114 protein-coding genes, 1 pseudogene and 1 riboswitch (1 of these 116 running past the window's edge) are annotated in these 111,809 nt (G+C 70.6%); of the genes and pseudogenes, 61 read left to right on the top strand and 54 right to left on the bottom strand.

What is annotated here, in order from left to right; translation table 11 throughout:
- Window positions 1-637 carry the 3' portion of a VWA domain-containing protein gene (locus C4V41_RS50595; protein ID WP_103963235.1) on the top strand. Its footprint begins 419 nt before the window's first position, so the window shows 637 of its 1,056 coding nt (coding positions 420-1,056); its start codon lies beyond the left edge, outside the window; its stop codon occupies window positions 635-637.
- On the opposite strand, the gene C4V41_RS50590 is transcribed toward C4V41_RS50595, so the two are convergent.
- Window positions 579-1,682 carry a saccharopine dehydrogenase family protein gene (locus tag C4V41_RS50590; protein WP_327537516.1) on the bottom strand — a complete coding sequence of 368 codons (1,104 nt, stop codon included), beginning with the start codon at window positions 1,680-1,682 and terminating at the stop codon, window positions 579-581. The genes C4V41_RS50595 and C4V41_RS50590 overlap by 59 nt on opposite strands.
- Before the next feature lie 71 nt (window positions 1,683-1,753).
- On the opposite strand from C4V41_RS50590, the gene C4V41_RS50585 reads away from it, so the two are divergent.
- Window positions 1,754-2,701 carry a helix-turn-helix domain-containing protein gene (locus C4V41_RS50585; protein WP_103963234.1) on the top strand — a complete coding sequence of 316 codons (948 nt, stop codon included), beginning with the start codon at window positions 1,754-1,756 and terminating at the stop codon, window positions 2,699-2,701.
- On the opposite strand, the gene C4V41_RS50580 is transcribed toward C4V41_RS50585, so the two are convergent.
- Genes C4V41_RS50580 through C4V41_RS50565 form a run of 4 tightly spaced genes read right to left on the bottom strand, consistent with a single transcriptional unit; the run spans window position 2,677 to window position 6,263 of the window.
- Window positions 2,677-3,618: a nucleoside hydrolase gene (locus C4V41_RS50580; RefSeq protein WP_103963233.1), complete on the bottom strand. Its 942-nt coding sequence runs from the start codon at window positions 3,616-3,618 to the stop codon at window positions 2,677-2,679. The two genes, C4V41_RS50585 and C4V41_RS50580, sit on opposite strands and share 25 nt — an antisense overlap.
- Window position 3,619: 1 nt before the next feature.
- Window positions 3,620-4,294, bottom strand: a complete 675-nt coding sequence (locus tag C4V41_RS50575) for a maleylpyruvate isomerase family mycothiol-dependent enzyme (protein ID WP_103963232.1) — start codon at window positions 4,292-4,294, stop codon at window positions 3,620-3,622.
- Window positions 4,294-5,118 carry a fumarylacetoacetate hydrolase family protein gene (locus tag C4V41_RS50570; protein ID WP_103963231.1) on the bottom strand — a complete coding sequence of 275 codons (825 nt, stop codon included), beginning with the start codon at window positions 5,116-5,118 and terminating at the stop codon, window positions 4,294-4,296. The genes C4V41_RS50575 and C4V41_RS50570 overlap by 1 nt, the downstream gene beginning before the upstream one ends.
- Window positions 5,115-6,263 carry a cupin domain-containing protein gene (locus tag C4V41_RS50565; RefSeq protein ID WP_103963230.1) on the bottom strand — a complete coding sequence of 383 codons (1,149 nt, stop codon included), beginning with the start codon at window positions 6,261-6,263 and terminating at the stop codon, window positions 5,115-5,117. The genes C4V41_RS50570 and C4V41_RS50565 overlap by 4 nt, the downstream gene beginning before the upstream one ends.
- A gap of 128 nt (window positions 6,264-6,391) precedes the next feature.
- On the opposite strand from C4V41_RS50565, the gene C4V41_RS50560 reads away from it, so the two are divergent.
- Genes C4V41_RS50560 through C4V41_RS50520 form a run of 9 tightly spaced genes read left to right on the top strand, consistent with a single transcriptional unit; the run spans window position 6,392 to window position 18,638 of the window.
- Complete coding sequence (locus tag C4V41_RS50560; protein ID WP_103963229.1) at window positions 6,392-6,991, top strand: TetR/AcrR family transcriptional regulator; 600 nt, start codon at window positions 6,392-6,394, stop codon at window positions 6,989-6,991.
- Window positions 6,992-6,997: 6 nt separating this feature from the next.
- Window positions 6,998-9,391: a beta-glucosidase family protein gene (locus C4V41_RS50555; protein ID WP_103963228.1), complete on the top strand. Its 2,394-nt coding sequence runs from the start codon at window positions 6,998-7,000 to the stop codon at window positions 9,389-9,391.
- 8 nt (window positions 9,392-9,399) lie between these two features.
- On the top strand, window positions 9,400-10,938 hold the full coding sequence (locus tag C4V41_RS50550) for an ABC transporter substrate-binding protein (RefSeq protein ID WP_103963227.1): 1,539 nt from the start codon (window positions 9,400-9,402) through the stop codon (window positions 10,936-10,938).
- Window positions 10,935-11,879 carry an ABC transporter permease gene (locus C4V41_RS50545; RefSeq protein ID WP_103963226.1) on the top strand — a complete coding sequence of 315 codons (945 nt, stop codon included), beginning with the start codon at window positions 10,935-10,937 and terminating at the stop codon, window positions 11,877-11,879. The genes C4V41_RS50550 and C4V41_RS50545 overlap by 4 nt, the downstream gene beginning before the upstream one ends.
- Window positions 11,876-12,727, top strand: coding sequence for an ABC transporter permease (locus tag C4V41_RS50540; protein ID WP_103963225.1), 852 nt, complete (start codon window positions 11,876-11,878; stop codon window positions 12,725-12,727). Before C4V41_RS50545 ends, C4V41_RS50540 begins: the two co-directional genes overlap by 4 nt.
- Window positions 12,724-14,742, top strand: a complete 2,019-nt coding sequence (locus C4V41_RS50535) for a dipeptide ABC transporter ATP-binding protein (protein WP_103963224.1) — start codon at window positions 12,724-12,726, stop codon at window positions 14,740-14,742. Before C4V41_RS50540 ends, C4V41_RS50535 begins: the two co-directional genes overlap by 4 nt.
- Window position 14,743: 1 nt before the next feature.
- The gene (locus C4V41_RS50530; protein ID WP_103963223.1) at window positions 14,744-16,312 is read left to right on the top strand and encodes a sulfatase family protein; all 1,569 of its coding nucleotides are present in this window, start codon (window positions 14,744-14,746) and stop codon (window positions 16,310-16,312) included.
- Entirely contained in the window at window positions 16,309-17,763 is a 1,455-nt protein-coding gene (locus C4V41_RS50525) for a sulfatase-like hydrolase/transferase (RefSeq protein WP_103963222.1), read from the top strand. The genes C4V41_RS50530 and C4V41_RS50525 overlap by 4 nt, the downstream gene beginning before the upstream one ends.
- Window positions 17,760-18,638 (top strand): formylglycine-generating enzyme family protein, encoded by an 879-nt coding sequence (locus C4V41_RS50520; protein WP_103963221.1) that lies wholly within the window; start codon window positions 17,760-17,762, stop codon window positions 18,636-18,638. The genes C4V41_RS50525 and C4V41_RS50520 overlap by 4 nt, the downstream gene beginning before the upstream one ends.
- Window positions 18,639-18,701: 63 nt before the next feature.
- Here the strand turns inward: C4V41_RS50520 and C4V41_RS50515 are convergent, their stop codons facing one another.
- A complete protein-coding gene (locus C4V41_RS50515; RefSeq protein WP_103963220.1) occupies window positions 18,702-19,682 on the bottom strand; it encodes an LLM class flavin-dependent oxidoreductase in 981 nt (326 codons plus the stop codon).
- Between the two features lie 76 nt (window positions 19,683-19,758).
- Window positions 19,759-20,421 (bottom strand): TetR/AcrR family transcriptional regulator, encoded by a 663-nt coding sequence (locus C4V41_RS50510; RefSeq protein ID WP_103963219.1) that lies wholly within the window; start codon window positions 20,419-20,421, stop codon window positions 19,759-19,761.
- Window positions 20,422-20,505: 84 nt separating this feature from the next.
- On the opposite strand from C4V41_RS50510, the gene C4V41_RS50505 reads away from it, so the two are divergent.
- Together C4V41_RS50505 and C4V41_RS63560 are read left to right on the top strand one after the other, a co-directional pair.
- Window positions 20,506-21,210 carry an NAD(P)-dependent oxidoreductase gene (locus C4V41_RS50505; RefSeq protein ID WP_200824800.1) on the top strand — a complete coding sequence of 235 codons (705 nt, stop codon included), beginning with the start codon at window positions 20,506-20,508 and terminating at the stop codon, window positions 21,208-21,210.
- The gene (locus tag C4V41_RS63560) at window positions 21,207-21,503 is read left to right on the top strand and encodes a hypothetical protein (protein WP_200824799.1); all 297 of its coding nucleotides are present in this window, start codon (window positions 21,207-21,209) and stop codon (window positions 21,501-21,503) included. Before C4V41_RS50505 ends, C4V41_RS63560 begins: the two co-directional genes overlap by 4 nt.
- Here the strand turns inward: C4V41_RS63560 and C4V41_RS50495 are convergent.
- Window positions 21,389-23,587, bottom strand: coding sequence for an ABC transporter permease (locus C4V41_RS50495; RefSeq protein WP_103963217.1), 2,199 nt, complete (start codon window positions 23,585-23,587; stop codon window positions 21,389-21,391). The two genes, C4V41_RS63560 and C4V41_RS50495, sit on opposite strands and share 115 nt — an antisense overlap.
- Window positions 23,587-24,318 (bottom strand): ABC transporter ATP-binding protein, encoded by a 732-nt coding sequence (locus C4V41_RS50490; protein WP_103963216.1) that lies wholly within the window; start codon window positions 24,316-24,318, stop codon window positions 23,587-23,589. Before C4V41_RS50490 ends, C4V41_RS50495 begins: the two co-directional genes overlap by 1 nt.
- Before the next feature lie 91 nt (window positions 24,319-24,409).
- On the opposite strand from C4V41_RS50490, the gene C4V41_RS50485 reads away from it, so the two are divergent.
- Window positions 24,410-25,018, top strand: coding sequence for a response regulator transcription factor (locus tag C4V41_RS50485; RefSeq protein ID WP_200824798.1), 609 nt, complete (start codon window positions 24,410-24,412; stop codon window positions 25,016-25,018).
- Here the strand turns inward: C4V41_RS50485 and C4V41_RS50480 are convergent.
- Window positions 25,015-26,979: a sensor histidine kinase gene (locus C4V41_RS50480; protein ID WP_200824797.1), complete on the bottom strand. Its 1,965-nt coding sequence runs from the start codon at window positions 26,977-26,979 to the stop codon at window positions 25,015-25,017. The genes C4V41_RS50485 and C4V41_RS50480 overlap by 4 nt on opposite strands.
- A 44-nt stretch (window positions 26,980-27,023) precedes the next feature.
- On the opposite strand from C4V41_RS50480, the gene C4V41_RS50475 reads away from it, so the two are divergent.
- Window positions 27,024-27,728, top strand: a complete 705-nt coding sequence (locus C4V41_RS50475; protein ID WP_103963214.1) for a hypothetical protein — start codon at window positions 27,024-27,026, stop codon at window positions 27,726-27,728.
- Between the two features lie 22 nt (window positions 27,729-27,750).
- Window positions 27,751-28,749 carry a saccharopine dehydrogenase family protein gene (locus C4V41_RS50470; RefSeq protein WP_103963213.1) on the top strand — a complete coding sequence of 333 codons (999 nt, stop codon included), beginning with the start codon at window positions 27,751-27,753 and terminating at the stop codon, window positions 28,747-28,749.
- On the opposite strand, the gene C4V41_RS50465 is transcribed toward C4V41_RS50470, so the two are convergent.
- The gene (locus C4V41_RS50465; RefSeq protein ID WP_160150673.1) at window positions 28,731-32,396 is read right to left on the bottom strand and encodes an nSTAND1 domain-containing NTPase; all 3,666 of its coding nucleotides are present in this window, start codon (window positions 32,394-32,396) and stop codon (window positions 28,731-28,733) included. The genes C4V41_RS50470 and C4V41_RS50465 overlap by 19 nt on opposite strands.
- Before the next feature lie 203 nt (window positions 32,397-32,599).
- On the opposite strand from C4V41_RS50465, the gene C4V41_RS50460 reads away from it, so the two are divergent.
- From C4V41_RS50460 to C4V41_RS50450, 3 genes are all read left to right on the top strand, one after another.
- Window positions 32,600-33,070 carry an RICIN domain-containing protein gene (locus tag C4V41_RS50460; RefSeq protein ID WP_103963211.1) on the top strand — a complete coding sequence of 157 codons (471 nt, stop codon included), beginning with the start codon at window positions 32,600-32,602 and terminating at the stop codon, window positions 33,068-33,070.
- 282 nt (window positions 33,071-33,352) lie between these two features.
- Window positions 33,353-34,036 (top strand): response regulator, encoded by a 684-nt coding sequence (locus C4V41_RS50455; RefSeq protein WP_407670165.1) that lies wholly within the window; start codon window positions 33,353-33,355, stop codon window positions 34,034-34,036.
- Between the two features lie 43 nt (window positions 34,037-34,079).
- Window positions 34,080-34,793 carry a hypothetical protein gene (locus C4V41_RS50450; protein WP_146104103.1) on the top strand — a complete coding sequence of 238 codons (714 nt, stop codon included), beginning with the start codon at window positions 34,080-34,082 and terminating at the stop codon, window positions 34,791-34,793.
- 1 nt (window position 34,794) lies between these two features.
- On the opposite strand, the gene C4V41_RS50445 is transcribed toward C4V41_RS50450, so the two are convergent.
- Window positions 34,795-35,343 (bottom strand): helix-turn-helix domain-containing protein, encoded by a 549-nt coding sequence (locus C4V41_RS50445; protein WP_235030892.1) that lies wholly within the window; start codon window positions 35,341-35,343, stop codon window positions 34,795-34,797.
- Window positions 35,344-35,358: 15 nt separating this feature from the next.
- Between C4V41_RS50445 and sigJ the strand changes: the two genes are divergently transcribed.
- The 3 genes from sigJ (at window position 35,359) to C4V41_RS50425 (ending at window position 37,370) form a co-directional block, all read left to right on the top strand.
- Window positions 35,359-36,234 (top strand): RNA polymerase sigma factor SigJ, encoded by an 876-nt coding sequence (gene sigJ, locus C4V41_RS50435; protein WP_235030891.1) that lies wholly within the window; start codon window positions 35,359-35,361, stop codon window positions 36,232-36,234.
- Window positions 36,231-37,058 (top strand): NAD(P)H-binding protein, encoded by an 828-nt coding sequence (locus C4V41_RS50430; protein WP_103963206.1) that lies wholly within the window; start codon window positions 36,231-36,233, stop codon window positions 37,056-37,058. The genes sigJ and C4V41_RS50430 overlap by 4 nt, the downstream gene beginning before the upstream one ends.
- Window positions 37,059-37,160: 102 nt before the next feature.
- Entirely contained in the window at window positions 37,161-37,370 is a 210-nt protein-coding gene (locus tag C4V41_RS50425; RefSeq protein ID WP_146104102.1) for a hypothetical protein, read from the top strand.
- Between the two features lie 232 nt (window positions 37,371-37,602).
- Here the strand turns inward: C4V41_RS50425 and C4V41_RS50420 are convergent, their stop codons facing one another.
- On the bottom strand, window positions 37,603-39,999 hold the full coding sequence (locus tag C4V41_RS50420) for an ATP-binding protein (protein ID WP_103963272.1): 2,397 nt from the start codon (window positions 39,997-39,999) through the stop codon (window positions 37,603-37,605).
- Between the two features lie 26 nt (window positions 40,000-40,025).
- Complete coding sequence (locus tag C4V41_RS61270; protein ID WP_146104101.1) at window positions 40,026-40,415, bottom strand: hypothetical protein; 390 nt, start codon at window positions 40,413-40,415, stop codon at window positions 40,026-40,028.
- 316 nt (window positions 40,416-40,731) lie between these two features.
- Here C4V41_RS61270 and cutA point away from each other — a divergent pair, with 316 nt between their 5' ends.
- Window positions 40,732-41,100 (top strand): divalent-cation tolerance protein CutA, encoded by a 369-nt coding sequence (gene cutA, locus C4V41_RS50415; RefSeq protein ID WP_200824795.1) that lies wholly within the window; start codon window positions 40,732-40,734, stop codon window positions 41,098-41,100.
- Here cutA and C4V41_RS61265 read toward each other — a convergent pair.
- Complete coding sequence (locus C4V41_RS61265; RefSeq protein WP_146104100.1) at window positions 41,066-42,493, bottom strand: helix-turn-helix domain-containing protein; 1,428 nt, start codon at window positions 42,491-42,493, stop codon at window positions 41,066-41,068. The two genes, cutA and C4V41_RS61265, sit on opposite strands and share 35 nt — an antisense overlap.
- 268 nt (window positions 42,494-42,761) lie before the next feature.
- Between C4V41_RS61265 and C4V41_RS50410 the strand changes: the two genes are divergently transcribed.
- The 8 genes from C4V41_RS50410 (at window position 42,762) to C4V41_RS50380 (ending at window position 47,077) form a co-directional block, all read left to right on the top strand.
- Window positions 42,762-43,040, top strand: coding sequence for a hypothetical protein (locus tag C4V41_RS50410; RefSeq protein ID WP_103963204.1), 279 nt, complete (start codon window positions 42,762-42,764; stop codon window positions 43,038-43,040).
- Between the two features lie 3 nt (window positions 43,041-43,043).
- Entirely contained in the window at window positions 43,044-43,292 is a 249-nt protein-coding gene (locus C4V41_RS61260) for a hypothetical protein (RefSeq protein WP_146104099.1), read from the top strand.
- Complete coding sequence (locus C4V41_RS50405; RefSeq protein ID WP_103963203.1) at window positions 43,289-43,582, top strand: hypothetical protein; 294 nt, start codon at window positions 43,289-43,291, stop codon at window positions 43,580-43,582. The genes C4V41_RS61260 and C4V41_RS50405 overlap by 4 nt, the downstream gene beginning before the upstream one ends.
- 357 nt (window positions 43,583-43,939) lie before the next feature.
- On the top strand, window positions 43,940-44,299 hold the full coding sequence (locus tag C4V41_RS50400; protein WP_103963202.1) for a hypothetical protein: 360 nt from the start codon (window positions 43,940-43,942) through the stop codon (window positions 44,297-44,299).
- Between the two features lie 3 nt (window positions 44,300-44,302).
- Window positions 44,303-44,488 (top strand): hypothetical protein, encoded by a 186-nt coding sequence (locus C4V41_RS50395; RefSeq protein WP_103963201.1) that lies wholly within the window; start codon window positions 44,303-44,305, stop codon window positions 44,486-44,488.
- A 183-nt stretch (window positions 44,489-44,671) separates the two neighbouring features.
- Window positions 44,672-44,860: a hypothetical protein gene (locus tag C4V41_RS50390; protein WP_103963200.1), complete on the top strand. Its 189-nt coding sequence runs from the start codon at window positions 44,672-44,674 to the stop codon at window positions 44,858-44,860.
- Window positions 44,861-44,891: 31 nt separating this feature from the next.
- Window positions 44,892-45,242: a hypothetical protein gene (locus C4V41_RS50385; RefSeq protein WP_103963199.1), complete on the top strand. Its 351-nt coding sequence runs from the start codon at window positions 44,892-44,894 to the stop codon at window positions 45,240-45,242.
- Window positions 45,239-47,077 carry a winged helix-turn-helix domain-containing protein gene (locus C4V41_RS50380; RefSeq protein ID WP_103963198.1) on the top strand — a complete coding sequence of 613 codons (1,839 nt, stop codon included), beginning with the start codon at window positions 45,239-45,241 and terminating at the stop codon, window positions 47,075-47,077. Before C4V41_RS50385 ends, C4V41_RS50380 begins: the two co-directional genes overlap by 4 nt.
- A gap of 797 nt (window positions 47,078-47,874) precedes the next feature.
- Here C4V41_RS50380 and C4V41_RS50375 read toward each other — a convergent pair.
- On the bottom strand, window positions 47,875-49,374 hold the full coding sequence (locus C4V41_RS50375; RefSeq protein ID WP_103963197.1) for a recombinase family protein: 1,500 nt from the start codon (window positions 49,372-49,374) through the stop codon (window positions 47,875-47,877).
- Window positions 49,375-49,439: 65 nt separating this feature from the next.
- On the opposite strand from C4V41_RS50375, the pseudogene C4V41_RS50370 reads away from it, so the two are divergent.
- The 4 genes and pseudogenes from C4V41_RS50370 to C4V41_RS50355 all read left to right on the top strand — a co-directional run.
- Window positions 49,440-49,622 (top strand): annotated as a pseudogene (locus C4V41_RS50370) (ribonuclease domain-containing protein); the annotation flags it as partial.
- 8 nt (window positions 49,623-49,630) lie between these two features.
- A complete protein-coding gene (locus C4V41_RS50365) occupies window positions 49,631-50,002 on the top strand; it encodes a barstar family protein (RefSeq protein WP_103963196.1) in 372 nt (123 codons plus the stop codon).
- A gap of 96 nt (window positions 50,003-50,098) precedes the next feature.
- Window positions 50,099-51,352 (top strand): esterase-like activity of phytase family protein, encoded by a 1,254-nt coding sequence (locus C4V41_RS50360; protein WP_103963195.1) that lies wholly within the window; start codon window positions 50,099-50,101, stop codon window positions 51,350-51,352.
- Window positions 51,353-51,732: 380 nt separating this feature from the next.
- On the top strand, window positions 51,733-51,972 hold the full coding sequence (locus tag C4V41_RS50355) for a three-helix bundle dimerization domain-containing protein (RefSeq protein WP_200824794.1): 240 nt from the start codon (window positions 51,733-51,735) through the stop codon (window positions 51,970-51,972).
- A 6-nt stretch (window positions 51,973-51,978) separates the two neighbouring features.
- Here C4V41_RS50355 and C4V41_RS50350 read toward each other — a convergent pair whose 3' ends face one another.
- The 5 genes from C4V41_RS50350 to C4V41_RS50330 form a co-directional block, all read right to left on the bottom strand.
- Window positions 51,979-52,392, bottom strand: a complete 414-nt coding sequence (locus tag C4V41_RS50350) for an alkaline phosphatase family protein (RefSeq protein WP_146104098.1) — start codon at window positions 52,390-52,392, stop codon at window positions 51,979-51,981.
- A complete protein-coding gene (locus C4V41_RS50345; RefSeq protein WP_103963193.1) occupies window positions 52,367-52,696 on the bottom strand; it encodes a hypothetical protein in 330 nt (109 codons plus the stop codon). The genes C4V41_RS50350 and C4V41_RS50345 overlap by 26 nt, the downstream gene beginning before the upstream one ends.
- A gap of 14 nt (window positions 52,697-52,710) precedes the next feature.
- On the bottom strand, window positions 52,711-54,093 hold the full coding sequence (locus tag C4V41_RS50340; protein WP_103963192.1) for an alkaline phosphatase PhoX: 1,383 nt from the start codon (window positions 54,091-54,093) through the stop codon (window positions 52,711-52,713).
- A gap of 27 nt (window positions 54,094-54,120) precedes the next feature.
- A complete protein-coding gene (locus tag C4V41_RS50335; RefSeq protein ID WP_103963191.1) occupies window positions 54,121-55,362 on the bottom strand; it encodes a low temperature requirement protein A in 1,242 nt (413 codons plus the stop codon).
- Between the two features lie 78 nt (window positions 55,363-55,440).
- Window positions 55,441-55,974 (bottom strand): hypothetical protein, encoded by a 534-nt coding sequence (locus tag C4V41_RS50330; RefSeq protein ID WP_103963190.1) that lies wholly within the window; start codon window positions 55,972-55,974, stop codon window positions 55,441-55,443.
- A gap of 230 nt (window positions 55,975-56,204) precedes the next feature.
- Here C4V41_RS50330 and C4V41_RS50325 point away from each other — a divergent pair, with 230 nt between their 5' ends.
- A complete protein-coding gene (locus C4V41_RS50325) occupies window positions 56,205-56,570 on the top strand; it encodes a hypothetical protein (protein ID WP_103963189.1) in 366 nt (121 codons plus the stop codon).
- 144 nt (window positions 56,571-56,714) lie between these two features.
- Here the strand turns inward: C4V41_RS50325 and C4V41_RS50320 are convergent, their stop codons facing one another.
- Window positions 56,715-56,978, bottom strand: coding sequence for a hypothetical protein (locus C4V41_RS50320; RefSeq protein WP_103963188.1), 264 nt, complete (start codon window positions 56,976-56,978; stop codon window positions 56,715-56,717).
- A 576-nt stretch (window positions 56,979-57,554) separates the two neighbouring features.
- Between C4V41_RS50320 and C4V41_RS50315 the strand changes: the two genes are divergently transcribed.
- Both C4V41_RS50315 and C4V41_RS50310 read left to right on the top strand, forming a co-directional pair.
- On the top strand, window positions 57,555-58,613 hold the full coding sequence (locus C4V41_RS50315; RefSeq protein ID WP_103963187.1) for an FUSC family protein: 1,059 nt from the start codon (window positions 57,555-57,557) through the stop codon (window positions 58,611-58,613).
- 165 nt (window positions 58,614-58,778) lie between these two features.
- Complete coding sequence (locus C4V41_RS50310) at window positions 58,779-59,252, top strand: NUDIX hydrolase (RefSeq protein ID WP_103963186.1); 474 nt, start codon at window positions 58,779-58,781, stop codon at window positions 59,250-59,252.
- Between the two features lie 78 nt (window positions 59,253-59,330).
- On the opposite strand, the gene C4V41_RS50305 is transcribed toward C4V41_RS50310, so the two are convergent.
- The 4 genes from C4V41_RS50305 to C4V41_RS50290 form a co-directional block, all read right to left on the bottom strand.
- The gene (locus tag C4V41_RS50305; protein ID WP_103963185.1) at window positions 59,331-59,960 is read right to left on the bottom strand and encodes a hypothetical protein; all 630 of its coding nucleotides are present in this window, start codon (window positions 59,958-59,960) and stop codon (window positions 59,331-59,333) included.
- A gap of 78 nt (window positions 59,961-60,038) precedes the next feature.
- Window positions 60,039-60,233 (bottom strand): hypothetical protein, encoded by a 195-nt coding sequence (locus C4V41_RS50300; RefSeq protein WP_103963184.1) that lies wholly within the window; start codon window positions 60,231-60,233, stop codon window positions 60,039-60,041.
- A 263-nt stretch (window positions 60,234-60,496) separates the two neighbouring features.
- Complete coding sequence (locus C4V41_RS50295) at window positions 60,497-61,030, bottom strand: RICIN domain-containing protein (RefSeq protein ID WP_103963183.1); 534 nt, start codon at window positions 61,028-61,030, stop codon at window positions 60,497-60,499.
- A 121-nt stretch (window positions 61,031-61,151) separates the two neighbouring features.
- A complete protein-coding gene (locus tag C4V41_RS50290; protein ID WP_103963182.1) occupies window positions 61,152-61,844 on the bottom strand; it encodes a glycoside hydrolase family 12 protein in 693 nt (230 codons plus the stop codon).
- A gap of 140 nt (window positions 61,845-61,984) precedes the next feature.
- Between C4V41_RS50290 and C4V41_RS50285 the strand changes: the two genes are divergently transcribed.
- From C4V41_RS50285 to C4V41_RS50270, 5 genes are all read left to right on the top strand, one after another.
- Window positions 61,985-62,416 (top strand): DUF3592 domain-containing protein, encoded by a 432-nt coding sequence (locus C4V41_RS50285; RefSeq protein ID WP_103963181.1) that lies wholly within the window; start codon window positions 61,985-61,987, stop codon window positions 62,414-62,416.
- Between the two features lie 50 nt (window positions 62,417-62,466).
- Window positions 62,467-62,646 (top strand): hypothetical protein, encoded by a 180-nt coding sequence (locus tag C4V41_RS50280; protein ID WP_103963180.1) that lies wholly within the window; start codon window positions 62,467-62,469, stop codon window positions 62,644-62,646.
- A 47-nt stretch (window positions 62,647-62,693) separates the two neighbouring features.
- Entirely contained in the window at window positions 62,694-62,843 is a 150-nt protein-coding gene (locus tag C4V41_RS63555) for a hypothetical protein (protein ID WP_200824793.1), read from the top strand.
- A gap of 88 nt (window positions 62,844-62,931) precedes the next feature.
- Window positions 62,932-64,755, top strand: a complete 1,824-nt coding sequence (locus C4V41_RS50275) for an RNA ligase family protein (protein ID WP_103963179.1) — start codon at window positions 62,932-62,934, stop codon at window positions 64,753-64,755.
- Window positions 64,755-67,493, top strand: coding sequence for a poly(A) polymerase (locus tag C4V41_RS50270; protein WP_103963178.1), 2,739 nt, complete (start codon window positions 64,755-64,757; stop codon window positions 67,491-67,493). The genes C4V41_RS50275 and C4V41_RS50270 overlap by 1 nt, the downstream gene beginning before the upstream one ends.
- On the opposite strand, the gene C4V41_RS50265 is transcribed toward C4V41_RS50270, so the two are convergent.
- From C4V41_RS50265 to C4V41_RS50230, 8 genes are all read right to left on the bottom strand, one after another.
- Complete coding sequence (locus C4V41_RS50265) at window positions 67,485-68,753, bottom strand: amidohydrolase (protein ID WP_103963177.1); 1,269 nt, start codon at window positions 68,751-68,753, stop codon at window positions 67,485-67,487. The genes C4V41_RS50270 and C4V41_RS50265 overlap by 9 nt on opposite strands.
- Window positions 68,750-70,732 (bottom strand): hydantoinase B/oxoprolinase family protein, encoded by a 1,983-nt coding sequence (locus C4V41_RS50260; protein ID WP_103963176.1) that lies wholly within the window; start codon window positions 70,730-70,732, stop codon window positions 68,750-68,752. Before C4V41_RS50260 ends, C4V41_RS50265 begins: the two co-directional genes overlap by 4 nt.
- 2 nt (window positions 70,733-70,734) lie before the next feature.
- Window positions 70,735-72,804, bottom strand: coding sequence for a hydantoinase/oxoprolinase family protein (locus tag C4V41_RS50255; RefSeq protein WP_103963175.1), 2,070 nt, complete (start codon window positions 72,802-72,804; stop codon window positions 70,735-70,737).
- Window positions 72,801-73,601, bottom strand: coding sequence for an ABC transporter permease (locus C4V41_RS50250; protein WP_103963174.1), 801 nt, complete (start codon window positions 73,599-73,601; stop codon window positions 72,801-72,803). The genes C4V41_RS50255 and C4V41_RS50250 overlap by 4 nt, the downstream gene beginning before the upstream one ends.
- Window positions 73,594-74,478, bottom strand: coding sequence for an ABC transporter permease (locus C4V41_RS50245; protein ID WP_103963173.1), 885 nt, complete (start codon window positions 74,476-74,478; stop codon window positions 73,594-73,596). Before C4V41_RS50245 ends, C4V41_RS50250 begins: the two co-directional genes overlap by 8 nt.
- Entirely contained in the window at window positions 74,475-75,590 is a 1,116-nt protein-coding gene (locus tag C4V41_RS50240; RefSeq protein ID WP_235030890.1) for an ABC transporter ATP-binding protein, read from the bottom strand. The genes C4V41_RS50245 and C4V41_RS50240 overlap by 4 nt, the downstream gene beginning before the upstream one ends.
- Window positions 75,569-76,669, bottom strand: a complete 1,101-nt coding sequence (locus C4V41_RS50235; RefSeq protein WP_103963171.1) for an ABC transporter substrate-binding protein — start codon at window positions 76,667-76,669, stop codon at window positions 75,569-75,571. Before C4V41_RS50235 ends, C4V41_RS50240 begins: the two co-directional genes overlap by 22 nt.
- Window positions 76,670-76,725: 56 nt before the next feature.
- Window positions 76,726-76,842, bottom strand: a riboswitch (SAM riboswitch).
- A gap of 64 nt (window positions 76,843-76,906) precedes the next feature.
- A complete protein-coding gene (locus C4V41_RS50230) occupies window positions 76,907-77,527 on the bottom strand; it encodes a substrate-binding domain-containing protein (RefSeq protein WP_160150671.1) in 621 nt (206 codons plus the stop codon).
- A 58-nt stretch (window positions 77,528-77,585) separates the two neighbouring features.
- Here C4V41_RS50230 and C4V41_RS62445 point away from each other — a divergent pair, with 58 nt between their 5' ends.
- Window positions 77,586-77,747 carry a hypothetical protein gene (locus C4V41_RS62445; protein WP_200824792.1) on the top strand — a complete coding sequence of 54 codons (162 nt, stop codon included), beginning with the start codon at window positions 77,586-77,588 and terminating at the stop codon, window positions 77,745-77,747.
- Window positions 77,748-78,024: 277 nt separating this feature from the next.
- On the opposite strand, the gene C4V41_RS50220 is transcribed toward C4V41_RS62445, so the two are convergent.
- Window positions 78,025-79,200 (bottom strand): geranylgeranyl reductase family protein, encoded by a 1,176-nt coding sequence (locus C4V41_RS50220; protein WP_200824791.1) that lies wholly within the window; start codon window positions 79,198-79,200, stop codon window positions 78,025-78,027.
- Window positions 79,201-79,328: 128 nt separating this feature from the next.
- On the opposite strand from C4V41_RS50220, the gene C4V41_RS50215 reads away from it, so the two are divergent.
- Window positions 79,329-80,144 (top strand): integrase, encoded by an 816-nt coding sequence (locus tag C4V41_RS50215; RefSeq protein ID WP_200824790.1) that lies wholly within the window; start codon window positions 79,329-79,331, stop codon window positions 80,142-80,144.
- Window positions 80,145-80,358: 214 nt separating this feature from the next.
- Entirely contained in the window at window positions 80,359-81,270 is a 912-nt protein-coding gene (locus tag C4V41_RS50210; RefSeq protein WP_103963169.1) for an aminoglycoside phosphotransferase family protein, read from the top strand.
- Here C4V41_RS50210 and C4V41_RS50205 read toward each other — a convergent pair.
- The 3 genes from C4V41_RS50205 to C4V41_RS50195 form a co-directional block, all read right to left on the bottom strand.
- Window positions 81,259-82,242, bottom strand: coding sequence for a LacI family DNA-binding transcriptional regulator (locus C4V41_RS50205; protein WP_103963267.1), 984 nt, complete (start codon window positions 82,240-82,242; stop codon window positions 81,259-81,261). The two genes, C4V41_RS50210 and C4V41_RS50205, sit on opposite strands and share 12 nt — an antisense overlap.
- 87 nt (window positions 82,243-82,329) lie before the next feature.
- Window positions 82,330-83,847 (bottom strand): alpha-N-arabinofuranosidase, encoded by a 1,518-nt coding sequence (locus C4V41_RS65650; RefSeq protein ID WP_103963168.1) that lies wholly within the window; start codon window positions 83,845-83,847, stop codon window positions 82,330-82,332.
- A 188-nt stretch (window positions 83,848-84,035) separates the two neighbouring features.
- The gene (locus C4V41_RS50195) at window positions 84,036-84,713 is read right to left on the bottom strand and encodes a GntR family transcriptional regulator (protein WP_103963167.1); all 678 of its coding nucleotides are present in this window, start codon (window positions 84,711-84,713) and stop codon (window positions 84,036-84,038) included.
- 99 nt (window positions 84,714-84,812) lie between these two features.
- Between C4V41_RS50195 and C4V41_RS50190 the strand changes: the two genes are divergently transcribed.
- From C4V41_RS50190 to C4V41_RS50150, 9 genes are read left to right on the top strand one after another with little or no spacing between them, the layout of a single operon-like run.
- Entirely contained in the window at window positions 84,813-85,616 is an 804-nt protein-coding gene (locus C4V41_RS50190) for an FAD binding domain-containing protein (protein WP_160150670.1), read from the top strand.
- 10 nt (window positions 85,617-85,626) lie between these two features.
- On the top strand, window positions 85,627-86,106 hold the full coding sequence (locus C4V41_RS50185; protein WP_103963165.1) for a (2Fe-2S)-binding protein: 480 nt from the start codon (window positions 85,627-85,629) through the stop codon (window positions 86,104-86,106).
- Window positions 86,103-87,491, top strand: a complete 1,389-nt coding sequence (locus C4V41_RS65645) for a xanthine dehydrogenase family protein molybdopterin-binding subunit (protein ID WP_103963164.1) — start codon at window positions 86,103-86,105, stop codon at window positions 87,489-87,491. Before C4V41_RS50185 ends, C4V41_RS65645 begins: the two co-directional genes overlap by 4 nt.
- 2 nt (window positions 87,492-87,493) lie before the next feature.
- Window positions 87,494-88,507 (top strand): xanthine dehydrogenase family protein molybdopterin-binding subunit, encoded by a 1,014-nt coding sequence (locus C4V41_RS65640; protein WP_103963163.1) that lies wholly within the window; start codon window positions 87,494-87,496, stop codon window positions 88,505-88,507.
- On the top strand, window positions 88,501-88,803 hold the full coding sequence (locus C4V41_RS50170; protein WP_103963162.1) for an EthD family reductase: 303 nt from the start codon (window positions 88,501-88,503) through the stop codon (window positions 88,801-88,803). Before C4V41_RS65640 ends, C4V41_RS50170 begins: the two co-directional genes overlap by 7 nt.
- Entirely contained in the window at window positions 88,800-89,660 is an 861-nt protein-coding gene (locus C4V41_RS50165) for an AAA family ATPase (RefSeq protein WP_103963161.1), read from the top strand. Before C4V41_RS50170 ends, C4V41_RS50165 begins: the two co-directional genes overlap by 4 nt.
- Window positions 89,653-90,834, top strand: a complete 1,182-nt coding sequence (locus C4V41_RS50160; protein ID WP_103963160.1) for a vWA domain-containing protein — start codon at window positions 89,653-89,655, stop codon at window positions 90,832-90,834. The genes C4V41_RS50165 and C4V41_RS50160 overlap by 8 nt, the downstream gene beginning before the upstream one ends.
- Window positions 90,831-91,730 (top strand): amidohydrolase family protein, encoded by a 900-nt coding sequence (locus C4V41_RS50155; protein WP_103963159.1) that lies wholly within the window; start codon window positions 90,831-90,833, stop codon window positions 91,728-91,730. Before C4V41_RS50160 ends, C4V41_RS50155 begins: the two co-directional genes overlap by 4 nt.
- Window positions 91,731-91,753: 23 nt before the next feature.
- Window positions 91,754-91,987 (top strand): hypothetical protein, encoded by a 234-nt coding sequence (locus C4V41_RS50150; protein ID WP_146104096.1) that lies wholly within the window; start codon window positions 91,754-91,756, stop codon window positions 91,985-91,987.
- 27 nt (window positions 91,988-92,014) lie between these two features.
- Here the strand turns inward: C4V41_RS50150 and C4V41_RS50145 are convergent, their stop codons facing one another.
- The 5 genes from C4V41_RS50145 to C4V41_RS50125 form a co-directional block, all read right to left on the bottom strand.
- Entirely contained in the window at window positions 92,015-92,776 is a 762-nt protein-coding gene (locus C4V41_RS50145; RefSeq protein ID WP_103963157.1) for a hypothetical protein, read from the bottom strand.
- 189 nt (window positions 92,777-92,965) lie between these two features.
- Window positions 92,966-93,811 (bottom strand): carbohydrate ABC transporter permease, encoded by an 846-nt coding sequence (locus C4V41_RS50140; protein WP_103963156.1) that lies wholly within the window; start codon window positions 93,809-93,811, stop codon window positions 92,966-92,968.
- Complete coding sequence (locus tag C4V41_RS50135) at window positions 93,808-94,842, bottom strand: carbohydrate ABC transporter permease (RefSeq protein WP_103963155.1); 1,035 nt, start codon at window positions 94,840-94,842, stop codon at window positions 93,808-93,810. Before C4V41_RS50135 ends, C4V41_RS50140 begins: the two co-directional genes overlap by 4 nt.
- A complete protein-coding gene (locus C4V41_RS50130; protein ID WP_235030889.1) occupies window positions 94,839-96,089 on the bottom strand; it encodes a sugar ABC transporter substrate-binding protein in 1,251 nt (416 codons plus the stop codon). The genes C4V41_RS50135 and C4V41_RS50130 overlap by 4 nt, the downstream gene beginning before the upstream one ends.
- A gap of 32 nt (window positions 96,090-96,121) precedes the next feature.
- On the bottom strand, window positions 96,122-97,126 hold the full coding sequence (locus C4V41_RS50125) for a LacI family DNA-binding transcriptional regulator (RefSeq protein ID WP_200824789.1): 1,005 nt from the start codon (window positions 97,124-97,126) through the stop codon (window positions 96,122-96,124).
- Window positions 97,127-97,259: 133 nt separating this feature from the next.
- Between C4V41_RS50125 and C4V41_RS50120 the strand changes: the two genes are divergently transcribed.
- Window positions 97,260-99,308 carry an amylo-alpha-1,6-glucosidase gene (locus C4V41_RS50120; protein ID WP_235030888.1) on the top strand — a complete coding sequence of 683 codons (2,049 nt, stop codon included), beginning with the start codon at window positions 97,260-97,262 and terminating at the stop codon, window positions 99,306-99,308.
- Between the two features lie 4 nt (window positions 99,309-99,312).
- Here C4V41_RS50120 and C4V41_RS50115 read toward each other — a convergent pair whose 3' ends face one another.
- Window positions 99,313-99,807 (bottom strand): carboxymuconolactone decarboxylase family protein, encoded by a 495-nt coding sequence (locus C4V41_RS50115; protein WP_200824788.1) that lies wholly within the window; start codon window positions 99,805-99,807, stop codon window positions 99,313-99,315.
- A 233-nt stretch (window positions 99,808-100,040) separates the two neighbouring features.
- Between C4V41_RS50115 and C4V41_RS50110 the strand changes: the two genes are divergently transcribed.
- Window positions 100,041-100,400: a hypothetical protein gene (locus tag C4V41_RS50110; protein WP_103963153.1), complete on the top strand. Its 360-nt coding sequence runs from the start codon at window positions 100,041-100,043 to the stop codon at window positions 100,398-100,400.
- On the opposite strand, the gene C4V41_RS50105 is transcribed toward C4V41_RS50110, so the two are convergent.
- The gene (locus C4V41_RS50105; protein ID WP_103963152.1) at window positions 100,364-100,966 is read right to left on the bottom strand and encodes a class I SAM-dependent methyltransferase; all 603 of its coding nucleotides are present in this window, start codon (window positions 100,964-100,966) and stop codon (window positions 100,364-100,366) included. The genes C4V41_RS50110 and C4V41_RS50105 overlap by 37 nt on opposite strands.
- 40 nt (window positions 100,967-101,006) lie before the next feature.
- Entirely contained in the window at window positions 101,007-101,738 is a 732-nt protein-coding gene (locus C4V41_RS50100; RefSeq protein ID WP_103963151.1) for a GbsR/MarR family transcriptional regulator, read from the bottom strand.
- 179 nt (window positions 101,739-101,917) lie between these two features.
- Here C4V41_RS50100 and C4V41_RS50095 point away from each other — a divergent pair, with 179 nt between their 5' ends.
- Window positions 101,918-103,033: a serine hydrolase domain-containing protein gene (locus C4V41_RS50095; protein ID WP_103963150.1), complete on the top strand. Its 1,116-nt coding sequence runs from the start codon at window positions 101,918-101,920 to the stop codon at window positions 103,031-103,033.
- Here the strand turns inward: C4V41_RS50095 and C4V41_RS50090 are convergent.
- Window positions 103,030-103,509: a MarR family winged helix-turn-helix transcriptional regulator gene (locus C4V41_RS50090; RefSeq protein WP_200824787.1), complete on the bottom strand. Its 480-nt coding sequence runs from the start codon at window positions 103,507-103,509 to the stop codon at window positions 103,030-103,032. The genes C4V41_RS50095 and C4V41_RS50090 overlap by 4 nt on opposite strands.
- A gap of 88 nt (window positions 103,510-103,597) precedes the next feature.
- Between C4V41_RS50090 and C4V41_RS50085 the strand changes: the two genes are divergently transcribed.
- Entirely contained in the window at window positions 103,598-104,020 is a 423-nt protein-coding gene (locus C4V41_RS50085) for a Rid family hydrolase (protein ID WP_103963149.1), read from the top strand.
- A 657-nt stretch (window positions 104,021-104,677) separates the two neighbouring features.
- On the top strand, window positions 104,678-105,658 hold the full coding sequence (locus C4V41_RS50075) for a trypsin-like serine peptidase (protein ID WP_146104095.1): 981 nt from the start codon (window positions 104,678-104,680) through the stop codon (window positions 105,656-105,658).
- 4 nt (window positions 105,659-105,662) lie between these two features.
- Here C4V41_RS50075 and C4V41_RS61255 read toward each other — a convergent pair whose 3' ends face one another.
- Window positions 105,663-105,848, bottom strand: a complete 186-nt coding sequence (locus C4V41_RS61255; RefSeq protein WP_146104094.1) for a hypothetical protein — start codon at window positions 105,846-105,848, stop codon at window positions 105,663-105,665.
- Window positions 105,849-105,890: 42 nt separating this feature from the next.
- Window positions 105,891-106,082 (bottom strand): ArsR/SmtB family transcription factor, encoded by a 192-nt coding sequence (locus C4V41_RS50070; RefSeq protein ID WP_235030887.1) that lies wholly within the window; start codon window positions 106,080-106,082, stop codon window positions 105,891-105,893.
- Between the two features lie 83 nt (window positions 106,083-106,165).
- On the opposite strand from C4V41_RS50070, the gene C4V41_RS50065 reads away from it, so the two are divergent.
- Complete coding sequence (locus C4V41_RS50065; protein ID WP_200824786.1) at window positions 106,166-106,963, top strand: MFS transporter; 798 nt, start codon at window positions 106,166-106,168, stop codon at window positions 106,961-106,963.
- On the opposite strand, the gene C4V41_RS50060 is transcribed toward C4V41_RS50065, so the two are convergent.
- Genes C4V41_RS50060 through C4V41_RS50040 form a run of 5 tightly spaced genes read right to left on the bottom strand, consistent with a single transcriptional unit; the run spans window position 106,909 to window position 111,635 of the window.
- Window positions 106,909-107,526, bottom strand: a complete 618-nt coding sequence (locus C4V41_RS50060; RefSeq protein ID WP_103963146.1) for a peptide deformylase — start codon at window positions 107,524-107,526, stop codon at window positions 106,909-106,911. The genes C4V41_RS50065 and C4V41_RS50060 overlap by 55 nt on opposite strands.
- A gap of 60 nt (window positions 107,527-107,586) precedes the next feature.
- Window positions 107,587-108,813, bottom strand: coding sequence for a cytochrome P450 (locus C4V41_RS50055; protein ID WP_235030886.1), 1,227 nt, complete (start codon window positions 108,811-108,813; stop codon window positions 107,587-107,589).
- 16 nt (window positions 108,814-108,829) lie between these two features.
- Window positions 108,830-110,014, bottom strand: a complete 1,185-nt coding sequence (locus C4V41_RS50050; RefSeq protein WP_103963145.1) for an NAD(P)/FAD-dependent oxidoreductase — start codon at window positions 110,012-110,014, stop codon at window positions 108,830-108,832.
- A complete protein-coding gene (locus C4V41_RS50045) occupies window positions 110,011-110,211 on the bottom strand; it encodes a ferredoxin (RefSeq protein ID WP_103963144.1) in 201 nt (66 codons plus the stop codon). Before C4V41_RS50045 ends, C4V41_RS50050 begins: the two co-directional genes overlap by 4 nt.
- Window positions 110,208-111,635: an MFS transporter gene (locus C4V41_RS50040; protein ID WP_268808870.1), complete on the bottom strand. Its 1,428-nt coding sequence runs from the start codon at window positions 111,633-111,635 to the stop codon at window positions 110,208-110,210. Before C4V41_RS50040 ends, C4V41_RS50045 begins: the two co-directional genes overlap by 4 nt.
- Between the last annotated feature and the right edge of the window lie 174 nt (window positions 111,636-111,809).

The raw sequence follows: 111,809 nt of genomic DNA, 5'->3' as shown, positions 1-111,809 counted from the left end.
CGTGCCTCCCACCGACGACACCGACGCGCTGATCAAGGCGCTGGACGGCCTCACCGTGTCGCGCGGCACCGCGATCGGGCAGGCCATGCTCGCCTCGATCGACGCGATCGCGGAGGTCGACCCGTCGGTCGCCCCGACCGGGGCGACCCCCGGCGCGGGCGGCGAAGGGTACGCCGGTGCCGCGATCGTCGTGCTCACCGACGGCGCCAACACCCAGGGCGTCGATCCGCAGACCGCCGCTCAGGAGGCCGCGCTGCGCCGCGTCCGGGTGTTCCCCATCGGCTTCGGCACCACGAACCCGTCCCCGATGGTGTGCGACAACACCCAGTTCGACGGCGGTGGCTGGGGCGGCGGCTTCGGTGGCCGTGGCCGCGGCGGATTCGACCGTGGCCGCAACGTCCGTACGATCGACGAGCCCACGCTCAAGCAGATCGCCCAGACCACCGGCGGCTCCTACCACCGCGCCGAGAACGCCGGCCAGCTCCAGAGCGCCCTCGCCGCCCTGCCCGGCAGCTTCACCGTGATCCGCCAGCGGGTCGACACGGCCGCCGCCTTCGCCGCCGGCGGCGCCGTCCTCATCACCGCGGGCCTGTCCCTGTCCCTCTGGTGGAACCGCCCTCGTATCCCGGCCCGCTGAGGTGCCGCAGCGACAGGTGCTTCGACAGCGCGTCCAGGAAGTCCGGCGCGTCGAAGATCGCGCCCGCCGAGGCGACCCCGACGGTCCTGGTACGGCCGGTGAGGATGCGGTCGACGGCCTCCACCGCGAGCGGCGCGCTGATGGCGTAGATGTCCTGACCGGTGGCGGCCACGCGGCGTTCCGTGCCGCCGGAGCGGACGAGGACGTCGATGACGAAGGTCTGCGCGGAGCGGCCCCGCTCGTCGACGGCCTCCGGCGCCGGGGCGTCAGGAGCGGCCAGGTCCGCGGCCGCCTTGGCGGCCATGTAGGTACGCACCTCCGGGACGTCCAGGTGACTGGGCACGGTGACGACGTCGGCCATGGTGAACTCCCCGATGACGCTCTGGTCGCCGAGCGGCGCCGGGAACGACCACTCCAGGGTCGGCAGGGCGTCGTCGTGGTACTCCAGCCGTCCGCCGGTGAAACGGACCCTCCGGCCGCCCCGCCGCCGGCCCGAGATCACGCCCGAGGCGAGCGTCCCGGCGGTGGGGTGCCAACTGCTCAGGCCGTACGCGATGTGCGCCTCGTCCGCCGCCGTCCAGTCGCTCATCGCGGTGGTGACCAGCAGGTCGCCGAGGCCGCCGTAGAAGGCCATCGCCGGCACCACCACGGTCCCCGCGGCGCGGGCACGGTCCGCGAAGTGCGTGAACGTGTCGACGTTCGCCTCGATCTCGGCCGCCACGTCGACGTACGGGATGCCGGCCCGCAGCGTCGCCTCGATCAGCGGGGCGGCGGTCGTGGCGAACGGCCCCGCGCAGTTGATCACCGCCGCCGCGCCTTTCAGCGCCCGGTCGAGCGAGGCGGGGTCGCCGACCGACGCCTGCCGCACCTCTGACCCTTCGGCCATGGCCAGCAGCTTGTCCAGGTCACGGCCGAGAAGCAGCGGTACGTACCCGCGCTCACGCAACTCCGCCACCACGAACCGCCCGGTGTGCCCATAAGCGCCGAACACCGCCACATTCCGGCCCGATCCCATGCCGGCTCCCGCGTACTCGAAGTGATCCACGACGTAAATCCTGTCCGGTCGGCTCACCGCTGCCCAGCGTCCGGAACGACACGACCCGTACAATTCCCGACATGAGCCCCTTCCCGCGCTCCGTCGCGGTCGCCGCCACCGACGGGATGCTGCACTTCGAGCTGGCCCTGGCCTACGAAGTCTTCGGCTCGGCCCCGGACGCCGTGCCGGGCCCCTGGTACGACGTCAGCGTGTGCGGCGCCCACGCCGTCCGGGCCGGCCGCTTCATGGTGGAGCCCGATTGCGGGCTCGACCGGCTCGCACACGCCGGCACCGTGATCGTCCCCGCCCTGGCCGACGTCGACGCAGACCCACCGGCCGACCTGGTCGAGGCGGTCCGCGCGGCCCACGAGGCGGGCGCCCGGGTGGTCTCCCTGTGCACGGGCGTGTTCGTCCTCGCCGCCGCGGGCCTGCTGGACGGGCTGCGCGCCACCACCCACTGGGCCCACACCGGCCAGCTGGCCGCCCGCTACCCTCGGGTCGAGGTCGACCCGGACGTGCTCTACGTCGACAACGGCAGCGTGCTGACCTCCGCCGGCAAGGCCGCCGCGATGGACCTGTGCCTGCACCTGGTCCGCCGCGACCACGGCTCGGCGATCGCCAACGTGGTCGCCCGCCGCCTGGTCGTGCCGCCCCACCGCGCCGGCGGCCAGGCCCAGTTCGTCACCACCCCGGTCCCCGCCCAGGACGGTCACCCCCTGGCCGAACTGCTCCCCTGGGTGATGCGCCGCCTGGACCAGCCGCTCACCGTGGAGGACCTGGCCCGCCAGGCGAACATGAGCTCCCGCCACCTGGCCCGCCACTTCCACTCCATCACCGGCACCACGCCGCTGCGGTGGCTGCTGACCCAGCGGATCCGCCGCGCCCAGGAGCTGCTGGAGAGCACGGACGACAGCATCGACACCATCGCGTCGGCGGCGGGCATGGGCACGGCCACGACCCTGCGCCGCCACTTCCACCGCACCATCGGCGTCCCGCCGGACACCTACCGCCGCACGTTCCGGGCCTGAAGGGTGAGCTTCGCGTAGAAGTCCTGGAGCATGAGGCGCACGTCAAGGTCGGTGTAGACCCGGATGGGGCGGCCCTCGGGACGGTCCTCGTAGCCGCCGTCCTCCGTGATCCGGGGCGCGGGGCGCAGCACGTGCCGGCTCGACGACGTGTCCGGGTGGAAGTTGGACCGCAAAGTCGACAGCAGCACCAGCGGGCTGTCGCCCAGCAGGTATGTCTCCCCGAGGTTGAGCCCTGCCGGGGCCAGCCGCGCGCCCACCTCGCACAGGCTGTCGTACAGGTACGCGCCGATCTTCCCGGCCGGCCGGACGTACGCCGCCAGCTCCGCCATGCCCGCCATCGTCTGCCGGTAGGCGTTTCGCGGCACCTGCCACAGCGGGATGGGGGAGGCGAAGACGACCTGGGCGGCGATGAGGTCGATGTTGAGGTTGTACTCGACACCGGGCGTGTCCGGGGGCGGCGCGGCCAGGCCGGGATATTCGGGGCCGCCGATCCAGATCGCGGTCAGCCGATCGGCGATGCGCGGCTCCATCAGATACGCGCTGGCCAGCTCGGTCAGACCCCCGCCCAACGTGACGTACAGGGGCAGGCCGGTGTCGGTGCGCATCGCCTCGGCGACGATGGCCTCGGCGCCGGCGGACGGTCGCGGCGTCTGGGGGTCGGCCAGGCTCACGTTGGACCCGGCGTACGCCGGCACCTCGCGGCCCATGAGGGACAGCACTTCGGTGACCCGTTCGTACGACAGGTCGGCCGTCGGCCGCTCCGGACCGGTGACCAGGTGGGAGCCGATGACGGCGCGCAGGTCGGCCGACGGCGACAGCAGTTGGTGCACGAGCTGGACGAGCCCGTCCGGGTCGCCGCAGTAGTCGTTGTCGGTGATGACCCGGCAGCGCGGACCGGCGGGCGGCTGGAAACCCATGTCACAACCACCGGGGAAGGTCGGGCGCCTCGATGTGGGCGGTCCGGCCGGACAGGTAGGCCGCCAGGTCGGCGAGCGACCCCGTGACGCCGGTCGGCTGCCCGGATCCGGCCACCGGCCAGGTGCGCTCGGGAGAGATCAGCGTGAGCGCCGGGCCGTCGCCGGCCTCGGAGCGTTTCGCCGCGATGTCCTCGATCAGCGCCACCAGGAAATCGGCCGGCAGGTCCGCGAAGGTCACGCCCGCGTCCAGGTCGACGGCGTGGATCAGGACCTCGCGGGAGCGCATCCACGGCACCTCGGAGGCCGGGACGGCCCGGCCCTGCGCGGTGCGCACCGTCCGCGACCACTGCTCGCCGGTGAGGCCGGCCAGCCCGTCGGCCAGCCGCGCCGCCGAGGAGCCCACCCACTCCTTGAGGGCTTCGGGCGGCCGGGTCGCACCCTCCTCGATGTCCGCGTTCCGCTGCTCCTGCGAGGTGTACATCGGCGTGGGCTCGCCGGTCCGGGCCCAGTGGACCAGGTTGAGCAGGGCTTCGGCGTTGGCGGCGACGTGGGTCGCGAGGTGCCTGCCGGTCCACCCCTCCAAGGCGGTGGGGGCGGTGAGGTCGCCGCAGCGGTCGAGGGTCGTAAGGAAGAGTTCGGTGCCCGTCCGCATCCAGGCCAGGGAAATGGCGGTCATCACGCGTCGGCCACGATCCGGTTGGCGCAGCGGCCGAGCCCGTCCACCGCCGTCACGAGGTGCTGCCCGGCCCGCAGGTAGCGCGGCGGCTTTCTGGCATGTCCGACGCCGCCCGGGGTGCCGGTCGCGATCACGTCGCCGGGTCTGAGGGTGATCATCGTTGAAATGTACTCGACCAGGTCGACCGGGTCGAAGAGGAGGTCGCCGGTGTTGTCCCGCTGTACGGTCTCGCCGTCGAGCTCGGTGCTGATGTCGACCTTCGGGCGCACCCCGCCGGGCAGTTCGTCCGGAGTGACCAGGTAGGGCCCGAGTGGCGTGGTGGCCTCCCAGTTCTTGCCCTGCAGCCACTCCTTCGTACGGAACTGCCAGTCCCGGCAGGTCACGTCGTTGAGCACCGCGAAGCCCGCGATGGCGCCCTCGGCCTCGGCCGTCGTGGCCCGGCGCACCGGCCGGCCGATGACGACGGCCAGCTCGCACTCCCAGTCGAACGCGGCGGTTTCGGGCGGCAGCATGATGTCGTCCTCGGCCCCGACCAGCGTGTCGGCATATTTGCTGAACAAAGTCGGATATTCCGGCAGGTCGCGCCCCATCTCCAGGATGTGGTTCCGGTAGTTGAGGCCGACACAGATGATCTTCCCGGGGCGCGGCACCACGGGCGCGTAGCGGGCGCCGGCCGGCGAGTACTCCCGTCCGGCGGGCTCCGCCCGGTCCTCGCCGGCCAGCAGCTCACCGACGTCGGCGGCGCCGAGATCCACAAGGCGGTCGTCCTCGACCCGGACGGCTCGGGTGGCGCCGCCGGCGGTACGGATGGTGGCCAGTTTCACTGATGAGGTCCTTCCCCGGAGGAGCGGTGCAGACTGAGGGCTTCGAAGATGGGGGCGTCGCTGAACCGGAAGAGGTCCAGGGCGCCGGAGTCGGAGTCGGAGGGCGCGGCCTCGGACCGTACGGAAAGAGGCTCCCAGGAGGGGACGACGAAGAGGTCGCCGCGCGAAACGGTCCACGACCGGCCGCCGACCGTGACGGTGCCGGTGCCGTCGAAGACCTGGTAGACCGACGAGCCCACAGCGCGGGACGGGGCCGTCTCCACGCCGGTCGCGATCCGGTGCATCTCGGCCCTGATCGTGGGCAGCACGTCGCCGCCGGTGGTCGGGTTGGTGTAGCGCACCGCCGCGTGCCCGCGCTCGACGGTCCCGGGATGGCCGCCGGCCTCCAGCTCCAGTTGGTCGCGGAGCGCCGCGTCGGTGTCCTTCCAGCGGTAGGCCAGCAGCGGCGTGCCCGGCTGCGGCCCGGGAGCGGAGACGGGCCTGAGGCCGGGGTGCCCCCAGAGGCGTTCGGACCGGGAGCGGTCCGGCGTCGTGCGTTCGGCGTCGCTGATCGTGTCGCGGCCGAACTCGAAGAACTGCGACTCGGTCGCGTACTGGAACGGGATGTCCAGCCCATCGATCCAGGCCATGGGCCGATCCGCCGCGTTGTGGTGCGCGTGCCAGGCCCACCCGGCCTGGGGCAGGAAGTCGCCGCGGCCCATCGGCACCGGGTCGCGGCCGACCACGGTCCAGACGCCGTCGCCCTCGACGACGAAGCGGAACGCGTGCTGCGTGTGCCGGTGCTCGGGCGCGTCCTCGCCGGGCATCAGGTACTGGATCGCGGCCCAGAGGGTCGGCGTCGCGTACGGCTTGCCGCCGAGCGCGGGGTTGGCGAGGGCGATCGCGCGCCGTTCACCGCCCCGGCCGACCGGCACGACCCGGCCCGCCTGGTCAGCGAGACGGAGCAGGTTCGCCCACCGCCACACGTGCGGCACGGCCCGCGACCTCGGGTGCGGCGGCATGAGGTCGCCGATCTCGGTCCAGAGCGGGACGAGCAGTTCGGTCTCGAAGCCTCTGTAGAGCTCGGCCAGCTCCGCGCTCGGGGCCGGCTGATCGGGCGCGTCCACCACACGCAGCCGCACCGGCGAATCGGTCAGTTCTCCCATCGTGCCTCCATCTCGGGCTGAACGGCAGGACCCGCGCTTTGTGACCGTCTGGTTTCGCGAATCTTGCTGGAAGGTATCGACAACTTACCGAGTGCTCGGTAGCTTACGGCAATCCAAGGAGGTCGCCAATGCCCCAGCCGCCACCCGCACGCCGCCGCCTCAAGCCCGGCGCCCGCCGCCGCCAGATCCTCGATGTCGCCACCCGCGAGATCGCCGCATCCGGCTTCCGCGGCGCCTCGCTGGCCGAGATCGCGGAGAACGTGGGCGTCTCCCAGCCGGGCCTGCTGCACCACTTCCCGAGCAAGGCCGCCCTGCTCCTCGCGGTGCTGGAGCAGAAGAGCGCGGAGGACACCGCGATCGTCGACGAGGTGTTCGCGGACGCCGAGGGCACCGTCGGACAGGCGATCACGGCCCTCGTCGAGGTGAACCAGCGCGATCCGGAGCGCATACGGCTCTACACGGTCACGGCGGCCGAGAGCATCGACGCCGGCCATCCGGCGCACGACTTCTACCTGCGCCGCTATCAAGGCACCCGGGCGCGGCTGGCGGAACGCCTCGCCAAGGACCGGGAACGCGGCCGCCTGCCCGAGACCCTCGACGTCGCCGAGGTGGCGACCGAGATCCTCGCGCTCCTCGACGGCCTGCAGTTCCAGTGGCTGCTCGACCCCGGCGTCGACATGACCGGGCCCGTCAGGGCGTACTTCGCCCGACTCTACGGAAGGACCTGACAGATCGTGCACGACAGCAGCCGCTTCGCCGCGCTCGTCCAACGCCTGAGCCTTGCCCAGAAGGTGGGCCTGCTCGCCGGCGCGACGTTCTGGACCACGCCGGCCTGCGCCCCGATCGGCCTGCGGTCGATGGCGCTCGCCGACGGTCCCGCCGGCGTCCGCGGCCTGCGCTGGGACGCCGCGGACCCGTCGGTGTGCTTCCCGTCGCCCACGGCGCTCGGCGCCTCCTGGGACGTCGAGGCGGCCCGCGACTACGGCCGCGCCCTCGGCGCCGAGGCGCGCCGCAAGGGCATCGACGTCGTCCTGGCGCCGACCCTCAACGTGATCCGCACCCCGTTCGGCGGGCGCGCCTTCGAGTGCTACTCCGAGGACCCGGTGCTGATCGGCGCGATCGGCGCGGCCGTGGTCGCCGGGCTCCAGGAGTTCGGCGTCGCCGCCACGATCAAGCACTACGTGGCGAACGACTCCGAGACCGAGCGCTACACCGTGGACGTGGGCGTGGACGAGCGCACCCTGCGCGAGGTCTACTTCGCCCCCTTCGAGACCGTCGTCCGCGAGGCCGGCCCCTGGGCGGTGATGGCCGCGTACAACGCCGTCGACGGCACCACGATGACGGAGCACCCGCTGCTGGACGCGCCGCTGCGTACCGAATGGGGCTTCGACGGACTGGTCATGAGCGACTGGCGCGCCACCCGATCGACCGTCGCGTCCGCCCGCGCCGGGCTCGACCTGGCCATGCCCGGGCCGGTGAGCCCATGGGGCCAGGCGCTGGTCGACGCCGTCGAGCGGGGCGAGGTGGACGAGGCGGCCATCGACCGCAAGGCCGTCAACCTTCTCGGCCTGGCGGAGCGCGTGGGCGCCCTGTCCGATGTCACCTTTGAAAGAGCCGCCCCCGAAGCCGCGCGTGTCGCCGCCGACGCCGCCGTCGGCGGGACCGTCCTGCTCACCAACGACGGCACCCTGCCGCTGGCGGAGGGCGCGGTGCGCCGCGTCCTGGTCGTCGGCGAGGCGGCCGCCACGCCCCGGTTCCAGGGCGGTGGCAGCGCGGAGGTCATCCCGGCGGCGGTCGTCTCACCGCTGGACGCGCTCCGGGCGGCGCTCCCGGACGACTGCGAGGTCGTCCACGTCCCGGGCACCCGTTCGGACCTCGACCTCGAACCCCTGCCGCTCGACCTGGCCGGCGCCATCGACCTCACCTGGCTCGACCCGGCCGGTTCCGTCGTGCACCGCGAACGGCGCGCGTCGGCGAAGCTGGTCTACCTGGGCCCGGACGTGCCCGCAGGGGCGGTCTCGTGCCGCATCGAATGGAAGTTCACCGCCGACGAGCCGGGGGAGTGGCAGCTCGGCTTCATCGGCTGCGGCTACTTCGAGCTGCGGATCGACGGCACCCAGGTGCTGGCCGGGCACGCGTCCGCCGCGCACGAGGGACCGGGCGCCGAACTGTTCAACGGCCCCAGCCGCGCCGTCACACGCGACGTCGAGCGCGGCGAGACGCTGAGCATGCGCCTGGACCACACGTTCGGCAAGCTCGGCGTGTCACTGACTCTCGGCGCCCGCCGCCCGCGAGCGTCCGTCGAGGACGAACGGGCCCGGCTGCGGGCCGAGGCGGCGGCCTGTGACGTGGCGATCGTCTTCGTGTCCACCAACCGGGCCAGCGAGTCGGAAGGCGTCGACCGGGACACCCTGGCGCTGCCCGGCGACCAGGACGAGGTGATGTCCCTGGTGGCCGGGCACGCGCCGGCCACCGTGGCCGTCGTCTGCTCCGGCGCGCCGGTGGCGCTGCCCTGGCGGGAGCAGGTCTCGGCGATCCTCGCCGCCTGGTTCGGCGGCCAGGAGGTCGGCCCGGCCCTGGCGGACGTCATCACCGGCAGGAAGGAGCCCAGGGGCCGGCTGCCCATGTCGTGGCCCGCGGACGACTCCGTCCCGGTCCATCAGGTCGCCCCGTCCGGCGGCCGCCTCGACTACGCCGAAGGTCTGCACATCGGCTACCGGGCCTGGCTGAAGGAGGGCCGCGAACCGGCCTGGCCCTTCGGCCACGGCCTCGGCTACACCACCTGGGAGCTGAGCGACGCCGCCGTCACCACCGGCGACGCGGGCACCACCGTCACCGTCACGGCGCGCAACACGGGCGACCGCCCCGGCCGCACCGTCGTCCAGGTCTATCTCGCCCGTCCCGACTCCGTACACGACCGGCCCGTACGGTGGCTGGCCGGCTTCGCCGCGATCGACCAGGGCCCCGGCACGTCCGCCACCCACCACATCCGGCTGCCGGCCCGCGCGTTCCAGCACTGGTCGGCGGAAACCCGAAGCTGGCACCTGGAGCCCGGCCGGTTCGAGGTCCAGGTCGGCGTCTCGGCCACCGACATCCACCAAGAAACACTCGTCATCCAGCGCGACTAGGATCTCCCATGAGAAACAAGACCGGAGCCGTCGTCCTCGCCCTCACCCTGCTCGGCTCCACCGCCTGCCAGTCGGCCGTCGAACAGGCCGACCGCGCCGCCGCCAAGTCGGCCTCGTGCACGCCTGGCGGCACCCTCACCGGCGCCCTCGCCAGCCCCTCCGACACCAGCGCGGCCCTGACCGGCCGCCCGGGGAACGTCTTCTGGGTCCGCAACATCGTCGAACCGCTCTGGTACCTTACCAACGACTCGCCCGACCCCAAGCCGCTGCTGGCCAAGAGCTGGACGTTCGAGGACGACGACAAGACCCTCGTGCTGACCCTCAACCAGGGGGTCAAGTTCCACACCGGGCGGGCGTTCACCGCCGACGACGTGGTCTACACCTTCAGCGAGGTCACCAAGGCGGGCAGCCCGTCCAACTTCGGGCCGATCGTGTCCACCTGGAAGATCACGGCCACGGCGCCGGACACGGTCACCATCACCTCGCCGACGGCGCTGACCCAGTCGGCGCAGACCATCCTCGACGGCACCCCGATCGTCGACCGCGACACCTACGCCGACATGGCCTCCGGCAAGAAGCTCGTCGGCACCGGGCCGTTCACCCTGGACGTCTACCGCCCCGGCGCGTCCATGACGCTGAAGAAGAACCCGGACTACTGGCAGCCCGGCCTGCCCAAGCTCGACCGCGTCGAGATCCCGGTCATCGCCGACTCCACCGCCCAGATCGCCGCGCTGCAGTCCGGCCGCGTGCATCTCGCCTCCGGTCTCACCGTGCAGGACGCGATGACCACGGCCGACGGCAAGAAGTTCACGCTGGAGAAGAGCGGCGGCATCTTCTACCTGTTCGGCATGGACACCTCCAAGGCGCCGCTGGACAAGAAGGAGGTGCGCCAGGCCATCGCGTACGCCATCGACCGCGAGCGGATCAACCAGCAGGTCTTCGGCGGCCTCGGCAAGACCGGCGAGCTGATGTGGCCGGAGTCCGCCCCCGGTTACCCGAAGGAGCTGGCGAACCACTACGCCTACGACCCGGCCAAGGCCAAGGAGCTGATCGCGAGCGCCGGCGCCGAGGGCGCGACGGTGGACCTCACCTATCTGCAGCACCCCATCCTCGCCGCGATGTACAGCGTCATCGCCAACAACCTCCAGGCGGCGGGCCTCAAGGTCACGGGTGAGGCGCTGGCCATCGGCGACTACCAGAAGCGGGTGGCGACCGCCGGCTTCACCATGGCCTACCTCAACAACGCGGCCAACGTCGGGCAGTCGGCGCAGGTCCTGCTCTCGGTGCTGCCGCAGATCCGGCTGAAGAACAACTCGCTGTCGTACGACGACCCCGAGTTCGCCAAGCTGTCCAAGGCCGTCACCACGGCGACGAAGGACACCGGCCCTGATGCGCTGAAGAAGCTCACCGAATACATGGTCGACCAGGCGAACGTCCAGCTGGTCGTGGCCGCCCCCGTCACCACGGTCCAGGCCGCGAACGTCAGCGGCGTGATCCGTACCGCGATGGGATCCATGTTCCAGAGCGCCTGCCTCACGGCGAAATGATCCGCTTCCTCATCCGGCGCCTGCCGGTCATCGCGCTCGTGCTCGCCGCGTCGAGCCTGATCGCCTTCCTCCTGCCACGGCTGATGCCGGGCGACCCGGCCGCGGCCGTGGCGGGGCCGGAGGCGACTCCGGAGCAGATCGCCCAGATCCGCCACGAACTGGGCCTGGACCAGCCGATCGCCGAGCAGTACGTCCAGTGGATCAAAGGGCTGTTCACCGGCGACCTCGGCCAGTCCCTGCAGTTCCGCAGGCCGGTCGCCGAACTGGTCGGGACGCGGCTGGAGAGCACGGTCGAGCTGGCCCTCGCGGCCCTGATCTTCATGGTGATCATCGGGGTGGGCATCGGGCTCGTCGCGGGCACCGTCCGCGCGGCCTGGCTCCGCACCGCCATCGACAGCGTCAACACGCTGCTGCTGGCGGCGCCCGGGTTCCTGGTCGGCCTGCTGATGGTGCTGCTGTTCGGCATCGTGTTCCGGGTCCTGCCGACCAGCGGTGAGATACCGCTGTCGGAGAACGCCGAGCTCGGCGTGCAGTATTTGATCCTGCCCGCGCTCGCGCTGTCGCTCGCCTCGGCCTCCGGTATCGCCCGGCTCGTCCAGACGTCGATGCGGGCGGTACGGCAGCAGGACTTCGTCGACCTGGCCGTGGCCAAGGGCGTGCCGTCCGGCCGGATCGCCACCCACCACGTCCTGCGCAACAGCCTCGGCCCCGCCCTGGTCGCCATCGGCATCCGGTTCGGTGACCTGCTCGCCGGCGCGGTGGTGATCGAGGCGATCTTCGCCCGCAACGGTCTGGGCCAGCTCGCCGTGTCGTCGGCGCAGACCGCCGACTACCCGGTCGTCCAGGTGCTGATCGTCGGCGCCGTCCTGATCGCCGTCGCCGCGCAGTTGCTCACCGAGATCGGCCTGGCGCGCCTCGACCCACGAGTGAGGCTGGAATGACCACCGTCCCCGTCACCCATCGACGCAACCAGACGCTCGTCAGGTACGCCCGCGCCTTCCGCGGCCCGCGCGGCCTCATCGGCGCGGGAATCCTCATCGCCCTCGTCCTGGTCGCCCTGGCCGCGCCGCTGATCGGCCCCGGCGGCTACGACCAGCAGTCGTCGGCGACCCTGGCCGGGGCCGGCGCGGGGCACCTGTTCGGCACCGACGAACTGGGGCGCGACATCCTGGTCCGCACGGTCTACGGACTGCGCACCGACCTGAGCCTCATTCTCACGGCGGTGCCCGTCAGCCTCGTCATCGGCACGCTGATGGGCCTGTCCGGGGCGGTGTCGAAGGTGCTCGGCGCCTTCACGCAGCGGCTGCTCGACATCATCCTCGGCTTCCCCGGCCTGGTCCTCGGCGTGATCATCGTCATGATCATCGGCCAGGGATGGTGGGCGCTGTTCTTCGCGCTCGTCTTCGCCGGGCTGCCCGGCTTCGGCCGGATGGCCAGGGCGGGGCTGCTCGCGGAGCAGGACCGCGACTACGTTCTGGCCGCGCGCATCCTCCGCGTCCCGGCCGGCCGCCGCGTCCGCCGCCACATCCTGCCGAACATCGTCGACCCGCTGCTGGTCCAGACGGCGATCTTCATGGTGGTCGCCATCTTCATCGAGGCCGGGCTGAGCATCGTCGGCCTCGGCATCGAACCGCCCGCGCCGTCGCTCGGCGCGATGCTCAACGTCGGCGCCCGCTACGCCACCACGCACCCCAACTACGTGCTCGGACCCGGACTGGTGCTGCTGCTCCTGGCGCTGTCCTTCACCCTCCTGTCCGACGCTCTGAACGAGGCGGCGATCAAGAGATGACCTCCACAGCCCCAGCATCCGCCGGTCCGGCCGTCGGCAACGCGCCGCTGCTGCGCGTCACCGGGCTGCGCACCGAGTTCCGTACCCCGGAGGGCGTCGTCCGCGCCGTCGACGACGTCTCGTTCGAGATCGCGCCCGGCGAGATCGTCGGCATCGTCGGCGAGTCCGGATCGGGCAAGTCGGTCACCGCCCGCTCGATCCTCGGCATGGTCCACGAGCCGGGGCACGTCGTCGCCGGTGAGATCGGCTACCGGGGACGCGACCTGCGCGAGCTGTCCCCGAAGGCGCTGCGCGAGATCCGCGGCAAGGAGATCGGCCTGGTCTTCCAGGACCCCCAGTCGGCGCTCAACCCCGTCATGACGGTACGCGACCAGATCAGCGAGGCCCTGACCGTGCACGGCATGGGCCGCGCCGCCGCCCGGGAACGCGCGCTCGAACTGCTGGAGCAGGTGGGCATTCCCGACGCGCGACGCCGGGCGGACGACTATCCGCACCAGTTCTCCGGCGGGATGCGGCAGCGCGTGGTCATCGCCATCGCGCTGGCGAACAATCCGTCGCTGCTCATCGCCGACGAGCCGACCACGGCGCTGGACGTGACGATCCAGGCGCAGATCCTGCGGCTCCTCGGGCGGCTGCGCAGCGAGCTGGGCGTCGCCGTCCTCATGATCACCCATGACATGGGCGTCGTGGCGGAGACCTGCGACCGGATCGTCGTGATGTACGGCGGCCGGGTGCTCGAACGCGGATCCGTGGCCGAGGTGTTCCCGGCGCCGCGGTCGCCGTACACGCATGATCTGCTGGCCGCCATGCCCCGGATCGACGAGAGCGCCGGGACCCGGCGGCTGCCGTCGATCCCCGGCACGCCGCCGGACCCGGCCCAGCCGCCGCCCGGCTGCCCCTTCCAGCCCCGCTGCCGCCTGGCCACCGACGTCTGCGGCGAGTCGATGCCCGATCTCACCACGGTCGGCGCCGACCACTTCGCCGCCTGTCACGTCACCGCCGGTGGCGAGCCGATTCCGGCCCTCGTCGCGGAGGCGGCGCACGACCGGCGGCGCGCCGACCCGGGCACGCGGCCGATCCTGGAGATCGCCGACCTGCGGATCGACGTCGCGGGCGGCCGGAAGAGCCTGTGGCGGCGCCCCGAGCCGGTCTACGCCGTCGATGGGGTGTCGCTGCACGTCCGCGCCGGGGAGACCCTCGGCCTGGTGGGGGAGTCCGGTTGCGGCAAGTCGACCCTCGCGCGCGCGATCGTCGGCATCAACGAACCCGCGTCCGGGACCATCACCCTGCGCGACCGTGACGCCGTACAGTACGTCTTCCAGGACCCCAGCGCCTCCCTCAACCCGCGCCGCACCATCAGGGAGTCGATCGACGAGGCACTCGAAGCCGTCGGGACGCCCGCCGCCCAGCGCTACGACGAGTCGGTGCGGCTGCTGGAACGGGTCGGCCTCAACGCCCGGCACCTCGAACGGCTGCCGTACGCCTTCTCCGGCGGGCAGCGCCAGCGGGTGGGGATCGCCAGGGCCCTCGCCGCCCGCCCCGAGCTGCTCGTCCTCGACGAACCCGTCTCCGCGCTGGACGTCTCGATCCAGGCGCAGATCATCAACCTGCTGGAGTCGCTGCGCGACGAGCTCGACCTCGGCTACCTGTTCATCGCCCACGACCTGTCCGTGGTGCGGCACCTCAGTGACCGGGTCGCCGTCATGTACCTGGGTGGCATCGTCGAGACCGGCGACGTCGCCACGGTGTACGGCAGTCCGGGGCACCCGTACACGGCGGCCCTGCTGGCCTCGTCGCCCATCCCGGACCCGGCGGCCAAGCAGCGGGAACGGATCGTGCTCCGAGGGGATCTGCCCAGCCCCAAGGACCCGCCGGCCGGCTGCCGGTTCCGTACCCGATGCCCCATCGGCCCCCTCGTCCACAGTGACCGGACCGTCTGCGCCGAGCAGCGGCCGGCGCTGAGCCCCACCCCGAACGGAGCCCACGTGGCCTGCCACTTTCCCGGTGAGCTGTGACATGCGGATCATCTACGTCGACGTCGACACCCTCCGGGCCGACCACACCGCCCCGTACGGCTACCACCGCGACACCACCCCGAACCTGGCGGCGCTGGCCGAGCGGTCGGTGGTGTTCGAGCGCTATTACTGTTCCGACTCGCCCTGCCTGCCCTCGCGCACGGCGCTGACCAGCGGCCAGTTCGGCATCACCAACGGCGTCATCGGGCACTTCGGTGAGGCCGCCCGCTACCGGCTCGACAGCGGCCACGGGCCCCATCCCGAGCGGCCGCTGCTGGGCCAGCGGCTGCAGCAGGGCGGCTACTACACCGCCGCCGTGTCGATGTTCGCCGAACGCCACCGGGCCTACCACTTCCTGGGCAACTTCCGGGAGTCGATCCGCGCCACCGACCAGCTCAACGACGAGCAGGCGGACGAGGTCAACGCCGCGGCCCTCGACTGGATCCGCCGCCACGCCGACCAGGACGACTGGTACCTGCACCTGACGTACTGGGATCCGCACACCCCCTACCTGGCCCCGGCCGAGTACGCGGACCGCGCCGCCGCGCTGGGCCCGCCACCGGCCTGGCCCGACCAGGAGACGATCGAGGCCCACGCCGAGATCTACGGCCCGCGCAGCGCCCTGGACCTGCACTATTTCGTCGGCCCGCGCGACTCCGGCACCCCGGACACCATGCCCGACGCCATCCGCGACCGCGCCGACTTCGAGAAGCTCGTCAACGGCTTTGACGGCTCCATCCTGTACTGGGACGAGCACTTCGGCGAGCTGCTGCGCACGCTGGAGGAGCTGGGCATCCACGAGGACACCGCGATCATCGTCAGCGCCGACCACGGCGAGGCGTTCGGCGAGAACGGCCAGTACGCCGAGCACGGCCTGGCCAGTGAGCCCATCCAGCGGGTGCCGCTCGTGGTCCACTGGCCGGGCCTGACCGACCGGCTGCCGCCTTCGGCCAGGCGTAACAACAGCCTGCTCTACAACATCGACCTCGCCCCGACGCTCTGCGACCTTCTGGACATTCCGGTGCCGGAGGGCTGGCAGGGCACGTCGTTCGCCGACGCGGTACGCGGTGCGGAGATCGGCTCCCGCGACTACCTGGTGCTCGGCCATGGCGCGCACTCGTACCAGCGGGCCGTGCGCACCCGCGACCACCTCTACATCCGCACCTTCCACCCCGGGGCCTTCCGCGCCGAGTGGGAGCAGTGTTTCGACGTCACCAGCGACCCTCACCTGACCCGCGACCTGCTGCCCGAGTCGCCCGAGCTCGGCACGCGGATGCGCGCGCTGCTGGCCGAGTGGACGTGGACCCACACCGGCGGGCCCGGCGCCCTGCCCGACCCGATGATGACCACGCTCCACGTCGGGCCCACCTACTACAACGACCCGGCCCGCTACGCCGAGCACCTGCGCGCCACTGGGCGCGGGCACCTGGCCGACGACCTCGAAAAGCGGCTGGCGTCCGTGCCGGGCGCGGTGCGGGTGTCCTGGCACGCTCCCGACGAACCGTGGCCGCCGGGCCGGCACGCGGCCCTGGCCCGCCGGTTCAAGGTCAAGAACCAGGAGGCATCGTGAAAGCGCGGCCCAACGTCGTCGTCTTCGTCCCCGACCAGTTGCGGGCCGACGCGGTCGGCGCCTTCGGCAACGACGTCGTGTCCACGCCGGTCATCGACGCCCTCGCCGCCCGCGGCGCGCGGTTCTCCAACGCGTACGCGCAGCACCCCGTCTGCTCGCCCAGCCGGGCGTCGTTCCTGACCGGCTGGTATCCGCACGTGCGCGGGCACCGATCCCTGACCTACCTCCTCGAATCCGGCGAACCCAACTTCCTCAAGACCTTCAAGGACAACGGGTACGAGGTCGTCTGGGCAGGCGAACGCGGCGACACCTTCGCGCCGGGCGCGACGGAAGAGAGTGTGGACGCGTACGGTTTCTCGGTTCCGCCCACGGGGATGCGGTGGGCCAAGGATCTCACCTACCGCGACGAGGTGGCGGCGCGGCTGTTCCTCGCGGGCAAGGAGGACGACGCGGAGAGCGTCGACTTCGACGAGGCCGCGATCCGGACCGCCGAACGGTGGCTGGCGACCCGGCCGCCGGAGCCGTGGGTGCTGTTCGTGCCGCTGCTCGCGCCGCACGTGCCGTTCCGGTCGCGGGAGCCGTGGCACTCGATGTACGACCCCGCCGCCATGCCGGACCCGGCGCCCGTGCCCGGCCCGCAGGACGGCCCCGAGCCGCGCTTCCACCAGGCGATCCGCGCGGCGTACGGGATCGAGGACGTCCCGCCCGAGACCTGGCGGGAGGTGACCGCGGCCTACTACGCGATGATCAGCCGCATGGACGCCCACCTGGGCCGCGTGCTCGCCGCGGTCGCCGCCGCCGGAGCGGCCGACGACACCATCACCGCCTTCTTCGCCGACCATGGCGAATACCTCGGCGACTACGGCCTGGTGGAGAAGTGGCCGACGTCGATGACCTCGAACATCCTGCGCAACCCGCTCGTCCTCGCCGGTCCTGGCATTCCCGAGGGCGTGGTGGTGGACGACATGGTGGAGCTGATCGACGTGTTCCCCACGCTGCTCGACCTGGCCGGGGTGCCCGACGACACCCATCGCCACTACGGCCGCAGCCTGGTGCCGCGGTTGCGGGGGGACACCGGCGAGCATCGATCGCTGGCCTTCAGCGAGGGCGGGTTCACCGTCGAGGAGGAGCCGCAGTTCGAGAACGCGCCCTTCCCGTACGACGCCAAGACCGACCTCCAGCACGCGGAGCCGTCGCTGGTGGGCAAGGCCGTCGCGGTGCGCGACCGGCGGTGGTCCTACGTCCACCGGCTCTACGCCCCACCGGAGCTCTACGACCGCGAGGCCGATCCGGGTGAGCTGGTGAACCTGGCCGGGCGGCCCGAGGTCGCGGACGTCGAAGGGCGGCTGCGGGACGCGGTGCTGCGGTGGCTGCTGGAGACGGCCGACGTCCTGCCGCTGGAGCCCCACCCTCGGCGGCCCGTGGTGACGGCCCCGGTGCCGCGATCATGACCTGCTGCGGCCCGCCGCGTCGCGAGGGACCGCCGGCACCCCGGCCCCCTTCCCATGGTCGCGGCCGGCCCGTATCCGACCTGGTCCCGCTCGACGGCGGGCCGTTCCTCATGGGCACCACCGATCCCGACCGCAACCGCTCCGACGGGGAGAGCCCGGTCCGCGAGATGACCCTCGCCCCGTTCTGGATCGGCCGCCGGACCGTCACCAACGCCGAGTTCGCCGCGTTCGTCGACGACACCGGGTACGTCACCGGCGCCGAACGCCACGGCTGGTCGTTCGTCTTCGGCGGCCTGCTGCCCGGCGAGGTACGCCGCCACGCGCCACGGCCCCGTTCCGCGCCCTGGTGGTGCCGCGTCGACGGCGCCACCTGGCGGTGCCCGGAAGGCGGCGACAGCTCCATCGCCGAGCGGATGGACCACCCCGTCATCCAGGTCGACCACGTCGACGCCCTGGCCTACTGCCGGTGGGCCGGGCTGCGGCTGCCCACGGAGGCCGAGTGGGAGTACGCCGCCCGCGGCGGCCTGGTGCAGGCCCGCTACCCGTGGGGCGACGAGCTGACTCCGGGCGGCGTGCACCGGTGCAACATCTGGCAGGGCAGGTTCCCGGTCACCAACACCGCCGACGACGGATATATCGGGACAGCGCCCGCGGAGAGCTTCGAGCCCAACGGGTACGGGCTGTACAACATGTCCGGCAACGTCTGGGAGTGGTGCGCCGACCGGTGGCAGGCTGGAGTCACCCGGGTCATGCGCGGGGGCTCGTACCTGTGTCATGAGTCCTACTGCAACCGCTACCGGGTGGCGGCCCGCACCAGCAACGATCCGGACAGCAGCGCGGGCAACCTCGGCTTCCGCTGCGCCAGGGACGCTTGATTCACCTGCGTGCCACACCCGGTGCCCAGTTCGGCGGTTTGTCGCAGCCGCGGCAACGACCCGCTACGCGGCGAGCTGGGGGATGACCTTCTCGCCGAACAGCCGGATCGCGGCCAGCACCTCGTCAAGGGCCAGCCCGCCGATGTCGATCAGCACCAGGTGCGCGTCGAGCCCCAGCAGCTTCTGCTGGGCGTTGAGCCGGTCGGCGACCTCACTGGGCTCGCCGCAGATCGCCGCCCCCTCCATCAACCGGTCGACGTCGATCGCGTCGCCGTCACCACGCCACGGGCTGGCGAAGGCCGCGTACGCCTCCAGGTGCGGCCGCCACCGTTCGCGCGCGTCGTGCTCGGCGACGTAGACGTGACACGGCAGAGCGACCCGGCCGGGATGGTCGCGCCGGTAGCCGGCCACGACGTCCACATAGATGCGGGGGTCGCGCAGGGTGCTGGGCAGCATGAGCGGCATGCCCAGCTCGGCGGCGAAGCCCGCGGACGCCGCCGAGCCGCTGCCGACCCACAGCGTCGGGTGCGGGTATTGGATCGGGCGCGGCGTGGTGGTCACGTTCGCCAGCGGGCTGCGGAACGTACCGCGCCAGGTGACGTTCTCCTCCTGCAGCAGCTTCAGCAGCAGCCGCAGGTATTCGTGGAAGCGCGGCCGCAGGTCCGAGGGCGCGATGCCGAAGGCGACGTCGGTCTCCCTGGACGTGCCGCGGGCCACGATCAACTCGGCTCGTCCGTGGGACAGCACGTCGAGGGTCGCCAGTTCTTCCGCGACGCGTACGGGGTCGTGGTGGGCCAGCAGGGTGACGCCGGTGGACAGGCGCAGCGTGGTCGTGCGGGCCGCGATCGCGGCGAGCAGGAGCGCGGGTGCGGAGACGATGTAGCGGGTGAAGTGGTGCTCGCCGATGGCGACGCCGGCGAATCCGGCCTCTTCGGCCACGACGGCCTGGTCGACCATGGCGCGGATGCGATCTGGCTCGGAGGGCGCGTTTCCGGTGCGTGGATCCGGCAGGTGATCCCCCAGGATCAGCAGGTAGACATCCACGTCAAAACTCTACCCGCGGGGTGGTGGGTGGCGGCTCGCGAGCCGTTGGGCGCTCATCGGCGTGGGCATCGGGCTGTCACCAGGTTTCGCGCTGTCGTCGCAGCCCGTCGAGGATCAGGTCGAGGCCGACGTCGAACTCCTCCGTGTACGCGTACCCGGGCTTCATGGCACGGTCGAGGATCATCTCGGCGAGGTGCGGAAACTCCTCGCGGGGCAACTGCTCCAGGATCGAGCCCGCCACGTCCTCAAGGCCAGAGGCGGAGGTGAAGGGCACGCTGAGCTGCTGCAGCGTGAAGCCGTAGATGTAGCCGTCCAGCACCGAGAGCGCGTGGGCCGCGCCGGCGATCGAGAAGCCGCCCGAGCGCAGGCAGCCGATGACCGCGTTGTGGTGGCGCAGGGTCGCGGGGCCGGGGTTCGTCCGTGAGTCCATCAGGCTGATCGCCCACGGGTGGCGGATCAGCGCGTCGCGCATCGAGACCGCCCGCGCCCGCATCGCGGCCCGCCAGTCCATGTCGTCCGGCGGGAGTTCGATCTCGGCGAAGACCAGGTCGAGCATGCCGTCGAGGATCAGGTCCTTGTTGCGGAAATGGTGGTACAGCGACATGGCCTCGATGCCGAGCCGGTCGCCGAGCTTGCGCATGCTCGGCACGCCGGTGCCGCTCTCGTCCGCCAGTGTGACCGCCGTGCGAAGCACCAGCTCCTTGCTGAGCCAGTTGCGGCGGGGTGCGGGCGTGGCCACGAATGGTCCTCCTCGTTGTGGACGGCTTGACAACCTTACACCGCAAGGTTCTACCCTTACAGCGTAATGGGAGGAGAGAAATTCATGGAACCAAAGCAGCGGATGTGCGTCGTCGGCGCGTCCGGGAAACTCGGGCGCTACCTGGTGGGGCACGCGTTGGACCGCGGGTACGAGGTCGTCGGCGTCTGCCGCGAGCAGAGCGTGCCCAAGCTCGCCGACTTCGAGGGACGGATCACGGTGCTCCCCGGAGCGACCGACGACCGTGACGTGATCGCCCGGGCGGTGAGCGGATGCGACGCCGTTCTCACGGTGCTCGTGCCGTGGGGGAGGAACCACTACGCCACCGGTACGGCCCAGGCCGTGCTCGACCACGCCCATCCGGGCGCCCGCCTGGTGTTCTCCTGCGGCTGGCACATCACCCGCGACGGGAAAGACGTGTACTCGCGGAAGTTCAGGCTGTACGCGGCCGTGTTCGGGCGGCTGGCCAAGCTGACCCGGGTCGTGGACGTGGACGACCAGGTGGAGGCGTGCCGGCGGATCTTCGCCAGTGACACCCGCTGGACGGTCGTACGGGGCAGCGACCTGGAGGAGGGCGACAGCCAGGGCCTGCCGGTGTGGAGCCGGCACGTGGGCGACCCGATCCTCGCGAGCAACCTGACCCGTCGCGTGGACTACGCCCGTTTCATGGTCGAGGCGGTGGCGAACGACGCCCTCGTCCACGAGGCCCCGGCCGTCGTCGGCCGGCTGACCCCATCGGCCCTCGCCCACGCCGGAAGGATTGCCCAATGACCGAACCGAAGAGGCTCGCGCGGATCGCGGGCCTTCTCTACCTGGTCGTCGCCACCTTCACCATCTTCGCCGGGCTGGTGAGCTCGAACCTCGTCGAGCCAGGTGTCGGCCGGCTCGGGCGGGTGCTGGGCGGCCGGGTGGTGCTGGACGCGGAGAGCAGGCTCCCGGCCCGCCTCGGTCATTCGAGAGCGGGACGGGTCCTCAGGACGAATCCCGCCGGGACGGCCGTGGCCATCAGTGCCAGGGCCGCGACGGCGGCGATCACCGTGACGTACGTGATCGGCGGCACGTGAGGCAGCACCGACCCCGTCATGCCCACGCTGAAGGCCGCCAGCGTGACGAACGCGATCACCGTCCCGAGCGCCACGGCGATGGCCAGCGCCGTCAGCGTCTCGGTACGCAGCATCCGCCCCGCCTGCCGCCGCGTCGTCCCCACCATCCGCAGCAGGGCGAGCTCACGTGCCCGGGCCAAGGTGGACATGGCCAGGGTGTTGACCACGGAGATCGCGCAGAAGGCGATGATCAGCCCCATGGCGACGTACGAGACCGCCGACCCGCCCGACGTCGTGGCGAGGACGCTCCCGCCCGCCACCAGGACGGTGCCGCGAGCGTCGTCCACATGATCGGCGACCAGCCCGCGCGAGAGGGTCAGGTCGCCGAAACCGAGGCCCCGCGAGTAGATCGCGGCGACCCGCACCTCGGCCGGAGTGCCGTCGCCGAGCACCACGGAAAGCCGGTCATCCACCCCCGCGCCCAGCCGGTCGGCGGCGGTGCGGCTGATCGCGGCCGACCCGTCACCGAACCCGTCCAGCGAACCGGCCACCACGCCCAGGTCCATCGTCTGCTCCAGGCCGTCAGGGGCGACGGCCTGGGCGGTGTACTTCTCGAGGTCGATCCTGACCGATGTGCGCAGGACCTCTGTCACGGCCCGCACACCGGCGCTCACCTCGCTCCGGGCGGCGTGTTCCATGGTGGTCTGCGCGAACAGGATCGTGCACGTCATGGCCGTCACCAAGGTCAGCGGGGTGAGCACGGAGGCGAGCCGTCCGGTCCCGGCGCGCAGGTTCTCGCGCGCCAGGTAGCCGGTCATGCCGGGCGCCCGCAGCGGCAGCGCCGTCACGGCCCGGGCGATCGCCGGTCCGAGCAGCGCGACCGCGATCGTCCACACCAGCGCGGTCAGCATGGTGACCGGGCCGGCCGCCGCCTCCGTGGACAGGTTCGACAGCACGACCGTCAGCGTCACACCGCCGGCGAGGGCGACCAGGCCCGCGACCAGCCGCGCGGCCGGGAGCGCGGCGGCGGGCAGCGCCGTCTCGCCCAGGGCCTCCACCGGCCGGATCCGCGTGGCGCGGTGGCCGGAGACGCGGGCCGCCACCCACGCGGCCGCCAGCGTGGTCAGCACCGCGACGACGGCGGGGAACGGGCTGACGACCAGCGGCAGGTTCGGCGGCATCGCGCCCAGATCGACGAACCGGGCCCGCAGCCAGAACCCCAGCACGATCCCGGCCCCGGAGCCGAGCACCCCCGCGGCCACGCCGACGAGCAGGGCTTCGCCGCCGATGAGCCTCCTGGCCTGCTCCGGCAGGGCGCCGACGGCCCGCAGCAGGGCGATCTCGCGCCGGCGCTGCCGCATGGACAGCGCGAACGTGCCCACCACGACCAGGATCGCCACCAGCAGCGCGGTGCCGCCGAGCGCGCCGCCCATGCTGATGAGCCGCACCCGGAAGTCCTCGGAGAACTCGATCGCGCCGCGCTCGTCGCCGGTATAGGTCACGGCACCTTTGACCTCGACGTTCAGTCCTGGCCAGACGCCGATCGCGGTCACCAGGCCGTCGCGTCCCGCCAGGCGGCGGGCCTCGCCGGTGGCGAAGAAGATCGTGTCCTGGCCGGGCAGCGCCTGCGCGGTCACCCCCACCACGCGGTAGCCGGGGACCGCCTGGCCCGAATGGCGGGCGTCCACGACGACCTCGTCCGCGGCCTTGGGAGCGCGGCCCCGGGCGAGCGTGAACGGGGTGAGCGCGGCGGACTCCCACCCGTGAGCGGTGAACCCGGCGTGGGGGAACGTCACCTCGGGGACCACCTTCGTGACCCCGGGCACGCGCCGGAGCTCGCCTGTCAGCGCGGCGGGGATCCACCGGCGTTCGGACAGCGGCTTGGCCTTCTCCTTGCCGCTCTCCTTGGTCTGCCTGACGTACGGGTCGCCGGCCACGATCACGGGTGCGCCGGCGTACCGTTCGGGCGCCACCACGCCGCGCAGCCCCGTCTCCAGCAGCATCCCGCACGCGGTCACCAGCGCGGCCGCGCACAGCAGGGCCACGAACGCGCCGGCGAACCCGGCCTTGCGGTGCCTGAGCGTCCTCAACGCGAGCGAGATCATCACTTCCACGCCCCCAGCCGGGTCATGCGCTCGGCCACCTTCCCGGCGGTCGGTGCCGGCATCGCGTCCACGATCCGGCCGTCGGCCAGGAAGAGCACGCTGTCGGCGTACGAGGCCGCCACCGGGTCGTGGGTGACCATCACCACGGTCTGGCCGAGCGCGGAGACCGCCTCCCGCAGCAGGGTCAGCACGTCGCGGGCGGTCATCGTGTCCAGCGCGCCGGTCGGCTCGTCGCCGAACACCACCTCCGGCCTGGTCACCAGCGCCCTGGCGATCGCCACCCGCTGCTGCTGGCCACCGGACAACTCGGCGGGACGATGCCCGGTACGCCCGCCCAGCCCCACCCGGTGCACCACCTCGTCCAGCCACGACCGGTCGATCCCGGCGCCGGCCAGCCGGAGCGGCAGCGTGATGTTCTCGGTCACGGTCAGCGCGGAGATCAGGTTGAAGGACTGGAACACGAAACCGATCCGGCGCCGCCGGAGCTCGGTCAGCGCGTTCTCGTCCAGGCCGGTCAGGTCGGTGCCGCCCAGCCGTACGGCTCCCGAGCTGGGCACGTCGAGCCCGGCCGCGCACTGCAGGAACGTGCTCTTGCCCGACCCCGAGGGGCCCATGACGGCGGTGAAGGTGCCCCGGGGGACGCCCACGGACACCTCGCGCAGGGCCGCCACCGCGCCCTGGCCCTTGCCGTACACCTTGCTCACCGCGTCCAGCCGCACTGCTTCTGTCATGGGCTCAAGCCTGCTGATCTGCGCTTTCCGCGGCCAGGGAGCCGATCACGACCTCGTCATGACCTCATCATGATCCGGACATAATGGTCGGGTGATCCGTATGCTCCTGGCCGAGGACCAGCACGTCATCAGGGAGGCGCTGGTGACCCTGCTCAGTCTCGAACCCGACATCGAAGTCGTCGAGGCGGTCGGGTCGGGGGACGCGGCGGTGGCCGCGGCCCTGGTGCACCGGCCCGACGTGGCCGTCCTCGACATCGACATGCCCGGCGCGATCGACGGCCTCGACGCGGCGGGCGAGCTGCGCGCCAAACTGCCGGCCTGCCGCACGCTCATGCTCACCAGCCACGGCAAGCCGGGCCACCTGCGCCGCGCGCTCACCGCGCAGGTGGACGGTTTCATCCTGAAGACCGTCTCGCCGGAGGAGCTCGCCGCCGCGATCAGGAAGGTGGCCCAGGGCGGACGCGTCCTCGACCCCGCCCTGGCCGCCACCGCGTGGACCCTGGCCGACAACCCGCTCACCTCGCGCGAGGCCGATGTGCTGCGGCTGGTCGCCTCGGGGTCGGAGCCGCCGGAGATCGCCGGGCAGCTCTTCCTCACGGCGGGGACCGTGCGCAACTACATCACCGCGATCGTGGCCAAGCTCAACGCGCGCAACCGTACGGACGCCGTCCGCATCGCCTCCGAGGCGGGCTGGATCTAGACCGGGACCCAGGCCCGGGTCGGCGCGGTGGCGGTCAGCTCGAACCAGCCGTCCTCGGCGGCGACGGCCAGGTGCCCGTCGAGCCGCGCCAGGCGGGTGGTGAGGTTGCCGATCCCGGACGAGCCGGGGCGGGGCGCGGTCGAGCGGACGCCGTCGTTGCGTACGCTCAACCGTACGACGCCGTCCTTCACCGAGGTCGTGATCGCGCACCGGCGGGCGGAGCTGTGCCGCAGCACGTTGGTGATCGCCTCCCTGAGCACGATGCCGAGCGTGGTGTCCACCTCCTGGGCCAGGGCGGTGTGGGCCAGGTCGAGTTCGACGTCGATGCCCGCGGCCGACAGCAGCGACCGGCCCGACTCCGCCTCCTCGGTCAGCGACAACTCGCGTCGTTCGCCCGACACCGCCCGCAGGTCCGCCATCGCCCGCTCGGTCATCGCCAGCACGTCGTCGAGCTCCTTGCGCCCCCGCTCGGGGTCGAGGCGGCGGGCCAGCTCGCACTTCAGGAGGATCGCCGCCAGGGTGTGCCCGAGCAGGTCGTGCAGGTCGCGGGCGGCCCGCAGCCGCTCCTCGACGACGGCCGCGCGGGCCAGGCCGTCCCTGGACTCGCGCAGTTCCCTGGTCAGCCGGGCCAGCTTGAGCAGCCCGTACACGAACAGGCCGGTCACCAGCGTGCTGATCGCATAGTTCACGACCAGCGGGGCGGGCATGCCGAGCAGCACACCCGAGACCGCGACGACCGCCACGATCACCGCCACCAGCGGCACCGCCACCACCCAGGAGAACGCCAGCAGCACCGGCCCGGCCAGGAAGCCCGCCACGCCCAGCCAGGACTGCCCGAACAGCGGGATCGGCGCGAACGTCAGCACCGCCATGATCGACAACGCCACCGGGTGCCGGCCCTCGACCGACCGGAGCTGCATGATCACGATGACCGCCAGCAGCGCCGCCGGCCACAGCGAGCCGGCCGCCAGCAGCGACTTCGCCGACGACCCGACCAGCACGACCGCCAGCAGCGCCGTGGCCAGTGTGCTGTCACGGGAGGGCTCGGCGGGCGGGCGCACGGCGGGCAGCGTCGCCTCGACGATCACCGAGGCGTCCTCGGTGAGCCCGATGGTGAGCGTTCCGCCGGCCGCCTCGACCTGGGCCCGCAGGTCGCCGACGCTCTCGTCGCCGGCCGTGCGCGCGCCGTCGTGGCGGACGCGCAGCCGTACCGTGGCGCCTTCCGTGAGCGTCTCGACGAGGCAGGTGGTGGCCGTGCGGCGGCGGACGATCTCCGTCACGGCCTCCCTGAGCACCGCCGCCAGCAGCGCGCCCGCCGGGCCGAGCGGCTCGGCGTGGCCGGTACGCACGTCCGCGGCGACGCCCGCGGCGGTCAGCATCGCCTTGGCGGTGGTGATCTCGGGGGCCAGCGACATGGCCCGATAACTCGCCGCCGCCGCCCGCGCCTCGGCCAGCGAGGTGCGCGCCGTCTCCACATCAGGCGATCCGGTACGCGCTCCGTCGGCGATCGCGGCCAGCGCCCGGCCCAGCCCGGTGCTCAGCTCGGCGGCGATGCGCAGCCGCTCCTCGGCCGCCGCCGTCATCGCCAGCGACAACCGGGCCGCGTTCACCTCGTCGATCCGGTCGATCATCTTCGTGAGGCCGTACACGACCAGGGAGATCAGCACCATGCTGATCGCCGGGTCGGCGCGGCCCAGCAGGGCGGCGCTCACCGCGACCGGCAGGGCCAGCGGCCAGAACGGGGTCAGCAGCAGCGACCCGCCCACGAACCCCAGAATGCCCACCGAGGACCCGAACAGCAGCACCGACCCGTACGCCAGAACCGCCTGAAGGGGGACCAGCCACCACGAACGCCGCCAGGCGAACAGGACCTGCACCCCGAACACGGCCAACGCCAGAGGCGACCCTGCCACCACGTAGACGCTCGCGAAGCCCGCGAACACGAGGGCGATCAGTTTCACCCGTGCAGCTTAAGAGGTCTCCCTCGGCGACCTAGCATGAGGCGATGTCCTTCAAAACCGAACAGATCGCCAGGCTGGCCGAGTCCGGATGGGCCCAGTGTGCGTCGGTGGCCGAAGCGGTGGCACGCGCACGGCTCCCGGCGGTGACCCCTGACTACGTGGCGACCGCCTTCCCGGACGAGCAGTGGGACGCGGCCGAACGCGCGGTGCACGCCCTCCGCGACCACTTCGCCTCGGCGCGTTTCGCGGACGAGACCACGTACGGAATCCTGCTGGTGCCCGACCCGGGCAGGCTGGACACCCGCCGCCCGATGGCTCCGGCCGTGCGGGCGGACCAGCTCGGCGCGCCCGCCGGCGACGTGTTCGACGAGCGGCTTCCCGAGGGCGTGCTCGGCATCCGGCCCGGCCCGCCGTGGACGATGGCCGCCACGGTCACCGGTGCCTACGGGCCGTCGCTGGGCAGCTACGACCAGGTCGTGGCCGGGGAGGCGTTCACCGTGGCCGGCACCGACACCAGGGCGCTGATGATCCGGCAACTGTGGGGCGCGCGTGTCCTGCAAGGCGGCCGCGACCTGCCCGACTGCGAGGCGAACGAGCGATGGACGTTCACCCTGTTCCCCGGCGAAGAGCTCACCGACGGCCGGGCCGAGTCCGGCACGGTGCTCAAGGGCAGGGTACGGTTCCGGCTCGGCAAGCCCGACCGCGGTATCGGCTCCGCCCGCGTGGCCCCCGCGATCGCCCTTGGCTGAACGGATGTTAACCTGAACACTCATGTTCGAGTTAAACGCGGTGCTCATTCTCGGCGGATACGGCGCGGTCGGCCGGGAGGCGGCGATGGCCTTGACCGGATACCCGGGCACCAAGGTGATCGTGGCCGGTCGTGACCCCGCCAGGGCGCGCCCCATTGCCGGCACCACCACCATGCGCGTGGACGCCGCCGACCCCGATGACCTGGCCCAGGCGCTGGACGGCGTCACCACCGTCCTCATGTGCGCCGAGATCGACAACGCCCGGGTGGCCCGCGCCTGCCTGGAACGCGGTGTCAACTACGTCGACGTCTCCGCCTCCCACGACCTGCTGGCCGACATCGAGAACCTCGACGACCTGGCCCGGGACCACGGCGCGACCGCGGCCCTCAGCGTCGGTCTCGTCCCGGGGATCACCAACCTGCTGGCCCGCGTCTGCGCCGAACGCTCACCGGGCACCGAGGTGCGCGTCGGCGTGCTGCTCGGCTCGGGGGAGCGGCACGGCCCGGCGGCGGTCGCCTGGACCCTGGACGGGCTGGGGGCGCTGGAGGGGTCGTGGACGATGGGCTTTCCCGCGCCGTACGGCACGCGTACCGTGCACCGGTTCCCGTTCTCCGACCAGTACACGCTGCCCCGCACGCTCGGCGTGCCCGTCGCGCGCACCGGCCTGTGCCTGGACTCCCGCCTCACCACCGGCCTGCTCGCCGCGGCCGGCCGGCCCGCCGTCGCCCGGCTGCTGAGCCGTCCCAGAGTCCGTGACCTGCTGCTGAGGGCGCTGGGAAAGATCCACCTCGGCAGTGAGGGCTTCGCGGTGACGGTCTCCTCGGGTACGGCCCGCGCGTCCTTCAGCGGCCGGCTGCAGAGCCGCGCCACCGGGCACACCGCCGCGCTGCTCATCCGCGACCTGCCCGCGCTACCGCCGGGCGTCCGGCACATCGAGCAACTGGTGGACCCGGTGACCTTCCTGACCGAACTCGCGACCGGCGGGTACGTCCTCGACCTCCATCAGGGACAGGGGTTCTGATAGGCCAGTTCCGGGATGTGCTCCCGCCACTCCGCGGCGGACAGGCCGCCGTCGCGGCGGCAGATCGCGGCGGTGGCGGTGCCCGGATCGACGGTGATCTCGCGCAGGGTCCCGTCGGCGGAGGAGATGAGCAGGGCCGTCCGGTTGAAGGCCACGGTCGGCTCCGACTGGGTGTTGAAGTTGATCGGGGCGGCGATGCGCTGATATTTCCGCCAGTCCCACAGCTGAATGCCCGACTGGCCATCGCCGGCGACGGTGGCCAGCAGCCCGCCCCGCGGGTAAAGGGTGAGAGCGGTGATCGGCGCCATGTTCGCGCTCTGTGGCGGGGCCAGCGGCTTGCGCAACTCCCGATCCCAGAACGTCAGACGCCCGTCGATGCCGCCGATGGCGGCCAGGTTCTCGACGAAGAGAATCTGTCCCTCGGCGCGGGCGTCGGAGGTGTGCCGGCTCATCTTTCCGGTGACCGGATCGACCAGGATGCGCTCCTGTACGGATATGTCCACGAACAACCGGCGCCCGTCCGGCTCGAAGATCAGTTCACCTGACCCCGTCACGGAGGTACGGATCCAGCTCCGCGCTCTCACGTCCCAGAACTCGACGTCGTCAAGCGCCTCTCCGTTGTCCGGTTCCGGATTGAACGGGGCGATGGCAACCGTTCTGCCATCAGGGGAGAAGACCAGGGACGTGACCCCTTTGGCTCGCCCGCTTCGGATGCGGAACGCGCCGATCCTGCGGCCGTTCGTGGCGTCCCACAAGGTCACCATGGGGGACAAGGGGTGGACGAGCGCGAGCGTGCGCCCGTCGGGGCTGAACACGGGGCCGTACGTCGTCTCCTCAGGGTCCTCCTCAGGAAGATTCTCGACAGGTAGCGGTCCGCTCACGGGTTTCCGGGCGGCGACATCCCAAAGGCGCACCTCCGACCTGCCGTTGCGGCGATCCGTCGTCACCAGGAAGCGGCCGTCGGGGCTGAGCAGTCGCTCGTCGCCTCCCGGAGCGAGCACCTCGGGGTGGGTGTAGGGGGAGATGTCCAGGACGTTCACCGTGCCGAACCGGCCGAGCACCCGCAGCAGCCGGGCGTCCGGCGAGATGCGCGTGTCGGCCCCCACGACGTTGGGCGGCAGCGGGGAGCTCATCAGCATGGTGCCGTCGTCCACCCGCCACAGGGTCACCCGCCCCTCGGCCTGCGTCCCGACCAGGAACCGGCCGTCGGCGCTGAACTCCACCCGTTCGGAATCCGGGAACAGCGGGCGGAGCACCTCTTTGCCCGAGGAGACGTCGAACAGCCGGATGCCGCCGGTGGTGGCGACGGCCAGGCGCCTGCCGTCCGGGCTGAACGCGCCATCCGCGGCGGTCGCCGGCAGCCAGGGAGCCCGGAGCGGCTTGCTGCGCTCGAAGTCCCAGAGCTCCACCCGTCGCCCCGGGCTCGTCCTGTTGCGGGACGTCAGCGGGTCGATCATCCATTCTTCGGCCGGCGCCTTGCTGACCAGGGCCAGCCGGCCGTCCGGGCTGATGGCGCTGACCGGCTCGTCGCGCACGCGTTTCCCGTCCGCGACGCTCCACACCTCGTGCGTGTCGGCGCGGATCCCGATGAGAAAGCGCCCGTCAGGGCTGAACTCCATGGAGTCGAGCCGGGGCAAGGACACGCCGGCATCCGACAGGCGTCCGCCGCCGATGGTCCGCAACCGGGTGTTGCTCCCGTCGTCCACCGCCACCGTGCGGCCGTCAGGGCTCCACACCACGGTCCAGATCTCCGGCCCGCTCCATGGCGCGTTCGCGATCTCCCTGTTCGTGGTCAGGTCGAACACGCGCAGGGCGCCCGGCGTACCGGAGGTGTAGACGGCCAGTTTGGTGCCGTCCAGGCTGAGCCCCTGCACCAGGTCGGTCGCGTCGTACGGGGCGGTGAAGACGTCCACCAGGGGCAGCGCCATCGAGTCGATCAGCTCGCTCTTCGCCTCGGGGACCGGGGCGATCCGCCAGGCCGCGGCGCTCAGCCGGCGGGCCAGCTTCGGGTCGCTCATCCGCAGCGCGGCCGCGCGCCGGGCGACCAGCCGGGCGGTCGCCTCCGCCAGCCGGTCGTCGGCCAGATCCGCCTGCCGGAAGGCCACCCCCGCCGCGACCATGGAGGCCACCAGCAAGACCACCACCACGGCCGAGACCGCGACCCGCCGGTGGGAGGTGCGCCGGGCCAGCGCCGCGCTCGCGTCGAGGAAGTCCCGCTCCAGCGGCGTCAGCTCGTCGTCGCGATCACCCGCCTCCAGGAACAACTTGTCGGCGACGGCCAGCCGGCCGCCCCGATACAGCAGCCCCGCATCACGGCCATGCTCCTCCCACGCCCGGGCCGCCTCGGTCAACTGCCGATGCGTGCGCAGCCGGTCGCGCCCTTCGTCCACCCAGCCCCGCAACCGCGGCCACGACTCGATCAACGCCTCGTGCGCCAGCTCCACGCTGTCCTGGTGCAGCGTGAGCAGCCGGGCCCCGGCAAGCTGCTCGATGACCAGCGCGGTGTCGGCCTCCCCATACGGGTCCAGCTCCGCGCGCGCGGCCGGACGACGGGTGTCCTGCGCCTGCTCACCCGGCTGGATCAACCGCAGCAAAATCCGCCGGGCGATCCTCGCCTGCGCCGGCGACAGCCCGGCGTGCAGCTCCTCGGCGGTGTGACTGATCGCCCCGTGCACCCGGCCCACGCTCTCGTAGGCGTCCAAGGTCAGCATCTTGCCGGTACGGCGCCGCCACACCTCCCGCAACGCGTGCGACATCAGCGGCAGCGCCCCCGGCTCGTCGGCGACGTCGGCGACGATCTCGGCCGTCAGCGCCCGCTCCACCGTCAGCCCCTCGGCCATCGCCGGCCGCACGATCGCCTCCCGCAACTCCTCCGCCCGCATCGGCCCGACCAGCAGATTGGCCGCACGCAACGCCGCCGTGAGCTCACGATGCTCGGCACAGCGCCCGTAGAAGTCGGCGCGCACCGCGATCACCACTCGCGTCCGGCTCCCCGGCCGCCGCGCGCCCAGCAGCACATCGATGAACCGCGCCCGCTCGCCCGGATCCCGGCAGAGCGTGAACACCTCCTCGAACTGATCCACCACGACCAGCCGGTCTCCATCACCCTCGGATATCCGATCGGCGTGCCGCATCGGATGCTCGCCCGGAGTCACCACCAGGCTCCGCTCCGCCGCGGGCACCAGCCCGGCACGCAACAACGACGATTTACCGCTGCCCGACGGACCGAAAACCGCGGCGAAACGATGCCGTAAAAGCAACTCCCGCAATTCCTCGACCAGCCGCTCCCGCCCGAAGAAACGACCCGAATCGCGCGCACCGTACGGCGTCAAACCCAGATAAGGCCCGGCCGCACCTTCCTCGTCCGCCCGCTCGCGGGCCCATTCATCGGCGGCCTGCCGCCATCGGCGTTCCCACTCGGAAACGTCACCATCGCACGCCTCGACAAAGGCCAGAACGACCGGCAGGGAAGCCAGCCGCTCACCCGCCGCCGCCTGCGACAGCGTGGTCACCGAGTAACCCGCCCGCTCGGCCATCGCCCGATAGGTCAGGCCACCCGCCGTCCGGCGCAGCTCCCGCAACTCCGAGGCGAAACGCTGCACCGGCCCCGCCGCCGGGTCCACCGGGCTTTCGCGACGACCCGCCACCGCTACCGGGCTCCGATCGCCAAGGGAAAGGAGCCGTACACCGAGAAGAGCATTGTTTGCCTGCCTGATCAGGGGTGCCGAACAATCATGCCGCCACGATCCTGGTACCACGGGCTCCGGCGGGCAAGCGGGCACCGGCTTGCTCGCGGACCTGGGTCGTTGGCATTATCCCCGCTTGATCGATCCCCTGAGGAAGGACCTCCATGCGTACGAGCGCCAGAGCCGCCGCCCTGATCTTGACCGTCCTGACCGCGCTGCCCGCCACCTCCGCGCAGGCCGCCACCGCGGCCGGCCGGGCCTATGTCAATGGTGCGACCGGCATGTGCCTGGCCGTGGGCAAGGGAGAGGCGAAGGCGGGTAAGCCGGTGATCCAGTGGCCGTGCATCGGGAGCAAATCGCAGCGCTGGATTTACCGGGCCGGCCGGCTCGTGAACGCCAAGACCGGGATGTGCCTGGCCATGGGGCGCGGTGAGAAGAGCCCGGGCAAGCACGCGATCCAGTGGCCGTGCACAGACGGCGGAAAGGCGCAGGAGTGGGACTACAACGGTCAGCGGCTGTACAACAAGGCCACGAAGATGTGCCTCGCCATCGGGCGCGGCGAGAAGCGCAAGGGCAAGAAGGCCGTTCAGTGGCACTGCGCGAAATCCGCTGAGCAGACCTGGACCCGGCGTTGACCGTTCAGCAATAGGACCGGGTAACGCTGGCGACATGGTCTGTGACGGAAGAGGGTCAGTAATGGAGAAGCGCCGGCGCCCGGGCCGCATTTAGCGTGATCGCCATGAATTCACCGTCTGACGACCGGCCGAACCACCCCACTCGGCCGGTCGTCAGACCATCTACGAAGGAGGTCTCATGAAACGGCGACAATGGGGTGCGGCTGATCCACCGCCGGCCGTCCATTGCCTTGCCATTCTCCAGGCCGGACCCTCGCGGGTGACGCCTGACACCCACCAGCCGTGGGGACGCCCATGGTGAGCGTGCTGGTGGTCGACGATCAGGTGCTGATCCGGGCGGGTCTCGCCGCGCTCATCCGCGCCGCGCCCGGCCTCGACGTCGTTGGGGAGGCCGCCACCGGCCAGGAGGCCGTGGAACTGGCGGCGGCCCTCCGGCCCGATGTCGTGCTGATGGACATCCGGATGCCCGGAATGAACGGCCTCGCCGCGACCGAACGCATCCTGGCGGCGGGCGGGGAGCGGGCGCCCAAGATCCTGATCCTCACCGTCTTCGACATCGACGAGTACGTCTACACCGCGCTGCGCCTGGGCGCCGGCGGCTTCCTGCTGAAGGACACCCCGCCCGAGCGGCTGATCGCCGCGATCCACACCGTGGCCGCCGGTGACGTGCTGCTCGTGCCCAACGCCGTCAAGAGGCTCGTCGAGGCGTTCGCCGACGCCCCGAAGGTCGCCCCGCCGGAGGTTCCCGACCTGGCACTGCTCACCAAGCGCGAGACCGAGGTGCTCCAGGCCGTCGGGCGGGCGATGTCGAACAGGGAGATCGCGGACCGGCTGCTGGTGAGCGAGGCCACGGTCAAGACGCACCTCAACCGGCTCATGGCCAAGCTCAACCTGTCCAGCCGGGCGCAGGCCGTGGTGCTCGCGTACGAGTGCGGGCTGGTCAAACCCCGCCGCGCGGGCGCCTAGCGGAAAGAGAACCGATCGCGCGGTGGCCTGCGATAGGCGATATGTGACCATATTTCGTGGCGGTGGCGTGACCCGGGCGCTGGTGGCGTTCGAGGCCGGGCGGCTGCTGCGCAGCCCGATCCTGTGGGGCGCGACGGCGCTCGCGCTGGTCGTGGCGCTGGTCCAGAGCATGGCCTGGCTGCCCGACCTGACGATGATGACGATCGACGCCGTTACGGCCTCGGCCATCATCGCGGCGGCCACGCTGATGTCGGCGAGCCTGGCCGCCGGCCGCGACGGCCGGCACGGCATGCCCGAGACGCTGGGCGCGCTGCCGGCGCCGGCGGAGGCGCGTACCCGGGCCGTGGTGCTGACCGCCCCGCCCGTCGGCGCGGCGCTCGCGGCCCTGATGATCTCCGCGTACCTGCTGTTCCCGTGGCGCCCCGGTCCGCTCGCCGGGCGGTTCGACGTCGGCGAGGCGCTCACGGGCGTGGCGCTGGCGGCGCCGGCGGCGGCCCTCGGGGCCGTGCTCGCCCGCCTCCCGCCCGGCTCACCTGGCCTCCTGTCCGGCGCCGCCGTGGAGGCCGTGGTGTTCGTGCTGGCCGGCTTGGCCGGGGCGGCGCCCGCCGTACGCGGAACCCAGGGCAAACCGGCCGCGCTGGCGGGCGCCGCGGCGCTGCTCGTCCTCTACGCGGGGGTGCCCCACTGGGGCGGGTGGCTCGTGGCGGTGCCGTTCGCGCTGCTGGTCCTGGCCCTCGCCCACCGGGACGTACGCTGAGTCAGGCGAACAGCCGCGCGACCAGCTCACCCCTGCTGGACACCCCCGTCTTCCCGAACACGGCCTTCAGGTAACCGCGCACGGTATGCGGGGAGATGACCAACTCCGTGGCGATCTCGGCGGTCGGCAGCCCCTGGGCGATGAGGCGGGCGACGTCAAGCTCCCGTGGCGTCAGCCCGTAGGCTTGGGCGGCGATGACCGCCAGGTCGGCGGGGGCCGTGGGCTCGATGACGACCGCCACCGGGCCCGGCCGCCCTCCCGGACCGCTGAGACATGAGGCGTGGCAGGTCAGCCACCGGCCGTCGACGGTGCGGATGCGTACCCGGGCACGACCGCGATCCCGGCCGCCGGCGCGAAGGCAGCCCCGGGACAGGGCGTCGGACGGGCCGGATCCGCGACGGCTCATCGCCGCCGAACGACCGGTGCTGGCCGCGCACCGCGTCTCCATGTGGGGCCACAGCGTGCTCAACGCGCTGGACGACGGCTCGGTTGAGGCATGGGAGACGCCGGTCACACTTTGCCGTACGGCGTCACACTCGGACGTCCGCAACCGCTCTCCATTGGTGTGACAGCGAACGACGAGCAGCGCACCGAGACCTTCCTCGACCATCGCGAGCTTCTGTTCTCCATCGTGTACGACATGCTGGGCAGCGTCGCCGACACCGAGGACGTGCTGCAGGAGACCTGGCTGGCCTGGACCTCCAGGACAGGTGAAGCGGTCAGCCACCCGCGCGCGTACCTGGTCCGGATCGCGGTCAACCGGGCGCTGAGCCGGCGGGCCGCGATCAGCCGTCGCCGTGAGGAGTACATCGGCCCCTGGCTGCCCGAGCCGCTGGTCGAGCCGGAGGGTGACCCGTCCGAGCGGGGCGAGTCGGTGTCCATGGCGCTCATGGTGGTGCTGGAGACGCTGACCCCGCTGGAGCGGGTGGTGTTCGTGCTGCACGAGGTCTTCGGGTACGCCCACACCGAGATCGCGGGCATCCTCGACCGCAGCCCCTCGGCCGTACGTCAGCTCGCCCATCGCGCCCGCGAGCACGTGCAGGCCCGCCGACCCCGCTACCGGGTGGACCCGCGGGTGCGGCGGCAGGCGACGGAGCGGTTCGTGGCCGCGATGTTCGGCGGTGACCTGGAGGAACTGCTGCGGCTGCTGGCCCCCGACGTCACGCTGTGGGCCGACGGCGGCGGTAAGGCGCCCGCCGCCGGTCCCCGCCCGCTCCACGGCGCGGATCGGGTCGCCCGGCTGCTGATCGCGCGGGCCGTCGCGGTCCTGGACGTCCGTTACCGGCAGGTCAACGGCGAACCCTCGGCGGTGCTGTTCATGGGCGACTCGCCGTTCGCGGTGATCGTGCTCGACCTCACCCCGGACGGCGAGCGGGTCCGCGCCGTCTACGCCATCACCAACCCCGACAAACTCTCTCAAGTAGATAGGACGATGTCATGATCCTGGTAACCGGAGCGACCGGCCTGGTCGCGCGCCCCCTGGTCGAGCTGCTGGTCGAGGCGGGTGCCAAGGTGCGTGCCGTCACCCGTACACCTGAGAAGGCGGTGTTCCCCGACGGCGTGGAGGTCGTGGACCGGCCGGACGCCCTCGACGGCGTCACCTCGATCTTCCTGCACCCCCGCGCGGTCGCCGACGGCGCCCCCGAGCTGCTGGAACAGGCCAGGCGGCAGGGAGCCACGCGGGTGGTCGCCCTGTCGGCGATCAACATCGACGACGACCTGTCCGAGCAGCCGTCCCGCTTCAGGGGCGACCGGAACAAGGAGGCCGAGCAGGCCGCCGTCGCCAGCGGGCTGGAGTGGGTGAGCCTGCGGGCGGCGTCGTTCGCGATCAACACGCTGACCTCGTGGGGCGGCCAGATCAGGGCGGGCGACGTCGTACGCGGGGCGTACGCGGGCTTCGAGGAGGCGCTGCTCGACGAGCGGGACCTGAGTGAGGTCGCCGCCCGCGCGCTGCTCACCGACGAGGTGGTCGGGCAGCGGCTGGAGCTCACGGGACCTCAGGCGCTCACCCACACCGAGTCGGTGGAGATCATCGGTACGGCGATCGGCAGGCCGCTGCGCTATCAGGAGATGCCGGCCGAGATGGTCGCGCGCGGCATGATCGAGCGCGGGCTCCCGCAGGCGTTCGTCACGGCGCTCATGGCCAGGTACGCCCGCGGCGGCCGGGCACGGGTGACGGGCGAGGTGGAGCGGGTCCTGGGCCGCCCCGCGCGCACGTTCGCCCAGTGGGCCGCCGACCACGCCGCCCTAGTGAACGGGCGTTGACGGTCGGGAAGAGTTCACCGCACTTTTGACGATCTAGGTCTTTTGTCGGTCGGGAGGAGGAGCGACCATGGCGATGTCCGCCGCGCCACACAAGGAGGCCCCGTGCACCCACTTTCCAGGCTCGCCGTGCTCCTCGTCGCCATCACGTCCCTCATCGGCCTGGCCGGCGTCGCCCCCGCCGGCGCCACCGTCTACAACTCCTGCACGATCTCGCGGTGCGCCGACGCGCGCTCCGCCAGGTCGATCTGGGCGTCCAAGGGCTACCCCACCACCAGGACCTGGTACTCCTGGCCGGACGGCCACTTCCTCTAAGCCCACTCTAGCCCCGCCATCGTCCCCGGCAAACCCGGGGAATCTAAGAGTTTGGATGGGCGTGATCGCAATGCGGCAGATTAAGGAACCCTTCATACGTTCTCAGTCGCCTCACGTACAGGGCACAACCCGCACAACTCGTGGATTGCATACCAGCCCAACCAGCAGGAAACATCGGGCGATGTCGGGCCGAGGGTCACGGAGGACACAGGCCCGCGTTTCCTGGGCGCGGTCAGGCCGTAACAGCACCGAGGCTTTCATAGAAGGGGGAAAGAATAGGAGGAACTACACCGGACTCAAGTGCGCGCTCTGCGACCGGAAGCCAAGAATATCCAAAGATATCCGCAATGTCTATTGCTCGTTGCAACAATATTTGTGCCGCTTCTATGGATTGTGCTTGCGCAGTTACAATACTAAGACCGAAAAGCCCTTGAGCAAAAGAGGCTCGATTCCCCGACTGTTCCCAGAGAGAACATGCCTCACTAAGCCGGCTTGCGGCCTCTTCGTAATTCTCCGCATAGAATTCTAGCCATCCCCAATGATCCAACATGGGAGCCAGGCATGCAGAATCAGATAGCTGCCGAAAATGCTTGCTAGCAGCACGGTAATCCTCGATGGCCTCGGAAAAATATCCGAGCTTAGCATTAGCGTCTGCTCTCTGAGACAATGCGCCACCCAAACAGTGCTCGTCCCGAACCATCCGGAACAAGCGTATTGCCTGCGTGAGATAAGCCAACCCTTCGTTGTATGACTCGTTTTTATGGCTCAAAGAGGCAAGGCCAACAAGAGCGCGCCCCTGGCAGTGTTTGTCACGCTGCGCAACAAAGCACAGTCTTGCCTTGCTATAGGTCTCCTTCGAAGCATCAAAGCGCCCCAAATAGAGCTCTACCTTGGCGAGAGCAAGGCGCGCATTGCCTTCTTCATGAACAGCGCTCGCGGATCTCGCAAGTTCTACTGAACGCCTCAAAATTCCTAGAGCTGCTTCTTTTTTTCCACCATGGCTTAGAACCCATCCAAGCTTCTCCAACACCTTTGACTCAAAGCGAGGGCTACCGACATCTCGCGCAAGAGTGAGAGCCTCGTCAAGCCACGACACCGGCCTGTCCGATTCGATCGGAAACTTAGTGCTAACATGCACAAGATTGGTAAGGGCGTCGATGAGATGCTTCTTATCGTCTGATTGCCTTGCCGCCAACAACGCATACGCAGACAGCTGTCGCCATGCTGTCGCATGAAGGCGACGTTCAAAGAACTTGTTCATATAGGAAGCAATGTCTACGACTGACTTATATAGACCATGGCGGTAAGCATCTCCCGCGAGGGAGACAATCACAGGATGCTCAACTTCCAGCCAATCGATAGCATCCTGCAACGTTTCGAAGAAGTTACATACGCACGAACGGACGTTCCCTTCGTAGATATGCCCATCGGCGTGCGACACCACCAAGATGTACCAGCGAACAAGCTTGCTAAGGTACTCCTTTACACTATCCTCGCCCTCGTCCGCTTCTAGACACTCCCGAGCGTAAGCTCGCAAAAGATCGTGCATACGATATCGATCAGGCGATGATGAGGGTTCCACTAGGTTGGCCTCTACGAGCCTGTCTAGCGCCGCGAGCGGATCTATCGCATCGCCCCAAAGAGCCGAAGCCGAGGTGATCGAGAACCCCTCCGAAGCACAAACACCAAGCCTTCTAAATATCAGCTTATCAACTGCATCTAGAGAGTTATAGGAGAGCGAAAAACTTGCCCGAATCTCCAAATCGCCAGCTTGGAGCATTTGCAGGCGATTACGTTCATCTGATAGCAGCTTAACATAATATGAAAATGTCCAATTACTTCTACTGCGAAGCTTATTTGCGGCAATCCTCAGTGCCAGTGGAAGTCCGCCACACAAATCAGCGAGTTGGTTACATTCGGAAAGTTCAGCCTCCACCCGTTCATTTCCAACGATTCTCTTAAAAAGAGCAGTACCTTCCAAGGCGGTGAGGTTTGATAGGTGTACTGGCCGTACACCGACAAGGCCCGCGAGGTTTTTCCTGCTGGTGATGATGATTGCACTCTCACCCATGCCGGGAAGAAGCGGTCTTACCTGTGATTCGCTGGCTGCATTATCGAGCACGATAAGACAGCGCCTCGTTGCGAGTGCTGTGCGATACTGTGCAACCTTATCTTCGAAGCCATTCGCGATTTCGTCGCCAGAGAAACCGAAAGCTCGCAGAAGACTTTCCAAAGCTCGCGACGGTGAAAGTTCGTCAGCTTCCAAATCTTCAAGATTAATGAATATCTGACCGTCAGGAAAGTGTGACATTAGGTCGTGGGATAGCTTAATAGCCAGAGCCGTCTTTCCCACACCAGGTTTTCCTGATACCGCAATGGATCTGGTTGATCTTTCTGTCCCTTGCAAAACCTTACGCAGATCTCGCAAGTGTTCATCTCGCCCCAGGAAATCTGGATCATCAGGGGGGAGCTGTGCAGGAAGAACAGCAGCCTGAAGATGCGCGCTGCTTTTATCATGGTGCTCGGCGAAATTTGCACCCCCATAGACGCTCTCGATGTTCACCAAGTTGCGTAGGCTTGATATTTTCTGAGCCTTTTTCCGGCTTGCTTTTTTTCTGGAGTTGCCCATTGCCAGCGCGATCCCGTTGGAGAATTCTAGAAATTCATGTCCCCATGCACCGTCTCAACATTGACTACTTTTCCAATTTGCGCGCCTTTATAGTCATTGTATACTCGGGAGATAACTTGAGAACCACGAGGATCTCGCCCTTCGCATTCGACAAAATCCTTTACCATATCTGCAAAGTCGGTATCGCTCTGCATAGCTCGCGCTACTTGAATGGCCAGCTGATCCACCGATGCCTCATCCTCAGGCTGCGCCTGAACGCGTTCCAGGGCGGCTTGTGCCGACGACTCTCCCGTGAAGCGATCACGGATGGTGACGACCATCCGTTCAACGCTCGCCCAGGTACTCGCCCCTGCTTCGCTAAGAAAGCCTTGGGCGATCAACGCCGCTGCGGCACTAGCAAGTAGCGCGATGTCCATCTTGCACCATCCCGTCTTCGTGTAGATGCAATCCTTGAATCGGTATCCCCATCGGTATGGTTACACATGTAGTGCCCGTGTTCCGCAGATGCGTAGCGAGACAGCACAGATCATGGCTTCGAGCTGCGAAAACGTCGTCGGCATGCTGATGCGGCGTGTCGCTAGGCGTAAGTTGTTCTGCCTGGGCCGGCTCGCCACTGAGTGGGCGCCTCCCAACCATCCAGCCAGGCCATCCCCACGTGGGGTTGTCTACCAGCCGAGAACGCTTCAGTCTGCCCCCGTCCAGTGCGCCGATACCTCTACTGTAGGGGCTGAAGTGATCACCGCCTTGCGACTCAAGGGGAACTGGGTTGTGAAGGGTTACATGCAGGTCCTGACCACAGTGCCGAGCGCCGATGAGGGCGTTGCGCTGGCACGTAGCATCGCCTCGGAGCGCCTGGCCGCCGGCGTACAGATCATCGGGCCGATCCGGTCCCTGTACTGGTGGCAAGGCTCCCTGCGCGACGGGGAAGAATGGCAGTTGGTGATCAAGACCAGGCAGCCCCTGCTCGCCGCGCTTGAGAGCCACATCAAGGCCAACCATAGCTATGAGACGCCGGAAATCGTCGCAATCGAAATCGTTGCGGGAAGTGCCGAATATCTGGATTGGATCAGCGAGGAGACGCGGAGAATTGACGCTTCGTAACAGCCAACTCTTCTAGGAAGACTCTGACGGCTGGTTGAGTCTGCCAACGCCTGAGCGCTTCTCCGAGAACGAGAAAGCGCGGCAGCCAGATTCCAGATTCTGTCTCGCGAATGACAGCGAGACCTTCCCTGGCTGCTCTGACTGCCTCTGTTACGGAGCCATGCACAATATGTGCCGTGGCAATGTCGCCGAGTATGATTCCTGCCCGCTTTCTCTCTACATCGGGCAGTCGTGCAATGACCGCGCGCGCTACCGCTTCCGCTTCATCTAGTCGGCCGATTTGGGCATAGGTAGAGATGTGGAAGGAATCAAAGCGATCCTGGTCTAGGAATCTCGTCCATACGCGGTCCTCTTCTGGATCGGCGATATTGAAGGCTTCACGCGCCTCATCCCATGATCGCAGGGCTGCTTCTGTTTCTCCAAGTGCCGCGCTCTCTTCGGCATGCCTTGCAGCCAGCCATGATGTAGTTCCGGGCGACGTATCTTGAGGCAAGTGCTGTAGTGCGCTCGCCAACAGAGCACGCGCCCGCCCGTGGTTTCCCTTGCCGCTTGGAATATAGCTTCTATACCCAAATGCGCACGCGATGATCGCCGCATCGCCGGCTTCCTTTGAAGCCTTTTCGGCGGTGTCGTACAAGTTCCGTGCCGCAGATATGTTGCCCAGGTCTGTTGCGATCCAACCGGCGAGCACGCTGCTTTCACCAGCAACTACGATCAAGCGCTTGCGAAGCTCGTCCTTAGGGTCGGTGGCTGTACCATTGAGGATTGTGCCGACCTCGTTCAGATGGGCCGCCAGGCCCTTGAAAATCGTGTGTGCGGGCAGCATCTCTTCGAGGCGGTGAAAACCGGCGGCTCTCGCCTCCATCTCGCGCACCACTGCTTCATCAATAGCGCTTGGCTTTGACAGAGCAAAGGCGACTTTCTCCCATGCCTCACTTTGAGCTAGCGCAGACTGGGTACCGAGTTGTGCAACCATGGCCAGCAATTCGCGGCGCTTCAACGGCTCGCCCCTTTTCCCGATGGCTTCAGCGAAGAGTTGCAGGTCAAAAGTGTCTGTAGGGATTTGGACTCCGTCACTGACGACCTGCGCACCCCCCTTGCCACCTGAGGACGACAAGCCCAAATGACGCCGTAAAGTGCCAGGCATGCCCAAACCGCCAGCAAACTCCTCAAATGTATGCTTTGCGGTCGGGACGCGCTTTCCGCTCTTGTACTCGCTGATGCGCCCTTGCGATCTGCCGGTGAGGTTCGCGATCTGACCTTGGGTGACGCCGTACTTGTTCAGGATGCGGATCACACCGCCGAGATCACGACGCTTGCACGCATCCTCCATGTCTTGACGTGCGAAAACGGTGTCGAGCACCGATCGGAGGTGCTCTTGATCCATCGTCATGGCGGCGTTCCGTTCCCCTGGTAGCGCGCCTTTGCGGGACTAGTGGAGCCCATCTAGTCCATCACACCGTGAGATATCACGGTGAGATTCTTCGGAACGGGTTTGCTTGGAAGCCTCACATCAGTTCGCGGCGCAGGTCAGAGCCGATCCGAGGAAGAGGTCGAAGATCCGCTTTTGCCTGGCTTTCGCCGTCCTTTTTTCGGTGATTCGGCGCGTTGCGGAAGGCCGGTGAATGATTCGGGAACAGGAGACATCTCGTCTCGCCTCCATGGCCGCCGTTGCCGTGGCTGAGCAGCTACAACGGGAGCTTGCATTGCATGGCATCACGGCCGACGTGAACAACGGCTATGGATTGGCGGTGGTGTCGGTCTGGCATGGCCTGGTCGTGTGGACCAACGATGATCGTTTCTGGTGGTGGGCGGGCTGGAACGACCAGCGCGACCGGCCCGTCTACGCCTGGCAGCCCACGACCGACCCTAAGCGGGCGGCACGACGCATCGCCGCCCGGTATGGGGATCTTCTCGCATCCGCGCCAAAGCGGCGATAGCGCATGAAGCCCGAAGAGATACACAGCTACTACGACATCCCGGAGAACGCGCGGGCAATGTGCTCACTGCTCATGCGCGCGCATCCGGGCTGGACCGTGTGGCGGCAGTCAGCGAACGGCATGTGCCACATCCCCCTATGGTGCGCCCGCCGCGTCTCGTGGCCAGATCACAAGCCGCCCTTCGTGAGCGGCAATGCTGGCCTGCTCAACACAGCGATGACCATGATGGACACAGGATCGGTGATCGCATGACCGACTACGCGTTGGGTGAAGTGCAGACGCGTGATGCCCCCGTGACGCGGCATGCTGTCGTTGACGCCAAGCCGAGCACATGGACCCACGCGATCTGCTCGGCCGAGCCGCGCGTCTGGGTACACGAGATTGCCGGAGATCTCATCCCCTTCCCCGGTGCGATGGGCGAGGAGTTCGCCTGCCGCGAATGCATAGATCTCGTGGTTAAGGCGATGTCGGCGGAGCCGCCGCCGCCCGTAACGCATCCCATACCGGAGTGGCTGAGGGATTTCCTTCGCCGCTGGCGCTGACACGGAGGTCAGCCGGGGGGTTCCCGCGCTGACCCCTCCTCCCTGAACGCGCGACGGTGCGGTTGACCGGCCCACACCCTGGCCGCCGCGTCCCGCACCGCCGCGTCAACGCCCCCGGCAGAGTCTTCTGCGCTCGCGAGAGTGCCAGTTCCCAAGGGCTCTGTCGGGGGTCACGCTTGTGCGCCATGCGGCGACATGTGCCGTGAGCTGGGGCTTATCTCACCGCAGGATCCGTTTCATCTCATCGCCGGATGTTTTTGATCTCACCGCACGATCACACCGCGCGATGGGTTGAGCCCTTCCCCGAAACCTACCTTCGCAGCGTAGGTCACCGGAAACGGAAGGGATGTGATCTAGATGAGCCCAGCTCAGCACCACCACCGCCGCGAACTGATCGCCGGTTTGCGCGCTCTGGCCGCGTTCCTCGACAGCAACCCGCAGTTGCCCGTCCCCCGATACGGGCCGGTGCGTGTGTCGGTCCACCCGCTCTACGACACCGACGCCAGCACCGAGGCCGAGGCGATCGCCGAAGTCGAGCGGATCGCCGCCTTGCTGGGCACCACGCCCACAGTCCAGCACGGCCACCACGTCACCGGTGTGGAGTTCGGCAGCGTCCGTTACCAGGCCGTCACGATCACGCAGGCCGCGATGGAACGCCGCGCCGCGCTGGAGTCCTACTGTGACGCGATCACCCTCGACGAGATCGAGGGGGCGTGAGCGGTGGACATCGCCCTGTTCGTCGTGTTCCTGGCCCTGGCCTTGTCGGTCGCCACGCTCGTGCTGTTCGTGGTGCTGGTCGCTGTGATCCGTGCCGAGGACCGCCGCCACGCCCCGACCGGAACCCTCAGCCGCCGGCTGCTGGGCACCTACGCCCGCCGGCCGACCGCCTACACCGGGAGGAGGTGAAGCCCGATGCGATCACTTCCGCTCCAGCCTGGCCGGTGCCTGTGCGGTGCGGCCACGCCCGGAACGCTGCGGTGCCGCAAGTGCCGCGCTCGCTGGCGCTGGTGTCGCCGCAAGTCCCGCCACGACGGCATCTGACCCGCGCGTCGCCGGTCTCCGAGATCTCGAAGAGGAGGTGAAGTCCCCGTGTCTGTGACTGTCCCGCTGGTGCTCGTGGTCGGCGTGCTGGTGTTCATCGCCTGGCGCTACCTGGGGTTGAAGCTCTGGCACGCGCTCATTGCGCTGCTGTTCGGCTTCCTGCTGGCCGCTACCGCCCTCGCCCCCGACATCCGCGCCGCGATCGGTGCCGCCCTGAACTGGATCACCGGTAAGTGACCCGCCCGCCAACCGAAGAAGGTGATGCTTAATGACCCAACGCCACCCCTACCCGCACACTGATCTACAGGGAGCTGCCACCCGCAACACCACCGCCGCCGAACTGCTGACGGCATTCGCCAAGTCCGCCCCCGCCCTCGACGACCTATGGCGCCGCATCTTCGACGCCCTGGCCGACACCCCGGCCCTGATCACCGACATCGATCGTCTGCGCGCTGAACTGTCCACCTCCCGCTACCAGCGCGCGAACCTGATCGCCGCCATCCGCGCCACCCTGGCCGCCCACGACGAGGGCGAGCACGACCCGCTGTTCTACGTGCGTGACGAGCTGCACGCCCAGCACAGCGCCACCGCCCGACGCACGGCGGGCGGTGGCCGATGAACCGTCATCGCGCCTCCCGCTACCAGATGCGGCGCAACGCCCGCCGCATGCGACGGTACGGCGTCGAACCCATGGCGCTGATCACCGAGGACCTCGAATTCGCGCCCCTGGTCATCGCCAGCATCGCTCGCGCCGTCTGGCGCTACCGCTCTGAACTCGCCCCCCTCACCATCGCCGCCGCCGTCCTGGTGACGGGCGTGATCCTGCGACGCTGGTTCCCCGAATGGTGGCCCACCGTCATCATCGCCGTCGTCCTGGTGGCAGGCGCGGTGGCCATCTGGGGCCGGTGGGTCAACCTGCCCCGCCCGATCGAACGCGGCTACGCCGCCGTCACCACGGCGTTCGCCGGAACGTGGCTCACCCTGGCCGCCTACCAGGGGCCGTTCACCGCGCCCCTACCCGCCGTGCTCGGCATCGGCACACTCGTACTGGCGGTGCCCTGGTGGGCGCACCGTCGCAGGCGTGCCCGCGTGCGCGTAGAACGCACGCTGGCCGCCTGGCCCGACATCGCCCAAGCGGTCGGCCTGGCCGGATCCCGCGTGCAGTCCGCCATCGTGGATCTGTGGGGCTACCGATTCAGGCTCGGGCTGGGGCTAGGCCAGACCGTTGAGGACGCCCTCACGGCGGTCCCACGCCTGGAATCGGCACTGGGCACCACACGCGGCGGCGTGCGTGTCCAGCCGGTGGCCAGCAAGAAGGCCAACCGCGCCGACGTGCGCGTAATCGAAACCGACCCGCACGCCGATGCCATCGCCTGGCCAGGCCCGTCTATCACGTCGATCACGCAACCGGTCAAGCTGGGGCTGTTCGAGGACGGCATGCCCGTCCGCGTGCCCTTCCTGCGGCGGCATGGGCTGTTCGCGGGCATCTCCGGAGCGGGCAAGTCCGGCGGCGTGAACGTCCTGCTCGGGGACCTGACCGCCTGCCAGGACGTGATCCTGTGGGCGATCGACCTCAAACGCGGCATGGAACTGCTGCCCTGGTCATCGTGCATCGACCGCCTGGCCACCACGCCACAGGAGGCAGAGGCGCTGCTGGCCGACGCCGTGGTCATCCTAGACGGACGGGCCGATGACCTCACCAGACGCGGCGAACGCGTCTGGGAGCCGTCACCCGAGCGACCCGCCCTGATCATCATCATCGACGAGTACGCCGAACTGGCCAGCGAGGCACCCCGCGCGATCGACTACGCCGACTCGATCGCCCGACGGGGCCGCGCCCCAGCGGTCAACCTGATCGCCGCCACGCAACGCCCCTCGAAAGAGGCGATGGGCAAGAGCGCGGTCCGCTCCCAGATGGACGTCCGGCTGTGCTTCCGCGTCCGCGAACCCCGTGATGGGGACCTCATCCTCGGACAGGGCATGGTCAAGGCCGGATGGCACCCACACAAGCTGGACGCCCCCGGCAAGTTCCTGATCAGCTCCCCGGAACACGACATCCCCCGCCGTGCCCGCAGCTACCTCCTTGGCGACGAGAGGGTAGCGGCGACCGCCGAACGGCACGCCGAAGGTCGCCCGTCCCTCGACGCGGTGTCCCTGGCCGCTCTGGACGCCGCAGCATCGACGGCTGAGAGGCACGCAGACGCCCCGACAGAGGAGGAGCGGACATCGCCACGGCACGCCCGCCAAACCGCGCCCAAACGCGGCGACAGCGTGTTGTGGGCGGTCCTACGCGACGCCCCCGAAAACGGGATAACCGTAGACGAGCTGAAAACCGCAACGGGAATGAGCCGCCCCACCATTTACCGGCGACTGTCACAGCTCGAAAACGACGGGAGAGTACGTCAGGTCAGCCGGGGACGGTGGCGGGCACGCCTCGACCCCGACCCCGCGTAGTCACCGACTCTCGGTAGTCGTCTCATCGTCTCAATGTCTCAGTCTCCCGCACGTCTGCGCGTACAGAGGCGACACACGCGCACTGAGACGAGACGGTGAGACGAACACGGAACGTAACTGGAGAGAGGAGGTGGTGCGTCCAACGACACCAGAAGATCGGGAACGCTTGGCCGGAAAGAGGTGATGCCCGACGAGTAAATCAAAAGCATCGAATCGAGAAAATGGAAAGAAGGTGAGAATACCCCCGGCCAGTCACGCGGAGACGCCCGCGCGCAATCAATGCGACGGACATCTACGCCCTTGGGTCCACGCGGAGACTGGCGCGGCAGGATGGCAGATCGCTAGCTCATCCCGCCGACTCGCCCATGCCGTAGCCACCATTTACGGCGGAACCGTCTACTCTCGCACAAAAGACGAATTGCAGATCCGCATTCCGCAAGCGGCCCTGACAGTCGTGGTCGTGGAGGCAGACAACGAAACGCTGTGGTGCCGTCTCGACACCCAGCGTTCCGATTCTTATCTCTTCACCCTGACATATGCGCCATGGCAGGTCGCTACGGTACTGAGATGCCCCACGGCCACATTGCCAAGGCAGGGGCGTCTATCAATGCGCGACGTACGAGTGATCACACGCATGGGGCGTACAGTGCGCTACCTGATTCCCGTATTCACCGCCATCTGAGGCCGTCCAAAGAAAGGAGAAGTTGCTTTCGGCGCGTCAGAGAAGGTGAGAAGACGAAACCGCCCGGACCTACCCCACGTAGGTTCCGGGCGGTTTCTTCGCGTGTGTAGCCTCCTTAGCCGGTCAGCTCGATCCCATCCGTGCTGATCTCCATGCCGGTAATTGCTGCGCGTGGGTCGTGTCCGGTGGGGTGCAACACCACACGGACCTCAAACTCTGCGAGCATTTCCCGCCGCTTAACGGAATCTCCCGCATCCCATTCATGGGCAATCGTCCTGCCGGTGGGCACCATTCTCATTCCCGGCTTGCGTTCCGGCAACGCCTTCAGGGCCGCGATTTCCTCCCCGAGTCGCCGGTATTCGATGCGGTACCATTCCGCGTCCTCTGGACCGTCGTACAGTCCGGCCTGGCGGTCCTCACGCAACCGTGTGCGTGTGGCCGTCAACTCCGCGACCTGAGTGGCATGCCCGGTGCCAGGATCGTAGACTTTTCGCATGACTTCTCCGGCGCCGTAGCGGGAAAGGAACCATTCGCCTACGAGGGCATCCAATGCTGTGAGCGTCATCATGGGGGCTGGCTTGCAATGCGCCGACGCGGGAATCCCGCGTACCCGTGCGATGCATCCGTATCGACCTGTGACGTGTAGCCGTGCACCGCAGTTACCGCAAAACACGATGCCCGACAGCAATTGCGTGCTTTTCGGCGCGCGACTTCCATTGCGCTTCGGTGCAGTTTTCTTGACGAGAGCATCATGGGTCGCGCGATCCCACAGCGGCTCGGCAATTCGCATTGGCCGTCCGTCAGAACCAATGACCGGCCTTTTGTGGTGGATCAAATATCCGAGCGCAGCTTCACTGCACAAGATGTGCTTGACGGCTTTCGCAGTCCACGGCCCGCCCTTCATCGGACGGCCATACAGTTGGCGAAGCCGATCGAACGGGCAGGGAATTCCTTCACGTGTCAGGCGTGCCGCCTCTGTCGCACAGGTAATCTTTCCCGTCTCATCCGCCAGAATTCGCTGTGCCACTTCCTGGATAATCTCTGCGGCTACTGGATCGATCGCTACGTGGTCGATCTTTGCCTTATGGGCGAGACGGACATACATGTATCCATACGACGGGCGTTGTTTGGGTTCCCCTGCTGCGCGTGCGCGTACTGCCTCGTCACGGTTGCGTTTCTGGATCGCACGCAGTTCCATTTGCGATCCCCACGCCTTTATCAGCCATTCGTTTTCCTGGTTCGCGTCGCTGAAATCCCACACTCCCACGTGATCGGCCGTCACTATAACGCGACCTTGGCCGGTCAATAGAGCCTGCGTGTTCAACGTGTCCCGGACGTTGCGCCCGACGCGATCGACGGTGGCCGCCGCGATACCGTCATATGGCCCCATTTCTCCCCGCAGCCAGGGCCCGAACCCCCGTCGCGTCAGCGGGTCCGTGGCACCGGAAACCTCCCAGTCATCCGCCCAAGCCACGATGTGCCCTCCGGCGTCCGCTGTGGCCCGTAGGATCTGGTCTCCCTGACGCTGTGGGCTGTTGGTTGCGTCGCTCTTCCTGCTCAGCCGCCGCACCCCCACCAAGCAGCGCCCGCACCCGTCGTAGTCCGTCGTGAGCATGTCTTCCATGGTGCCCCGCTTCCCCTGTGTGTGGATAGCGGAAGCAGCCGGACGGCAGGTACAACTTCGCCGGTGGCCGCTTCTACAACCGCGAAGGCCAGCTCCCCAGCGGCGCCACCTACCATGAGTACGACGTGTACTCGCGGGCGCAGGGTGCCGCGCGTGACGCGTACCGGATCGTCGTCAACCGCAGCACCGGTGTGGTGTGGTTCTCGCCCAACCACTACACCGACTTCTACCGGCTCTAGGAACGCCCATGACCTCCGCCGCACGTCCACTGCCGCACTGGCTGACGGTGTCCACCGGTCCGGCGCCCGCGATGGTGGACGGTGGCGCCTGCCGGACCCGCGCGGCCTTCTTCGAGGAGGTCGCGCGGGCTCTGCGCCTCCCCGGCTATTTCGGCCGCAACTGGGACGCCCTCACCGACTGCCTGCGCGACACCGAGGCCGTCGCCCTGATCGTCGAGCACGCGGAGGAGTTGCTCGGCGATGAGCCCGCCGCGCAACTGGGCACCCTGCTGGACGTCTTCGCGGAGGCAGGGCTGACCGTGACGCTGCACACCGACCCCGGCCACGAGCCGCTGCTCCGGCACCGGATCTCGGCCGCGCTGTCCGGTGAACGAGCGTAAACAATCGGGCAGGGTTCATCGGTGCTTTGATACGTGGTCATTTGTGGTCAATAGCGTTGGGGCGCCCGTATTGCGCCGCCACGAAAGGCCCCTGCCATGTTCCGTCCCGTCCTCGGGATTCTGGCACTCGCCGCGACGATCGCCGTACCGCACGCCGCCGTCGCCGAGCCCGCGCGGCGGCCCGTGGTGGTCGAGGACGTGCGCGTTCCGCCCGTCCCGCTGGGTGACCTGCAGCGCTCCATCGCCGACGATCGCGGGGTCAAGCTGGGCGGTGTCGGCAGCGGCCTGTTCCCGGCGGGGCGGCGCGGCGACTACTGGATGGTCACCGACCGGGGGCCCAACGGGCAGGTCACGGTGGACGGGGACAAGCGCCGCACGTTCCCGATCCCGGAGTACGCCCCGGCGATCGTCCAGGTGGCCACCCGGTTCGGCGTCGAGATCAAGAAGTACATCCCGCTGGTCGGCGCCTCCGGCAAGCCGGTCACCGGGCTGAGCAACCAGCGCGGCCACGACGAGGCGCCCTACACCTGGGACGGGCGCACCGCGCTGCCGTACAACCCGAGCGGGGTGGACACCGAGGACATCGTGCGCACCTCGGGCGGCGACTTCTGGCTGGTCGACGAGTACGGCCCGTCGCTGCTGCACGTCTCGGAGCGCGGACGGGTGCTGGCGCGGTACGTCCCCAAGGGGCTGCGGCTCACCGGCGCCGACTACCCGGTCAAGGAGTCGTTGCCGGCCATTCTGGCCGACCGGCGGCAGAACCGCGGCTTCGAGGGGCTGGCGATCGACGGCCACACCCTCTACCTGGCGATGCAGAGCCCCCTGACCAAGCCCTCCCGGATAGGTCGCATCCTCACCTTCGACCTCCGCGCGGAGAAGGCGACCGGCGAGTACGCCTACCGGTTCGAGGACGTCACGACCTTCGACCCCAAGGTGAACGGCGACCAGAGCGAGATGAAGATCTCCGGCCTGGCCCACGCGGGCGGCCGTCGGCTGCTGGTCGACGAGCGTACCGACAACGTCGCCCGGATCTACCAGATCGACCTGGCGAAGGCCACCAACCTGCTGGGCGGCCCGTACGACGACCCGGCCACCACGCCGTCGCTGGAGGAGCTGACCGACCCGCCCGCCGTCCGGCTGCCGGGCAAGTCGCTCGTCGCCGACCTGTCCCAGATCGTCCCCACGCTGCCGGGCAAGGTCGAGGGCATCGCCCTGCTCGACCGGCGCACGCTCGTCGTGGCCAACGACAACGACTTCGGGCTCGGCGAGTTCGGTCAGGACGGCCGGCTGGTGGACAGCGGCGTGCCCAGCCGGATCGTCACCATCCGCCTCGCCCGTCCGCTGCGCTGAGTCCGGGGTCCGCGGCGGCGCTCTCGTGGCGTTCGCCGGCCAGGAGCAGGCCGAGCGTGAAGGCGTCGGCGGTCGTCAGGCCGGGGCGGGCCATTCCGGCTGCGCCAGATCCTGCCCGCGCCGCCGCGTCTCCGGCTCGTCCACCGTGACGGGACCGTCCGGGCCGGTGAAGCCTTCGATCACGATCTGGGCGGCGTCATCGACCTCGTATATGTGCGGTCCACGTGGCCGGTCATCACTACTCCTCTCATCCGAAACCAGCCCCTGTCCAAGCGAACGCCCTAAATCATCCGATGTGGTACATAACGGGACCCCGGGCCGGGCATAGCTTCCTGGGGGCGATGGAACGTGCCAGGCATGTGCGGCCGAAAGGAAGGGCCATGGCAGGTGAGGCGTCGGAGGTCTTCGAAAAGCAGGCGCGCGCTCAGATAAGAGCCGAGCTCACGAGCGCCTACGGCGCCGACTGCACCCCGGAACAGGTCCTCGAGGCGATCGATCGCGCCTGGAGCAGGTTCGACCAGGTGCCGGTCAGGGAGTTCGTCCCCTTGCTGGCCGCCAGGTTCGCCAGGGAGGAGCTCCGCCGCCTGATGGCCGGGCCGCCGGCACCCGATTCCGCCTGAAGGCCGTCACCGGTGGGTTCCCGTCAGGTCCCGCCCCTGGGCCTGCGCGGGGGGACGGGTTCCGAGCAGCGCGGCGATGGTCGGGGCGACGTCGATCAGGCGGGGACGGTGCGGGCGGAGGCCGGGGCGGATCCCGGCGCCGGACAGCAGCAGGGGGACCTTGATCTCGCGCAGGCTGCCGTGCGCTCCGCCCCACCGTCCGGACGGCGGCTCGCCGAGAGCGAAGCCCCAGGGCGGCCTCGCCTCGGCCACCAGGTCGCCGAGTTTGCCGCCGGCGTGCAGAGACGTCAGCGTGCGATCGTCGAGCACCCGGTCGATCTGGGGAAGCCGGCGAAGCGCCGCCCTTATCCTGGCCCGGGCGTGCGGATCGGACGCGGCGCCGCGCAGCGTGATGTCACCGGTCCGGACCGCGTTGGGCACGATGACGACCTCGGTGCCCGGGGCCGCCACCGGGCTGTACGTACAAGTGCTCAGGGTCGCCGTAGCGCACGCCGTGGTCCTGGATCATGTACCACTGAACGGAGGCGACGGTACGGCCCTCCGCGATCGCGAGGGCGCCCTGGGCGGCCAGCAGGTCCAGGTGGGGCGTCGCCACGCGCCCCAGGTAGGCCGGGTCGAAGCCGTCCCAGTCCACCACGATGACATGCTCGGCGCGGCGGGGCCGGGCCGCCCATACGCCGGCCGCCGCCAGGCCGCTCAGCATCGCACGCCGGGAGATCGCCACTGGGGCCGCCTCCGCTAGAGCGAGCCGTTACGCCACGGGCCGGTGATGGCGAACGTGATGCCCGGGCTCTGGATGTTGGCGAAGAGCCACCGGCCGCGCTCGGGTTCGAACGTCGAGCCGGCCCATTCCCTGGTCGAGTAGTCGCCTGGCTGGATCGACGGCTTGCCCGGCACGCCGTCGGGGATGACGACGTTGTTGGCGGCGAACGGGAAGATCTGGCCGCGGGTGGTCAGGCCGTGCAGATACTGTACGCCGCTGCCGTCCTCGCACAGGACGATCCCGCCGCGCGGGCTGACACCGATGTTGTCCGGGTTGCTCAGCACGTCCTCGCCCGGCGAGGCGAACAGGATGCGCAGGCTGCCCCGGCGCGGGTCGTACTCCATCACCTGGCCGAGCCGGCTCGGCCCGCCGCTGGTCGACACGATGTAGACGCGCCCGTTGCCGTACCAGGCGCCTTCGAGGCGGGAGAACGTCGCCGCGCCCTTGGCGACGCCCTGCGCGGTGGGGCTCGGGGCGGCGGGGTCCGGGTCGGGGTCGTCGATGGTCACCCAGGAGGTGTCCCGGTAGGTCGTGCCGGCGGGGTCGGGAGAGGTGTCGTACGTCGCGTCGCCGATCTTGAGCATCTCCAGGACGCCGCCCTTGCGCAGCTCGCCCCGGCGGCGCGGCCGGAACCGGAACAGGCCGGCGGCGCCGGCGTCCTCGGTCTCGTACACGTATCCGGTCGCCGGGTCGACGGCGACGGCCTCGTGCTCGAAGCGGCCCATCGCCCTCAGCGGGCGGGGGTCGCCCTTTCCGCCGGCCGGGACCTCGAAGACGTAGCCGTGCCGCGTGCCGCTGACAGGGTTGACATCCAGCGTTTCTTCGCAGGTCAGCCAGGTGCCCCAGGGCGTGGGACCGCCGGCGCAGTTGCGCACGGTGCCGGACAGGCTGGCGTGGCTCGCCACGAACGCCCCGTCGTCCAGGTCGAACGTGAGCGTCGAGGTGCCTCCGCCGGCGTCCGGGTCGTACGACGGGTCGGTGAATCTGCCTGGATAGCCGGATATTTCGTGGTTGCGTACCAGGCGGACCCGGCCGCCCCTGACGCGGAAGGCGGCCATGCCGTCGTGCAGGGCCGGGGTGGCCACGTCGTCGCTCATCGGGTCGCCGGTCCAGCCGTGGCTGACGTACTCGAATCCGCGGGGGAGTAAGAGCAGGGGCAGGCCGGTCGTGTGGTCGCGTACCGGTGCGAGCGGGCCGTAGTCGGGGCTGAACGGCCGCCGGGCCTGCCGGTCATCGGCGTCGGCGCGCGCCGAGCGCGCCGCGAGCGCGTCGAGGGGCGCGAGCGCCGTGGCACCAGCCAGCGCGGCCGTCCCCGCCAGCACGGCACGCCGGGTCTTGGTGGGCTGGATGTCGTCCATGAGTCCTCCATCCGCTCGTGTCGGACGTCAGTCCGTGAGCATCGCCTTGGCGAGGTGCCGATGGCCGACCGTCTCGAAGCCGACCACCGTCACCGCAGGTCCCAGCATGAGCACGACCAGGCACCACGACATGCTCAGGCCCAGCTCGGCGCAGACCACGGCGAGGACGACCACGCCGGCGGTGCCCGCCAGGAGGAGCAGGTGGAACGGGTCGCGGTGCCGCATGTAGATCAGGTAGAGGGCGTACAGCGCGAGGATGTAGAACGACACCGGCACGGCGACGGTCAGCACCGTGGCGGTGGCGCCCAGGACGGCCTCGCCTTCGAGCGAGTACGCCGCGACGTGGAGCCCGGCGCCCATGGCGGCGATGGCGCCGAACAGCAGGACGTGGCAGACGCTCCACGCGTACGCCCGCTCCCGATGCCGCTCCAGCACCTCACCCCACGGTATGGCGAAGTACGTCCACCAGATGCCGAACGTGAGACCGATCCCGGCCACGGCGAGCAGCGCCGCCTCGACGGTCCAGCCGTGCTCCATGTGCACGAGCGCGTTGAGGGCCGCGACGGTGCCGATGACCCCCTCGCCCAGCGTGATCAGCGTGAGCAGGCCGTGCCGCTCCGCGATGTGGCGGGCGTGCCATGGCGTGGGGCTGCGGCGCTCCGCCAGCACGGGGCCGGCCACTTCGACGGCCAGCAGGGCGAGGCCGCCCAGCAGGAACGCCGGAACCGGCGGCGTCAGCAGGGCGAGCACCACCCAGCCGACCTGCGCGAGGCCGATCGTCCACAGGTATTTGCGCGCGGCAGGGGCGCGCTCCGGGTCGTGCCGGGCGACCTGTGACCACAGGAAGGCCATGGACACCCGCATCACGACATATCCGAGCACCATCACGCCGAGGTTCAGGCCCGTTCCCCGGTCGATGGAGGCGAACATCTCCTCCAGGCCGAGCGTCAGCACGATCACGCCGATCATCTGCACCATCGTGGCGACGCGGAACATCCAGTCGTCGTTGTCGTACGCCGAGGCGAACCAGGAGTAGTTCATCCAGGCCCAGGCGACGGTGAAGACCGCGAAGCCGAAGCCGCCGATCGCGGTGCCGAGATGGCCCTCCGCCAGGTAGTGCGCGAGCTCGTTCGCGGCGGTTCCGAACGCGACCACGAAGGTCAGGTCGTACAGCAGCTCCAGCGGGGTCGCGCCGCGGTGCGCCTCCTTCGGGTTCCGGCCCGAGAACGGCCGGTGCCGATGGTCCCTGCGGTGGCCGGCGTCAGCCATGGCGCTCCATGGTCGGTGGAGAGGTGGACGCTTCTGGGCCATGTTCGCACGGCATTTTCGAGCGGAGGAGGCCCAGGCTCACAGCCCGGGTATCGCGATCGCCGCACCGATCGCCGCGCTCAGCAACAGGGTCGCGCCCATGATCGGTCCAGCCGGCCTGCTGCTCGGTGTGGTGGCGGCACGCAGGCGTGGTACGACCACGGCGAGCGCGGCCAGCTGGACGACACCGACGACCGCCACACCGAGATCGTTCAGTAGCAGCGCCAGGGGCAGGAAGTGCACCGCCACGACGAGCGCGACCCACCACGCCATCCACCGGGACGCCCCACGCCTGGCCAGCACGAGGCACCCGGCTCCCGCGGCGACGACCTCGGCCGCGACCAGGACGCCGAACCAGGCGTACTTGCCCGCCAGCGCGCTCGGCTGGTCCCAGTTCGTGGCGGTCAGCACCCCGAACGCGACCGCGAACCCGAGGCCCAGGACCGACCCCACCCCCAGCCAGATCCGCCATTTCCGGGGCGGATCCTCCTGGGCCCAGCCGAACCACACGAAGGCCATCAAGCCAAACCAGGCCGTCGTGAAGAACTGGTCGCGTAAGAATCCGGTCAGCATCGGAGCTCATTCCGGTAGATCGACAGGGGAGCAGAATGTTTATATCCCATGGCGGCGGACCGCCCGTTCGCGCGCCCGGCCGAGGGTAGGGGCCGCAGGGCCGAATCCGATCACCACGGCGTGGAGGTCACCGTAATGCGGGCCGTCGTTGTGCAACCGGGCCGCCGGAGCGCTCAGGGATGCCCGGTCGTGCTCCTGTTTAGGGTGAACGGGCGGGGTAGCCGACAGCCATGACTGTCACCAGGTTCCAAGACCTGCCTTTGGCCGACCGTGACCACTCGTGGGACGGGGACGCGGCCGACAAGCGCGTACGCGACTGGGCCGATGCCGAGGACGAGCCGGACGCCGCGTACCGTGACGCCCATATCGGGTACGACGGCGATAAAGCCGGAAATTTCGGCAGTTACAAGCTTTTGATCGCCGACGTCATCGGCGGCAAGCTCAAGGCCGTGCCGCGCGCCGTCATGGCCGCGGGCAACGTCATGCAGGGCGCCCGCGGCGGCGTCGACCTCCCCGCCGACGAGATCGACCGGGTCAAGGCGCACCTGGGCCGCTACTACGAGAAGATGGGCGACAGCCCGCCGTGGGACCGCTGAGGTGGCTCCCGTGACGAGCCGGTTCGCCCAGTCGGGGGCCCCGCGTGGGCGCCGGCCGGCGAGGTGACGAGGGATTCGCCGTGCCGGCCGACCCCGAAGGCAACCCGCCCTACCGGCGCCGTCCCCAGGGAGCGTGGCGAGCCGTCACGCGTCGGCGGTCGACGGGCGGCGGTGCTCGCCCACGAACCGGCCGTTGTGCCGGATCCGGGCCTCGTCGTACGGGCACAGGTGACGGGTCACGTACGTCTGCGCGATGTCGTCGGCGTCTCCACGGTCGACGCCCCAGCCGATCGTGTGCCAGCGTTCCTGGCCGTCCTCGGCCGTGGGGTCCAGGACGACGATCTCGAACAGCTCAGCGGCGGCAGGAGGCGTACACCGGGCGCGGCCGGCAGTCCCTAATTCGTTCACGTGGAGCTCCCTCTCTGGTCTCGCGACGTTGAGCCGGAGTCTCCATACCCGCCGGGCGGGCGAGTCAGTCGTGCCGCCGAGCCGGGAGGGCACTTCCCCTGGGGGCCGGCCTTGAGACGGGCGCGGAACCGTCGGCCGCCCACGATGTCGACGGCGAAAGTCGTCGTGCTGGTGCTCACGGTCGCGTGACAGGCGTGGTGCCAGCCGAGGGAGATCTTGTCGCCGGGGCGCAGCTTGTGTCCCCGCACCCAGTACATCGAGTAGTCGGCCGTGTAGAGCGCGGTTTCGCCACCACGGGGACCATTGACGTGGTGGACGACGCCGTCCCGCAATCAACCCCTGGATGGAACCGGACGATCCATCCGTGGTGGCCGTGACTCATCCCATTGCCGTACACGCACATCTCACGCCGCCATGTGGGGAGTATGTCCACCTATGGGCGATAGGTGGAGACAGTTAACCGCGTCGGCAGGGCGACAGGCCGACTATGTCCGTGCGCAGGTCGCAGGGCTGGCAAAGTCCGGTTCGCACCAGCGGCTACAGGTTCGGCAGATCGCCAAGGCCACGCTGGCGGCGGTGCTGGCCTGGCTGGTGGCCAGCCGGCTGCTGCCGTCGCAGGCGACCTGGATCGCGCCGGCCACCGCGGTGATCATGGTGCACGCCACCGTCTACCAGACGCTGACCAACGGGCTGCGCCGCGTCGCGGCCGTGGCCGCCGGGGTCATGCTGGCCGGCGCCGTCGGCTACATGATGGGCCTGGGCGTCCTGAGCCTGACGCTCATCGTGCCGCCCGCGCTGCTGGCCGCGCGCTGGCATCGGATGGGACGCCACGGCAGTGACGTCGCCACCACCGCCGTCCTCATGCTGTCCTTCGGCGCCGCCTCGGAGGAGGGCTATCTGCTGGGCTACGTCGTCGCCACCGCCATCGGCGCGCTGAGCGGGATGGGCGTGAACCTGCTGCTGTGGCCGCCGCTGTACCGCGACCGTCCCGTCCTGGCGGTACGCCGCCTCGGCCGCGAGAGCGCCGCCCTGCTCGGCGCCATGGCCGAGGGGCTGCGCGACGGCTGGAACCTGTCCGAGCTGCCGGAATGGGAGCGCCAGGCCGTACGCCTGGACGAGCAGTTGACCGCGGCCACCACCGCGGTGGCCGACCGGACCGAGAGCCGCCGCTACAACCTGCGCCTGCGCCTGCATCCCCGTGCCGTCACCACCGACCCGGGCCCGGTGCTGCACCTGCTGACGTCGGCGGCGGCGCACGTGCACGCCATCGTGCACGCCCTGTCCTACCTCGACCACCCCGCCGCCCCCGGCTCCGGCCCCGGATCCCCGGCCGGGCAGCCGCCCGACGTCAGCGACGACTACGCCCGCGACTACGCCGACCTGCTCGACCTGCTGGCCGAGGCCCTGACCAGCCGGGTACGCCGCGGCGACCCCGCCCAGACGCACGAACTGATCGGCCGCGCCCAGGCCCAGGCCGTCCGCATCCATGAGCGCATGACGAGCGAGATCCGCCACGGCCAGGTCGAGCATCCCGGCGGCTGGGCGCTCAGCGGCAGCCTCCTCACCGACGCCGACCGCATCCTGGCCCTCCTCTCCGACAGCCAGGACACCCTGCCCGGCCGCCCCGTCCGGTGACGCGTCCCGGCCATCGGAGCGGTTCCATGCCGCCCTCCAGGACGGTGATGTAGCCGAACCCGGCCTGCGCAGCCTGCCGGCGATCTGCTGGGCCGTGCCGACCGGGGCGGGGGCCGGCGCCTCATCCGGATAAGTCAGGACACGACCATGGGATAGCGTGCGGCGATGAGCTTCCGACTGGCGGCGTACGCGGTCTGCATCGAGGACGGACGCGTGCTACTCGCCCACCACGCCGGACCGAAGGGCGACCGGAACTGGACCCTTCCGGGCGGAAAGGTGGAACACGGGGAGGACCCGTTCGACGCGGTCATCCGGGAGGTCGCCGAGGAGACCGGCTGCGACGGCGTGGTCGACCGGCTCCTGGGTGTGGATTCGAGAGTGATCCCCGCCGCCGAACGCCACGTGCCCGGCCTGCCCGAGCACCAGAACGTCGGCATCTTCTACCGGGTCCGGATCACCGGCGGCCGGCTCCGTCCCGAACCGAACGGCGCCACCACCGAGTCGGTCTGGACCCCGATCCCGGACGTCGCGCGCCTCCGCCGATCGTCATTGGTCGACGTCGGCCTCGCTCTGGCCCAGACGCTCCCGGCGACCGGCCATGTCGATCCCGTCCCGGTCGGCGGCCTGATCCAGCACTGAGCCCACTGGGCCGGGACGGCGAAGCGGTAGCGCGCGCTGAAACCGGTGTTTTCGGGACGGCTACCGCTCAAGCGCGGGTCAGCCGAGCTTGTCGGTCACCGTCGCGGGAGGCGGGGCCTTGATCGAGACCTTGGTGCCCCAGCCGGTGAAGCGGCTGTCGACGGTCACCGCGTCGAGCTCTCCGTCGCGTGAGATCGTGTACGACGTCCGCACCCTGCTCACCAGGCCCGCCGAGGACAGGGTGAGGGTGTAGTCGATCTTGATGCCGTCGTTCTCCTTGCCCGTTCTCGCGGCACCCACCCAGGCCGAGACCGTCTTGAGCTCCTTCAGCGTGATCGAGCCGGTGACGGTGTTGCCCTGCGTCTTCCCGTTCTCGATCAACGCGGCCAGGGTCTTGGGCTCGGCCGGGTTGAGGAACTGGGCCCAGGCGTCGGGGATGGCGCCGCCGGCGCTCTTGAACCAGGTCTTACCCTTGGGGAGCACCTTCTCCAGGATGCCGCCCGAGTAATAACCGGTCTTGCCGATGGAGATGACGTGTTCCTTGTCGTCCTCGCCATAGTTCATCGTGATGTCGAAGGCGGCGATGCCCTTCTTGTCGAACTGGAAGGTGCCCTTGGCGTCCCGGGCGCCCCGCTCGTCGGTGCCGTCCGACCAGGTGACGGTGTCGGTGAACCGTACGCCGTGACCGGGCACCAGCTTGGCCTTCAACGCGCTGACCGGATCCTTCGGCGCGGCCTGCGCGGGTACGGTGGCCAGCCTTGGCGGGCGATCGTTATCTGGACGTGTTCACGAGTGGCGCGGGTCGTAGTTCTGGAACTCGGACAGGTGAATGTCGCTGTGCGGCAGCAGGGGCACCCCGCTCTCGGCGTCCAGCACCACCCGGCGGCCCAGGGGCTCGCGCAGCGTGGCACCGAGCTGGTCGATCTTTCCCATCGCGGTGCAGAACTCCACGTCGTCGTCACGCCGGACGTCGACGTCCACGACGACCGCCTCCGGCGTCTCGTGTACGCGCGCCCCGTGCGTCGTGTCGCAGGTCCCATGCGGATAGGTCAGCCGGACCTCGGGTCGTACCGCAGGCCACCGCGGCGAGCACGAGGAGCGCTACGGCTGGAAATGTCCGCATATTTCGGTAGACGAGCCGACGGACCGCGCGGTTCGGGCGGCGAGGCCAGGCGCCCTCGCCCCGACAGGCCAGGCGCCCTCGTACCAAGAGGAGCGCCTGGCCGTGGGCAGGGCGCGGTGGATCAGGCGGTGCGCTTGGCCCAGAAGTGCCCGCCGATCGGACCGAACAACGACAGCGGCGCCTGAGCTGACTGGCTCTGGCCCAGGTGCCGGAGTGTGGCGACGTTCTTGGTCGGCAGGGTGCCGCCAGGACCCGACACCGCGGTGGGGTGGAACCACTTCTGGCTGTCACTGTTGTTGCAGACCGCCACGGTCACCTCCGTGGTGTTCTTGGCGGTCAGGCACAGCGGCGTGCTCCCGTTCTCCAGACTGGCCCGCAGGGTGTAGATGAAGGCGGCCTGCCCGCCACCCGAGGAGAAGGTCGCCGTCTGCGCCCACTGGCCGAACCTGCTGTTGGTGTCGGGCCGCAGGACGACGAAGGAGCCGTTGAGGTTCGCGGCCGCGGTCATGACCAGCTTGGAGGCGTTGCCACGGTACTCGAGCTCCTTGAACACCTCGGCGTGCGCCGGAGACGCGATCGCGGCGCCGATTCCCGCCGCGCACAGGGCGGCGGCGGTGATGGCGGCGGTACGTCTCAGTCTTTGTGATGCGAACATGTATCCCCCTGAAGGAAGTGACCCACGGGTTGTGGGCCTCGGGTAGTACACATGCCGCAAGGCCGGTTGGTCGGCGCACAATTACGCACTGTGCCGGTAATCCCGGGCACAAAGGCATCGCCTAGCTGGACGACACCGAGAAGCTGTTGGTGACGAAGTCCATGCCGCCGCTGGAGGAGGTGATCTCGTAGCCGAACTGCACGTCGCCGAGCGTCACGTCGCCCATCCAGTTGTTGCTGCGCAACCAGTTGAGCACCGCCTTGACGTCCACCGTGCCGGAGTTGGCGTTGCCGGTCCTGACGAACGAGAAGACCTGGTTCGCGCCGTTGCTGCCGCGGTAGACGTCCCAGCTGTGGCCGCCGACCGTGGCGCCGGTCTGGCGGGTGCCGAGCGGGCCCACGGCGCCGCGCTTGTTCATCCAGAGCATGATCTCGTACGCGTGGCCGGTGTCCCAGATGTCGTACGCCGTCGCGTACGAACCACCACTCGGCACCGTGACGTTGAACCTGCTGGTGACGCTGCCGAGCGCGCTGATGCGCTTGCCCACGTACCTGGTGGCGTTGGGATAGGACTTCACGCCGCCGGTGTTGGGGTGGTTGGCCCACACGCCCCAGTTGCTGTAGGAGTTCGCCCAGATCGTCTGCGGGCCGGCCCCGCCGCCCCAGATGTTGTTGTAGAGCGTGTAGCCACCGTTGGTCCAGGTGCCCCACTGGGCGCTGGAGGACCAGGCGGCGGCGAGCGCCGGTGAGGGGAAGAGGCCGATGATGATCGCCAGCACGCAGGCGGGCACGGCTGAACGCGCGATCGTGCGCATGGTTGATCCTCTCTGTTATTAGTTTGGTCGCCGTCCAAACTAACTGAGCCGACAAGCGACACTTTGCGCCCGTTGACTCGGCCCGTCAACTCATGGTGAAACTTTCGTGGCATTGACCGGACGAAACGGGCCAATGAATCATGGGTGCCCTGAACTCCATCGAATTGATCGTCGTGCTGGTCGGGCTGCTGGGACTCGCACTGGTCATGGCCGGGATCCGGCGAACGGTCAGGGAACGGCGGTTCCTGCGGCACGCGGTGCGGGCGCCCGCCAAGGTGATCGGCAGGCGTCCTCGTACGGAGGCGGGCGGCGTACAGCGCTGGCTGACGTCACTGCGCTTCACCACCGCCGACGGCAGCGAGATCACCGCCGACTCGCGGATCACGTACCCGCGCCCATCGCACGAGCTCGGCGCGCAGGTGCGGGTGATCTACGACCCGGCGAACCCGCGAGAGGTCAGGATCGACGACGGCGTGCGCGGCCGGCTGCGCGCCCTGGCCGGGCCGCTGCTGATCGGCATGGGCGCCTTGTACGCCCTCGGCGCCGTCGTCGTGTTCCTCACGATCCATTGATGGGTCTCACGTGACCTGCCCGTGGTGACCGGCTCAATACGCTACCGACCGTGACTGACGACAGGAACCGACGCAGGCGGCAGATCAGCATCGACGGGGCGGGCATCGAGAGGAGAAAATCGGCGATCCAGGCGATCGTCGACCAGGCGCCGGCTCGCACATCTCAGCAGGCCGAAACGTTGCGGCCCATGTCCGCCGGCCCCCAGGACGTGAAAACGCCCCCGGCGTAGCGACTACACATTGCTTCCTCGCGGGCCCACGGGGTAGGGGGAGGCGTATGGCCACACTCATTGATCGGGTGCGCGCGTATCTGCGCAGCCCCAAAGGCAGGCAGAACATCGAGAAGGCCAAGCGGATGGCCCGTGATCCGCGCAACCGGGCGAAGGCCCGGAGCTGGCTGGATCGGTGGCGGTCGCGCCGCCACTGACGTCCCCTGGCTCCCTTTTTATTCGATGGAGCCGTCCTTTTCCCGCTTGTAAGGTGACTCGAACCGAGGGGGTACCAGGGGAGGGATCATGCGCGTGCACTATCCGCGTACCCCTCACCTGCCCTGGTCACCCGGCGTGACCTCGGACGATATTCGCGCGGGCGACCTGTCCGGGCTGCGCGGGCGCGAGGTCGTCGTCACGGAGAAGCTCGACGGCGAGAACACCACCCTGTACGCGGACGGCCTGCACGCCCGCTCGCTGGACTCCGCGCACCACCCCTCCCGCGCGTGGGTCAAGGCGCTGCAGGGGCGGATCGGCGGGCGGATCCCGGCGGGGTGGCGGGTGTGCGGCGAGAACATGTACGCCCGGCACTCCCTCACCTACCAGGGGCTGGAGAGCTGGTTCTACGGGTTCTCGGTCTGGGCCGGCGAGCGCTGCCTGGGCTGGGACGGCACCGTCTCCTTCCTGCGCGACCTGGGCGTTCCGGTGCCGGCGGTGCTGTGGCGCGGGGTCTTCGACGAGCGGGCGCTGCGGGGGTTACGGCTGGACGCCGGACGGCAAGAGGGCTATGTCGTACGCGCCGTCGAGGGGTTCGGGCGGGAGGAGTTCGCGGGGCGGGTGGCCAAGTGGGTGCGCCGGGATCATGTACGCACCGACACGCACTGGATGCACGCCACCGTGGTGCCGAACGAACTCGGGCCTGGTGCCGCCCTGTGGGCGGTGCGCTCGGGCGCCGACCCCGACGCGAGCGCCCTGCTGACCGCGGTAGGCCTCACCGAAGCCGAAACAGCGGGTGCCGAAACAACGGGCGCCGGGGCTGAAACGGCGGACGCCGGGGCTGGGACGGCGGGCGTCGGCGCTGAAGCGGCGGGCGTCGGTGTGGAGGCTGTGGCCGAGGTGGCGGCCCGGCTGGACGCGATCGGCCGCTGCGGGGACGCCCGGCTGGCGGGCGTGCTGGCCGTGGTGTTGCGGTCCGTGCCGCGCGCCCGGTCGGCGGCGCGGCTGGCGGGGCCGCTGGGCATGCGGGCCGCGCGGCGGGTCGCGGACCTGGCCGGGCTGCACCGTGCGCTGCACCGGCCGTACCCGGACGACGAGCGGCGCACCGGGCTGAGACGCCTGGCGCCGGCCGCCGACCTGGGGGTGCTGCACGCCGTGGCGGCGGCCGTGCTGGCCGGGCGCGCGGACGAGGAGGCAGGTCACGAACGTGAGCAGGTCGAATGGTCGGCCCTGCACGCCGAGGACGCCGGCCTGCTCGGACCCGAGCCGCTGGAGCCGCTGCGGTCCGGCCTGCGCGAGGCCCTGGCCGGCCTCGACGCGGAGGCGGCCGACCGGTGCTGGGCGGAGGCGCGCGACGCCTGGGCCAGGGGAAAGGTGACCACGGTCGAGGAGGCCGTGGCGGCGACCTGGCGGTGGCGGTCGAAGCCGTTCCCCTGGCTGATCCAGCTCGTGGGGCCGTCGGGCAGCGGGAAGAGCACGTTCGCGGCCGGGCTGCCGGAGATCGACGTGCACCTGTCGCTGGACGACCTGCGCGCCGGCAGAGGCTCCCGTACGGACCAGCGGGCCAACCGCGCGGTGCTCGGCGACGGACTGGACCGGCTCGACGCCGCCCTGGCGGCCGGTGGCACCGTGGTGTGGGACGCCACCTCGCTCAACCAGCACCAGCGCTCCGTGGTCCACGCCGTGGCGCGCCGCCGCGACGCGCTGACGACGTACGCGGTCGTCCTGGTGACGGATGACGAACTGCACCGGCGCAACGCCCGCCGCGCCCACCCGGTGCCCTCGCACGTGCTGACCGCGCAACTGCACCGGTTCGTCCCGCCCTATCCCGGTCAGGCCCATCGCATCTGGTACGTCGGCGCGCACGGAACCGTCGACGACGTGGACGGCACGCTGGACGGGCGGGAGGCGTGATGCGTACCAGTGAGGAGATCTACCACCGGATCCGCTGGGACCCGAGGTTCGACCCGTCCAGATTCGTGCTGGGCGTCGGCCAGCGCAACGCCGACCCCAAGCGCGTCGCGTTGCCCGTCTTCACGCCGGGAGGCGAGATCCCCTGGCACCGGGTGCTGTTCGTCGAGGCGGACGGCGAGCTGGTCTGGGATCGCGCCACGGGCCTGGACCGGGTCGACACCTCCGAGGCCGGCCGAGCCCGGGACCCGCGACGCCTGCGTGCGCCGTTCTTCACCGCCGGCACCCCGCACGCCTGGGACCCGGCAGGCGGCTGGCGGCCCGCGACGGGGCGCGAGCACCCGGTTCACACGGCCGTGCGCGTGCTGACCTGGAACACGTTGTGGGATCGCTACGACGGTGACCTCATCGACACCGCCCGCCGCCGTCCCCTCCTCCTCGCGGCGCTCGAAGAGGCCGACGCGGACGTGATCGCCCTGCAGGAGGTCGAGCCCGCGCTGGTGTCGATGCTGCTGGCCGCCCCCTGGGTACGCGCCGGCTACACCCTTGGCACCGACCCGGGTGACCAGGACATCGACGACAGCGGGCTTCTGCTGCTCAGCCGCCTGCCCGTACGGGAGGCGGCCCGGCACGAGCTCGGCCCGCACAAGGGGGTGGCCGCCATCGTCGTGGACACCGCCACCGGCCCGCTCGTGGTCGCCGCCACCCACCTGACCAGCGACCATTCCACCGACGGCGCGGCCAGGCGGCGAGCCGAGCTGGCCCGGATCGCCGAAGGGCTGGCCGGCGTGGACGGTGACGTGGTCCTGGCAGGCGACTTCAACGACGGCACGGACCTGCCCGCGGCCGCGCTCGGTCTCCGTGACGCCTGGACGGAGGCGTACGGACCCGACCAGACCCCCACCTTCGACCCGGGCGCCAACCCGCTGGCGGCGCTCGCCTCCCTGTCCGGCCGGGCCGCACGGCTGGACCGGATCCTGCTCCGGGGCCGGCCCCGGGTGGTCTCGGCGGCTCTGCGCGGTGACACACCCGGCCCCGAGGGGCTGTACATCTCCGACCACTACGGGGTGGAGGCCGTCCTCGACGTCTCTGAGGACAGGGCCGGGACGCTCGACATGCCGCCGACGGCGCGTACGGCGGTGGCCTGGATCCCGCCGCAGGAGCTGTGGCCGGCGATCCAGGACGTCCGGCGTGCGCACGATCCGCAGATCGACCGGTGGCCGCCGCACGTCAACCTGCTCTTCGGCTTCGTACCGGAGTCGGAGTTCGAGGCGGCGGCGCCGTTGCTGGCCGCGGCGGCCGCCGAGATCGAGCCCTTCGCCGCCAGGCTGGAGGGGGTGCGGACGTTCCGGCATCGCGCCCACGTGACCGCCTGGCTCGACCCCGCCGCCGGCGACCCCGCTCCCTGGGCCCGTCTGCGGCACGCGCTCGAACGCCGCTTTCCCCGCTGCCAGGGACGTCCCGAGGGCTTCACCCCGCACCTGACGCTCGGCCGCACCGAAGACGCGATCCGCCTGCCCGGGATGACGGCGCAGGTCGGGGAGCTGGTGCTGCTGTCGCGTCGCGCGGACGAGCCCATGCGCCCCCGAGCGCGGATCGCCCTGGGCACGGGCGAAATTCACTGGCTCCCCGAGCCGGCGGCCAGCGAGAAAGAGCGACCCGATCGGGCGGCTCTGGCCGAGCGGGTGCTGCGGCAGGTGGAGGAGGCGCTGCGGCCGGGCATCGTGTACGCCGCCGGCTCCCGGCGCATGGGCTGCGAGCTCCCGGACGCGGACCTGGACCTCGTGGCCGCGCTGCCAGGCGCACCCGACATGGGTGAGGTCGAAGCCCGGGTGCGCGCGGCGCTGCCCGGCGCGGCCCGGCCGCGCCAGGTGATCGGCGCCCGCGTCCCCGGCCTGCGGTTCCGCGTGGCCGAGCTGGACGTGGACCTGACCGTGGTGCCCACCGGATCCCTCTCGGACGTGGTGGCGCGCCGTGCCGAGCTGGGCCAGGCAGCGGCCGTCGCCATGAGCGCCGTCAGTGACGCCGACGCGATCCGCGCCGCCGTCGGCCAGCACCATGCCCGTTTCGCCCGCCTGGCCCGGCAGGTCAAGGGCTGGGCGCGGGCCCGGGGCCTGGACTCCGCCCCGTTCGGCGGGCTGCCCGGCCTGGCCTGGACGGTGATGGCCGCGCACACCGTACGCGAGAACGGCGACCTCCCCGGCGACGACCTGCTGGGGGCCTTCTTCAGCACGTGGGCCGCCTGGAACTGGCGAGACCCGATCGCCCTCACCCCGGCCCCACCGGAACCGGACCCGGTCACGGTGATGACGCCCAGCGCCCCCGTGCGCAACTGCGCCCGCCACGTCACCCCCGGCGGCCTTGACCTGCTCACCCAGGAGCTCTACCAGGCATGGGAGCTCCTGGAGAGCGGCCGGTCCGCGGAACTGCCCGCCCCGCCGCCCCTCCACCGCCGCCACGCGGCCTGGGCGGTGGTGACCATACGCTCCGACGAGCTCGACGCCGCGATCGGCCGGGTCAGAGGACGGATGCTGGAGCTGACGACCGCCCTGGGAGGGGACGTGCACGCCTGGCCGCGCCCGTTCGAGAGCGGCCCCCGCCAGGTCCGCTACGCGATCGGCCTGGGCCGCACACCCCCGGCGGCCGCGCGGTTCGGTGAGATCACCGGCCGCTGGGCCAGGGACCTGCCCGGCGTCACGGCCGAGCAGGTCGAGTGCGGCGCCGTGCCGACGTTAACCTGAGGTCGCGAGCCAGGCCAGCGCCGCCGTGACCAGGGTTTCGACGCCGGTGCGCAGCGTCGGCGCGATCACCGGCGCGAACGCGGGGGAGTGGTTGCCCGGCACGTCCTCCGTCAGGCGCCCCTCCCGCTCGGCCCGCTCGTACGTCTCCGGATCGGCGCAGCCCAAGCCCCAGAAAACGGAAGGCGCCCCCGCCGCGTCACCGATGACGCCGAAGTCCTCGCTGCCCATGAACGGCGCCATGTCCCCCACCCGCCCGGCGCCGAGCCGGGAGGTGAGCGCCTGCCGCACGCGGGCGGTGGCGTCCGGATCGTTGACGGTGAGCGGAAAGGCGTTCAGGGGGCGCAGCTCCGGCGGACGCGGCGCGCCCGACGCCTCGGCCTCGGCCCGCACCACGCGTTCGACCCCGTCCAGCAGCCTGCGCCGGACCTCCGGCGAGAACGAGCGCAGGTTGACGGTGATGCTCGCCTCGTCGGCGATGACGTTCTCCTTGTGGCCGGCGTGGATCTGGGCCACGGTCAGCACGGCGCGCTCGAACGGCGACACCTCGCGCGACACGACCGTCTGCAGCCGCATGACGGTGGCCGCGGCCATGACCACCGGGTCCACGGTGCGCTCGGGCTGGGAGCCGTGACCGCCCCGCCCGTACAGGCGGATTTCGAGGCTGTCGGCGGCGGCCAGGACCTCGCCGGGGCTGATGAGCACCGTCCCCGCCGGCCACGGGAAGATGTGCTGGCCGAGCACGACGTCGGGGCGGCCGATCAGGTCGAGGAGCCCGTCGTCCACCATGGCGCGCGCCCCGCCCGCGACCTCCTCCGCCGGCTGGAACAGCGCCACCAGCGTCCCCCGCCAGCGGTCGCGCCCGTCGGCCAGCGCCCGGGCCGCGCCCGCCAGGCAGGTCACGTGCATGTCGTGGCCGCAGGCGTGCATGACCGGGATCTGCCGGCCCTCGGCGTCCGGCGCGGTGGCGGTGCTCGCGTACGGGAGCCCGGTCGCCTCCGCCACCGGCAGCGCGTCCATGTCGGCGCGCAGCACCACGGCCGGCCCGTCGCCGTTGCGCAGCACGCCCACGACACCCGTGCCCCCGACGCCCGTGCGCACCTCGAACCCGGCCGCGCGCAGCCGGTCGGCGGCGACGCCCGCCGTGCGCTCCTCCTGGAACGACAGCTCGGGATGCCGGTGCAGGTCGCGGTAGAGGCCGGCGAGCTCGTCGCACGTGGCGTCGTTGAGCCCGGCCAGGACGGCGTCGGTCGCAGGGGTCATGCGGATGTCCGTTCCAGTTCGGTGATCTCTTCGGCGAGTGTACGGCGCGCGCTCTCGACCTGTTCGGCCGTGGGCGCCGTCCGGGGGAATCCGGCGGGCAGGCCGGCCAGCACCGTGGCGTAGAGGGCCGCGCGGCGCGGGGTCCTGGCCGGCAGCGGCAGCCGGAACAGGGCCGCCACCAGGCGATCCACGCCATCGGTGTCGAAGACCGACTCCCACGCCTGCCGCTCGGGCCCGGCCGCGGCGACCGGCCGCGGCTCGGCGCGGGCCACCCGGGTGGCCTCCTCATCCAGGGCCGTGCCTGTCAACACGACGCCGTACGTGCTCCGCGCCGCCTCCGGGGTCACCACGCCGCGCTCCACGTCGGCGAGCACCGCCTCGACGTCCCTGGTGAAGGGGTCGCCGTAGCCGCCCGCGCCCGAGGTCAGCAGGGTGACGACGTCGCCGGGCTCCAGCGGCAGCACGTCGATCTTGTCGTGCCGGACCTCGCGCGGGGTGCCCGCGTTGACGATCAGCTCCGTGGGCGCGCCGGGGCCCCCGCCGCGTACGCCCCAGGGCCGGAAGCACATCCGTTCCAGCCCCCTGGCCAGCAGCTTCGAGCCTTCACCGCGGACGACGAAGGTGAGTTCGAGCCCGCAGCCGCCCCGCCAGCGGCCCGCGCCGCCGGAGTCGGGACGCAGGGCGTACCGGAGGATCTCGACCGCGATCTCCGTCTCCACGGTCTCGACCGGGTTGTTCGACAGGTTCGAGATGCCGCTGTCGCGGCCGTCCACGCCGTCCGCGCCCTCGCGCGCGCCCGTACCGCCCACCATCGGCTCCAGGACCTGGACGTTCTGCCGTGCGCCGTGCCGTTCGGCCACCACGACCGGCACCACCAGGCCGCTGGAGGCGGCCGGCAGCACGTGCGGCGCGGCCAGCCCGAGCGCGCCGCCGACCGCGTCGTTGACCCGGTTGGCCGAGGCGTGCCGCACGCCCACCGCCGCCGGCGACACGGGGTTGACCAGAGAACCCTCCGGCGTCGTGACGCTGATCGGCGCGATGAGCCCGGCGTTCAGCGCGATGCCCGGGTCGAGCGTGCAGATGAGCGCGAGCACCCGCGTGGTGATCCACGCGTGCGGGCGCCCCAGCGTCGCGATGTTGAACGCGGCCGCCACCTGCGGATCCGTGCCCGTGAAGTCGAGGTGCAGGTCGCCGCCCGAGAGAGTGGCGGTGACCGACAGCCGCACGGGGATGCGCGACACCGCGTCGTCGTCGAGGTAGTCCACGAACCGGTGGGTCCCGTCGCCCAGGCTCGCCAGCGCGGCCCTGGCCCGGCCGGCCGTGTAGGCGACCAGGTCGTCCTGGGCGGCCAGCACCGTGTCCGCGCCGTGCTGGGCGATGACGCCGGACAACCGCTCACGGCCGGTACGCAGCGCAGCGCGCATCGCGCGGATGTCGCCCTGGTTCGCCTCGGGCGTCCGGCTGTTGGCCGAGATCAGCGCCTCCACGTCCCGGACCGGCGCGCCCGCGCGGACCAGCTTCACCGGCGGGATCTGCAGGCCCTCCTGGAAGATCTCGTCGTTGACCGGCGACAGGCTGCTCGGCACCCGGCCACCGATGTCGGAGCAGTGGATGAACGCCCAGCCGTACCCGATCAGCTCGCCCTCGTGGAAGTACGGCTCGATGAGCTGGATGTCGGTCAGGTGCGTGGCCAGGCCACCCGACCGGTACGGGTCGTTCGTGATGATCACGTCACCCGGTTCCAGCGGGCCCGCGGCCTCGACGGCGGTCAGCACGTTCAGGCCGACGAAACCGGAGACGCCCATGCCGTTCGGGTAGGCGACGAAACCGCCGTCGAGCCCGGCGAAGGCGCAGCAGAAGTCCGCGGTCTCCTTGACGTACAGGGACCGGCTCGTGCGCTGCAGGGTGAGGCACATCTCCTCGGTCATGGCCGTCAGCCGGTTACCGACGATCTCCAGGGTGACGGGGTCGAGCCGCACGTTCAGGCCTTTCTGCGACGGAGGTGGAGGTTGCCCGCGCGATCGACGTCGCCGGACCAGCCGGGCGGCACGACCACGGTGGTGTCGTCCTGCTCGACGATCGCCGGGCCGGCGAAAGCGTCGCCGACGCCCAGCTCAGCGCGGTGGTGCACGGCGGCGTCGTGCCAGGCGCCGGCCAGCAGGACGCGGCGGCGCCCGGCGGGGCGGGGCTCGCCGGTGCCCGGGGGCACGGTGGCGGACGGCAGGTCGGCGACCGGGCTGACGACGTCGAGGCGGGCGGTGCCCAGTTCGATGGGGGCGTGCTGGTCGCGGAAACCGTAGAGCCGCTCGTGCTCGGCGTGAAACGCCTCCGCCACGGCCGCCCGGTCACCGAACGGGTTCTCACCACCGCCGGGAAGGGGCACGCGGAGTTCGTAGGCCTGGCCGGCGTAGCGCATGTCGGCCGCCGCCGAGAGCCGCAGCCGTGTCTGCGGGCCGGTGGCGTGCTGGTCGGCGAGCCACTCGCGGGCCTGGTCCGACAGCTCGGCGAGCACGTCGGCCAGGCGCGCGGCCCCGGCCGCGTCGAGGGTGCGGCGCAGGCTGCGGGCGAAGTCGCGGCGCAGGTCGGCGCCCGCCGCGCCCAGCGCGCAGAACGTCGCCGCCGTCGGCGGCACCACGATGTGCGCCACTCCGACCTCCTCGGCCAGTATGGCGGCGTGGGTCGGGCCCGCGCCGCCGAACGGGACGAGCGTGAACCGCCTGGGGTCGAGGCCGCGCTGCGCCATGATCTTCTGCAGCTCGGTCGCCATACCGGCGGTCGCCACCCGCAACGCCCCCGCCGCGACCTCCTCGGCACCCCCGCCCGGCCCGTTGCTGAGGGTGATCTCGGACAGGGCCTTGCCGGAGGCGCCGGGGTCCAGGCGCATGCGGCCGCCCAGGAACGTCGCCGGGTCGATCAGCCCCGTCACCAGGTAACAGTCGGTGATGGTCGGCCGGTCGCCGCCCCGTCCGTACGCCACGGGCCCCGGATCCGCGCCCGCGCTGGCGGGGCCGACCTTGAGCACGCCGTGTCCGTCCGCCCAGACGACGGAGCCGCCGCCCGCGCCGATCGCGTTCACGGCGACGACGGGCAGGATCAGGGGCAGTCCGCCCACCGTCGTGTGGGTGGCCAGCTCGGGCGTGCCGCCGACCGTCACGGCGATGTCGCTGCTGGTCCCGCCCATGTCGAAGGTGACGATGCCGGTGAGGTCCGCCTCGCGGGCCAGCCGCGAGGCCGCCGCCACACCGGCCGCGGGGCCCGACAGGACCGTTTCGATCGGCCGTTCCGCCGCCGAGCGCAGGCTCATCGAGCCGCCGTTGGACGCGCTGATGAAGATCGGCGCCGACACGCCCAGCGCCCGTACGCGCTGCTCCAGCCGCCTGAAGTAGTCGTCCATGAGGGGCTGGATGTAGGCGTTCAGGCAGGCCACGAGCGCCCGCTCGTACTCGCGGACCTCCGGCCAGACGGTCGCCGAGGCCGTCACCGGCAGGCCCGGCAGCCGCTCCCGCAGGCTCGCCGCGATGCCCTCCTCGAAGGCCGGGCGGGTGTAGCCGTGCAGGACCACGACGGCCGCCGCGTCCGCGCCGATCGCCGCCAGCCGTGCCGCCACCCGGTCGAGGGCGTCGGCGTCCGGCTCGGTGACGGGGTCGCCGCCGGGGCCGAGGCGGGCCGGGATCTCGACGATGCGGTTGCGGGGGACGAGGGGCTCCTCCTTGCCCGCGTACAGGTCGAACGAGGACGGCATGCGGCTGCGGCCGATCTCCAGCAGGTCGCGGTAGCCCTCGGTCACGACCAGCGCGATGCGCGCGCCGCGCCGCTGGATGATGGCGTTCAGCCCGATCGTGGTGCCGTGGGTGACGCCCGCGACCTCCTCAGGCCGCAGCCGGGCCTGTCCGAGGATGGCCGCCAGCCCGTCGGCGACCGCCAGGGAGGGGTCGGCGGGCGTGCTCGGCTCCTTGTGGTGGACGACCAGACCGCGCTCGGGCACGACGGCGACGAGGTCGGTGAACGTACCGCCGACGTCGATGCCGATCCTGGCGGTCGACGAATTCACAATGCCTCCGAGATTCGGGCGAAACGGTCGGCCACCACCATCACGACCACGCTCGCGGCCATGAGCAGGGTGGACACCGCGGCCATGGACGGGTCGAGCTGGTACTGCACGGCCGAGAAGATGCGCAGCGGCACCGTCGTCGTGTTGGCGCCCGCGACCAGCGCCGTCACGGCCACCTCGCCCAGAGACGTGACCCCGGCCAGGATCGCGCCCGCGAGGATGCCGGGCCGCAGCAGCGGCAGCGTGACGGTGAAGAACACCCGGGCCGAGCTCGCGCCCAGGCTCGTGGCGGCCCGTTCGAGCACCGGGTCGAGCTGGGCGGCGCTCACCATGACGGCGCGTACCACGAAGGGCAGCGCCACCAGCGAATGCGCCAGCCACAGGCCCGGCAGCGAGTTGATCAGGCCGATGCCGTGGAAGTAGTACAGCAGCCCGAGCGCGACGATGATCTCCGGCACCATCAGCGGCGACAGCGCCAGCCCCGTCAGCAGCCTGCGGCCGGGAAAGGAGCCCTGGGTCAGCCCGTACGCGGCCAGCGTCCCGATCACCACGGTCGTCGGCACGACCAGCAGCACCAGCAGCCCGCTCAGCCGGAACGAGACCTGCCAGTCGGGCGAGCCGAGCACCTCGGCGTACCAGCGCGACGACACCCCCGACGGCGGGAACGCCATCGACCCCGACGGGTTGAACGAGCTGACGACCAGCACCACGAGCGGCGCGATCAGGAACAGGAACACGATCGTCGCCAGGACCACGCCGGTCAGGCGCACGGCTCTGTCGTAACCCCGCTCAGCCATGCAGCCGCCTCTCCCAGATCCGGAACACGCCCGCCAGCAGCGTCGTGGACACGACGGTCAGGGCCAGCAGCGCGAAGCTCAGCGCCGCCGCCACCGGGTAGTCGAACACCGTCGACACCTGCTCGTAGACGCGGATGCCGGTGAGCGGCTGGGTCACCCCGCCGACCAGCAGCGGCGTGATGTAGATGCCCATGGCCAGCGCGAACACGATCAGCGCGCCGGTGACCACGCCGGGCAGGCTCAGCGGGACCGTGACCCGCAGGAACGTCCTGACCGGGCCCGCGCCGAGCGTCTGCGACGCGCGGTGCAGGTTGCGGTCCATGCCGCCGAGCGCCGTGGTCAGCGGGATGATCGCGAACGGCAGCAGCACGTGCGTGACGGCGACCACGACCGCCGGGTAGCTGGTGAGCAACTGGGCCGGCTGGTCGCGCAGGCCCGTCGCGACGAGCGCCTTGTTGACCACGCCGTTGCCCGACAGCAGCACCACCCAGCCGTAGGTGCGGACGACCACGCTGGTCAGCAGGGGTGAGATCACGATGACGAACAGCAGGGTCCGCGCCACCCCGGGCCGCCGCCGGGCCAGCGCGTAGGCGGCCGGGTACGCCAGCAGCACGCACAGCACGGCCACCAGGAGCGCGGTGGCTCCTGTCTGGATGAGGGAGCCGTAGAAGTACGGATCGGTGAAGACCCGTCCGTACTGGGACAGGGTCCAGCCGGACACGGCGGCGTTGAAGGAGTCGGCGGGACTGAAGCTCAGGCGGAGCAGGCGGGCGAGGGGGACCAGGAACAGGGCCGCCAGGAAGACGACCAGCGGCAGCACATAGACCCAGCCCCGCCGCCGCGCCCGGGACCCGGCTTCTTGGGATGCGGACGTCATGGGGTCTCCGCCGGCCGTTCCAGGACGATCATGTCGGCGCGGTCCCAGTTCGCCACGACCGGCGTGCCCGCGCCGGGCGGGTCCGCCGCTCCGGCGCCGGTGTCGGCGATCTGCGCGCTGAGCGTGCGCCCGTCGGCCAGGCGCACCTCCACGTGCCAGGCGTCACCGGCGAAGGCCCGGTAGCCGACGGTCCCCGGCACACTCGCGGCGGCCTCGGACACGGTCGTGCCGGGCTCGGCCAGGCGGATCCGCTCAGGCCGGATCGCGACCACCGCCCGCTCACCCTCACCAAAGTCAAGCGCGCCGTCGACGGTCAGGCCGCCGAGGTCGAGGCCGCCGGACTCCGTCACCGTCCCCTCCAGGACGTTGGCCGCGCCGATGAACTGGGCCACGAACCGGGTCGCCGGCCGCCGGTACACCTCGTCCGGCGTCCCGATCTGCTCGATCCGCCCGCCGTTCATCACCGCCACCCGATCGGACAGCGCCAGCGCCTCCTCCTGGTCGTGGGTGACGAACACCATCGTGGTCCCGATCCGCGCCTGGATGGCCCGCAGCTCGACCCGCATCTCCCTCCGCAACTTGGCGTCCAGGTTCGACAGCGGTTCGTCGAGGAGCAGCACGGCGGGCCGGATGGCCAGGGCGCGGGCCAGCGCCACCCGCTGCTGCTGCCCGCCGGACAACTGCTTGGGCCGCCGGTCGGCGTACCCCTCCAGCCCGACCAGGCGCAGCGCCTCGCGTACCCGCTCCTCCCGCTCGGCCTTGCCGAGCCGCCGCACGCGCAGCCCGTACGCCACGTTGGCGGCCACCGTCATGTGCGGGAAGAGCGCGTAGCTCTGGAACACCATCCCCAGCCCCCGCCGGTACGGCGGCCGGCCGGTGACGTCGGCCCCGTCGATCACGATGCGTCCCGCCGTCGGCCGGACGAAGCCCGCGATCGAGTTGAGCAGCGTGGTCTTGCCGCAGCCGCTGGGCCCGAGGATGGACAGGAACTCGCCCTTGCGGATCGACAGCCGGTCGAGGTCGAGCACCCGCGCGCCCTCGTACCCGGCGGTCAGGTCCTCGATCTCGACGTGCCCGGCGGTCGTCTGGATCAGCCGAAGATCTGGTTCCACCGCTGCTGCCATTCGTTGAGCTTGGGGGTGGCGACCGTGTAGTCGACCCAGATGAACTTCTCGAAGACCTCGGGCCCGTGCTGTACGCGCTGCTCGAAGGGCTCGCTGTAGTCGATCGAGTCGTTGCCGGCGGCGTACCAGGTGCCTTCGGCGAACGGCTTCTGGTTCCGCGCCGCCGTGAGCTGGTCGAGGAACTTGGTGGCCAGGTCGCCGTTCTTGCTGCCGGCGGCGACGAAGTACGAGGTCAGCGCGCCCACCGGCCCCGACTTCGGGTACGTGAACCCGATGGGGGAGCCCGCCTGGGCCATGGCGAAGGCGCGGCCGTCCCAGAAGGGCATGATCCAGGCGTCGCCGTTCTCCATGACGGTGGCGGCGTTGCCCGCGTTGGCCGGGAAGGACGACACGCAGTCCTTGAGCGTCTCCAGCTTGGCGAACGCCTTGTCCACGGCGGCCGGGTCCGACAGCTTGCCGCCCTCGCTGGTGACCAGGGCGGAGAAGAACTCCAGCCCGGGGTTGTAGGTCAGCGGGGGCAGGGCGACGTGCCCGCAGTAGCGCTTGTCGAAGATGTCCGACCAGTCCTGGGGAGCGGTCTTGATCTTGTCGGTGCGGTAGAGGAGGCCGGTGGAGCCGGTGGTCAGCGGCACGCCGTACTGCTTGCCCTGGTAGGCCGACTTCCCGCTGAGCACGGGGTCGAGCTGCTTCCAGTTGGTCAGCTTGGCCGTGTCGAGGGGCTGGAGCAGGCCCGCCGACGCCGCGGGCAGCGAGGCGTCGGGGGTGAAGGCGATGACGTCGAACGGCGGGTTCTGGCCGCCGGCCGCGCGCAGCTTGGTCAGCCATTCGGCGTTGGCGCCGTACACGAGGTTGACCTTGGCGCCGGTCTCGCGCTCGAACGGCTCCACGAACGACTTCTTGAACAGCTCGCCCCAGGCGCCCGCGAAGGCGGTCACCGTGATCTGCCGCTGCCCGCCGGAGTCCGTGCCGGCGGTGGACGAGCCGCCCGTGTCCACGCCGCCGCACGCCGAGAGCGCCAGCGTCAGCACCGTGCCCGCTCCCGCCAGGACCGTGAGTCCGCGCTTCATATTTCCTTCCCATCGGAACGGCCGGCCAAGGGAACGGAGGCAGGGCACGGCTGATGGGACCGCGCTTGCCGCCGGAAGCTCAGCTCGACGACCATGTCATCACCCGGGGCACCCCGCCGCGGTAGGGAGGGTTGCCGTCCAGCAAGCCGGGGCTTAGCACTGGACTCGTGACATAACCAACTATAACAGTAGGACTTATCGGTATTTACTTGGGGTGCTTCATCACGATAGTCCGATTTATGTGGCTTTGCCCACTGGGCCGATCGAGCCGCGCCGGATCAGGGTCGCGGGAAGGGGCACGAGGGGTGGCGGGTTCGTGGCACCGCCGATCAGCGCGGCGAGCCGGGCCCCGGCCGCGTACCCGATGTCGTACGTCGGCTGCGCCACCACGGTGATCGCCGGCGTGACCAGCCGCGCCCACGGCTGGTCGTCGTACATCAGGACCGACACCTCATCCGGTATCCGCAGGCCCTCCTCCTGCAATGCCCCCACGACGACCTGGCCGATCAGGCTGTCGGACGCGATCAGGGCCGTCGCCGGGTCCGCGCCGCGCACGAGATCGACCACGGCCCGCCGGATCGCCGCCTCGTCGTGCCGGCAGGGCCGCAGTAAGTCGGTGTCCCAGGTCAGGCCGCGCTCGGTGAACCCGCCGACCAGGCCGGCGACACGGGCCGCCACGGGGGACGGCAGCGGGTGGGGCCCGTCCGTGCGCACGTCGCTGCCCTCGGCGGTGGTGATGTAGCCGATCCGGCGATGCCCCAGGGCCAGCAGCTGGTCGGCGGCCTCGCGCGCCGCGGGCTCGATCTCGACCCGTGCCGCGTCCACGAGTACGAGGTGGCGCACGGCTACGACAGCCACCTGATCGACCCGGACCGGGTGGCCGAATGCACCCCCGGTCCCCGGCGACGGCGATCCGGTGCTCGGCCGGGTCGACGAGGTCGGCGGGCTCTGGGCCGCCTTCACCCACAGCGGCGCCACGCTCGCGCTGATCGCGGGGGAGCTGCTGGCGTACGAGATCGGCACCGGCCGGGCGCACCCCATGCCGGCCCCGTTCAACGTGCGCCGGTTCACTGAGTGAGCACCGCGTCGATGTGACTGGTGTCGGGCGTCAGCGTGACGCCCAAAGCCTTATCCCCGAGGTCGGCGGGGTCTGCGGGGTCGGCCCCGCTCGTCCTCCTCCCACCGCCGGCCCGGTCCCGACCCCGCCACGGCGTCGCGTTTGTCGAGCGGCGGCCGCCACACGCTCTCCGCGTCGGTCATACCGCCCGGCGCGCGGCACGCGGTCCCACGATGGCCACCGGAACCTGTTGACGGAGGTCGCTCCATGCATGTCACCTCTCTCCGGCCGGTTTCGCTCAGACCAGGCGGCCGAGTGCCCGCAGGGCCAGCCGGGCCATGGGGTGGTAGAGGAGTGCGGGGATGGTGGTGTGGCCGTTGACGTACTGGTCGAACATTCGCCATACCGGCGGCAACCGGGTCAGGCTGCCGTGGATGAGGCCGGGGCGTCTGGCGAAGATGTTCATGATCTGCCGGGACGCCTGCATCTCGGCGCCGAGCGTCGCGGTCACCGTACGGGCGTAGTCGGCCCCGGCCTGCCCGGCCGCCGCGTCACCGGCCGCACCCGCGATCCGCACGGCCGCCTCACCGGCCCAGACGCCGGAGCGCAGCGCGAACGAGATGCCCTCGCGCGACCACGGATCGCACAGCCCCGCCGCGTCACCGGCCACGACGACGCGCCCGCGCGCGAGCGGCGAACCCGGGTGGCGGCACCGCGTCAGATGGCCGGTGTCGTGCAGCGGCTCCGCGTCGGCGAGCTCGTAGCGGGCCAGGAAGTCCCGCATGTAGGCCCTGGTGGCCTCGCCCCGCCCCCGGGCGGCCACCACGCCGGCGGTGCAGATGTCCCCTTTCGGGAACACCCAGCCGAACGACCCCGGCAACGGACCCCACTCGATCAGCATGCGCCCGTGCCACCGCGCCGCCGCGCGGTCGCTGACCGGCACCTCCACCTCCAGCGCCAGATCGGTCTGTACGCAGCGCACCCCGATGTGCCGGGCGACCCTGCTGGCGCTGCCGTCCGCGCCGACCAGGACCCGGGCCCGGATCGTCTCCCCGCCGGAGGTCCGTACGCTGACCGGCCCGTCGTCGTCCACCCCGGCCAGCGCCGTGCCGTCGCGCACCTCGGCGCCCGCCCCGGCCGCGACGTCCGTCAGGGCGGCGTCCAGTTCGTCGCGGAACACCATCTGGATCGGCTGCTCGCCGGACGAGGTGAGGGTGCGCTCTTTGCGGCCCTCCCAGTTGAAGATGAAGGAGTGGGCGACGTCGCGCACGCGTACCGGCAGGCCGGCGGGCAGCGCCGCCTGGGCGCCGCCGATCAGGCCCCCTCCACAGGTCTTGTACCTCGGGATGATGGAACGTTCCAGAATCAGCACCCGGCACCCGGCCTCCGCCGCCACCCGGGCCGCGGAGGCGCCCGCGGGGCCGGCGCCGACGACCACGACATCCCATATCGGCTCTTGGTGGATGGCGCCCACCTCCTCCGGTAAAACGGTAGACGTCGAGCGAGACCCTGCGGAATCACCCCGAAAGCGCAACCGCCATTACCAGAGAGTGACGATATAATTACAGAGAGTAGTCATTTGGGGCTGCTACAGTCGGCGTCTTGATCATCGGGAGGGCGGCGGGCATGCGGGTGACCATGGCGAGCGTCGCGAAGCGGGCCGGGCGCGCGAACGAAGACTTCACCGGCGCCGTACCGACGGCGGCGGTGCTGATCGACGGCGCCGGCATCCCCGGCACCGAAACGATCTGCCGCCACGGTGTGGCCTGGTACGCCGCCCGCCTGGGCGGCAGCCTCCTGTCGCTCGTGCACGACGGCAGCCTTCCCGAGGTGCTCGGCGAGGCCATCGGCCAGGTGACGGACGAGCACCGCGACACCTGCGACGTCGCCGATCCCATCAGCCCGTCGGCGATGGTGGCCATCCTGCGCCTGTCCGGCGGCCTCGCCGAGTATCTGGTGCTCGGCGACGCGTACGTCGTCCTCGACCGGCCGGCCGACACCCCACTCGTCGTCACCGACCCCCGCGAGGTGATCATCAGCCGCTCGTACCAGCCCGCCCTCGAAGCCGCCACCCAGGGCGGCGACGAATACCATCGGATCCTCCGCGACTTGCGCGCCAACCGGAACCGGCCGGGCGGCTTCTGGCTGGCCAAGGACGACCCGCGCGCGGCGGACGAGGCGATCACCGGAAGCCTCCCGACCTCCGAGCTCAACGGCGCCGCCCTGCTCAGCAACGGAGCCAGCCGCATCGTGGACCCCTTCCGGCTCGCCGGCTGGCCGGAGGTCCTGGCCGCGCTGGCGTCGAGCGGACCGGCCGAGATCCTCCGCCGCGTCCGCCAGGCGGAGGCACGCGACGCGGTGGCGCCCGACGACGCGACGATCACCCACTGCACCGACCTCGGCGGCTCTGACCTCTAAAATCACTGTCCGCGGACCGCACCCCGGACGTCACACCGGGTCGCCGCCCCATCCCTCGCGATCGTCACCGTCCTCGCCGAGAGCGGTGACCTGCTCACCGTCCGGGACGCGGCCCCCGGCGAGGCGGCTCGCGTTCTGGCCGTAGAGCGGACATGGGCGGACGCCGGCGATAACCCGGTTGCGCGGCGCGATCGCCGCAGGTGATGATCGCGGGATGGTTTCGTCACCTCCCGATGGCCGCGCCGGCATCGACGCCGCCCTGGTCGAACGCCTCATCGCCGCCCAGTTCCCGCAGTGGAGCGGGCTGCCCGTGACGCCGGTGGAGATCGACGGCTGGGACAACCGGACCTACCGCCTGGGCGACGACATGACGGTCCGGCTGCCCACCGCCGCCGGCTACGTCCCCGCCGTTGACAAGGAACACCGCTGGCTGCCCCGGCTGGCGCCGTCGCTGCCGGTCGCCGTTCCGGTGATCCTGGGTGCGGGCGTTCCCGGTGAGGGCTATCCCTTCCCCTGGTCGGTACGCGGCTGGATCGAGGGCGAGATGGCGGCCCGCGCGCGCATCGACGACACGGAGCAGTTCGCGATCTCGGTCGCGGAGTTCCTGCTCGCCCTGCAGCGCTGCGACGCCACCGGCGGCCCGCCTGGCGGCGAACACTCCTTCTACCGGGGAGCGTCGCCGGCCCACTACGACGACGAGACCCGGCGCTGCCTGGCCGAGCTCCAGGGACGGGTCGACACCGAGCGGGCCGCGGCCGTCTGGGACGCCGCCCTGGCCGCCGAGTGGCGCGGGGAGCCCGTCTGGTTCCACGGCGACATCGCCCCCGGCAACCTGCTCGTCGCGGACGGCAAGCTGGTGGCCGTCATCGACTTCGGCACCTCGGGCGTCGGCGATCCGGCCTGCGACCTGGTGATCGCCTGGACGACGTTCTCGGGCGGCGGCCGGGAGGCGTTCCGGCGCACGATCGGCCAGGACGACGGCACCTGGGCGAGGGCCAGGGGATGGGCGTTGTGGAAGGCCCTGCTGGTGCTGTCCGGATGCGTCGACACCGATCAGGAACTGGCCGACGCCAACCGGCGGGTGATCGAGGAGGTTCTGTCCGACCTGCCCGCCTCAGCGGGTTGATTCGCGGATTTCCAGCTTGAAGGGCGCGACGTACTGGCCGGCCGGGCGCAGAGGAGTGTGAATCCGGTCGGCCACCAGCTCGACGGCCTTCGCGGCCATCCACCCGTGGTCCGGCGCCACCGTGGACAGCGAGGGCACCATGAACTTCGCCCCCGGGATGTCGTCGAAACCGATGAGCCGGACGTCGTCCGGAACCCGGAGGCCGCGGTCGGCGAGGCCGCGGAGCACCCCCTGGGCAACGGTGTCGGTCACCGCGACCACCCCGTCGACCGGCCGGTCGCGGTCGGCGATCCGCTGCGCCGCGTCCCAGCCCGCCTCCATGCTCATGTCGGCGAGGGCGAAGTGCAGCGCCGGGTCGTGGCCGAGCCCTCGTTCGGCCAGCGCGGCGAGATAGCCCTCGTGGCGGCGCGTCACCATGTTGACGCCTTCGAGCCCGCCGGTGACGATCGCGATCCGGCTGCACCCCTGGTCCACGAGGTGCGCGGTCGCCGCTTTCGTGCCCTCCTCGTTGGGCATGGCGACGTGGTCGAAGCGGCCGCCGAAGTCCTGCTCGCCGAGCATCACGATGGGGTAGTCGGCGTCGGTCAGGTCGTCGCGGCGGTTGAGCTCGACCGCGCTGAGGATCAGGCCGTCGAACTGCAGCGTACGCGAATGGGCGATCGCGTCGGCCTCCCCGGTCGCGGCCGCGCCGGTCTCTTCGATCGCGACGTGAAAACCGCGCTGCCCGGCCTCGTCGATCACGTGGGAGGCGAGATGGCCGAAGTAGGGGCTGTCGATGTCGGGTACGGCGAGCCCGATCACGCCGGTCCGCCCGGATCGGAGGGTCCGGGCGGAGACGTTGACGCGGTAGCCCGACTGCCGGATGGCCTCCATGACGCGGCGCCGGACCGGCTCGCTGACGCCGGCCCGGTTGTTGACGACGTTGGAGACCGTCATCTTCGACACGCCGGCGAGCCGGGCGACGTCGCTCATGGTCACCACGTTCTGGTCCTCAGCTCGGATCCACGTATCCGGGCGAGCTTATCGCGGTTCCTCCGGCGTCAACGGTGCCGCGCTCGGTCATGCGAGACGCCCTGCCACGGTGACGAACGAGTGGGCGGGCAGGTGAACGCGCAGGCCGCCGGCGGTGGCGGTGACCTGGTCATGGGTCCGGGGTGCGACGGCGGCCGGGGTGGCGGGGGTGTTGTGGTCCTGGAGGGCGCCGGCGGTGAGGATGCGGGCGTGGACGTCGGTCACGGCGCCGCCGCGCAGGTCCAGCTCGATGTCGGCCGGTTCGTCGATGTCGAGGTTGGACAGCGAGACCAGCACCTCGCCGTTCTTGCGGCTGGCCGACAGCGACACGGTCTTGAGGGTGTCGCGGGCGGGGACGCCGGTGGGCAGGTCGACGCGCAGGGAGGCGGCGTCCTGGTGGCCCTTGTTCATCTCGAACACGTGGTAGGTGGGGGTGAGGACCAGGGCACCGGTGTCGGGGTCGGTGAGGATCATAGCCTGCAGTACGTTGACGGTCTGGGCGATGTTGGCCATCACCAGGCGGTCGGCGTGGCGGTGGAAGATGTCGAAGTGCAGGCTCGCGACCAGGGCGTCGCGGAGGGTGTTCTGCTGGTAGAGGAAGCCGGGGTTGGTGCCCGGCTCGACGTTCCACCAGGTGCCCCACTCGTCCAGCACCAGGCCGACGGTCTTGCCGGGGTCGTAGCAGTCCATCACGTTGGCGTGGCCGGTGATCAGCTCGTCCACGCGCGCGGCCTGGGCCAGGGTGGCGTAGTAGTCGTCGGGGCCGAAGCGGGTGGCGTCGCCCTTGTTCTGCCAGGTGCCGGGGATGGTGTAGTAGTGGAACGACAGGGCCTGCATGAACGCGGCGGGCCGGTTGGCGCACCCGAGTTCGCCGAGCATCTTCATGAGGGTCTCGGTCCAGGCGTAGTCGGCGGAGTTGGCGCCGGCGGCGATCCGGTAGAGCTTGTTGTCGCCGTGGTTCCGGCTGTAGGTGCCGAACCGGCGGGCCTCGGCGGCATACTGCTCGGCGGTCATGTTCCCGCCGCAGCCCCACGCCTCGTTGCCCAGCCCCCAGAACCGCACCTGCCACGGCTGGTCGCGGCCGTTGGCCTTGCGCAGCCGCACCATCGGCGAGTCGCCCTCGCGGGTGAGGTATTCGACCCAGTCGCTCATCTCCTTGACGGTGCCCGAGCCGACGTTGCCGCTGATGTACGGCTCCGCGCCGAGCAGCTCGCACAGGGCCAGGAACTCGTGTGTGCCGAAGTGGTTGTTCTCCTCGACATTGCCCCAATGGGTGTTGACCATCGACGGCCGCTCCACCTTGGGGCCGATGCCGTCCATCCAGTGGTACTCATCGGCGAAGCAGCCCCCCGGCCAGCGCAGATTCGGGATGTTCAGCGCCCGCAGCGCCTCGACCACGTCCAGCCGGATGCCGCCCTCGTTCGGCACCTCGCTGTCCTCACCCACGTAGAACCCGCCGTAGACGCACCGGCCCAGATGTTCGGCGAAGTGCCCGTACAGATGCCGGTTGATCACCGCACCCTCGACGTCGACATTGATGATGGCGGGGACGACGATGTTGCTCATCAATGAATACCTTTGATCGTTGTATGTATCGATAAAGTGAGGGTACTTTATCGATACATACAACCCTGTCAAGAGCCGAGCTCAGGCAGGCCGCCGTCGGTGACGCGGCGGCCGGGCGATGCCGTCAGAGGGCGTCGCCAAGATCTGCTCACCGTGCGGGCCCCATGCTGTCACGAGCCTCGGACGCGTCAGCCCGCGGCGGAGTCGCGGGTGCGGCCGTGGGCGTCGTGCGGGAGGTCGGCGTAGTGCCACTGGTGGTCGCGGGCGTGCCGGCACGCGGCCTCCAGGTCCCCGCCTTCCAGAGCGGCCAGCAGGTCGGCGTGGTCGCGGACGATGTCGTGCAGGTCGACCTCGGTGGCGACCATCGTGACCGACGTCCGCGCCTCGATCTGCAGGCCCTCCCAGGTGAGCTTGAGCAGGTCGTTGTGCGCGGCCTCGACGACGCGCCGGTGGAAGGACACGCTGGCGCGCGCCGACGCCTCCCCGTCACCGCTCTCGGCGGCGGCCCGCATCGCCTCGACGTCCGCCCGCATGGCCTCCACCGGTACGGTCCCGGCCAGTAGCGCGAGCCGGGTGGCCGTCTCCTCCAGCGCCGCCCGTACGACGTAGCTCTCGCGCAGGGTCTCCTGGACGAACGGCCGCACGAAGGTGCCGCGGCGCGGCTGGGTCTCCACCAGCCGCATGGCCTCCAGCTCGCGGAGCGCCTCGCGTACGGGTGCCTGGCTCGTGCCGTAGGTCGCCGCGAGCCGCGTCTCCACCAGCCGCTCGCCCGGCCCGAAGTGGCCGGAGACGATGCTGGCGACCAGCGAGTCGCGGATCTGCCGCGCGAGCGTGAGGCGCGGCAGTTTGGCGGGCTCTTCGGTCATGAGGCGGATTCTACCGATTATCGATTGTCCTGCCGGGTCTCTTGACGCCTGTTTGTCGATAATCAATTATCGATAATGATCCGCCAAGGAGGCCCGCACATGGTCATCTCCACCGTGCACGTGCCCGAGTCAACCGATGCCGCGATCGCCTGCCTGGCAGGCGGCGGCTGGATCATGGGCGGCGGCACGGTCGTGATGCCGCTGGTCAACAGCGGTACCGCGCCCGTGACCGAGCTGGTCAGCCTGCGCCGGGCAGGGCTGGACACCATCGAAATACGTGACGGCGTGGCCAGGATCGGCGCGGCGGCCACGCTCACCGCCGTCGGCGAGCATCCGCGGCTCGCGTTCCTGCGTCCGGCGCTGCGGACGATCGCCTCCCCGACCATCCGCAACCAGGCCACCGTGGGCGGCAACCTGTTCGTCGCCCAGCCGTACGGCGACCTGGCCGTCTGCCTGCTCGCCCTCGACGCGACCTGCGAGGTCGCCGGGCCGGACGGCCGCCGCGACGCACCGGTGGCCGGCGTGCTGGCGGCCGGGGTCGCCGCGGGCGAGGTCGTCGTGGCGGTACGGGTCGCGCTGCCCGAGCCGGGAACCTGGCACTACCACAAGGCCATGCGCCGCCGCCTGAACTCGGCCGCGATCGTGACCGTAGCCTCCGTCACCCACGTCGACGACGACCGGGTCGCCGCCACCAGGATCGCGCTGGGCGGCGTCGCGTCACGCCCAGTGCGCGCGGTGTCGGCGGAGCGCCTGCTCCAGGGCCGGCCGTTGACCCACGACGTCCTCACCGAGGCGGGCGAGGCGGCCCGCGACGACATCGACCCCTTCGACGACGCCTACACCAGCGCCTGGTACCGGGCGCGGGTCCTGCCCGTGCACCTGCGCCGGGCCTTCCTTCCCTGAGAGGTGGACCGTGCCGTCACAGATCGTCTCCCTCGTCGTCAACGGCGAAGAACGCGAGTTCATCGCCGCGCCGGGCGCCACCCTGCTTGCGAGCCTGCGCGAGGCGCTCGGGCTCACCGCGGCCAAGCGGGGCTGCGCGCAGGGCGCGTGCGGCACCTGTACCGTCCTGGTCGACGGCCGGCCCGAGGTCTCCTGCCTGGTCGCGGTGGAGACCGTCGCGGGCCACTCGATCCGCACGCTGGAAGGGGTCGCCGCCGGCGGTGAGCTGGACGAGGTGCAGAGCGCCTTCGTCGACTGCTTCGCCACCCAGTGCGGCTTCTGCACGGCCGGCATGATCATGGTCGCCGAGGAGTTGCTCGACCGGAACCCCGATCCGAGCGAGGACGACGTCATCGAGGCGATCTCGGGCAACGTCTGCCGGTGCACCGGCTACCGGCCCATCGTGATCGCCATCCTGGAGGCGGCCAGGCGACGGGCGGTGCGGCGATGACGTACCGGCTGGCTCCCATCGACACCGGCACGTTCGCCGAGGAGAAGGACGGCGGCGACCTCACCGTCATCGGCTCGGTGGTGCAGCGCTCCGACGCCCGCGGGCACGTCACCGGGCGTACCGAGTTCTTCGAGGACGTCGCCCCGCCACGGCTCGCCCACCTGAAGATGCACCGCTCCGCCCGGCACCACGCCAGGATCCTCGACGTCGACCTGACCGAGGCCCTGGCCGTGCCCCGCGTCCTGCGGATCCTCACCCACGCCGACATCCCGAACAACGTCTTCACCCCGCTCAAGCTGATCGGCGTCGGGCCGGACGACGAGCCCATCCTGGCCGTGGACAAGGTGCGCTACCTCGGCGAGCCGATCTGCGCCGTGGTCGCCGAGACCGAGGCGGCCGCGCTGGAGGGCGCGGCCCGGATCAAGGTCACGTACGAGGACCTGGAGCCGGTCTTCGACGTCGAGGAGGCGCTCAAGGAGGGCGCGCCGCTGGTCAACGAGTACCACGGCCAGAACCACTTCATCTACGAGGGCCACCACTGCCGGCGGATCCGGTTCGGCGATGTGGAGGCGGCGTTCGCGCGGGCCGACCACGTCTTCGAGTGGCGCTACCAGTCGGCGCCGATCGAGCAGGCCCCCGTCGAGACCACCGGCTGCGTCGTCGTCCCGCAGGCCGACGGGCGGCTGCGCATCCACTCCGACACCCAGGCGTGCTTCTTCACCCTGGACAACACCGCCCTGATCCTGGAGACGCCGTTCAACAAGCTGCGCATCGTCGGCGGTACGGTCGGCGGCGGCTTCGGCGGCAAGGTGGACGTGATGGTCGAGCCGGTCGCGTGCGTGGCCGCGATGCTCACCGACCGCCCGGTCAAGTTCGTCTACGACCGGGCCGAGGAGATGCAGGTCTCGTCGCCGCGCGCCGCCGAGCGCATCTACATCAAGGACGCGGTCATGAACGACGGCCGCGTCATCGGCCGCAAGGTCACCCTGTACGTCGACGCCGGCGCCTACTCCCGCCACAGCCCGTACGGCACCACGAAGGCCGCCGCGCACCTGCCCGGCCCGTACGCGATCCCGAACGTGTGGGCCGACTGCCACTGCGTGTTCACCAATCGCACCCCGTCCAGCGCCATGCGCGGCTTCGGCGTGACCATCGCCGACTTCGCGCTGGAGTCACAGATGGACCAGATCGCCCGCGCGCTGGACCTGGACCCGCTCCGGCTGCGCCTGATCAACGCCTACCGCGACGGTGACGTCAAGGCCCACCGCAAGGTCGCCGAGGGCACGGCCCTGGTCGAGGTGATCCAGAAGGCGGCGGAGATGTCCGGGCACGAGCTGCCCGAGGCGTACCGCCGGATGTCCTCCACGACCCGAGAGGGGCTGTGACGATGGCGAAGCTGCGCGGGCGCGGGTACGCCTCGGTGAACTACCCGACCGGCATGAACCTGGGCGGCGACCCCTCGCAGGCGCTGATCCACGCCACGACGACGGGCACGTTCGTGATCACGCTGTCCTCGGTCGATCTGGGCCAGGGCATCAAGACGATCGCCGCCCAGTGCGCCGCGGAGACGCTCGGCCTGCCGATGGAGAACGTGCTCGTCGACACCGCCGACACCGACACCGGCCCGCACTGCATGGGCACCTTCGCCAGCCGCGGCACCCACCGCGTCGGCAACGCCGTCATCATGGCCGCGGCCGAGGCGCGCGCCGTGATGCTGGAGGTCGCCGCCGAGGAGCTGGAGGTCGACGCCGGCGATCTGGAGACCGACGGCACCGGCTTCATCAAGCTCAAAGGCTCGGACGAGAAACGCGTCCACATCACCGACCTGGCGCTGGCCGCGCACTTCAAGCACGGGCGGACGATCTCCGGCCGCGGCATCTACCTCAAGGAGCCGAACGCGCCGGTGCCCGAGACGGGGGAGATGGACCCCGACTCCTGCCAGGCGCACGCGTGCACGGCCGCCGTCGTCGAGGTGGACGACGAGACCGGGGTGGTCGAGGTGCTGGAGCTGTACAACGCCTACGAGATCGGCCGGGCGCTCAACCCGGCCATGGCGACGCAGCAGGTCGAGGGCGGGGCCTGGATGGGCGTGTCGCACGCCCTGTTCGAGACCACCGAGCCCTATTACCCGGTCCGCGACCATGGGCCGCGCGACTTCGCCGGCTACCTGATGCCCGGACCCGCCGACATTCCGGTTCAGCACAGCCTGTTCCTGGAGCGCCCGGCCGCGAACGGGCCGTACGGCGCGAAAGGGATCGGCGAGATGACGGCGAACGCACCGATCCCGGCCATCGCCAACGCGATCTTCGACGCCTGCGGAGTGCGCCTGACGTCGATGCCCTTCACCCCCGAACGCGTCCTGCGAGGGCTGGACGCCCTGAAGACGGAGGAACCATGCTGAAAGTCGTCTCGCTGCTCAAGCGTGCCGAGGGCCTGTCCCACGAGGAGTTCGCGAAGTGGGTGGTGGAGGAGCACGTCGAGTTCGCCAGGAAGCTGCCCGGCCTGCGGAAGTACACGGTCAGCGTGACCAACGGCGACGGCGGGGCGTACGACTCGGTGAACGAGCTGTACTTCGACGACGAGGACGCCCGCGCCGCCGCGTTCGGCTCCGAGCACGGCAAGGCCGCGGCGGCCGACGCCGCCGCGCACACCTCCCAGCGCGTCCACCTGCTGACCACCGAGCACGCGCAGTTGTGACCCTCGACCCCGGCCGGCTGGCCGTGGCGCTGGAGGGGAAGGGGTACTTCGCGGACGAGGGGCTGTGCACGGCCATCCACCTGGCGCTGCGGCTGGGCCGGCCGCTGCTGCTGGAGGGCGAGCCCGGCGTCGGCAAGACCGAGGTCGCCTCCGTGCTGTCGCGCGTCACCGGCCTGGACCTGATCCGCCTGCAGTGCTTCGAGGGACTGGACTCCGGCCAGGCCCTGTACGAGTGGGACTATCCCAAGCAGCTCCTCCAAGTCCGGGTGGCGGAGAGCCGTGGCCAGGACGTCGGCGACCTGTACCGGGAGGAGTTCCTGCTGCGGCGGCCGCTGCTGCGCGCCGTACAGTCCGAGCGGGGCGTGGTGCTGCTGATCGACGAGATCGACCGGGCCGACAGCGAGTTCGAGGCGTTCCTGCTGGAGTTCCTGGGCGACTTCCAGATCACGATCCCGGAGCTGGGCACGGTACGGGCGCGTACGCCGCCGATCGTGGTGCTGACCTCCAACCGCACCCGCGAACTCCACGACGCGCTCAAACGGCGCTGCCTCTACCACTGGATCGCCTTTCCCGAGCCCGGCCGGGAGCGGGCGATCCTGCGGGCGGCGGTTCCCGGGATGGAGGAGCGGGCGGCGGAGGGGCTGGTACGGGCGGTGCAGCGGGTACGCCGGTTGCCGCTGCTCAAGCGGCCCGGCATCGCCGAGTCGGTGGAGTGGGGGCGCGGCGCGATGGCGCTCGCCGAGGGCGGCAGCCCGTGGCCGGTGGCGCTGCGCCGGGCGCTCGGCCTGCTGATCAAGGACGAGGAGGACACCCGGCTGCTCCTGGCCCACGCGGAGGAGATCTTCGACGATGCCTGACCCTCCTAGGCTCGCGGCGGACCATTTGTGGGGATTTTTGAGCGCGCTGCGCGATGCCGGCGTGCCCGCCGCGCCCACCAAGCGAGCCGACCTGCTGCGCACGATCGCCGACTCCCCTCCACCTGGCCTGACCGCCCTGTACTGGTACGCCCGGATCACCCTGCTCCAGGACGTGGGCGATCTGCCCGCCTTCGACCGCGTCTTCGACGCCTGGTTCCGGCAGGGCGGCCCCGGCCCCGCCGACCCGCCGCTCGAAGCGGACGAGGGCGCCGCGCCGTCCCCCGGCGGCCCCGGCGACGACGACCCGCCGCCCCAGGAGGCACGGCCGGGCGACGGCATCGAGGCCGGCACGCTGAGCACGTACGGCACCCGCGACTTCGGCCGCACCGGCGAGCACCGGGCCGCGTACATGCGCGCACTCGAAGCCGCCTGGCCCGCCGTGCTGCCCGCGGTCCCGTCCCGGCGGCGGCGCCCGGCCCGGTCGGGGGACCGGCTGGACGTGCGGGACGCGTGGCGGCGAGCCCTCCGCCAGCACGGGGAGATCATCGAGCTGCGCCACCTCGCCCGCCCGCCGCGCCCGCGCCGCCTGCTGATCCTCATCGACGTCTCCGGCTCGCTCCGGCAGCACACCCCGGAGCTGCTCCGCGCCGCGCACACCGCGCTGCGCGCGGCGCCGGCCCGTACCGAGGTGTTCACCTTCGGCACCCGGCTCACCCGGATCACCGCCGCGCTCGCGCACCCGCACGCCGACCAGGCCCTGCGCGCCGTGTCGAGGCTGGTCACCGACGCCGACGGCGGTACGGCGATCGGCGCCGCCCTGGAACACTTCCTGGGCAACCCGCGCTTCGTGGCGCTCGCCCGCGGCGCCCTCGTGATCGTGCTCTCCGACGGGCTCGAACGCGGCGACCACGTCCCCATGGTGCGTGCCACGGCCCGCCTGTCGCGGCTCGGCCACCGGCTCGTCTGGTGGTCCCCGCTCGCCTGTTCGCCGGCCTATCGCCCCGTCACGCGTGCCATGGCCGCCCAGCTCCCGAGCCTCGACCACCTCGGCGGCGTCCGGGATCTGCGCACCGCGCTGGAGGAGGTACGCCGCCTCCCCGCCGTCCTGTCCGGCCCCCGCCACCTCGCGGCGAGACGCTGGTCCACCCCGCGACCCCAGGGAACGACGCCATGACCGATGCCCCTGCCGAAATCGTCGACGCGCACCACCACATCTGGCGCGCCGCCGACCTGCCCTGGCTGCGGGGGGAGATGGTGCCGCGTATCTTCGGCCCGTACGAGCCGATCCGCCGTGACTATCTCGCGCCCGAGTACGTCGCGGAGGCCACCGCCGCCGGCATCGCCTCGGCCGTCTACGTCCAGGCCAACTGGCCGCTCGACCGCAGCGTGGACGAGGTGCGCTGGCTGCGCGACGTACACGCCGAGACCGGCTGGCCCACCGCCGTGGTGGGCTCGGCCGACCTGTTCGACGAGGGCGCGGCCGGCGTCATGCGCCGCCAGGCCGCCGTCACCCCGCTCGTCCGCGGCACCCGCCTGCAACTGCACTGGCACGAGCGGCCGGAGTTCCGCTTCGCCGCCGCCCCCGACCGGATGAAGGACCCCGTCTTCCGGCGCAACATCGCCGCGCTCGCCGACCTCGGCTGGCTGTTCGAGCTGCAGGTGTTCCCCGCGCAGATGGCCGACGCCGCGGCCCTGGTGTCCGACTTCCCCGACGTCACCTTCGTGCTCGTCCACGCCGGAATGCCGGTGGACTCGGACCCCGGGACCGTCGCCGAGTGGACCCACGGCCTGCGCCTCCTGGCCGAACGGCCCAACGTCGTGGTGAAGCTGACCGGTCAGGGCACCTTCGTGCACCGCGTGGACCGGCCGCTGATCGACAGGGTGGCGGCCACCTGCCTGGAGCTGTTCGGCTCCGGCCGCTGCATGTGGGGCAGCAACTTCCCGATCGAGAAACTCTGGACCGACCTGGCCACCCTTGTCACCACCTGGCAGGACGCGCTCTCCGGCCGATCCGAACGCGAGATCCGGGACGTCTTCGCCGCCACGGCCACCCGGGTCTATCGCTTGTGACCGTTCCGGCGGCGTCTATCGGCTTGAGCGAATTCACCATCAATTGCACTCGCGTGGGGGCGGTGTTCAGCTGGGACTACTGGGAGCGGCACGGCCGCGCGATGGAGCACGCGCAGTATCGACTGCGCGTCCCGGTCACCGATGAACCCGCCCAGGTCCAGGCCGATCGCATCCTGACGGCTCTCAAGACCGACGACCCGCGCGCGAGCGCCGAAAAGCACGGCGGCCATACGACCGAAGTCGCCTGCGATTCGTGAACCGGACCGACCGGCCACGCGCCTGCCCTACCCGGGCTCCTCGGATGAGGTGCTCATGCGCGCGAAGGCGTCCGGTGTGACGATGGGGATGCCGTAGGCGCGAGCCTTGCGCGCCTTGCCGGACATCGTGTCGGGATCGGCGGCGACCAGCAGCCGGACACGTTTGGTGACGCCGGTGTGGGCGACGTAGCCGGCCTGGCGCGCTCGCTCCTCCCACGTCTCACGTCCGCCCTCCATCTCTCCGGTGAACACGACGAGATCGCCCGGCCGGAGGCGGAAACCGCCAGGAGCCGCCAAGTGCTGAGGTGCCACGGCCGTCGCCGGCGCGGTTTCGACCGCTGTGGATGGAAGATCGAGCAGAGCGGCGACGAGGTCGAGCTCGTGGCGTTCGGCGGGTGTGACGATGCCGTCCGCCTTGGCCGCGTGGGCCGGCGCGTTCAGGTACTCGTGGTGCAGGCCGACGGCGTCGGCGCGGCTCAGGTCGAGCCGGGCGGCCAGGGCGATCAGCGCGCCGGCTTCGGTGGCGGAGATGTGGTGATCGAGAAGCACCTGATCGAGCAGGGCGAAATAGGGGTCCGCCCGGACGGTGTCGGAGGCGCGAGGCAGCCGATCCAGGAGCCGGGCGAGAAAATGGGTGTCGCGGGCTGCGAGATCGGGTATCGACACGCCTGCCTGAGCGAACTCGTACTCGAGGAAACCGAGGTCGAAGCCGAAGTTGTGCGCCACGGGCACGCGGCCCCGAAGCCGGTCGCCGAGCTGTCCGGCGATGTCCTTCCATCGCCCTTTCACGGCTCGTCCGGAACATCGTCCGGTTGAGCTGTGAAGTTCCACCCGCGTACGCAATGTGATGGGTTCGTAACGAAACGGCGCGACGCGCGGCGGCGTAGGATCGGCTGAGCGCGGTGGGTGAGCGGTCGGTGGTCGTCGGGACGAATGCCGGCGTCATCCGGACCGGCGACGATTCCACCGTTCATCCGGTCACCCCTTTTCCGCCCCTTCGTTCGCCCCGCGTACGAAGTACCGCTGGAACACCACGAACACCACGGCAACCGGTACGGTCGCCAGCACCGCCGCCCCCAGCTTGAGCGGATACTGGGTGCCCTTGCCCAGCGACCCGCTCACCAGGTCGGCCAGCCCGCGCGGCAGCGTGAACAGCGACGGGTCCTGGACCGCGACCAGGCTGTGCGGGAACTCGTTCCAGGTGCCCTGGAAGGAGATGATGGTGAGGGTGATCAGCGCGGGCCGGGCCATCGGCAGCACCACGGACCAGAAGGTGCGGAAGATGCCGGCCCCGTCCACCCGCGCGGCCTCCTCCACGGTGCGCGGGATCGACTCGAAGAACTGCTTCATGATGAACACCCCGGCCGCGTCCGCGATCACCGGCAGGATGAGGGCGGTGTAGCTGTCGTACAGGCCGAGCTGGTTCAGCACCAGGAACTTCGGGATGAACAGCACCACGCCGGGCACCGCCATGATGGCCACGATCGCCGCGAACAGCGCCCGCCGCCCGCCGAAGCGCAGCCGGGCCAGGGCGTAGCCGGCCATGGAGTCCACCAGCACCCGCAGCACCGTCACGATGACCGTCACCAGCACCGAGTTGCCCAGCCACAGCGGCAGGTCGGTGCCGGCGAACACCTTCGCGTACCCGTCCAGGGTGGCGGGGTCCGGGATGGGCGACAGAGGGTGGGCCGCCGCGTCCGGCTCGGTCTTGAAGGAGGTGGCGATCTGGATGACGAACGGGTACAGGAACACCAGCGCGAAGAAGACCAGGATGAAGTAGCCGGCGAACGTCGAGGCCAGCGTGCGCGGTTCGCGGCGGCTCATGCCGGACGCCTCTCTCTCATGACCCACCGCTGGACCAGGGTGAGCAGCACGATGATGGCGAACAGCACGAACGAGATGGCCGTGCCGGAGCCGTACTCGAAGTTGCGGAAAGCGGTCTGGTACGACAGGAACGCCGGGGTGAGCGTGGTCTTGGCCGGGTTGCCCTGACTCATCACGTAGACCTGGTCGAAGACCTGCCACGTCGCGATCAGCCCGAGCGTCAGCACCAGGAACATGGTCGGCCGCAGCAGCGGCAGCGTCACATGGCGGAACACGTTCCACCGCCCGGCCCCGTCCAGCATGGCCGCCTCCTCCAGCGACACCGGCACGTCCTGCAGCGCCGCCAGGAACATGAGCATGAACGTCCCCGACGTGGTCCACACGACGAGCATGATGATCGTCGTCATCGCGACGCTGGGCCCGGACAGCCACTCCCACCACGACAGCCCGAACGGCCCGCCGCTCGTCAGCGCGTCCGGCGGGGTGGCCGGATCGACCAGCCCCACCGCGCCCATCGCCAGATGCAGCACGCCCCGCGAGTCCGCGAACCACTGCGGCCCGTCCACGCCGAACAGCGCCAGCAGGCCGTTGACCGCCCCCGAGTTGGCGAACACGAACAGGAACACCACGCTGATGGCCACCGAACTGGTCACCGAAGGGAAGAAGAACGCCGCGCGGAAGAACGCCTTCCCCTTCAGCAGCCGGGCGTTGACGATCAGGGCGAGGCCCAGGGCCAGCACCGTCTGTACAGGCACCACGATGGCCACGTAGTAGACGTTGTTGCGCACGCTGGTCATGAAGTCCTGCCGGGCCAGCCCGTCCTCGGTGAACAGGCGGGTGTAGTTGTCGACTCCCACGAAGGGGACGCCGGCCCGGAACGGGCTGCCCTGCCCGTTCCAGTCCGTCAGGCTCACCCACATGGCCATGAGGATCGGCGCCAGCATGAACAACCCGAGGATCACCACGACCGGCGCCACGAACAGCCACCCGGCCAGGACCTCCCGCGCGGCACCGGGCCTGCGGGCGGTCATGACGTGCCGAGCGCGGCCCGGGTGTTCTTCTGCACCCGCTGCAGCAGCGCCTTCGGCGCCTGCGAGGTCAGCTTCTGCAGGCCGGTGTCGAAGTCGGCCAGGACGCTGTCCATCTTGGGCGCGTTGACGGGACCCTGGGCGTATTCGGCGCCGTTGACGAAGGGCGCGTCGGCCGGGAACTCGGCGGTGTAGGCGCTCTTGGCCGACTCCCGCGACGGCATGACACCGAACGCCTTGGCGAAGGCCAGCTGCTGGTCGGCCTTGACCATCGCCTCGACGAACGCGATCGCCTGCTCCTTGTACGGGCTCTTGGCCGAGATTCCCCAGCACGTGGTGAACGACAGCGTGCCCTTGCCCTTGGGGCCGGCGGGCAGCTCGTACGCGGTGTACTTGACGTCGGGGAAGTCCGCCTTGAGCGCGCCCTTGATCCAGTTGCCCTCGATCGTCATGGCGACCTTGCCCTTGCCGAACGCCTCTCCGGCCCAGCCCGCGTCGAGCTGACTCGGGTAGCGGGCCAGCTCGTCGTCCAGCAGCGTCCGCACGTACTCGAGCGCCGCCACGTTCTGCGGGCTGTCGGCGGTGGCCTGCTTGCCGTCGGGGCTGGTGATCCAGCCGCCGGACTGCACCATGAACGCGCCGATGCGGTCGCGGGTGTCGCCCAGCGCCAGCGGCGTGACGCCCTTCGCCTTGAGCTTCTCGCTCACCGACGTGAGCTGCTCCCACGTGGCCGGCACGTCGGCGTCGGTCAGTCCGGCCTTCGACCACAGGTCCTGGTTGACGATCAGGGCCAGGGTGGAGAAGTCCTTGGGCGCGCAGTAGAACTTCCCGTTGTAGGTGAACGCCGTGCGCAGGGTCGGATAGAAGTCGTCCGGCCGGCTGATCTTGTCCGCGTACGGTTCGAGCGCGCCCACACTGGCGTAGTCGGCGAAGCGCACGGCGTCCACGTAGAAGACGTCCGGCGGATCGTCGCCTGCGAACGCCTGGCCGAGCTGCTGCTGCAGCTCCTGGGCCGGGGTCACGGTCGCCGTGGCGCCGGTCGCGGAGGCCCATGTCTGGGCCGCCTGCTTGACGGCTGCGGTCTCGGCCTCGCCGGAGGAGCCGATGAGGATCTCCAGCTTGGCGGGCCCGGCGGTCTGCTGGGCGGACTGGGCGGGGGCGTCCTCGAAGCCCTTGCCGCAGCCGGCGGCCAGGAGCATGGAGACGCAGACGAGGCCGCCCAGCGCGGCGGCCCTGCGGGTTCTCATCATCGTGGGGTCCTGTTCTCGCGTGGGGCGGGAGGTCATCCCGACCGCCTGACCATCAGGGACGGCTGCAGGAGCACGTGCTCTTCAGCTGGGGATTCGGAGTCGTCGAGGGCGCGGGCCAGCAGGGTGACACAGGCGGCCGCGGCCTCGGCCAGCGGCTGGCGCACGCTGGTCAGGCCGACCGCCCGGGCGACGGGCGTGTCGTCGAAACCGGTCACGGCGAGGGAGCCGGCCGCGTTGAGGGAGCCGGCCGCGTTGAGGGCGCCGAGCGCCAGCGAGTCGCTCGCGCACACCAGCGCCGTGACGCCGGGATCGGCGGCGAGCAGGTCGCGGGCGGCGTGCCCGCCGTTCTCGATGCCGTCCTCGACGGCCCTGCTCAGCGCGTCGGCCGGCAGTTCCTGCTCGGCGATCGCGCGCGCCCAGCCGGCGCGCCGGTCGTCGCCCACGCCGGAGCCGGGCGGCCAGCCGATGAAGCCGATCCGCCGGTGCCCGGCGGCCAGCAGGTGGCGGGTGGCCGCCTCGGTGCCCGCGGCGCCGTCCACGTCCACCCACGGGTGGCGCGCGTCCGGCAGCTCACTCCACGGACGGCCGAACGCCACGAACGGCAGCCGCCGCCGCAGCAGCCACGACGCGCGGATGTCGTCGTGGTGGGTGGCCGTCAGCACGAACGCGTCCGGCTCGAACGAGCCGAGCAGCTCCTCGAACGTCGCGATCTCGGTACGGTCGTCGGCGGCCGTGTAGAGCATGACCCGGTACCCGCCCCTGGCCGCCGTCTCGGTCAGCCCGTGCAGGAACGTGTCCAGCACCGTCCCGCTGATCCCGTCGCCGCCGGGGTCGCCCGGGTCGATGCGGATGGCGATGAGGCGGGAACGCCCGGTTCGCATCTGGCGGGCGGCCTGGCTGGCGCGGTAACCGAGGCGTTCGATGACCTCCAGGACGTGGCGGCGGGTCTCCTCGCGGACGACCTCGGGGCTGTTGAGCGCGTTCGACACGGTCTGCCGTGACACGCCCGCCGCCCGCGCCACATCAATGATGGTCACCTTTTCGGCCATGAAGCGCCCTTCGTAGGGGTTGAACGTTCAAAGTGTCGTAAGGCAGGATTAGATCGTTCAAAACGCACGGAGTGTTACGAAAGATGCACCGTCGCAACGTTCCTGTCAAGGGGGAGTCCTAGTGCTACAGCCGTTGCTGCACGATCTCGTCAGTACGGTCATGGCGCCCGCCAGCGCGCTCAGCGGCGCCGACGGGCAGATCCGCCAGTCCGGCGTTCAGGGGCTCTTCCGCGCCGACCGCCGCGTGCTGTCGCTGGCCAGGCTCCTGATCGACGAGCACGAACCCGAGGCCGCCGGGCACGCCGCGGCGGGGGCGGGGCGGTCGAGGTTCGTCTCCCTGGCCCGCCGGCTCGGTGACCGCGGCACCGCCGATCCCACGGTCCGCGTGACCCGGGTGCGTGAGCTGACCCCGTACGGGATGGAGGAGAGCGTGGAGATCGTCTCCACCGCCTCCGTGCCCGTGAACGCCACCGTCACCATCGAGCTGGCCTGCGACTTCGCCCCCATCGAAGCGGTCAAGTCGGGGCGGGCCACCGGGGTCGCCGTGGCGGCCGATCCGTCCGGTGAGGGACGGCTGAGCTGGCGCTCCGAACGTATCCGCGTCACCGTCACCGCCCCCGGCGCGCAGGTCCTGACCGGCAAGAGCCCCCGCCTGAGCTGGGAGATCGCGCTGCCGCCGCGCGGGCGTACGACGCTGACCTGGGCGCTCGCCGTGGACGACCCGGCCGCCGTGGTGGTGCCGGCCACCGGGCCGCTCGAATGGAGCGCGCCGCGCGTCCAGGCGGACGACCGGCGTATCACCAGGCTGCTCGACCGGTCCCTGGCCGACCTGCGCTCGCTGCGCCTGGCCGAGCCGGGCGCGCCCGGCGACACCTTCCTCGGCGCGGGCGTGCCGTGGTTCCTGACGTTGTTCGGGCGCGACAGCCTCTGGGCCGCCCGCATGCTGCTGCCCCTGGGCACCCGGCTGGCCGCGAGCACCCTGCGCGTGCTCGCCCGCCACCAGGGCACCCGCCTGGACCCGGAGACCGGCGAGGCGCCCGGCAAGATCATGCACGAGCTGCGGCGCGAGGCGTTCCCGCTCGGCGAGGAGGACCGGCGCCTGCCCGCCGCCTACTACGGCACCATCGACGCCACCCCCCTCTGGATCAGCCTCCTGCACGACGCCTGGCGCTGGGGCCTGCCCGCCGCCGAGGTCGAGCCGCTGCTGCCGCACCTGGAGGCGGCCCTCGGCTGGCTCGCCGACCACGCCGACCCCGACTGCGACGGGTTCGTCGAGTACATCGACGCCGGTGGCCGTGGCCTGGCCAACCAGGGCTGGAAGGACTCCGGCGACGCGGTGCGCTTCCACGACGGCCGCCTGGCCGCGCCACCGATCGCGCTGGCCGAGGTGCAGGGCTACGCCTGCCGGGCCGCCCTCGACGCCGCCGCCCTCCTCGACGCCTTCGACCGGCCGGGCGCCGATCGCTGGCGCGCGTACGCCGAGACGATGGCCACCCGCTTCCGCGCCGCGTTCTGGGTGGACGGCCCCCAGGGGCCCTTCCCGGCCCTCGCCCTCGACCGCGACAAGCGCCCGGTCGACTCGCTCACCAGCAACATCGGCCACCTCCTCGGCACCGGGCTGCTCTCGGCGGAGGAGTCCGCCCGGATCGCGTCCCTGCTCGCCGGGCCGGACCTGGCGGAGGGCTTCGGGCTGCGGACGATGTCGGCCGATGCGGACGGGTTCAGCCCGATGTCGTACCACTGCGGCTCCATCTGGCCGCACGACACCGCCATCGTGATCGCGGGCCTGGCGCGCGAGGGCTTCGGCGCGGAGGCCGCCGTCCTCGCCGACGGCCTCCTCGCCGCGGCGGAATCCTTCGGTTACCGCCTTCCCGAGCTGTACGCGGGTGACGCCCAGGACGAGGTGATCCGCCCGGTCGCGTACCCGGCCGCCTGCCGCCCGCAGGCATGGTCGGCCGCCGCCGCCGTCACCATCGCCCACGCCGCCCTCGGCCTCTACCCCGACGTCCCCTCCGGCCAGGCGACCCTCCGCCCGCTGCCCGGCGCCCCGCTCGGCGCGCTCGGGTTCGGCGGGCTGAAGGTGGGCGAAAGCGACGTCGAGGTGACCGTCTCCGGCGACGGCACCGCCACGGTCACGGGGCTTCCCGGCGGCCTACGCCTCCATCGTTGACCCCTTACCCGGTGTAGTTCTTCCCCAGAGGCTTGCCGGGGATCGGCTTGGCGATGAGCGCGACCGGGATGAAGAAGCAGATCTGGGCGATCGTGATGGTGATCGTCCAGAGCGCCTTGTCGTCGTAGTGGGCGGCGGCCCTGGCGTACAGGTCGTCGCCGACGCGCTCCCCGGACGGGTTCGGGGTGAGGACGGCCTCCACGAGCTCCAGCGCGACCCGTTCCGCGTCGGTGAAGTAGGGGGCGTCCTGCCATGACGACACGGCGGTGATGCGCTCCTCCGTCTCCCCGGCCTGGCGGAGGATGCCGCTCTGCCGGACCGTGTGGTACGTGCTGCCGACGATCTGCCCGGCGCGGAGCTGCATCAGGTGGATCGTGGCCTTCGGGATCGAACCGTTCAAGGTGGCCTTGGTCATGCCCCCGGCGACGGCTCCGAGCTCGGGGAAGAACCGGGCGGGGTCGGGCAGACGCGATTCGAGGTCGTCCTGCTGTGCGGACATCGTGATGCCTTCCTGAGTGCTGGCCTGAGTGCTGGCCTGAGTGCTGGCCTGAGTGCTGGCCTGAGTGCTGGCCTGAGTGCTGGCCTGAGTGCTGGCCTGAGTGCTGGCCTGAGTGCTGGATGGTGCTTCAGCGGTCCGACGACGCAGCCCCCGGAAATGTGAGCCTCACAATTCGGGGGGCTGCGTCGTCGGGTCACCGAAACGCCCGTCCTGCAGCAGCCGAGGAGTCACCCGTGTTCTTGCGCGTCGCGATCATTCTTCAGACGCTGGCCCTTTTCGCCGCGCCGATCACCGCCGGACTGCTGCTGTCCGTACCCGGCGGGCAAGCCTGGCACAGCGCTTCGGCGTACGGGGTGTTCGCCATCGGGCTGGTGCACCTGGCCGCCGCGATCCTGGTGTGGCGGCCGGGCGGTGGCTCGCCCAGGCCCATCCTGTACGCGGCCGGCTTCTTCGCCCTCACGCTGGCGCAGATCGCTTTGGGCATCGCGGGGGCGAAGACCCTGCACGTTCCCTTGGGCGTGCTGATGTTCGGCCTGAGCGTCTTCCAGCTCAGCCGCTATGAGGATGTCACGCGGGGGCGGCGGGCCACGTAGACCCGGGCGGGCGGCAGGTTGCGCCAGACCGTCGCGGTCGTCACGACCTCCTCGAACCGGGTCCGCAGGTCACCGCGGAGCCGCCGCGCCGGGGCGGCCCAGCGCGTCCAGGTGTAGGCGAACTGCGTGTAGACCCCGGCGGGGGACAGGACGCCGGCGACGGACTCGATCAGCGGCGGCCGCCCGGCGTACGCGACCCACGGCAGCCCGCTGACCACGACGTCCACCGGCCCGACGCCCAGCTCGGCGAGCAGGCCGGGCAGGTGTACGGCGTCCGCGCACACCACCTCGGCCGACGGGTACGCCCGCGCGATCTCCGCCGCGAACCTGCCGTTGAGCTCGACCACGACGTGCCTGCCCCGGCCGCGCAGGCGTCGCTGGACGGCGGAGGTAAAGGCGCCCGTGCCCGCGCCGAGCTCGACCACCACCGGTTCGCCGCGCTCGGGAACGCCCGCCACCATCTGCGCCGCCAGCCACGCCGAGCTCGGCAGCACCGAGGCCGTACGCAGGGGCGATCTGACGAATTCCCGCAGAAAGCGGCGGCGGGTGCCCTGATCGGTCGTCACAGTCCCGCATCCTCGCGCACCTGTGACGACGCGACCCGACTCAGAGATGACGATCAGGCGTGGGCGGGGTGGCGAGAACGCGCCGCCAGTGCTCGGCCGCCTGGATCATGTCCTGGCTGGTGTGGTTCAGGAAACGGGAGACGAGCTCCAGCCTGGCGCCGGCCGGGGTGCCGGCGCCGTAGATCTCGATGCCCGTCCGCGCGACCTCGGCCACCATGAGGTTCCTGCGGACGCTCGCCAGGAACGCCCGATACCAGACGTCGTCGTCGATGGCGTACCGCTCGCGCCGCCCCCGGGGGTCACGCTCGCGTTTGACCAGCTCCTGCTCCTCCAGGTACGCGATCGCGGTGGAGACCGAGGCCGGGCTGACCCGCAGCCGCTGGGCCAGCTCCTTGGCCGTGACCACGCCGGAGTCCGTGCCGTAGAGGCAGGTCAGGACCCTCGACATCATCCGGGGCAGCCCCGTCTGGACGAGCAGATCGACGAAGTGCTCCTCGAACGCGCGCACCGCCTCGGGGTCGCGCCCGTACGCCGCCGTGGTGGCCCGCGCCGGCGTGATCGGTTTGGGCTTGCGGCGGCGAGCGCGCCGCTCGGCCGCCTGGTGGGCCCGGTCGGCCAGGTAGCCGCCCGCGCCGCCGTTGCGGATGACCTCCCTGCTCACGGTGGAGGTCGGCCGGTTGAGGCGCCGGGCGATCTCGGCGTAGCCGAGCCCCTCCGCCAGACCTGTCGCGATGTGCCTGCGGTCCTGCTGGGTCAGCCTGCCACCCGACATCCGCCCTCCTTCTGTTGCAATTTCCGCCGTTGCGTTAAGCGCCAATGCCATCGCAATTATATCTGGCCGTTCACCTGCATATATGCCGATATATGCCAGCGTATCGGTTTGACAGAAATATTGAACGCAACGTAGCTTTCTGACATCTCCGAACACGTACTATCTCGAAAGGACGCATTATGACCGGAATTCTTGCCTGCCTGTTCGCCGCCTCCCTGGCGGTGGGTGGCGACCACGCGGGCACTCAGCGCGTGCTCGACCAGGCCGTGACCGGCGGCGGCGTGCCCGGCATCCTCGCCGACGTCCGCGACCCGAGCGGGACGTGGTTCGGCACGGCGGGCGTGGCCGACACCGAGACCGGCCGCGAGCGCCGGCGGCACGATCGCTTCCGCGTCGGCAGCATCACCAAGGCGTTCACCTCGACCGTCGTGCTGAAGCTCGCGGCCGAGCGCCGGCTGAGCCTCGACGACACCGTGGAGAAGTGGCTGCCCGGCGTGGTGCGCGGCAACGGCCACGACGGAAGCAAGATCACCATCAGGCGGCTGCTCAACCAGACCAGCGGCGTCTTCAACTACAGCATGGACAAGGAGCTGCTGGCCCGGTACATCGGGCCCGCCTTCCTCAAGCACCGCTTCGACTCGATCCGTCCCGCGGAACTGGTCAAGGTCGCCATGCGCAACCCGCCCGCCTTCGCCCCCGGCAAGGGCTGGGGCTATTCCAACACCAACTTCGTCCTCGCCGGGATGATCATCGAGAAGGTCACGGGCAGGTCGTACGACGTGGAGGTCGAGCGGCGGATCACCGATCCGCTCGGCATGACCGCGACGTACGTGCCACGCGAGGAGACGAAGCTGCGCGGACCGCACTCACGCCACTACTCGAAGCTCTCGCTGCCCGAGCCCGACGCCAAGGTGTACGACGTCACCGAGATGAACGCCTCCACGGCCTGGGCGGCCGGCGGCATCGTCTCGACCGCCGGAGACCTGCAGAAGTTCTACCGGGCGCTGCTGGGCGGCCGGTTGCTGCCGCCCGCGCAGCAGAAGGAGATGTTCACCGGCGTCTCGACCGAGGGCGGGGGCTGGATCCCGAACACCACGTACGGGCTCGGCGTCTTCTGGCAGAAACTGTCCTGCGGGGTGACGGCCTGGGGTGGTGGCGGCGCGATCAACGGCTCCTGGACGTACGCGATGGGCAGCCGCGATGGCAAGCGCATGGTGGTGAGCAACGTCAACGGCGACTGGGGCAACCCAATCGCCACCTTCACCGAGGTGCTGGAGGCCGAGCTGTGTTCCTAGGTCAGATCGACGGGCCGTACGCGTAGTTTGGCGGCGATGCGGGCCAGCGCCTCCTGGTCGTCGGCGTCGAGCGGGTCGAGCACGAACTGCCGCACCGCCCGTACGTGGGTGGGCGCGGCGGCGACCACCACCTCGTAGCCGAGGTCGGTGAGGGCGGCGACGGTGTAGCGGCCGTTGCCGGGGTCGGGTGAGCGCTCCACCCAGCCCCGCTGCTCGAACCGTTTGACGACGTTGGACAGGCGCGACAGGGAGCCGTTGGCCAGGTAGGCCAGCTCGCTCATCCGCAGCCGGCGCTCCGGGGCCTCCGAGATGTGGCTGAGCGTCAGGTACTCGAAGAGGGTCAGGCCGGCCCCGTGCTGCAGTGGCGACTCCAGCCTTCCCGGCAGCAGCAGGACCAGTGACACCAGCCCGGTCCAGGCCTCCTTCTCGTCCGCGGTCAGCCACGGCGTCTCGTCGGCGTTCGGGGTGATGGCCATAGGGGTCAGCTTATCGAGCGACTCTGACTTCACGTGTGAAGTCTGATACGGTCACTTCACACGTGAAGTCAACTGTGGAGGGATCACCATGAGCAAGCCCGAGTTCTTCGCCACGCCCGGCTATGGGGAGACGCAGCTCGCCAACATGCACTACCACCAGGCGGTCCGGATCGGCGACCGGGTCGAGACCTCGGGGCAGGGAGGATGGGACGACGACTGGAACTTTCCCGAGGATCTCGAAGCCGAGATCGTCCAGGCCTTCGAGAACGTCGAGCGCACCCTCGCCCTGGCCGGCGCCACGTGGCGGGACGTCGTCGCCGTGGACTCCTACCACATTCCCGACGCCGCCGACTTCATCGGTGAGGTCCACAACCGCGTCATGGTGGCGCAGTTCCGCGAGCGGATGGGCGATCGCGCGCCCATCTGGACCGAGATCGGCGTCGCGGCCCTCGGCGCCCCGAAAATGCGCGTCGAGATCCGCGCCACCGCCATCCTCGGCCCCAGCACCTGACCGATCCCACTCGGAAAAGTCCTTCCCGTTGGCAAGAAAGGGCGTCCGGATTTTCCTACGGTTTTCTCATGATCCTTGACCAGATGGCGGCGGACCGGACGAAACCCGGTGCCCAGGACCCGCTGTGGGCGGCTCTCGCCGCGCCGGGAAAGCGGCACGGAAAATGGAGCGACGAGCAATTCCCGGCCACCGGGACCGACCAGGTGAATGATGACCTGGCCTGGCTGGAAGGGCTCGGAATCCGATCGGGCGCTGGACTTCGGCTACATGCGCGTCACCCCGGCCCGGCGGTGTGCTGCTCACCGCCATTCCCGACCGGACCACGCATCCTCCGCTGGGCGCGGCCGTCGCGATGATTCCCCAGCCGTCCCTGCGATTCTTTCAGCGGGTTATTCCTCGCTGTCCGGCACCTCATCGTGATACGTCCCGGCGCGCTCAGGGCGTCCGCACGGAAGCTCATGCTCCGAACAAAGAGATCGCCTTTTCCTATCACGTGGCATGCGAAGAAGAAAATTCACCGAAATAGCCCTTCCCAACCGGCGATTCCGAACTCAACATGTAAAAGTTCGCCAGAATCGCTTTCAGGAAAGGAAGATCATGCAGCCACGCTCAAGGCACGCCGCAATCGTCTTAGCCACATTGCTGGCCGTCTCGGGGATGAGCGCGACCGCGTCGGCCGCCGCGGAGAAGCCCTCCGCACCGGCGGCCGGGGTGGTGAACAAGGCACAAACCCAAAGCCTGCTCGACTTCTGGACCGAGGACCGCATGCGCGCGGCCACGCCGGAGCCGGTCCCGGTGGCGGACCCCAAGCAGATCCAGGAGCAGGTCGAGAACGTCCTGCCGGGCCTGGCCGCCGAGGGCTCGCTGCCGGCGAAGCGGCTCGGCACGAGCTCGGAGAAGGGTCCGCTGGCCGGCTCGAAGGCCGAACGGTGGGGGCAGCAGGGGAGCATGCCCGCCATCACGATCGGCAAGATCTACTTCACCCGCACCAACAACACCAACGGCTACTGCAGCGGCAGCGTCATCAACGCCAGCAATCGCAGCACGGTGTGGACGGCCGGTCACTGCATCCACGCCGGTGGCGGGGGCACCGGAAACTACTTCCGCAACATCATCTTCGTCCCCGACGCCGACAACAACAGAGAGCCGTGGGGCCGGTGGACGTGGCGGTACGCCAACACCACGATCGGCTGGCAGGACAGCGGGAACCTGCGCTACGACGTCGCCGCCATCGCGTTCAACTCCCAGCCCGCCCACGGCAACCTGCAGGACTGGACGGGCTCGCAGGGCTACAAGTTCAACCAGGGCCAGGCGTGGAGCGGCGTCAACACCTTCGGCTTCCCGCAGGACGGCTACCAGCGCACCGACTTCAGCGGCAACGACCTGTGGTACTGCCTCGGCAACACCACCCGCGCGAGCTCGTCCGACGACCGCATCCACATCAACTGCGACATGCACCACGGGGCCAGCGGCGGGCCCTGGCTGCAGGACCTGCAGGTGAGCCGGGGCTGGGGCTACATCATCGGCGCCTACAGCCACCGCGACTTCGCCAACGGGGCGCCCACCAACATCGTCGCGAAGTCGGCGAACCACGGTGACGGCGCCATCAACGTCTTCAACGACGTGTCGGTCCGCTGAGCGCTCAGCCCGGACTGGCCTCACGCATGCGTTCGGTGGTCCAGTAGGACGCGACGTCCTCGGGGGATTGGTCGTTCCACGATCCCCGGGCCGCGTCGCCGGGATCGCTCGCCCGGATGATCACGATGGTCGCCGCCGCCAGCACGAGCGCGGCGGCGACCGCCAGCAACGCGACGGCTCGTCGGCTCATGCCCCCATCGTACGCCGGGGCGGGTCAACAGTACGGCCGGTATCAGCGGCCCGCGTTCACGAGGAGGTCGCCGGCCTCCGTGCGGTCGTACAGCACGGACTGCCCGACGCGCCGCCGCTCCACCAGGCCCGCGTCGAGCAGCACCCTCAGGTGGCGCCCCACCGAGCCGAGCCCCTGCCCGGTGAGCGCCACGAGCTGGGTGGTGCTCTTCGGGGTGTCCAGCAGCACGAGCACGCCCGCCCGCGCCGCCCCGAGAGCGGTACGGGCTGCTCAACGAGATCCTCGACCGGGACGGCTTCCTGCTCGGCAGGTCGGTCGTGAACGCGTCGGCCGGCGTCATGCAGATCTTCGGGTTCGCGGCCGGTGGCGTGCTGATGGCGGTGCTGTCGCCGCGCGGCACGCTGCTCGCGGGCGCCGGCCTCTACCTGGCCGCGGCGGTCGCCGCCCGCTTCGGGCTCACCCGCAGGCCGCCGCGCGCCGCCGGTCGCCTGTCGGTGCGCGACACCTGGCGGGGCAACGCCCGGCTGTGGTCGTCGCGGCAGCGCCGGTACGTGTTCCTGGCGCTGTGGGTGCCGAACGGGCTGATCGTCGGATGTGAGTCCCTGTTCGTCCCGTACGCGCCCGCGCACGCCGGGCCGTTGTTCGCCGCGGCCGCCGCCGGGATGCTGGCCGGTGACGTGCTGGCCGGGCGGTTCGTGCCGCCGTCGTGGCGGGCGCGGCTCGGGGTGCCCCTGTTGCTGCTGCTCGCCCTGCCGTACACGATCTTCGCTCTGCGCCCGGGGCCGCCCGTGGCGATGGCCGTGGTCGCGGCGGCCTCGATCGGGTACGGGGCGAGCCTGCTGCTGCAGGAGAGGCTGATGGCGCTGACCCCCGAGGAGCTGAGCGGGCACGCGCTCGGGCTGCATTCCTCGGGCATGCTCACCATGCAGGGCGTGGGCGCGCTGATCGCCGGGACCGCCGCGCAGCTCACCTCACCCGCGACGGCGATGGCGATCTTGACCGCGGCCTCGGCCGCGGTCACCCTGATTCTCGGGAGATTGTCAGACCCCCGCGCGCCCGGTCACCCGCGCGCGTTCTCCTTCGCCGCGAACCGCCCGGCGCAGAAGCGTTCGTAGTTGTCGGTGGTCGACAGGGAGCGCGGTTCCGCCCGATCCAGGTACAGGACGCCGTTCAGGTGGTCGGTCTCGTGCTGGGCGATCCGCGCCGGCCAGCCGGACAGCTCCAGCTCGTACGCCCGCCCGCCCCCGTCGAGGGCCGACAGATGGACCTGCGTGTGACGCGGGACCACGGCCGTCAGCCCTTCGACGCTCAGGCACCCCTCGTAGAACGCGTGGTAGCGCGACCCCAGCGGAGTGACGACGGGGTTGACGAGCTCCAGCGCCGGCTGGGGCACGCGTTCGCGCTCCGCGGCGAGCTCCGGCGGCACGTCGGCGACGTCCTCGATGACGGCCAGCGCCAGCGGGATGCCGATCTGCGGCGCGGCGAGCCCCACCCCGACGCCCGGCAGGTGCCGGAACATCGCGTCGAGCAGCTCACGCAGCAGCCCGTCGGGAAGCTGGCCGTCGTACGGCTCGGCCGTGCCGCGCAGCACCGGGTCGCCGACCTGGGTGATGGACCAGGGCCGGGGTGCCGCCAGCAGCGCGTGCACCCGCTCGATCAGCTCTTCGCCGTGTTCCATAAGGGTCCTTTCACATCGGATCAGACCATAGAACACCCGAAGCCACCGATCTTCCTAGTGTCACCAGGCGACGGGCAGCTCGTAGGCGCCGTAGACGAACCCGTCGTGCTTGAACGGGATCTGGTCCACCCCGGCGGCGAGCGCCAGCGTCGGAACGCGCCGCAGCAGGGTGGTGTAGGCGACCTGCAGCTCCATCCGCGCCAGCGGCTGCCCCAGGCACTGGTGCACCCCGAAGCCGAAGGCCACCTGGCGGCGCGCGTCGCGCTGGACGTCGAGCCGGTCGGGGTCGGGGAAGACGGCCGGGTCGCGGTTGGCGGTCTCGTTGACCACGACGATGCCCTCACCGGCCTTGATGGTCTGGCCGGCGATCTCGATGTCCGCCAGAGCCACCCGGCGCAGCCCGCCGTGCGTGATCGTGAGGTAGCGCAGCAGCTCCTCGACCGCCGAGGTCACCAGCCTGGGGTCGCCGTCGCGGACGAGTTCGAGCTGGTCGGGGTGCTGCAGCAGGGCCAGCGTGCCCAGGGCGATCATGTTGGCCGTGGTCTCGTGCCCCGCGAACAACATCAGCACACCCATGCGGGCCGCTTCCGGCCGTGACAGCTCACCGGCCTTGATCCGCTCGACCAGCCCGGACAGCAGGTCGTCGCCGGGATTGTCGAGCTTCTCGCCGATCAGCCCGTCCAGGTACACGGCCAGTCGATACTGCGCCTGTCCCCGCTCCTCGGGCGTCGAGTTGCGGTTGATGATGGTCTTGCTGTTTCCCTGGAAGAACTCGTGTTCGTCGTACGGCACCCCGAGCAGGTTCGAGATGACCAGCGACGGCAGCGGCAGCGCGAACGCCTCCACCAGATCGGCGGGCTTCGGCCCGGCGAGCATGGCGTCGATCAGGTCGTCCGCGATCCGCTGGGTGGCCGGCCGCATCGCCTCCACCCGCTTGACGGTGAACGCCGAGGTGACCATCCGCCGCAGCCGGGCGTGCTCGGGGTCGTCCATCATGATGAAGCCGAGCCCGGCCGAGCCCTCTTCCGCGGCGGCCGCCATGCTCTCCATCGCGGCCGCCTCCGCAGGGGACAGCCTCGGGATGCCGCGCGCGGGCTCGACGCTGACGTCGGGGTGGCCGAGTACGGCGCGGTGCGCCGCGTGGCCGGTCACCAGCCACGACGTGCTGCCGTCCCACAGCCGGACCCGGGTCAGCGGGCCCTCCTCCTGCCGGGCCCGCATCGCGGGCGCCGGGTCGAGCGGGCACGTCGCGGACCTGGCGATGTCGTACTCAGGGTAGGTCGTCACTGGTTCCTCCTCGAAGTCATGCGGATCCGGCGACCAGGGAGGCCGCGGTGAGCTGCTGCCGGTGTTGCCGGGCCTGTTTGGGCATGTTCCAGCCCAGGACGCCGGTGACCTGGCCGTCTCTGTGGTAGGTGGCGACGAAGCGGCGTTCGGCCAGGTTGCCTTCCACGATGGACACCTCGGCGTCCGGGGAAAGCGTGCCGTGCACGTGGATCTTGGCGTCGAACTGGTCGGTCCAGAAGTAGGGGATCGGGGTGTAGGGGCGGTCGTCGCCGAGGATGGTGCCGGCGACGGCGATGGCCTGTTCGGTGGCGTTGGTGCGGTTCTCCAGCCGTACCGGCCTGCCCAGGGTTTCGTGGTGCCAGCGGGCCACGTCGCCGACCGCGTAAATGCCGTCGGCCGCGCGGCAGCGGGAGTCGCACACCAGCCCGTCGTCCAGGTCGAGCCCGCTGCCGGCGAGCCACTCGGTGGCCGGGGTGGCGCCGAAGGCGACCACGACCACGTCGGCGGGCAGCACGTCGCCGGTCGCCAGGCGTACGCCGGTGACGCGGCCGTGCCGTTCGGTCAGTTCGCTGACCGGGGCGCCGAGCCGCAGGTCGACGCCGCGTTCGGTGTGCAGGTCGGCGAGCAGGCCGGCGACGGGTTGTCCGAGCTGGCAGGCCAGCGGCGCCGGTTGCGGTCCGGCCAGGGTCACCGAGACGCCCATGCCACGCGCGGTGGCGGCGACCTCGGCGCCGAGCACGCCGTCGCCGACGACGACCAGACGCGAGCAGGACGGCAGGTCCGTACGCAGCGCGAGCGCGTCATCGAGCGTGCGAAGCACGTGCACTCCGGCCAGGCCCGCCTGCCCCGGCAGCGTACGGGACCGCAGCCCGGTGGCCACGACCACGGCGCCGGCGCTCAGAACGCGGCCCGCCGCGGTGCGCACGGTACGGGCCGGGACGTCCAGGTCGGTCGCCGGGTCGCCGAGGATGAACTCGGCGTCGAGCGCGGACAGCGCGGCGGGCTGCCGCAACTGGGCACGCTCGGGTTCCCAGGCGCCGGACAGGACCTGTTTGGACAGCGGCGGCCGGTCGTAGGGCAGGTGGGGTTCGGCGCCGAGCACGGTGATCCGGCCCGTGTGGCCCTTGCGGCGCAGGGCCTCGACGGTGGCCAGCCCGGCGGCGGAGGCGCCGACCACGAGCACGTGGTCCGGGGTGTTCACGCGTCCTCGCTCAGGAAGATCGCCGCTCCGGGGCAGACGTCGGCGGACTCGCGGACGGCCGGGTGGAGCTCTTCGGACGGCCGTTCGTTCAGCAGGATCACGATGCCGTCCTCGTCGCGCTGGTCGAACACGTCCGGCGCGAGCAGCACGCACGTACCGGCGCCGCAGCATTTGTCCTGGTCAATAGTCACTTTCATCGTTCGTCCTTACGTTGTCGGGGCAGGAAGGCGGCGATGGCGAGGGCCGCGAGGGCGGCGCCGGCGCAGATGGCCAGGACCGTGCGCAGGCCGTTCTGGGAAGGGAGGGTGGTGCCGCCAAGGGTGATGGTCAGGTGGGCCAGGACGGTGCCGGCGAGCGCGCTGGAGACGGAGGTGCCAATGGCGCGCATGAGGGTGTTGAGGCTGTTGGCGGCGGCGGTTTCGGATATCGGGACGGCGGCCATGACGAGGGCGGGCATGGCGCCGTAGGCGAGTCCGACGCCGGCGCCGAGGATGCAGGCGACCAGTACGAGGTGCCAGATGGCCGACATGAGCACGATGGCCAGGCCGTAGCCGGTGGCGACGACGAGGGCGCCGAGCATGAGGGTGATGTTGGGGCCGTGGGTGGCGGAGATGCGGGCCGACCAGCGGGAGACGACCATCATGACCAGGCCCTGGGGTGCGAGGACGAGGCCGACGGTGAGCATGCTCTGGCCGAGGCCGTAGCCGGTGGTGGTGGGCAGTTGCAGCAGTTGCGGCAGCACGAGGGACAAGCCGAACATCGCGAAGCCGAAGGTGGCGGAGGACAGGTTGGTGAGCAGTACTTGGCGTTGGGTGCTGGTGCGCAGGTCGATCAGGGGGTGCCGGGTGCGTCGTTGCCACCAGGCCCAGGCGGGCAGCACGATGGCGGCGGTGGTGAGCAGGCCGAGGGTGGCGGCGCTGGTCCAGCCCCAGTCGGTGCCTTTGGAGATGGCCAGGAGCAGGCAGACCAGGATGGTGGACAGGCCGGCGGCGCCGATGAGATCGAAGCGGCCGCCCGTGCGGACGCGGGATTCCGGGATGAGGGTGAGCACCAGCACCGCCGCGATGGCGCCGAGTCCGGCGGAGATCCAGAACAGGATGTGCCAGTCGGCGTGGTCGGCGATGAGTGCGGCGGCGGGCAGGCCGATGGCGCCGCCGATGCCCATGGAGGAGCTCATGGTGGCGGTGGCGGTGCCGAGGCGTTCGGGTGGCAGTTCGTCGCGCATGATGCTGATGCCGAGCGGGATCACCCCGGCCGACAGTCCTTGCAGCGCCCGTCCGACGATCATCGGGGTCAGGCCGGTGGACAGGGCGGCGATCGCCGAGCCGGCCGTCAGCAGGGCGAGGCTGATGAGCAGCATGCGGCGCTTGCCGACCATGTCGCCCAGCCGGCCCACCACGGGGGTGGCCACCGCGGCGGCGAGCAGGGTGGCGGTTACCGCCCAGGTGGCGTCGGCGGGGGAGGCGCCCAGCAGGGCGGGGAGGCGCGGGACCAGCGGGATGACCAGGGTCTGCATGGAGGCGGTGACGATCCCGGCGAAGGCCAGGACCGCGACGAGCCCGCCCGGCCGCGGCGGCGCGGACTCCCGGGGGTCGGTGGGTCTGGCGAGAGTGTGGGGCACGGCAAAGCCTCCGGATAAAGCGTGTGATTGATTCGATTAAACCATATGATTTACATGGGTGGCGCCTACGATGCGGTGAGGTGGACAGGGAGGAGAGGGTGATGGCGGGCAGGACTGCGCGGCCCGAGCGGGGGGCCGCGACGCGGGAGGTGATCTTGGCCACCGCGGAGCGGC

Source organism: Nonomuraea solani (assembly GCF_900108335.1).
GTDB lineage: Bacteria > Actinomycetota > Actinomycetes > Streptosporangiales > Streptosporangiaceae > Nonomuraea > Nonomuraea solani.
Note: the sequence above shows the minus strand (reverse complement) of the source record. Positions and strands in the feature narration are given on the sequence as shown.

What these genes read in the sequence shown, in the direction of transcription:
- C4V41_RS50585 (WP_103963234.1), top strand. Translation starts at nt 1,754, where the DNA reads ATGAGCCCCTTCCCGCGCTCCGTCGCGGTCGCCGCCACCGACGGGATG.
- C4V41_RS50580 (WP_103963233.1), bottom strand. Translation starts at nt 3,618, where the DNA reads ATGGGTTTCCAGCCGCCCGCCGGTCCGCGCTGCCGGGTCATCACCGAC.
- C4V41_RS50575 (WP_103963232.1), bottom strand. Translation starts at nt 4,294, where the DNA reads ATGACCGCCATTTCCCTGGCCTGGATGCGGACGGGCACCGAACTCTTC.
- C4V41_RS50565 (WP_103963230.1), bottom strand. Translation starts at nt 6,263, where the DNA reads ATGGGAGAACTGACCGATTCGCCGGTGCGGCTGCGTGTGGTGGACGCG.
- C4V41_RS50560 (WP_103963229.1), top strand. Translation starts at nt 6,392, where the DNA reads ATGCCCCAGCCGCCACCCGCACGCCGCCGCCTCAAGCCCGGCGCCCGC.
- C4V41_RS50550 (WP_103963227.1), top strand. Translation starts at nt 9,400, where the DNA reads ATGAGAAACAAGACCGGAGCCGTCGTCCTCGCCCTCACCCTGCTCGGC.
- C4V41_RS50545 (WP_103963226.1), top strand. Translation starts at nt 10,935, where the DNA reads ATGATCCGCTTCCTCATCCGGCGCCTGCCGGTCATCGCGCTCGTGCTC.
- C4V41_RS50540 (WP_103963225.1), top strand. Translation starts at nt 11,876, where the DNA reads ATGACCACCGTCCCCGTCACCCATCGACGCAACCAGACGCTCGTCAGG.
- C4V41_RS50535 (WP_103963224.1), top strand. Translation starts at nt 12,724, where the DNA reads ATGACCTCCACAGCCCCAGCATCCGCCGGTCCGGCCGTCGGCAACGCG.
- C4V41_RS50530 (WP_103963223.1), top strand. Translation starts at nt 14,744, where the DNA reads ATGCGGATCATCTACGTCGACGTCGACACCCTCCGGGCCGACCACACC.
- C4V41_RS50520 (WP_103963221.1), top strand. Translation starts at nt 17,760, where the DNA reads ATGACCTGCTGCGGCCCGCCGCGTCGCGAGGGACCGCCGGCACCCCGG.
- C4V41_RS50505 (WP_200824800.1), top strand. Translation starts at nt 20,506, where the DNA reads ATGGAACCAAAGCAGCGGATGTGCGTCGTCGGCGCGTCCGGGAAACTC.
- C4V41_RS63560 (WP_200824799.1), top strand. Translation starts at nt 21,207, where the DNA reads ATGACCGAACCGAAGAGGCTCGCGCGGATCGCGGGCCTTCTCTACCTG.
- C4V41_RS50495 (WP_103963217.1), bottom strand. Translation starts at nt 23,587, where the DNA reads ATGATCTCGCTCGCGTTGAGGACGCTCAGGCACCGCAAGGCCGGGTTC.
- C4V41_RS50490 (WP_103963216.1), bottom strand. Translation starts at nt 24,318, where the DNA reads ATGACAGAAGCAGTGCGGCTGGACGCGGTGAGCAAGGTGTACGGCAAG.
- C4V41_RS50475 (WP_103963214.1), top strand. Translation starts at nt 27,024, where the DNA reads ATGTCCTTCAAAACCGAACAGATCGCCAGGCTGGCCGAGTCCGGATGG.
- C4V41_RS50470 (WP_103963213.1), top strand. Translation starts at nt 27,751, where the DNA reads ATGTTCGAGTTAAACGCGGTGCTCATTCTCGGCGGATACGGCGCGGTC.
- C4V41_RS50460 (WP_103963211.1), top strand. Translation starts at nt 32,600, where the DNA reads ATGCGTACGAGCGCCAGAGCCGCCGCCCTGATCTTGACCGTCCTGACC.
- C4V41_RS50430 (WP_103963206.1), top strand. Translation starts at nt 36,231, where the DNA reads ATGATCCTGGTAACCGGAGCGACCGGCCTGGTCGCGCGCCCCCTGGTC.
- C4V41_RS50420 (WP_103963272.1), bottom strand. Translation starts at nt 39,999, where the DNA reads ATGGGCAACTCCAGAAAAAAAGCAAGCCGGAAAAAGGCTCAGAAAATA.
- C4V41_RS61270 (WP_146104101.1), bottom strand. Translation starts at nt 40,415, where the DNA reads ATGGACATCGCGCTACTTGCTAGTGCCGCAGCGGCGTTGATCGCCCAA.
- C4V41_RS61265 (WP_146104100.1), bottom strand. Translation starts at nt 42,493, where the DNA reads ATGACGATGGATCAAGAGCACCTCCGATCGGTGCTCGACACCGTTTTC.
- C4V41_RS50410 (WP_103963204.1), top strand. Translation starts at nt 42,762, where the DNA reads ATGGCCGCCGTTGCCGTGGCTGAGCAGCTACAACGGGAGCTTGCATTG.
- C4V41_RS61260 (WP_146104099.1), top strand. Translation starts at nt 43,044, where the DNA reads ATGAAGCCCGAAGAGATACACAGCTACTACGACATCCCGGAGAACGCG.
- C4V41_RS50405 (WP_103963203.1), top strand. Translation starts at nt 43,289, where the DNA reads ATGACCGACTACGCGTTGGGTGAAGTGCAGACGCGTGATGCCCCCGTG.
- C4V41_RS50400 (WP_103963202.1), top strand. Translation starts at nt 43,940, where the DNA reads ATGAGCCCAGCTCAGCACCACCACCGCCGCGAACTGATCGCCGGTTTG.
- C4V41_RS50385 (WP_103963199.1), top strand. Translation starts at nt 44,892, where the DNA reads ATGACCCAACGCCACCCCTACCCGCACACTGATCTACAGGGAGCTGCC.
- C4V41_RS50380 (WP_103963198.1), top strand. Translation starts at nt 45,239, where the DNA reads ATGAACCGTCATCGCGCCTCCCGCTACCAGATGCGGCGCAACGCCCGC.
- C4V41_RS50375 (WP_103963197.1), bottom strand. Translation starts at nt 49,374, where the DNA reads ATGCTCACGACGGACTACGACGGGTGCGGGCGCTGCTTGGTGGGGGTG.
- C4V41_RS50365 (WP_103963196.1), top strand. Translation starts at nt 49,631, where the DNA reads ATGACCTCCGCCGCACGTCCACTGCCGCACTGGCTGACGGTGTCCACC.
- C4V41_RS50360 (WP_103963195.1), top strand. Translation starts at nt 50,099, where the DNA reads ATGTTCCGTCCCGTCCTCGGGATTCTGGCACTCGCCGCGACGATCGCC.
- C4V41_RS50355 (WP_200824794.1), top strand. Translation starts at nt 51,733, where the DNA reads ATGGCAGGTGAGGCGTCGGAGGTCTTCGAAAAGCAGGCGCGCGCTCAG.
- C4V41_RS50340 (WP_103963192.1), bottom strand. Translation starts at nt 54,093, where the DNA reads ATGGACGACATCCAGCCCACCAAGACCCGGCGTGCCGTGCTGGCGGGG.
- C4V41_RS50335 (WP_103963191.1), bottom strand. Translation starts at nt 55,362, where the DNA reads ATGGCTGACGCCGGCCACCGCAGGGACCATCGGCACCGGCCGTTCTCG.
- C4V41_RS50330 (WP_103963190.1), bottom strand. Translation starts at nt 55,974, where the DNA reads ATGCTGACCGGATTCTTACGCGACCAGTTCTTCACGACGGCCTGGTTT.
- C4V41_RS50325 (WP_103963189.1), top strand. Translation starts at nt 56,205, where the DNA reads ATGACTGTCACCAGGTTCCAAGACCTGCCTTTGGCCGACCGTGACCAC.
- C4V41_RS50310 (WP_103963186.1), top strand. Translation starts at nt 58,779, where the DNA reads ATGAGCTTCCGACTGGCGGCGTACGCGGTCTGCATCGAGGACGGACGC.
- C4V41_RS50295 (WP_103963183.1), bottom strand. Translation starts at nt 61,030, where the DNA reads ATGTTCGCATCACAAAGACTGAGACGTACCGCCGCCATCACCGCCGCC.
- C4V41_RS50290 (WP_103963182.1), bottom strand. Translation starts at nt 61,844, where the DNA reads ATGCGCACGATCGCGCGTTCAGCCGTGCCCGCCTGCGTGCTGGCGATC.
- C4V41_RS50285 (WP_103963181.1), top strand. Translation starts at nt 61,985, where the DNA reads ATGGGTGCCCTGAACTCCATCGAATTGATCGTCGTGCTGGTCGGGCTG.
- C4V41_RS63555 (WP_200824793.1), top strand. Translation starts at nt 62,694, where the DNA reads ATGGCCACACTCATTGATCGGGTGCGCGCGTATCTGCGCAGCCCCAAA.
- C4V41_RS50275 (WP_103963179.1), top strand. Translation starts at nt 62,932, where the DNA reads ATGCGCGTGCACTATCCGCGTACCCCTCACCTGCCCTGGTCACCCGGC.
- C4V41_RS50270 (WP_103963178.1), top strand. Translation starts at nt 64,755, where the DNA reads ATGCGTACCAGTGAGGAGATCTACCACCGGATCCGCTGGGACCCGAGG.
- C4V41_RS50265 (WP_103963177.1), bottom strand. Translation starts at nt 68,753, where the DNA reads ATGACCCCTGCGACCGACGCCGTCCTGGCCGGGCTCAACGACGCCACG.
- C4V41_RS50250 (WP_103963174.1), bottom strand. Translation starts at nt 73,601, where the DNA reads ATGGCTGAGCGGGGTTACGACAGAGCCGTGCGCCTGACCGGCGTGGTC.
- C4V41_RS50245 (WP_103963173.1), bottom strand. Translation starts at nt 74,478, where the DNA reads ATGACGTCCGCATCCCAAGAAGCCGGGTCCCGGGCGCGGCGGCGGGGC.
- C4V41_RS50235 (WP_103963171.1), bottom strand. Translation starts at nt 76,669, where the DNA reads ATGAAGCGCGGACTCACGGTCCTGGCGGGAGCGGGCACGGTGCTGACG.
- C4V41_RS50210 (WP_103963169.1), top strand. Translation starts at nt 80,359, where the DNA reads ATGGTTTCGTCACCTCCCGATGGCCGCGCCGGCATCGACGCCGCCCTG.
- C4V41_RS50205 (WP_103963267.1), bottom strand. Translation starts at nt 82,242, where the DNA reads ATGAGCGACGTCGCCCGGCTCGCCGGCGTGTCGAAGATGACGGTCTCC.
- C4V41_RS65650 (WP_103963168.1), bottom strand. Translation starts at nt 83,847, where the DNA reads ATGAGCAACATCGTCGTCCCCGCCATCATCAATGTCGACGTCGAGGGT.
- C4V41_RS50195 (WP_103963167.1), bottom strand. Translation starts at nt 84,713, where the DNA reads ATGACCGAAGAGCCCGCCAAACTGCCGCGCCTCACGCTCGCGCGGCAG.
- C4V41_RS50190 (WP_160150670.1), top strand. Translation starts at nt 84,813, where the DNA reads ATGGTCATCTCCACCGTGCACGTGCCCGAGTCAACCGATGCCGCGATC.
- C4V41_RS65645 (WP_103963164.1), top strand. Translation starts at nt 86,103, where the DNA reads ATGACGTACCGGCTGGCTCCCATCGACACCGGCACGTTCGCCGAGGAG.
- C4V41_RS65640 (WP_103963163.1), top strand. Translation starts at nt 87,494, where the DNA reads ATGGCGAAGCTGCGCGGGCGCGGGTACGCCTCGGTGAACTACCCGACC.
- C4V41_RS50170 (WP_103963162.1), top strand. Translation starts at nt 88,501, where the DNA reads ATGCTGAAAGTCGTCTCGCTGCTCAAGCGTGCCGAGGGCCTGTCCCAC.
- C4V41_RS50160 (WP_103963160.1), top strand. Translation starts at nt 89,653, where the DNA reads ATGCCTGACCCTCCTAGGCTCGCGGCGGACCATTTGTGGGGATTTTTG.
- C4V41_RS50155 (WP_103963159.1), top strand. Translation starts at nt 90,831, where the DNA reads ATGACCGATGCCCCTGCCGAAATCGTCGACGCGCACCACCACATCTGG.
- C4V41_RS50140 (WP_103963156.1), bottom strand. Translation starts at nt 93,811, where the DNA reads ATGAGCCGCCGCGAACCGCGCACGCTGGCCTCGACGTTCGCCGGCTAC.
- C4V41_RS50135 (WP_103963155.1), bottom strand. Translation starts at nt 94,842, where the DNA reads ATGACCGCCCGCAGGCCCGGTGCCGCGCGGGAGGTCCTGGCCGGGTGG.
- C4V41_RS50130 (WP_235030889.1), bottom strand. Translation starts at nt 96,089, where the DNA reads ATGATGAGAACCCGCAGGGCCGCCGCGCTGGGCGGCCTCGTCTGCGTC.
- C4V41_RS50115 (WP_200824788.1), bottom strand. Translation starts at nt 99,807, where the DNA reads ATGTCCGCACAGCAGGACGACCTCGAATCGCGTCTGCCCGACCCCGCC.
- C4V41_RS50100 (WP_103963151.1), bottom strand. Translation starts at nt 101,738, where the DNA reads ATGTCGGGTGGCAGGCTGACCCAGCAGGACCGCAGGCACATCGCGACA.
- C4V41_RS50095 (WP_103963150.1), top strand. Translation starts at nt 101,918, where the DNA reads ATGACCGGAATTCTTGCCTGCCTGTTCGCCGCCTCCCTGGCGGTGGGT.
- C4V41_RS50090 (WP_200824787.1), bottom strand. Translation starts at nt 103,509, where the DNA reads ATGGCCATCACCCCGAACGCCGACGAGACGCCGTGGCTGACCGCGGAC.
- C4V41_RS50085 (WP_103963149.1), top strand. Translation starts at nt 103,598, where the DNA reads ATGAGCAAGCCCGAGTTCTTCGCCACGCCCGGCTATGGGGAGACGCAG.
- C4V41_RS50075 (WP_146104095.1), top strand. Translation starts at nt 104,678, where the DNA reads ATGAGCGCGACCGCGTCGGCCGCCGCGGAGAAGCCCTCCGCACCGGCG.
- C4V41_RS61255 (WP_146104094.1), bottom strand. Translation starts at nt 105,848, where the DNA reads ATGAGCCGACGAGCCGTCGCGTTGCTGGCGGTCGCCGCCGCGCTCGTG.
- C4V41_RS50060 (WP_103963146.1), bottom strand. Translation starts at nt 107,526, where the DNA reads ATGGAACACGGCGAAGAGCTGATCGAGCGGGTGCACGCGCTGCTGGCG.
- C4V41_RS50045 (WP_103963144.1), bottom strand. Translation starts at nt 110,211, where the DNA reads ATGAAAGTGACTATTGACCAGGACAAATGCTGCGGCGCCGGTACGTGC.